The organism is Metabacillus sp. 84, from assembly GCF_050107715.1.
Taxonomy (GTDB): Bacteria; Bacillota; Bacilli; order Bacillales; family Bacillaceae; genus Metabacillus_B.
This window is the reverse complement of record NZ_JBNILN010000007.1, coordinates 57,672-143,854: the sequence shown is the minus strand read 5'-3', so window position 1 is coordinate 143,854 and position 86,183 is coordinate 57,672. Positions and strand designations below refer to the sequence as shown.

Here is an 86,183-nt window from a genome sequence, read left to right as displayed (position 1 = left end):
CAACCAGCCTAAGATGCTATATGCACTGTCTTAGGAGGGGCAATGAGATGCCCCTGTCTTGAAGGCTGTTCAAAACAGAAATGGACTGCGAACGTTTAGTCATTCAAGAATCCCACCCGTCACACCGAAAGGTGTAGGGCTTGCGGCTTTAGCCGTGGGAGTCTCAAGAGGAAGCACCTATTTATCAGGTGCATGACGGAGGCAAACTAGTCGTTGCCCACGCAGGAATTAAGGAAAAAGACATCGGACGCTATACAAAGCGGATTAAAGAATTTGTTCTGTACGGGGATGTGACCGGAAGAATCCTGGAAAACGGCCTCTCAGAACGGGGAGACTGGGCCCTCAATTATATTGGAGACCCTTGGATTGTTTATGGGCATACACCAGTCAGACAGCCGAGAGTGCTGAATAGGACGATCAATATTGATACCGGTGCAGTCTTTGGGGGAAGCTTAACCGCTATCCGCTATCCGGAAATGGATACGATCTCTGTATCATCCTCCCTCCCCTTTGACGAATCACGGTTTCGGGGGGACTGATAAGTACTGGGGCGGATCCGTTTAGCTTGTTTTTGAACCGGTAATGGGAGAAGTGGTGTGCTTTCCAACTGAACTGGACCGCTTTCCGGGGGAATGAGGCTCTTTCTCGTCCGAACAAAATTAGTCACCTCTTGGTTTAGCTGCAATACTATCAATTCCCCTTGTAAATAAAGAGGGGTTGAAGTAGACTTTTCTAGATGCATCCAGTATAAGGAAGGGGAATTGCAATGACAGAGAAATTTGGTTCGCAGGCTTATGACGAAGAAATGTTTTTCAGCCAGTTCATGAGAAGAAGATACCGAACAGATAGTCCGAATATAAGCATTGAAACCCCCGCTATACTGGATTTAATTGGAAGACCCACAGGAAAATCGGTGCTTGATATTGGCTGCGGTGATGCGTCAATTGGCTTTCACCTGCTCGGTCAAGGATGCCTTTCCTATCTTGGAATTGAGGGTTCACAAAATATGTTTGATGAAGCCATCCGCGTATTAGAAGGCAGCAAGGGGAAAATAGAGCTTTGCTCTATGGAAGAGTACGCGTATCCTCCAGAAGCGTTTGATCTGGTGATCTCTCAGCTTGTGGTTCATTATTCAAGTGACGTTGATGCATTATTCTCTTCGATTTTTAAGACATTAAAACCAGGAGGCAGGTTCGTGTTCAGCCTTCAGCATCCACTGCTTACTTCATCATTTAAAAGCACTTTAGAAGGTAAAAAGCGGAATGACTGGATTGTAGATGATTATTTTCATAGCGGCAGACGGGTTGAAAATTGGATGGGGCAGAAGGTTGTCAAGTATCACCGGACGACCGGGGAATATTTTGCCGCTCTTTCTAATGCCGGGTTTAAGATTAATCACCTGATGGAACCTGAGCCAGACCCTGCTTATTTTTCCAATCAGGAGGAATATCTGCGCAGAATGAGAATCCCGCTCTTTCTGGCTTTTTCCTGTACTAAATAGCTTTTTACGAATCCTGCTAAAACTCCCGCAAAAAGCCCCGTCACCATGTGCCGGGGCTTCTATTCTAAAGAATCCGTTTCTTCCCAAAACTTCCTCATGTCTTCGGGGAGGGCCGTTTCAAATCTCATTTTCTGTTTGGAAAAAGGATGAAGGAAGGTGAGAACTGAGCTATTCAATGCCTGTCTTCCCATAAGGGCTCCACTTCCTCCATACAGTGTATCCCCTGCCAGCGGGTGGCCGATGCTGCTCATGTGTATGCGGATCTGATGGGTTCTGCCTGTCTCGAGCTTTATTTCCACCAGACTGTACTCTTTTTTGCCTTCCAAAACTTTGTAATGGGTGACCGCACGCTGTCCGTCTTCCCTGACTTCCCTTTCAATGATGCTATCCCGCTTTCTGCCGATGGGTACGTCGATCATTCCTGCTTCCTGCTTTAATGTTCCGTGAACGATTGCTGTATAAGTTCGCTGAATGCCCGCCTGCTTTTGCAAAACAGAAAAAAGAGAATGACTGAACCGGTGCTTAGCGGCGAGCATCAGGCCTGACGTATCCTTATCCAGCCGGTTTACGATGTGAATGGTGGAAGAGAGCCCCTGTTTTTGAAGGTGATGAAGCAGCCCATTCGCAAGCGTTCCATCCGGATATAAACGGGACGGAATCGTGGCCATGCCGGCAGGTTTAGCTAGTACGATGCAATGCTCGTCCTCGTGAACAATGTCCAGCGGAATCTTCTGAGGCACTAATCCTTCACTCGGTTTTTCTTCCGGAAAAAGGACCAATACCCGGTCACCATCTGAAAGCTTCCGTCTGACCGTTTCCTTTTCCCCATTCACAAGCAGGTTTCCGCCGCTGAATTTAATATCGGTGATCGCCCTTTTTGTAAGCTGCTTCGTTTTTAAAAACTCTCTTAGAATCATTCCGCTGTCTTCTTTTGAAACCTTCCATTCAAGCTTAAACTGTTTACTGCCCAATAAAAGAATCCTTTACGCGCTTCCAGAAAGGAAAAGGACGGAAGCGGGCAAACCTGACATTCTCTTTAGCTACACGGCATTGAATGGACTTCACATCTTTATGAAGCAGCGTAAGGTGATCAATTGTAATTTGAAAATCCACATCATTAACGGGCTTCAGCATACACGTATGATGATCCGGAAGAATGAGCGGGGAGCCGACCGTACGGAAAACGCGGTTATTGATTGAGGCCATTTCGGCAATCTGAATGGCCCGGATGGATGGATGCAGGATGGCTCCCCCCAACGCCTTATTGTAGGCTGTGCTGCCGGAAGGAGTGGAAATGCAAAGGCCGTCTCCCCTGAACGTTTCAAACTTTTGTCCTTTTATCTCGACATCCATCACCAGGGAATTTTCAATCGCTTTTACTGTACATTCGTTTAAAGCCAGATAGCGCGCTTCCTTTCCACCATCATTGTGGCGGATGATCACTTCAAGTATCGGGTATTCTACAATCTGATGAGGGGTTTTTGCAATCGCAATGACGAGCTTTTCAATTTCATCCGGCACCCAGTCTGCATAGAAGCCAAGGTGGCCGGTATGTACTCCTATGAAGGCGGTTTTATCAAGACGGCTCCGATATCGGTGGAACGCATAAAGAAGGGTGCCGTCGCCGCCGACGGAAATGACAATATCAGGGCGGTCTTCATCGTATTCAAGATCAAAATCGCTCAAGTAAGTCCTCATTTTCTGCATCAGCGTGTTGGATTTGTTATCGCCTTTGGACGTAATCGCAAATCTCATGTTCCAGGCCCCTTTTCTTTTCATATCGTATGGCTTCTACTCGGTATCTCTCGCTTCCGTTTTTCTTAAAAATACTGCATGGGCCTCCTGGATTTCTCCCTTAATAAGAGACATTTCTTCATCAAGCCGGTATGCCGCCTCAGCAGCTCGCTGAAGGCGGGTTTGAATGGCCTCCGGAAAATTCCCTTTATACTTATAGTTAAGTGAATGCTCGACCGTTGCCCAGAAATTCATAGCGAGCGTCCGAATCTGAATTTCCACGAGGATGACCTTTTCTCCGTATATTGTTTGAACAGGATACCGGGCTACAACATGATAGGAACGGTATCCGCTTTCCTTCTTGTGTGAAATGTAGTCTCTTTCTTCTACTATCTCGATATCCTTACGTTTTCTGAGCATATCCACTACAACCCGGATATCATCGGTAAACTGGCACATCATTCTTAAACCGGCTATATCCTGCATATCACTATGCAGCTTATTCACTGCAATATTTTTACGTTTCGCTTTATCCAGGATGCTTGCAATCGGCTTTACTCTTCCGGTTACAAACTCAATCGGCGAGTGTGAGCTTTCAAGCTCATACTCGGATCTTGATCCCTTCAGCTTAATCTTTAATTCATCCACTGCCTGCTGATACGGAGCTAAAAAAAGCTCCCATTCTCTCTCTTCCATCTCCATCGCCCCCAGAATGAAATGTATGGACCTTACGCTAATGAAGCGAACACTTCAGAAACTTTCCCTTCCATTTCATCCCCATAGTTGGCATTTCCTGCTATATTCTGAACAAGCTCACGAAGTTCATTAAAGAATTCCTCAAGTTCGAGCTCATGCTGATTAATGCTTGCCCAAACAGATAAATCACCGGCTCTCGCTTTTTCAATCTCTGCCCAGCAGCCGGCCGGAATGCTGAAGTATGTAAACTGTTCAGCGTCTTCCAATATGTATATAAAAGCGAGATGGTCAGAATCCGCCAGAATTTGTCCTTTTGCTTTAAGTGCTGAAGCATCTCCATCATAAGAGCTTCCTTTAAGGACTAATTTACCGCTTTCAAATCCAGATTCGATCACTTCAATTCGTTTGTTCATTTCCTAAACTCCTTCCAATGCAAACCTGCACATCCATTTTACCATACTGTCCCCTTTCTAATAAAATGGAAGGTCCTTTTCATATCTCTCAATTATTCTTTTTCTCCGTTGCTCTCATGAAAAGAAAGAGAGATAATAGAACCATCAACCTTTTATGGAGGATTCACCATGTCACAGCATATTGAAATCGAGTTTAAGAACATGTTAACAGAAGAAGAATTCGCACGGCTCATTCAGGCATTTGAATTTGACGAGGCTGATTTTAAAGAACAAACCAACCATTATTTTGATACGGAGAACTTCCAGATAAAAGAAAGGCAAGCGGCCTTAAGAACCCGTTTTAAAGCTGGACAGTGGGTGTTTACACTTAAAGAGCCGGCTGAAACAGGTCTTCTTGAAACCGAGCAGGTTTTAACAGAAGAAGAAGCGGAACGATTGATGGAAGAGCACCAAATTCCAGACGGGCCTGTTAAAGAACAGCTTGCACTATTGGAAATTGAAGAAAAGTCGATCCGTTATTTCGGTTCTTTGACAACGTGGCGGGCTGAAAAAAAAGAAAAGGAAGGCTTAATTGTTCTTGATCAGAGCCGATACTTATCAATAGAAGACTTTGAGCTGGAATTTGAAGCAGAGGAAGCGACAGCAGGAGAACTATATTTTAGCCGGCTTCTTGAAATGTATCAAATCCCTGTCCGGGAAACGAAAAACAAAGTCCGCCGTTTCTATGAGCGGAAGTATTCCGTTTAAAAACTGGCGTTCAACAGGATCACAGCACTGCTGACCAGCTTCCCATATAAAGCTCAAAAATAAAGGAGACCATAGCATATGGATATAAGACAGTTTCAGAACATGATGGAACTACAAAACCTCCGCGCCCCGGGATACCAGCCTGGAATAAGAGAACAAAGCCAATCTGCCAGCACGATGTTCAGCAGTCTGATGGATACGATGCTCCGTTATTATACAGGGGGACCCGAAGAACCCTCTGTATCCATCAGAGAGCAGCAGGCAAGTCTTTACCAGCCGGCAAGCGTGGTGCATCCGATTTCTTTGAATGAAGTAAAAGCATCCTCCATAAAGCAGCCTGCTGGTCCTGCTTCAATTGAAGCCATTATAGCCAATGCTGCGGAAACGTATGGAGTAGATCCTAAACTGATCCGCTCGGTCATTCAGCAGGAATCCAACTTTAATCCTCAGGCCAGAAGCGGGGCCGGCGCCATGGGTCTGATGCAGCTGATGCCGGCAACAGCGAGAGGGCTTGGCGTAGAAAATGCTTTTGATCCCAGAGAAAATATCATGGGCGGTACAAAGTATTTAAAACAAATGCTGAACAAATACAGCGGTGATGTGAAATTGGCTCTAGCAGCCTATAATGCAGGGCCGGGAAACGTTGATAAATATGGAGGAATTCCTCCTTTTTCAGAAACGCGAAATTATGTAGCAAAAATTTCAGCTTCCTATTTTGCATAAGCCAATCAGTCCTTTACGGGCTGATTTTTTTGTGCAAAAAAGAACTTTCAGTTAACCCTCAATGCGATTTGTTTGAGATATGCCGTCCTCATTGTTAAAATAAGCTTATTACATTAGCCAAATGGTTCTAAAAAGCATTGGTGTATAGCCATTTAAGGCTATTAGCACATACTAATCTTACTCAATATAAGAGAATTTAACATAAAGGAGTTATCAACATGGCAGATTCTTTTGCAACTCCGTATGAAGCGATTGGAAAAGAGCTTCTTTCTCAGCTTGTTGATGCTTTTTATTCCAATGTAGAAAAACATCCCTTGCTGTCTCCAATTTTCCCTGATGAATTAACCGAGACAGCGAGAAAGCAAAAGCAGTTTATGACCCAGTATCTGGGCGGGCCGCCCCTCTATACAGAGGAGCATGGCCACCCGATGCTGAGGGCCCGTCACCTTCCTTTCCCTATTACGGAAGACCGGGCAGAAGCCTGGCTCGAATGCATGGACAAAGCAATGGATGAAGTTGGTTTAGATGGAGACATACGCACTTTCTTTTTCGAGCGGCTTACATTAACTGCACATCATATGGTAAATACTTCTGGTAGTGCTCTTGATAAGAAAGGAGAATGGGATTAATGCCTTCTGGCGAAAAAAGAAATATCGGGCATTTTTTCTCTCATTGCCACGGCAATGCAAAAAAACCGCTTGAAATTTATTTGTTCGTAGACCCTCTTTGCCCCGAATGCTGGGCCCTTGAGCCTGTTATAAAAAAACTGCTAATGAGATACGGACGCTTTTTCACACTAAAGCATATCATCAGTGGAAACCTTGCAGCACTTCATGCAATGAAGAAAAAAAAGCCCGAGAACATGGCCGCTTCATGGGAAAAAACCGCGTCCAGAACCGGAATGTCCTGTGATGGATCGATCTGGTTTGAAAACCCGATTTCCTCCCCTTATGCACCGTCTGTAGCTATTAAAGCAGCCGAACTTCAGGGAAGGAAATCAGGGATCCGTTTCCTGCGTAAGCTTCAGGAAGTGCTGTTTACAGAGAAGCAGGATGTATCAGATGAAAAAGTGCTAATTGACATTGCCGGCATTACAGGATTGGATCAAGATGAATTTATTAAAGACCTTCATTCAGAAAGTGCTGTAAAAGCACTTCAGTGCGATATGAAAATTACAGCGGAGATGGAAGTCATTGAAATGCCGACGATTGCGTTCTTTAATGAACGGGTTGAAGATGAAGGCTTAAAAATCGCCGGGTATTACCCGTACGAAATGTACGAAGAGGTTCTTTTCGAGATGCTCGGCGAAGCGCCGCCACCATCTGAACCGCCGCCGCTGCCCGTTTTCTTGTCATATTTCCGTTTTGTCGCTTCAAAAGAAATTGCTCTTGCATATAATATGAGCATCGAGGAAACCGAGCGCGAAATGAAAAAATACCAGCTCGCTCAAAAAGTAGAGCGTGTGCCTGTAAAGCACGGAACCTTTTGGAGAGCATTAGACTAAGAAACCGCCACCCCATATTAAGGGCTGGCGGCTTTTTAGCTTGTTAAAAGCTATCTAGTAGGCTCACCTTTTAAGAAGGCCCTTTTATTTTGCCCGCTCTTTAACCAGTGCCTGATTCCCTTCCCTGCATATGGCTCATCTTTGTACCGGGGGATAACATGCATATGTGCATGCATAATATGCTGACCGGCCTCTGCTCCGCTGTTCCAGCCTACATTGTACCCATCAGGATGGTATTTTTCATCCAGCACTGCCTTAGCTTCCTTCAAAAGAGAAAATGCTGCTTCCCATTCTTCTGCTGTAAGATCAAACACTGTAGGCCGGTGACGGACAGGGACAATGACGCCTGAGCCGATTAATACATCCTGAGGAACTTGCAGGAACAGACACAATTCATTGCTTATTAGGACCTGCTGTTCTTGTGACAACCGGCAAAATGGACATTCGGATATACTGCCCGCCTCCTTAGTTAAGGATTTTTTATTTAGTGTACCACAACATTGTAACCGCTTTCTTTATTAATTAAATTAAAAAAGACCATGCCGGGATAAGCATGGTCTCTTTCTGTATGTCTTAACGACAACAAAGGGGATGGGAGAAATTTTTCACGGTCAAACAAAGGGGTAAATGTTTGTTATGTGATCAATTTCACACCCTGAGTATATCAGAATATGTCGAGTTTTGACAAGTGCTTAGTTCCAAATTCACAATTTTGTCACAAACATATTTCCCAGCACCCTTACATATAAAAAAGGACGGGGGTGATTTTAGTGAATCCTATCATGCTTTCAGGGCTGCTGCTTTTATTCGGAGGGGCATTCTTTCTTCACCTGCTCGGATTAATGAACCTTATTCCTGTGCTGGTCTCCTCCCTCATATTGTTTGGCAGCATAGCTGCCGGAATTTATGTTCTTACCCGAAAAAAAACATTCAAAGGATATTAGCTTTAGAAAAATAAAGCGGGCAGCCTCCATTTTCAAGCTGCCTTATCCAATTGCTGTCTTATCTGGATAAGAGCCCTGTTGAAGGTTCTGTTGATTTGGAGCGGAAGGCATGGGACTCTGAGCTAAGAGGAGCGGGAAAAGTATGACCTCGCAGGCGCAAAGCAGCGGGGATGCAATCAACAGCCCAATGCAGCAGGGCCTAAAAAAGATGAGACTGGCACCTGATGGGCCAGTCTCTTTTAATTATTCGTTCATCAGTTTTTCCAGTTCATTCAGTTTCTCTTCAAATACTTTGCATGCTTCTTCTACAGGCCGGGAGGATGTCATATCGACTCCTGCTTTTTTCAGTACTTCAATCGGATAATCCGAGCTGCCGGCACTTAAAAATTCAATATAGCGTTTAACAGCAGGCTCCCCTTCCTCAAGGATCTGCCTGCTGAGAGCAGCTGCTGCACTGAAGCCGGTCGCATACTGATAAACATAGTAATTGTAATAGAAATGGGGAATGCGTGCCCACTCAAGTCCGATTTCTTCATCGACATGAATGTTTTCTCCAAAATACTTTTTATTTAATTCGTAATACATTTTCGTCAGCAGTTCAGGAGTTAAAGGCTCCCCTTCCTGAGAGCGTTTGTGAATGCTGTGCTCAAACTCTGCAAACATCGTTTGTCTGAAAACGGTGCCCCGGAAGCCTTCAAGGTAATTATTCAAAAGATACATCCGCTTTTTCTTATCGTCAATGGTGTTCAGCAAATAATCATTCAAAAGCGCTTCATTCGTTGTCGATGCTACTTCAGCTACAAAGATTGAATAGTCACCATACTGATAAGGCTGATTTTTCCTCGTATAATAGCTGTGGACAGAGTGGCCGAATTCATGAGCCAGCGTGAACAGATTGTTCACATTATCCTGCCAGTTCATCAATATATAAGGGTTGGTTCCATACGTGCCTGAGGAATAGGCTCCGCTTCGCTTTCCTTTATTTTCGTGTACATCCACCCATCGGTTTTCAAAGCCTTCTTTTAAAACGCTGAGATAGTCCTCTCCAAGAGGCGCCAGACCTTTAAGGATGTAGTCCTTTGCTTCACTGTAGGAAACGTCCATTTTTGTGTTTTGAACAAGCGGAGTGTAAAGGTCATACATGTGTACCTCATCAAGGTTTAAAGCCTTTTTGCGGAGTTCTGCGTAACGCTGCAGCAAATGGAGGTTCTTTTCAACGGTAGACACGAGATTATCGTACACTTCCTCCGGGATGTTGTTCCCGCTTAATGCTGCCTGCCTTGCGGATTCATATTTTCTTGCCGACGCGTAAAAGTTATCTTTTTTAATAGCTCCGGAAAGCGTACTCGCAAGCGTATTTTTAAATTTACCGTACGTGTCGTAAACCGCTTTGAAGGCATCATGGCGCACTCTTCGGTCTTCACTTTCCATAAAAGTGATAAAGCGGCCGTGTGTCACTTCGACCTCTTCCCCATTCTCATTTTTAATGGACGGGAACTCCATATCAGCGTTGTTCAGCTTTCCAAAGATATCACTGGACGCACGCAGCGCTTCAGAAGCCTGGGCAAGGAGTGCCTCTTGCTCCGCAGAAAGGACATGCGGACGTTCACGGTTGATTTCCTCGAGTGCATGCTTATAAAGCTTTAATTCATCGTTTTCATCAACATATTTTTTTAATGTTTCCTCATCCATTGCAAGAATTTCAGGCACCATGTAAGAAGAAATACTGCCAGCCTCCGTATACAGGGTTGCTGCACGGTCATTAAGGGCCTGATAATGGGAATTTCCCGTGTCCTGGTCATATCTCATATGTGCGTATGTATATAGCCTGCCAAGACGCTCTGTTACAGAATCCTGAAAGGAAAGGCCTTCGAATAAAGATTGTGCGGAATCTCCAAGCTTTCCTTTATAATCTTCCATTTTAGGGATCAATTTCTTTAATTCCGCAAACTCTTTTTCCCATTCTTCATCTGCTGCAAAGATATCTTCCAGTCTCCACGTATCCTCAGCCGCAATCTCACTTCTAAGAGGCAGTTTTTTAACTGTTTGCTGTTCGGACATGTTTTATCCCCCTTTTTAATAAGGCTTTGAGAGCCTTTCATTCATCTTGTCTAAATTCTCATATGAAGTCAATTAATATGCCGCCGCTTGTCTATAGGTTATGCCGGCAGCCAGAAATTAGCCTGAAAAACTCAGTATCAGAATCCAAAATCCTTTCAATCCGGTCAGTCCATATGACGGGTGCTATCCGATACCTCTTTTCATTCTCCATAAACACTAAAAATCCTGCTTTAAGCAGCCAGGATCCAAGGTCTTCCACCACATCCTGATTTGAAGGGTTTGCAAACGAAAGCTGCCGCCTGACAGCAATTCCATCCCTCTCTAACTGGAACAGGTATTCCGCTGCATCCTGTACGGTAAATGAAATGCATTCTTCTGCCCATAATAAAAGGCTTGTTTTCCATAGATAGGGCTCTGTTTCAAAGCAATAATCAAAACAAGATGGAATAAAAACAATCGAAGGGAGAAGTGCGAGGGGGACCCGTTTTTTTACATAAAGCATTTGTTGGAAGGCCGTCATTTCCTTTGGGGGCAAACGTTTTCTGAAGCGGTTCAATCTGCTCTTAAGCCAACGGTCTGGCAGAATTTCATCAGGAGGATTTTGAAGAATGTGCTTTAGAGAATCACCCTGTCTAAAGGACACAGCATGAGCAAAGAAAATCTGTCCTGAAAATGGATACAGGTGATTTAGGCGTAGAAGCTGTTTATTTTCCGGGCAATAATACAGGAGGTAAGGGGTGAAAGAACGTGGAAAATGTCTGGCGAAGAGCCAGGAGAATGAGGGGATCCGGTATTCTGAAGGGCCAAGCCGCTTAAGATGATTGGAGCCAAGGATCCAGATGGACTGTATGTTCAGCTTTTCATACCCGCGGATTCTGCTCGCCACATGCTCTCGCGGAATCACAGAACATTGATATTCAATGGCATATCTTTTGCCGTTCATGGTGAAGAGCAAATCCGGCCTTTGGCGGATTTCTGGAAGAAACGGCTCCAGCTGAACCTCCCCTTCTTTTTCCAGCCATTGATATAAATCCTCTTTTCCAGCCAAATGCCTTTCGGTTTCCGGCTCTGAATAACTCTCACATGCTGTCTTTTTCCGGTGGGCAAAATGGTACCTTTTAATTTTTCCAAGCTTAAGCTCCATCTGCTGTTTGCATGCCGGACAGTAAAAAGAATGGGTCGACCGCAGCCGATCCAGTTCTTCAAACGTGTAGGTCTTTCTGATTAATGAAAAAATCTTCGTATTCATTAAAGCGGTCAGCAATATAATTCCTCCTCGCAATCGTTCAGCCCCTACTCATTCTTCAGAGAAGGGCCCGATTCCTTTCCAAATTGCAAGGTTGTGTTTTGCTGTCCAAAAAGTGAATTTTTCAGCTGGAGACTGGCGTTTCCTGTGTTCCTCTGATGATCAGTAATTTCGTTTTAAAGGGTTCTCCATATAGATTGGGGTTGCCTACGCTGATTGAACGGATCAACAAAGAAAACCCCCTAGTTTTGCCGGGGGTTTTTCCATTTTTATAAACTCTCAGCAGGACTTTTTATACAGCCGCTTTGATCCTGTTATTAAAGGTCTTAAGAGGAGTTTATTCAAAGACAAAAGGGCTTGACTCTAATTCAGAGCATCGGTGAAAGCAGCCTGGCAAACGATTCAAAAACTCTCTGGAAAAAACTGCGCTTTATAAAATCTTCCATTTCAAGTCTTTTGGATTCTTTTAAATCCTTTTCGTATTCTTCCACGAGGGTGACTGTGCTGTCCGTTCTGTACAGGAATGCATTGACCTCGAAATTCAGATGAAAGCTCCGCATATCCATATTCGCTGTTCCAATGGATGCAAGCTCATAGTCCACAATTACGATTTTGCTGTGCATAAAGCCTTTTTCGTATTCGTAAATTTCCGCTCCTGCTTCCATCAGTTCAGCAAAATAGGATCTTGAAGCGTAAAACACAAGTTTTTTATCCGGCCTTTTTGGTACGAGCAGTTTTACGTCTACTCCGCTTAGAGCAGCGACCTTCAGCGCGGACAATATGTCTTCATCGGGAATAAAATACGGGGATGCAATCCATATGGAATCCTTAGCGGATACAAGCATCGAAAAAAACAGGCTTTTAATGTTTTCCCACTTATTATCAGGGCCCCCGGCAATCATCTGCACACCGCCGTTGCCCAGAGGATACTCGTCTGGATCGGCCTGAAGATACGTTTCTGTATCCAGTTCTTTACCCGTCATGTAATACCAATCCTGCAGGAAGATCATATGGAGTGTCCGTACTTCTTCCCCTATAACCATAAGATGGGTATCCCGCCAAAAACCATAAAAATCCACTTTTCCTAAATATTCATCTCCAACGTTAAGTCCGCCCATAAATCCAATTTTTCCATCAATAATCACAATTTTCCGGTGATTGCGGAAATTGATTTTGTTGCTTAGGAATGGAAGACGGACTGGAAGAAAAGGCACCATTTCAATGCCGGCTCTGTGCATTTTGCTTATGTAGGCCTTCGAAAGCTTCCAGCTCCCAACTGCATCGTAAAGGAATCGGACCTCAACGCCCTCTTTGGCTTTTTCTATAAGCGCTTCCTGCAGCTGGATTCCAATTTCATCATGGCGGACGATATAATACTCCAAATGGATGTAGGTTTCCGCTTTTTTGATTTCCTCCAGTACGGCTGGAAACTTCTGATCTCCATTCGTTAAGATTTTAGTCTGAGAGGCAAAGGAAACAGGGCTGTGGCTAAGGTTATGCGCAAGCTTAAACATAAGCTTCTGGTGGTCGCCCATTTGTTCTGCTTTCTCATGATAATTTTGATGTTCTCCTTCAATTTGCAGATAAACCTGCTGGTCAATTAACCCTTTCTTCTCAAAAAGCCTTCTTTTTCTCACATTCCGTCCGAAAAGCATATAAAATAAGAACCCGACAATCGGAAATGCGCCGAGAACAATGAGCCATGTTAATGTCTGATTCGGCTTCCTGTTTTCCATAAAGATAACGAATCCGATGAAGACAATGGACAGGGTAAAAATAATGCTCAATGAACCCAGAATCCAGTCGCCCCAATAGTTTTTTGTTAATAAAATAACTCCGGTAATAAATACAGCAAAGATAATGACCTGTATAAAATTTTTCATCTTTTCACCTGACTTTTCTGCAGCATATACTATAGTACGAATTACATTCCCCAAAAGATTCAATGATAACCAAAGAGAAGGGCGATTGATTTTTTCAGAGCCCTTATACGTGCAAAAAAAAGAACCGATTCCTTATGAAATCGGCTCAGGAAATTAAGCGAAATGTTTGCGGAGGGTATGAAGGGCATGCTCTCCCATAACTTTCTTTCCATATTCCTCAAGTCTGTGCACCGTGACTTTGGATTGGCTGCCATATTCTGCAATAATGCTCAGGAGATTATCCATTTCTTCTTCAGCCTGCTCATCTGTAAACTCTGTATACAAGAAGTAGTGTGAATTCAATGCATAAAGACTGTTTGTAAACCCTGAAAGGCCCGTTTTCGCTAAAGAAATCAAGTCTTCAAAATCATTAAAATGAATCACATATTCAAGCTGCGGCGGCTGATCTTCCTGTTCCGCAGTGGATTTGGAGAAATGATCATCCATTAAACTGTCGATGTTCTCATCAACAGGGATCTCATGATATTTATCATCGCTTATCGGCAGTTCGAGCTTCTGTCCATCTTTCGACATCTGTGCTCTCGTAACTACAACTTCCAGACCTTTGTCCATTGCCTGAACCTGAATCCACAGCGGCCCTTCCATCATAAAGTCTTCCTCTTCATGTACTTCGTCCATCATTTCCCAGAACAATTCTTCGCTGCGTTCACGGTTGTACCAGATTTCATCCCGGTCAAAACCGCGTTCTTCTATATCGCCATAGGAAATGTAAAATTTCACAGTGTGCTCATTAATGCGTTCAATTTCCATGGATTACACTTCCCTTCTATTTTTGATGTTGAAGGGACAACTAAACCCCCGATAGTTGCACTTTCCTACACTTTACCCCAAAGCTGTATTATTTAACCGCCTTAATGCTTACCACAATCTTCTCATGCCAGTCAACCCGCCATGAGAATCTTGTACTCCTATTTTATGATAAATCGGCTGTAAATGAAATAAAAAAACACTGAAATGGATGAAAACAGTTATTAACCCACGAGAAGGCATAAAGCGGAGGGGAATTCATATATTTGGTACAAGCACAAGCCTATTTAGTGAAGCAAACGGGGGTATTGGATGGAGCAGGAGTTTCTCATATCGTTATTCATGATTATTGGCATTGATCTGATTCTAGGCGGGGATAATGCCATCGTAATAGCCATGGCAAGCAGAAATTTACCCGAGAAACAAAGACAAAAAGCCATTATTATCGGAACCTTCTTAGCCATAGCCCTGCGCACCGCACTAACGACTGTCGCAGTTTACCTGCTTACCATTCCTTACCTTCAGCTGGCGGGGGGAATTTTTCTGCTGTATATATCATTCGGGTTAATGTGCGGCGGAGATGAAGAAGAGGAACATGTAAAAAGCCATGGAAGCCTCTGGAAAGCGGTACGGACGATTGTAGCTGCTGATGTGCTGATGGGGCTCGATAACGTGATTGCCGTCGCCGGTGCAGCCAACGGACATACGATGCTTGTCGTAACAGGACTTTTCATATCCATTCCGGTTATTATATGGGGAAGCAAATTTGTCTTAAAGCTTATTGATCGGTTTCCTTATTTACTCTATGTTGGCGGCGGGATGCTTGCTTATACGGCCGGCAAAATGATTTCTCATGAAGACCAGCTTCAGTTCCTCGCAGACCGGCCGATGTTTCTTGAAGCGATTCCGTATTTTACGGTTCTCATCTTTGTTATAAGCGGTATTATAACGAAAAAGAAGAATTTAAACACTTAAAAAGCCTTCCGGTCCGGAAGGCTTCTGGTTTATTCATTTACTAAGCGCTGTGCTTCACGCAGCTGGTACGTACGGACTTTTCTAGGCAAAAAGCGGCGGATTTCATCTTCATTGTATCCCACCTGAAGACGTTTTTCATCAATCATGATCGGCCTTCTCAGAAGACCCGGATAATCCTGGATAAGCTGATATAGATCCTGCAGAGGCATGCTCTCAAGGTTTACGTTTAATTTTTGGAATATTTTAGACCTGGTGGAAATAATCTCATCCGTTCCGTCCTCTGTCATCCTCAAAATTTCTTTAATTTCATTGATGGACATGGTGTCGGATAAAATATTTCTTTCAGTATAAGGAATTTCATGTTCTTCGAGCCACGCCTTTGCTTTTCTACATGAAGTACAGCTTGGTGATGTATACAATGTTACCATTTAATTTCACTCCTCTGTACATAGTTTAAAATAAAATTACTTTAAACAAGTAATATCTATTGCTCATTATACTATAAAAAAGTAAGTTAGTGAATATCTTTTCAGCAAAACTTTGACAACTTCGTTACAATTCCTACTCAATCAACTTATCCATTGTTAAAAATGAAAATGGAAATATTCAAACAGGATATCTGAAAGAAATTTCAAAGAAGCACTGCCCAGCGTGTCATTTAAACACACATTCTCATTTAGCTCTCTTCATCGAAAATATCATTGAGCTCGTCATCGCTTCTGATTTTGAGCACATCTGTTACATCTTCATAAGAACGGCCGTACCATTCCTTATCCTTATACGTATGAATCTGTTTGTAGGTTTCCTTCATTGCGGAAAAAATTTCTGATTCAGGCCTGTCGTTAGGAGACCAGTATAGGATCTCCATGTGGTTCACTTCATTAGTGGCAAGAGACTTTCTTGCATATCCGATAGAGCTTGCGTGATGAAACCCTTCCCTTTGATAAAACTTCAGCCGCTTTGCCGTATCAAGATCTGTTTCATCAACAGGCTCAACCTCCAAGATGATTGGCTTGTTCTTTTCTTTCATTCTGGAAATCAGTTTGTGGCCCAAACCTTCTCCACGGGCGTCCTTGGAGACATATATGTAATCGATAAACAGGAAATCCTCCAGCTCTGCGAACATCAAAACATGCTTTGGACCTTCATCCTTATAGTAAATATCTCCCTTTTCTTTCAAAAGGGCCTCTATATGCTCACGTGACTTCATCTCTTCAATTGGAAAGTACTGACTCAGTTTCTCATACCAGTTCATTCATTCTCTCCTAATTTGTAGTTGTATAGATAATTTACCCATTTGCCTCATGCATAAACATAAAAATGTACACTTCACATAATTAACTGAAAATTCCATTATAATAACGTATAATGATTTTAAGGAGCTGACGAATATGCTTGCCTACTTTACTGACTTTGCTTTGTTCTCATTATTTGTTATTGGATTAACGGCAACGATGGGAGTTATCGCCAACGGGATTGGATCAGGGTTATTTGGCGGGAAAGAGAGAGCCAAGTATTATCAGCAATCATTGAATACACAAAAAGGATGGAATCGGGTAAAGAGGAAATAACCGCAGGCTGAGCGTGCAGCCTGCGGTCTTTTTCTTTTATTTTTCCAGGGGAGTGTAATCCACCCCTTTAGTATAGCGGCTGCCGGCATTCCATAACAGAAACTCATTAATTCCTTCTTCATTCAGCGCTTTGATCTGCGCCTCCACTTCCGATTTTCCATATTTAATATAATTTCCCGATCCTAGATAGGATGCAGTGAAATCCTGGAGCCATGGCCGCGAAATTGGAGGAGTTTTTAATTCAGCCAATTTTTTGTTTTCCACCTTTGTATATTCTTTAACAAGCTTGTAGGGCTCTGTATCGGGCTTTTCAATCCCAAAGTAAGGTCCCCAGTGGCTCGGGTAGATCATGGAAGAGATCACGTCCACATTTTCTGATATTTTGCTGAAATTCTGGCCGATTCCGGGAGCTTCAGGAATGGTAGCAGAATAGCCGAATATATCCACTGATACTTTCACGCCATATGGCTTTAATTCCTTGCGGGCATATTCTACAAAGTCCGTCACAGCCTGAACCCGTTTTTGAGTATTATCACGGCTGTCTTTCTGATAATCTCCTTCGCTGTAAGTCAGCCTTTTATCTTTCGTTTCAAACCCCTCAGGAAAACGGACATAATCAAACTGGATTTCTTTAAAACCCATTTTAGCAGCTTCCTTTGCCGCCTCTACGTTGTATTCCCACACCTCTTTGACAAACGGATTGACGAATTTGTCACCGCCGCCGTTTTCCCAAACTTCTCCGTTCTCCTTGTAGGACCATTCCGGTTTTTGTTCTGCCAGAACCGAATCTTTGAAAACCACGACCCGGGCGATGGGATAAATCTTATGTTCCTCAAGCTTTTTCATCATTTCTTTTGGTTCTTTTATGTAGGACTGGCTGACGTCATAAAATGAAGATTCTTTATCAGGCTTAAAGGTCAAATTGCCATGATCATCTTTTACATCAATCACCATACTGTTTAATTCTGTATCGTCCATCATTTTCAGCAGAGAATCCATCTTTTCTCCTCCGGCAGAGGATCCGGTCACATAGATTCCTCTAACGGCATCAGGGTATTCGAAGCTGTACCCTGAGTCATACTCGAACCTGGGCATATGCTGAGGGAGTTTTTTTTCAGGGATTGCGATTTCACTCATGGCCAGCGGCTTGCTTTCCGCTGCTGCAGCAGATAAGGCAGGTCCTGCAATGGCCACCGCACATCCCGCTGCGGCAACTTTTAACATTACTTTTTTAATCAATCCGGTTCCTCCTTTTTTTTATCTCTTTCTTTAAGTATAGGGAAGTTCTTGATAGGTTGATAGTGGATACCCTGTTTATAATGACAAAATGAGACATTTGACGCAGTCCTCAGGTAATCCATTGCCCACTTTATTCCACAATGCTTCATCTGGTACATAAACCAAAAAACGCGCCAGGCTGTACCGGCGCATTTTCTAATTCTATTATACTGTAGCAGAATACTGTTTTTGGTATTGATCGAATTCTTCTTTGGAACACATAACAAAATGTCCAGGTGTCACTTCTCGGAATTCCATCTCTTCGCCAGGCTGGCTCTTATGCTTAGAAGGATCATATGTCTTTCTGACGCGGGTGCGCTCATAATCCGGATCCGGCAGCGGGATGGCGGAAAGCAATGATTTCGTGTACGGATGAATAGGATTTCTGTACAGCTCCTCAGCCGTAGCCAGTTCAACCAGTTTTCCGAAGTACATTACCCCAATTCGGTCGCTGATGTATTTAACCATGGATAAATCATGCGCGATGAATAAATACGTCAGCCCCTTATCCTTTTGGAGCTGCTTCATTAAATTCACAACCTGGGCCTGAATGGAAACATCCAAAGCAGAAATCGGCTCATCAGCGATGATAAAGTCAGGCTCTACAGCCAAAGCACGTGCAATTCCGATACGCTGGCGCTGACCTCCGCTGAATTCATGAGGATAGCGGTTGGCGTGCTCACGGTTCAATCCGACTGTTTCCAGCAGCTCATAAACGCGCTCCAGCCTCTCCTTCTTCGTTTTCGCCAACCCATGAATATCAATTCCTTCGGCAATAACGTCTACTACTTTCATTTTGCCATTAAGGGAAGCGGAAGGATCCTGAAAAATCATTTGCATTTTACGGTTAAGCTGCTTTAGTTCTTTTTTGGATTTTTTCCCGTGAACGTTCTCGCCATTGAAAATAACGTCGCCGTCTGTCGCATCATAAAGCCGGATAATCGTTCTGCCCGTCGTAGACTTTCCGCAGCCGGATTCACCAACAAGTCCAAGAGTTTCCCCTTTAAATATCTCAAAGGATAAGTCATCTACAGCCTTTACCATGTTCGGCTTCCCTATGTTAAAGTACTGCTTCAGGTTTTTTACTTCAAGTAATTTTTCAGCCACTTATTTCCCCTCCTTCGCTGCAGGGAACATTTTCATCCGTTTGCGGACAGCTTCAGGCGGCTCCACAGCTGGAGCGTCCGGGTGCAGAAGCCATGTTGCTGCATAATGAGTGTTGGACACTTTAAAAAACGGAGGCTCCTTCTCCATATCAATCTGCATCGCATATTCGCTCCGCAATGCAAAGGCATCACCCGCAGGAGGATTGAGCAGATTTGGAGGAGTTCCCGGTATTGAATAAAGTTCTTCTTCTGTTGCGTCGAGACTTGGCATAGAGCTCAAAAGGCCCCATGTGTACGGATGCTTCGGATTGTAAAAGATCTCGTCTACCGTTCCGATTTCCACTATTTTTCCGCCGTACATAACCGCTACACGATCAGCTACGTTTGCAACGACTCCCAAATCATGGGTTATAAAAATGATCGATGTGTCAATTTTTTTCTGTAAATCCTTCATCAATTCAAGAATTTGCGCCTGAATGGTTACATCAAGAGCTGTTGTCGGTTCATCCGCAATCAACACCTTCGGATTGCAGGCAAGCGAAATAGCAATCACGACACGCTGCCTCATCCCGCCGGAAAATTGATGAGGGTATTGCTCAAAACGGGCTTCCGCATTCGGAATCCCAACAAGGCGCAGTAAATCAATCGCTTGTTTCTTCGCTGTTGCTTTGCTGGCTTTTTGATGTTTAATAATCGGTTCCATTATCTGACGTCCGATTTTCATTGTCGGATTCAGGGAAGTCATCGGATCCTGGAAAATCATTGAAATGTCTTTACCGCGAATCTTCTGCATTTCTTTCTCGCTGACTTTAGTCAAATCCTTGCCATTAAATAAAATTTGACCTTCTTTGTATTCAGAGTTGCTTTCCGGCAGAAGCCTCATGATACTTTTTGTTGTAACGGATTTTCCAGAGCCCGATTCACCAACAATCGCAAGCGTCTCTCCTTTAAACAAGTCAAAGGATACACCGCGGATCGCTTTTACTTCTCCTCCAAATGTATGAAAAGATATATTTAAATCCTTAACTTCCAACATTTTTTCCATGTTTTCCACCTGCCTCTACTAATCGCGCATTTTCGGATCCAGCGCATCGCGCAGACCGTCTGCCAGCATATTAAAGCTAACCATAATAATACTCATAATGACTGCAGGGTATATCAACAGATGCGGGTGCAGCCTCATCGTTCTATAACCATCATCAATCAAGGTTCCAAGAGATGCCAGTGGATCCTTCAGCCCGAGCCCGATGAAGCTTAAGAAAGCCTCGAAGAAGATGGCACTTGGTATAGTAAACATTGTGTTAATGATAATTACTCCTACAAGATTTGGCAGCAAATGTTTAATCATAATCCGGAGGTTTGAAGAACCGAGAGTCCTGGATGCAAGCACAAATTCCTGGTTCTTGTATTTAATGACTTGAGCACGCACGACCCTTGCCATAGTCGTCCATCCTGTAATCGTTAACGCGATTGTAATGGATAAGATACCTGGTTTTAAAACAATGATCATTAAGATTACGATAACCAGGTTTGGTATACCTACAAGAATTTCAATAATCCGTTGCATGAAGGAATCTAGACGTCCTCCGAAGTACCCGGAGATTACACCATATGCAACACCAATTACCATATCAATGGCTGCTGCTAAGAAAGCGATATAAAGCGAAACCTGAGTCCCTTTCCAAATACGGGTGAATTGATCCCGTCCGAGAGCGTCTGTTCCAAACCAGTAATATTCATCTACTTTCTTCAGTTCATATGCGTTGTATTCTGTACCATTTTTTCTTTCTGCCATACCGTCAAAAGGGAGCCAGCCAATATTTTCCAAACCCTGAATCCGTGGCGGTAAATTGTTATGTGAGACCGTTTGCGTATCGAAATCCTTCCCGCTGACGAAAGGTCCTAAAAATGCCATCATGATAAGCAATGCCAGAGCGATCAAACTTAAAATAGCTGCTTTGTTTTTCCGAACCCTCAGCCAGGAATCCTGCCAAAAGCTCAGACTTGGTTTATTAATGACCTCTGCTTCACGAGAATCAACCTGTACTGGCTGAAACGATTTCTGATCAAACTCTTCTTTAGGCTGTGCCATTATTTCTTCCCTCCTGCTACCCTGATCCGTGGATCAATGACTCCATATAAAATATCCACAACAAGTATGATGAGGATAAACAGAGCTGCAAACAAAATAGTCGTCCCCATGATAACCGGATAGTCATTAACATTAATCGATGTAACGAACTGTTCACCAATTCCTGGCACAGCAAAAATTTTCTCTACTACTAGAGATCCGGTCATCAAACTGATTGCCAATGGCCCAAGCACAGTTACAACCGGGATGAGGGCATTTCTCATTGCATGTTTAAACGCAACCTCCCAGTAGTTAGACCCCTTTGCTTTTGCCAACGTTATATAATCCGAGTTTAATACATCAATCATTTCTGTTCTCATAAATCTGGCTGCAATGGATAGCGGAAAAATGGATAGGGCAATTGTCGGCAAAATACTGTACTCCGGTCCATTCCAGAAAGCAACTGGAAGCCAACCTAATTTTACGGCGATAAAATATTGGAGCAGTGCCGCAAATACGAAGGATGGTACAGATTTACCCAGGACAGCAATCAGAGTAGAGCCGTAGTCCATCCATGTATTTTGTCTCAGTGCGGAAATTATCCCAAGAAATATCCCAAGGAAACCGCCTAACAGCATTGCCTGAAACCCAATTGTTGCAGATGGTCCTATCCGATCGGAGATTAATGCAGTTACTGGAGTATTATCAAAAGTGAAGGAAGTACCAAGGTCTCCTTTTGCAACACTCACCATATATTTTGTGTACTGAACAGGCAGAGGTTCATTTAACCCATACTGCTCCTTTAACATCTCGAGCTGATCAGGTGACAGTTTGTTCGCATTTGTAAACGGAGTACCCGGTATAATTTTCATGAGGAAAAACGTAACCGAAGTAATAATAAACAGTGTAATCAGCATAAATAAAATACGCTGTGCAATATATTTAACCATGCTCGCACCTCCTGGAAACACTAAGATACCGCCGAATTATTCATTATTCGACAAAATAAATGGAGAGAAAAGGGAGTATAGGATTTAGCGTATACTCCCTTTTCTCTTTTTTTCTTTTAACCTGTCAAACTTCTATTATTCTGTAACTTTAATCCACTTGTAAGAATATTCTGGTCCATTTAAGTGATAGACAAAGCCATCAACTTTAGGAGCAACCAGTACGTTAGCTGCACGCTGGTAAACCGGGGCAAGACCAGCATCGTCCATCAGGACTTTTTCAGCTGCTTGAAGAGCTTCAAAACGCTTGCCTGGCTCTGCAGCCAGTTCGCCTGTTGCTTGTTTCAGAAGTTTATCATACTCAGGGTTAGAGTATGCCATTCTGTTGGATCCGCCGTCTGTGATCCATAGGTCAGAGAACGAAATCGCATCTGCGTAATCAGGACCCCATCCAGCAAATTGAATGTCATATTCCATTTTCGTATCAAGATCAAGACGTACGGAGAATGGAACACTCTTAAGGTTGATTTTCAAACCTGGAAGGTTTTTCTCAAGCTGATTTTTCATATAAGCATCTGTTTTCTTAGCAGAGTCTGTGTCTCCGCCGATATAATCAAGTGTAACTTCTTTTTTGCCGATTTCTTTCAAGCCTTGTTCCCAAGCCTTTTGAGCTTCTTCAAGGTTGTATGTCAGCATGTCTCCATTTGCCTCACGGAAATCCTCACCCGTATCAGGATGTTTAACAAATTCTTTTGGTACAGCATAATTTGCCGGTACAGATCCGTTGTTCAGGATGCTTGCAGCGAGGTCTTCTTTGTTGAAGCCTTGTGCAATTGCTTTTCGGATGTTCACGTTTGCCAAAGCTTCGTCTTTTTGGTTCAGCTTCAACCAGAAAATTGTCGGCTCAAGCCATTTAACCAGGTTTTCGTCGCCTTCATATTGAGGTACAACGTCAGAAGACAGCTTTCCAGTGACATCTGCTTCACCGCTGTCGAAAAGATTTGCTGCTGTGGCGGAATCCTTAACAACGTTGAAGTTGATCTTTGTCAATGTTACGTTATCTTTATCCCAATAGTTGTCATTCTTTTCCATAGTCCATTTTTCTTTCGTATTACCGCCCCAGTCAGACATTACGAAAGGTCCGTTAAATACGAGGTTATCAGCATTCATACCGTACTCTTTCCCTTTTTCAGTAACAAATTTCTCGTTTTGAGGGTAGAACGTAGCAAATGCCATTAGGGATTTGAAGAATGCGATTGGTTTAACAAGTGTGATTTCAAGAGTGGTATCATCAATAGCTTTAATTCCAAGTTCTTCCGGCTTCATTTCGCCTGCTGCGATTTCAGCGGCATTTTTAATTTTTCCAGACATCATATAAGGACCGTAAGGAGATTTTGTTTCAGGGTTAATAGCACGCTGCCAAGCGAATACAAAGTCGCTTGCTTTAATCTGATCACCGTTCGACCATTTAGCATTTTCATTCAGCTTAACCGTAGCGACTGTATCGTCCTCGTTCCATTCAGGATCGCCTTTTGCCACTCCGTCAACAGTCTGCTGATCTTTATCCGTGCGGTAAAGACCTTCGCCTACGTTGTTAAGCATAGACAAGCTGATTGTATCCTCTGCAAGTGCACTGTCTAATGAAGGAATAGCAGAAGTCTCAAGAACTGTGATTTCCTGTGGTACGTCAGCTGCGGGTTTTTCTGTATTTTCCCCTTCGCTGCCGCCGCCTGAAGGTTTAGCTGAGTTTCCTCCTCCGCCATAGCATGCAGATAAGAATAGGCTTAGTACCAGAGTAAGTACTAAAAGTAGTGAAAATTTAGTCTTTTTCACAAAGTTGACCTCCCTTTTATTTTCTGAGAATTCTTACAAGGACTATTATACAAGTTTTTGAATATTTGTACATGTGTTTTTTTTAAAAAGTTTACAATATTGAAATAAAATTAAGAATTCCAGCCTAGTTTAGTAGTTAGTAAGCCCTAAAAACCCTTTATTTATATTGGCTTTTTACACAATCCCTGCCTACTCGCTGCTGCTTTAAAGTAAAGTTGTAAAATTACCGTAAACTTCTGTATTATGTTGTAATGTATAATAGAAATTGGGTATAATTGTAGGAATATATTCCTTGATGCTATTTTTGTTCAATAATGATTTTAGATAAAAATATTATGGCGATACTAGTATTATGAATAGTGCAAAGAGAGGGATTGCAAATGAAAATCGGTTTTATTTTATTTGTTGGCGGCCTTGCTGCCTCATTGATCATCTCCATCTTACTGTATGGCTCTGTGACACTGCTCTCCCTGATTAATCTTTTGTTCCTCATTGGCGGAGCATTCTTATTCACCGCATTGTTTATCATGGTGGCCCAGGGCGGATTTTTTGATGGAATTACCTACAGCTTCAGAAGAACATTTCAATCCGGAGGCAGAGATTTAAGCAGAGAAGAAGCAGATGAAATGAGGCCGTTCTCTGAGCTGCTCTCCTTGCCTTTTATTCCGATTATGCTGGCAGGCGCTTCTTTAACAGGTGTTATGCTCGTTTGTCTGGGGTTTTTTTACGCTTAGCTTGCACGAAAAGCAATTCTTTTTTATAATATGAAACAGTTAAATGCATCGGCTGAGAGAGAGAGAAGTAGGCGAATCCTTCATTTTCAGAGAGTCTGTGGTTGCTGGAAACAGACAATGAACTTCGCTGAATGGACTTTTGAGCCGCATTCCGAACAGCAATCAGTAGGCAATGCCGTATTCCTGCGTTAAAGGATGCTAAGAGGCTTTTCTAATTTGGAGAGCAATCAGGGTGGTACCACGGTCTATTCGTCCCTTTTCAGGGATGAATGGGCCTTTTTTTATTACGTATTAAGAGGAGTGGTTTCTATTGAAAACAATTTTTTCCGGAATTCAGCCGAGCGGAGCTGTCACAATCGGCAACTACATTGGTGCCATGAAGCAGTTTATCGAGCTTCAAAATGATTACAACAGCTATTTCTGCATCGTCGATCAGCATGCTATAACCGTGCATCAGGATAAAGCCAAGCTTCGGGAGAGCACTCGCAGTCTCGCTGCTTTGTATGTCGCCATAGGGCTTGACCCTGAAAAAGCTACTCTGTTTATTCAGTCAGAAGTACCTGCACACGCTCAGGCGGGATGGATGCTTCAATGCGTCGCGTACATCGGCGAGCTCGAGCGCATGACGCAATTTAAAGATAAATCGTCAGGCAAGGAAGCCGTTGCTGCCGGTTTATTAACCTATCCGCCTCTTATGGCAGCGGACATTCTCCTTTATGGAACAGATCTTGTTCCTGTTGGCGAAGATCAAAAGCAGCACATTGAATTGACCCGGGATTTAGCAGAGCGCTTTAACCGCAAGTACAACGACATTTTCACTATTCCAGAAGTGCGCATACCAAAAGTCGGAGCCCGCATCATGTCCCTGGCTGAACCAGCCAGAAAAATGAGCAAGTCCGATCCGAACACTAAATCCTTTATTACTCTGCTCGATGAGCCGAAGCAAATTGAGAAAAAAATCAAAAGCGCAGTCACCGATTCTGAAGGGATTGTGAAATATGATAAAGAAAATAAACCGGGTGTTTCCAATCTCCTTTCCATTTATTCCATCTTTACAGGAATGAGTACAGAAGAACTTGAAGCAAAATATGAAGGCAAAGGATACGGAGATTTCAAGGGAGACCTTGCCCAAGTCGTCGTTAATGAAATCGTTCCAATTCAAAAGCGGTATTATGAATTAATGGAAACGGACGAATTGGACCGGATTCTCGATGATGGAGCAGAACGCGCAAACCGTGCAGCAAATAAAATGCTGAAAAAAATGGAAAATGCGATGGGATTAGGAAGGAAACGGAAATAACCCTCCCTTTCTCTCAGAAAAAAAGAGGCTGGGACAAAAGGTTCCCGGTTAATCAAAAAAACCGAACTATTATTTGAAACTCTGATATAGAGCTTCGTAATCGTTCGGTTTTATTCGTTTTCATGTTTTTTTAAAGGCTTTGTTCATGTATGATGTTGATTTATTACCACCTGTTGTTTGGAGTGGAAGGCATGAGACTCCTGCGGGAATAGCGGGAAAGGTGAGACCCCGCAGGCGCAAAGCGGCGGAGAAGGCTTACCGCCCGCCCCTGGATAAGCGAATGCATGCTAACTGCAATCTACAGCCGAGTTTAACAGAGCGCTTTAATGACTATATTTTTAGATATGTCCCAGCCTCTTTTCTTTATTTACTATTTTCAGCTTTCCATTCTGACTCTAGATGCGAATCTTTTGATGACTCGCTCATTCTCCAATACGTAATGAAGCTGACCGCAATACAAGCAGCTACATATACGTAGAAAAGCCACTCCACTCCCATACTTTTCATCCAAAGGGCTATAAATTCAGCTGTCCCCCCAAAGACGGCTACTGTAACAGCATATGGAAACCCTACGCCGAGAGCCCTGATTTGGGTCGGGAAAAGCTCTGCTTTCACAATGGCATTTATAGAAGTATACCCCGTTACAATAATCAGTCCGGCCATCATAAGCAAAAACGCACCGACTGGACTGGATGTCTGCTCAAGAAGCAGGAACAGCGGAACGGTAAGCAATGTTCCAAGAATTCCAAAGCCCATCAGTAAAGGTCTTCTGCCAATTCGGTCTGAAAGTCCCCCGGCAAGCGGCTGAAGGACAATAAAGATCAATAACGCCAAGAAGTTAATCCAGCTGACCGTCTCTTTAGGAATTCCTGACGTGTTGATCATAAACTTTTGCAGGTAAGTGGTATATGTATAAAACGCGACTGTTCCCCCAAGGGTTAATCCCACAACCGTAAGAACTGCCCTTGGATGCTTTAAGAGAGCTTTCAGTGTACCGGCATTCGACTTTTTTTTCTTTCCCATCTTTTCAAATTGCTCCGACTCATCCATGGTCCGCCGCAGCCACAAAACTGCCAGTGCCCCCATTGCCCCAATGACAAACGGAATTCTCCACCCCCAGGAGCTCATATCTGCTTCACTGAGCAATTGCTGAAGAATAATCTGAACTCCAAGAGCTGTAAGCTGGCCGGCAACAAGTGTAACATACTGAAAACTCGAGTAAAATCCGCGTCGGCCCGTGCTTGCCATTTCTGATAAGTAAGTTGCGGATGTCCCATACTCTCCACCCAGCGAAAGGCCTTGAAGGAGTCTGGCCAGCACAAGAATAATCGGAGCCATAACACCGATTGAACTGTAGCCCGGCGTACATGCGATAATGAGAGAGCCTGCAGCCATAACCGTAATGGACAAAGTTAAGGCTGCTCTCCTGCCATGCCTGTCCGCATACCTCCCCAATAATAAACTTCCGATCGGTCTCATCAAAAATCCAACAGCAAATATGGCAGCCGTGTTGAGCAGCTGGCTGGTCGGATCACCCTGCGGGAAAAATTCAGCCGAAAAATAAACGGCGAAGGCTGAATAGACGTACCAGTCGTACCACTCAATCAGATTCCCCACTGATCCTTTAAAAATATTCCCCGTGATGCGCTTTGTACTGGCATGATTACCTGAAACAGACATAATGAAGAATCCCCCTTGCTGCGTTAACGATTTAAAGGATGTTAGCGCTTCACCTGGTAGTATAACGCACTTTTTCCATGATTTGTATAGGGATATTGGGATAGAAAAACCCTTCATTCTACTCCTGCTAAAGGAGTAAGATAAAGGGCTTGTCCGCTTTCTTTAGTTTACTTTTGATTCGTGCTCCGTTTCCCATAGCTTCTCAAAAAAAGGCTGTCCTTTAACAAGGTTCTCACAAAGAGCTTTATGTCTGGCCGACCAGCCGTTCATGGTTTCTGAACAGAGCTTTTCAAAGACATCATGGAAGGCAAGGTGTTTGATTTGCTCGTACTCGCGGGGATTCCATTCAGTATACCAATATTTTATTTCAGCTGTGTTCTGAGTAGTTTGCAGCTGATCCATCGCCATAAAAAGCAGCTGCTTCAGCTGGCGTTCTTTTCTTGTCAGTCCTCTCATGTGATCAGGCCCCAGCGATAGAATGTGAAATTCTTTTTCCTCCCCATGCAGCGGACCGTGGAAAGGATAATCACCCGGTTCCACATCCTTCACCATTTCATAAACCAACTGTTCCTGGCGGGGGATTAATCGGCTTTTTCGGACAGGGATGCTGTAGCCGATCGTATCCACAGCAATGATCCCCTGTCCATCCGTTACGACGAAGCAGTAATCCAGTTGAATTCGTTCATGATTTTTCCGGATGTAGGCTTTTTGATGAATGTCTTTCAGGAGGCTTTGCGGAATTTCGGAAAGATCATTTTCTATATAGCGGAACAGCAGCTGATTCACCTTTATCAGAGGCACCTGATCGAGCAGTTCAACGCTATCATCCTTTCGCCATTCGTGAAAATGGCACACGTTATATCCATTTTCTTCTCCCTCAAACCAATTGACCCAAACATCATGAAGAAACAACATGTTTTACCCCTCACCTTCAAATTCTGTTTGTCAATCAGTATAGGCAGGACAACCTGAAAATATTCCAATATCTTCAGATTATGGACGCATTTTCTATTCTATTTTCAAGTCTTGGATGATCCTTTCGGCAGGCACTGTAAAAAGGGCATGTGTATCAGTTCCATTTTTATCCATATATTTCTTTACTGCAAAATAGCCTGCAGTGTACCCTAGCATTTTAGGATACATTCCTAATCCATACATCAGTTTATCGAACTGCCGGTCCTCCTGTTTTACTTTCTTGTTCGGCAGAATATGCTTCTTCCAAAACTGTTTTAGCTGCGTCTCCGCATACAGCCTGGTCCATCCTGCCGCTTGATCCTCTCCCAGGATTTCACGCACCGCATTCTCTGCCAACCCTTCCATAATCACAACATCTGTCAGCGTATAATCCTTTTCTCTTTTTGGATTTTTTTCAAGCCGGCAAATATGATGATACTCATGGATCAGTAATGCCTTTATCGCCGTTTTCGGAACGTCCGGGGAAAGAAAAAGAAAAAGCTTATCAAAAAATGCGAGACCTGATTTTCCTCCATATTCACGCTGAATCTTGGCATTTGATAAATCTCCCGGGAGCAGGAATACTGGCACATTAGGTCCCTCCCATTTTTTGCGCAAGTCTTCCACCTCTCTTTTCACATACGCCCACATTTTTTCTTCTTTTAATGCCTGAACGGTTTTTTTTGCAGATTCCGGATTTTTGTATAGCCCAAAAGTAAGCAAATATTGAATAAGCGTCTTTTCACTTCGGTCAGGAAAGTAGGGTTTTAGCTTTTTCCCCAGTTCATTCAAAGGAACCGCTTCCTCAAACCATTGATCTGTCCGGATCACACCCATTGCCATCACCTCTTAGTTAAGGTATGTATGAACAGATGAAAACGGGAGGCATCACAGGAGAATTTTAATGGGGTGGAAAGGCTATAGTAATCTTGCGGCTGGAATCGCTGCATGAATCGGGTGTTCTGTCTGCGGCGGAGAAAGGTGGGCGGCAGGCTGCGCTAGCGCTTTAGTGCTGGAAAGGGGTGAGGGTCAGAGACATGACTCCTTCAGCCCTTAAGCAACATGGAATGGCGGAAAAGGTGCCGGAGCTTTAGTGCGGCAGCGAAAGCGGGGCCAGGCACGGGGCCAGTCCCCACTTGCTTCACCGCAGGCGGGGTCAGAGACCTATGTTCCTGAAGCCTTGAACAGCAAGGAATTGGAGAGATCGTGCCAGAGCTTTATCGCTTTACCAGAGTGAGGGTCAGGCACCTCCCAGCCCACTAAATAAAACCGCCGATTCAAAAGAATCGGCGGTTATGGTTATTGATATTTCTTAAAAAGCAGGGTCGCGTTATGTCCTCCGAAGCCCAGTGAGTTGCTTAAAACAACGTTGACTTCTTTCTTGCGCGCTTCGTTCGGAACATAGTCCAAATCACATTCCGGGTCCGGATTGTCCAGATTAATGGTAGGAGGAATGATTCCTTCCTTAATCGCAAGCACGGAGAATATGGCTTCGATTCCGCCAGCAGCTCCGAGCAAGTGTCCCGTCATGGACTTTGTTGAACTGATGGCCAGTTTTTGCGCATGATCGCCGAAAACTTCCTTAATGGCGAGCGTTTCGAATTTATCGTTGTATTGTGTGCTTGTGCCATGCGCATTGATATAGTCGACATCTTCCGGCTTGAGGCTTGCGGTTTCAATCGCCTGTTTCATCGCTCGTACGCCGCCTTCCCCGCCTGGAGCAGGTGCTGTAATATGGTAGGCATCGCCTGTTGCCCCATAGCCTACGACTTCCGCGTATATATTTGCTCCTCGGGCCAGAGCGTGTTCAAGCTCTTCCAGAACAAGAATACCAGCACCTTCACCCATTACGAATCCATCACGGTCCGCATCAAATGGACGGCTTGCTTTGGCTGGATCGGGATTGGTTGACAGAGCTTTACTTGAGCTGAATCCTGCAAAAGCCATCTGGGAAAGCGGAGCTTCTGCTCCTCCTGAAATCATAACATCCGCATCACCGCGTTCAATGACCCGGTAGGCGTCCCCAATGGAGTTTGTTCCTGTAGCACATGCTGTAACCGTACAGGCATTAAATCCTTTTGCTCCAAGTGCAATGGAAACCTGTCCAGCTGCCATATCTGGAATCATCATCGGAACAAAAAACGGGCTTACGCGCTTTGGCCCTTTTTCCATAAGGATCCGATGCTGCGTTTCGAATGTTTCCATGCCCCCGATTCCGGAGCCAACCCATACCCCGACACGCGGTGCGTTCTCGTCTGTAATTTCAAGCTTTGCATCTTCAACTGCCATAAAGGAAGCCGCTACTGCATATTGAGTAAACCGGTCCATTTTCCGCGCTTCTTTTTTATCCATATACTGCTCAGGATCAAAATCCGTAATTTCCCCGGCAACTTTTGCAGGATAGTCATCCGGATTAACCCGGGTGAGCGGCTTAATTCCTGATATTCCTTTTATTGCATTGGCCCAGGAAGTTTCTGCATCCAAACCTAAAGGACTGACAGCTCCCAGTCCTGTAACCACGACTCTTTTCTTTTCCATCTCCAAGACACCTCATCTTTTTTGATTAGAATAGATTAACGAACTACCGTCCCCATCTCATGGCAATGGCGCCCCATGTCAGGCCTCCGCCAAATCCTACCATAACAAGCAGATCTCCGTCTTTTATTTTACCAGCTTCCAGCTCTTCTACAATGCTTAATGGAATAGAAGCAGCTGATGTATTTCCAAACTTGTTGACCGTTTTAGACATTTTTTCAGGAGGCAGATCCAGCCGCTCCCTCGCCGCCTCCATAATGCGGATGTTCGCCTGGTGCGGGACAAGAAAATCCACATCATCCTTGCCTAACCCTGCTTTTTCCAATACTTTCACGCTGGATTCACCCATTTGTCTGACCGCAAATTTAAATACTTCCCGTCCGTTCATGATGATAAATTCATCCTGATACAAATGCTTGGCACCGCTTCCGTCTGCACCAAGATCAAAGGAGAGAATTCCTTTTCCTTCTGATACAGGCCCTAAAACGGCAGCACCGGCGGCATCTCCAAAGAGGACGGCCGTGTTCCGGTCTTCCCAATCGGTAATTTTAGATAACTTTTCAACACCTACAACAAGTATATTTTTATAAACTCCGGTTTCAACAAACTGCTTACCTGTTACAAGGCCATACATGAATCCTGCACAGGCAGCACTGATATCCATCGCAGGAATTTGTCTTGCGCCGAGCCTCTCCTGAATGCGGCAGGCTACGGAAGGGAAAGGCCGGTCCGGAGTAACCGTAGCGACAAGAATCATATCCAGTTCCTGTGCTGAAATCCCTGCGTGCTCCAATGCTTTTTCTGCGGCCATAAACGCCATGTCAGATGTATCAATGTCATCGCTTGCTATGCGTCTTTCTTCAATTCCAGTACGGGTACGGATCCATTCGTCTGACGTATCCATCCGTTTCTCAAGATCATGATTAGTAATCACATTTTCAGGGATATACCGGCCAATTCCGATAATTCCAGCATTCATATGTGCAGCCCCTTTATTATTAGTTTTTTGCCTAACTGGACTCTTGTCCGCCGATTTGCGTTTTTTATGCAGGATCAGCATCTGCTCTGTGAGCTCAATCGGCCAATCTAATTTTTAACATCAAATATTATGACTTGGTCCTAATTTTAGCGTATCTTTCTTTTTTTTTCAATCATTCTGTTGCAATCGTCCATTCACATTTACCTTGTTTACATAGACTGGTATCATCAGAACCGGAAGTTCAGGCAGGTGAAAAAAATGGCTAATCCTCAAAAAAACAGGTTTGATCAGCTCATGTTCGGCGGCCGTCAGGACCAGGCAAAGCAAAAAGAAGATTCTCCGGAACAAATGACAGAAGCCAAGACGGAAGAAACGGACGCCGGCGATGCCGATTATATGACCATCATGATGCAGGTAAGTGATATTATGGGTTCACTAAAAGATATGAAGCCCATGCTTAAAAACCTTAGTCCGATGCTCGACTTAATCAAAAAGAAACTGAACGATTAATGCCCCTTGGCTAAGCGGGTGGGCGGAAGGCTGCATGAAAGGCATTTGCAGCGCGGAAAAAGGCTTGATCCTCTATGGAATCAAGCCTTTCCTTTATTCTGCTGAATCCTTCTTGCCCATTTCATAGGCTTCGGCCATTACTTTATTGAAAAGCCCAAGCAACGGCTGAACATGTTCCATTGACAGCTCAAGTCCAAGCCCATCCAGCTGCTGTTTAGCCTCTGGAAAATACTTCATTGCAATCTGCATGAATTCCATTTGTTTTGGGTGCTGTTCCATTGATCTGTCTCCTTCGGCTATAAAGATTCCCGCTTGTCCAGCGGATGCCCTATTACTATATGATGAAATCCTGAATCAGACAAGCGCTTTAGGAGCCGTACAAAAATGGGTAAAGCTCCATATGCGTTTGAAGCTGTTCAAGTCCTTTTTCGAGAGAAGTCTTCTGTGTGAGCGGGTACTGGTTATCTGCCCTTACTCCATTTCCCGGGAGATAATAGGATTGTCCCTTGGTCCCTTCCCCGAACGCTATATCGATAACCGCTGCTGCTGCATCCTCTATAAATAAACCCGGGTCATCGTGAAAAGGAGGAAACGTAAAATCAGATGCTGCCCAGCGATTCAGTTCTTCAGTGGCAGGCTGCCAAGGGCCGTAAAGCGAGCCAAGGTAGATCAGGGTTTCGTTTTCTCCAGCCGCTCTTTCCCCATTGGTTAAAATCATGCTGATTACATGCAAGGCTTCAACCTCAATAACTTTTTCCGGATGATTAAAGACAACCCCGCATTCCTTTAGATTGGGGTGGTCCTCCCTGCAAACCGGTGTAAAGAGAGCATTCCTTCCGATGGTAAGCCACTTTTCCTCCATCGTCCGTTTTTCATGCTTATTCCCTGGCTGATCAAAAACAGCTTTTACCGGGACCCCTCTTTCCACCAGCTTTCCGCATAATGCAAATCCAAGAAACGTCTGCGCTCCTAAAACAGCTGCCTGCTTCATGGTATTCCTCCTTGAGAAGTCATTATCTTACCTTATGCCTCAAGTGCCGGTTCGGTTAAAGGTTTTTCTGGTGCAAAGTAAAAAATTTGATGACAGATTGATGAATCCGGTACGGCTGTTCCCCAAGGTGCAGGATCAATTCAATCGGAGAGCCCTGCTGTTTGCGCAACTCTTCAAAAACCTTGCTATGCTTTTGATATGGAAATGGCGTACCGCTCATCCTGTCCCATATTTTCACAGGCACTCTGGATTCTGATGGATGCAAACTTCTTAAAGGAATCGATTCTAATTCTTTTTCTTCCACCTCATAGGCTGCTGCAATCTCCCTTGTAAGGCGTTTATAGAAAAGCTTATTGTTTTTTTCATCCCGGTAATAGCCTTGCAGGTCCAGGCAAGGGTTGAAAAGACCGATGGACCGGATCCGTTCGGGACATCTTTGCATCAGATCCATTGCTGCCAGAGCCCCGGTCCCCTCTGCCAGAATATGAACTTTATCATTTAAAATTTCTTTTTTCGGCAGCAGATGCAGCAATTTCTCTGCCAGGTTTCCCGCTTTAGGTGATCCCCAATGGCTGCCATGCAGATTAGATTGAATAATGGTAAAGCCGGCTTTTCTTAATGCGGCGAGCAGCTGTTTACGCCCAAGATGCTGCATCCAAAAGCTGGAATCGCTATCCACAAAATGATTTTTATCACCCAAAAGGAAGACGCCAAAACCATTAGGCTGGTATGGAGTATGAATGACTGTCCATTCCGATTCAAATTGAAAAAAGCGATCATAGATTTCCATGCTGCTCACCGCCTATCTGTTTTAGAATTGTGTCCGCAATATCTTATGAAATAAAAAAACAATTAGTATGGGAAGGAGCCTATTCTCTATTAAGGAAATTCGATGGGAAATCGACAAATCCTTGTCACAAATGTTTTCATCCGGTATCTTTATTGTATAAAATATGTGTGGTATGATAAATTGAGAATTGTGTGCAAATGGAGGGGAAAAATTTGCGTTTTTTTTGGACGTTTTTCTGGTCGTTCTTGCTCGTACATATGCTTACTTATGTAACGTCTTCCATGGTAGGAAGCGCTTACGACTTTATGACAGCTACCATTCTGTCTATAGGAGCAGCTATCTTAATTAACGCCATTGCTGCTTTTATTCCAGACGAGCCTGTCAGCAGCCATCATTAATGTAAAGAAAAGCGCCTTTCATTATTGAAGGAAGAGCTGCAGCATTTCAACACAAAAAAGACCTTCCTGCTGAAGGTCTTTTTTTGCTGAAGTTAAGCTTTCAATCTAAGCGGCAGCCTTCACCTGAGAGGTTCACGGCTTCCTTTTATACGTCCATTGGCGGTTATGGTTCGAAGTTTCAGGAAAGTGGCCGCCAGCCTTAAGCTTAATTTGCTTCGGATTCATAACATTATCTCCTGTTTCTCCAACCTCTACATAAACACCATTATTCGGCGCTTTCTGCCCTTCGCGAAATCGGTGCTGCTGACCCATGGAAAAACCCTCCTCGAAATGAAACGTCCATCAGACAGGTACTTCTCTCTGATGTCTGGTTGCTTAGTGAACAATTGGACTTCATCCCGGCCGATTTTCTGCGGCTTGCTTTTAAAGCGGGATAAAGGTTCATGTTTAGTATATCCGGTTTAGGCGAGAATCATTTTTAAAAGCGCTTTTTGGACATGCAGACGGTTTTCCGCCTGCTGAAAAACAGCCGAATTCGGTCCATCGATGACTGCAGCAGTCACCTCTTCCCCCCGGTGTGCGGGCAAGCAATGAAGGAAATGGGCATCCGGCTTCGCGTTCTTCATCAAAGCTTCATTCACCTGGAAACCTTCGAAGGCTTTTAGACGGTTCAACACTTCTTCCTCCTGCCCCATACTCGTCCAGACATCTGAATAAATGATATCTGCCTCGGCAGCAGCCTCCTCCGGAGAGTTTGTAAGAACAAGCTTGGCTCCAGAATGACGGGCTGTTTTCTGTGCATTTTTTATTATGGCCTCATCTGCACCATACCCCTCAGGTGAGGCCAGAGCAAAGTCCATTCCCATTTTGGCGCAGGCTATCATGAGGGAGTGTGCTACGTTGTTGCCATCTCCCATATATGCGGCTTTTTTTCCTTTAAATGTCCCTTTCAGCTCTTTAATTGTTAATAGATCCGCGAGCGCCTGGCACGGATGAAATTGGTCCGTTAAGCCGTTAATAACGGGTACGTTAGAATGGAAGGCCAGCTCTTCGGCTTTTTTATGTTCAAATGTGCGAATCAAGATGGCATCTGCATAGGCGGATAATACCTTTGCTGTATCCTCGATCGATTCCCCTCTCCCAAGCTGCAGATCGCGGCTGCTTAAAAATAAGGCGTGCCCCCCGAGCTGCAGCATCCCCGCCTCAAAGGACACCCGGGTTCTTGTAGAGGATTTTTCAAAAATCATGGCAAGCGTCTTTCCCGAAAGAGAGGTTTCAACCGGTGCTTTTTTCAAAGCTTCTGCTTCCTGAAGAAGATCGTGAATGACATCTCCATCCAGCTCCAGGAGTGACAGTAAACTGAGCCCTTTTATTGTGCGGCTGTTATTGGCTGTTACAGTGTGCATGTGCCCACGTCCTTTCCGCTAATAACGGGAACCGGCTCAGATGAAGCCGCCGATTGTCCTGTTAAAAAGGCCTTATACGTATCCTCATCCGTAATAACCTGCTGTCCATAGGCAATAGCTGTTTTTCGGATATGTTCCATTTTTGCGGGGCTGTATAAGATACAGGATGACAGCTGCCGGTCTTCAGGACTTTCAAAATCCAAGAGAAGCGGTTTGTCTTTTCCATCATCAAACACCTTTTTCAAAGCTTCCTCCAGATTTCCTCCTATACACATCCCTTCCCCAGTGGATTTCATTTCAGGTCCAAGATCAAGGCTTTGATCATGCAGAGCATGAACTGAAAAAACCGGGAACTTCACAGCAGTGAACGGGACAGTGCAATTTTGTTCTGCTATCGTTTCTCCAAGCAGCGCCTTCGTTGCCTCTTCAATAAGCGATGCTTGAACGACTTTGCTGACTGCAGGTACTGTCCTGCTTGCTCTGGGGTTTACTTCCAGGACATAAATCCTGTTTTCTTCAATGATAAATTGAATGTTCATGATTCCTTTATAGGAAAGATGCCGTGCGATCGCCGTTCCATAGTCACGTAATGCTGAAAGCTGAGTATTTGAAAAAGACTGCGCCGGGAGAATAGCCATACTGTCTCCTGAATGAACACCCGCCCGTTCAATATGTTCGATTATAAGCGGGATCCAAACGTTTTCTCCATCAGATACGAGATCAAGCTCCGCTTCTTTTCCTTGTACAAATTGATCAATAAGGATGGGGAAGGCTGCCTCGTCTGCCTTCTTAAGCAGCGCAGCCAGCTCTTTTTCATTTTCTGCCGCCGCCATCCCCTTGCCTCCAATTACATAGGAAGGCCTCAACAGCACAGGAAAGCCGATCGTCCCTGCTGCTGCTATCGCTTCTTCTGCAGTTTGCGCAGCCATCCCTTTTACCCTCGGAATGCCGCAGGAATCCAGCAGCCGGTAAAATGCCTCGCGATCCTCAAGCGTAAATAGCGTTTGGTGATCCGTGCCAAGCAGAGTTACCCCGGCTTCTTCCAGCTTTTGTGCAAGATTAATGGCCGTTTGCCCGCCAAATTGAACGATGACCGCATCTGCCTTCTCATGCTCTACGACATTCATCACATACTCAAAGGTTATGGGTTCGAAGTATAGACGGTCCGCGAGCTCATAGTCTGTACTGACCGTCTCGGGATTGCTGTTTATCATAATGGCTTCACACCCCGAGTTTTTCAAAGCTTTTATTCCATGTACAGCGCTGTAATCAAATTCGATGCCCTGGCCGATTCTGTTCGGACCAGAACCAATAATGACAATCCGTTTTTTCCCATTCTTCACAGGAACGTAATCCTGTTCTCCAAAATACACAGAATAAAAATAGTTCGTTCTTGCTTCAAATTCAGCTGCGCAAGTATCAACAATTTTGTATACCGCATGTATTCCCCATTGCATTCGCAGCTCTTTTATTTCGGTTTCATGCCGTCCTGATAAAAAGGCGATTGCGACATCAGAGAAGCCTTTTTCCTTCCAGGATGAAAGCTGTTTTTGATCCATATCAGGCGATAGCTTTATCTCCTGTTCAATCTTTAAGACCGACTGGATGACACCGAGAAAATAACGGTCAATTTTCGTTAGCTGATGAATAAATTCAATGCCCGCTCCTCTTCTCATTCTCTCCGCTGCTGCAAAGAAACGCCGGTCGTCTGCCTTGGCCATCAGGCTATCAAGTTTCTTATCCTCCAGCTTCATGATTTCAGGCATAAAAGCGCCCACCGTATCGAGTTCAAGAGAATCAAGTGCCTTTAAAAAACCTGCTTCCATATTCCTTGAAAGAGCCATCACTTCACCTGTCGCTTTCATTTTCGTTCCAAGCCTGCGGTCCAGATCTTTGAACTTATCAAAAGGCCATCTCGGGAACTTTACGGCGACATAATCAAGTGCCGGTTCGAAGCTTGCATAGGTTGTTTCAGTAAGCGGATTTTTTAATTCATCCAGCGTATAGCCGAGTGCGAGCTTTGCCGCGATCCTCGCGATGGGGTACCCGGTCGCTTTTGAGGCAAGGGCAGAGGATCGGCTGACACGCGGATTCACCTCAATGACAAAGTATTGCCTGCTGTTTGGATCCAGGGCAAATTGAATATTGCAGCCTCCAATGATTCCAAGTTCACCAATGATGCGCAGAGCTGAGGTCCGAAGCATTTGATGCTCCTTGTCGGTCAAAGTCTGGGATGGCGCGGCGACAATCGAGTCGCCAGTGTGAATGCCAACCGGATCGAAGTTTTCCATGCTGCAAATTGCAACCGACGTTCCGGCTGCATCACGCATCACCTCATATTCCACTTCCTTAAAGCCCGCGATACTTTTTTCAACTAAGCACTGCCGGATGGGGCTTGCTTCCAGGCCGTGACGAAGCATCTCCTTCAGCTCTTTTTCAGCAGAGGCAATGCCTCCCCCTTTTCCGCCTAGCGTATAAGCAGGCCGTATAATAATCGGATAACCGATCTCATCAGCAAAATCAAGGGCTTCTTCCGCATTACGGACAATCAGGCTTTCCGGAATTGGCTCCTTCATATCATGCATCAGTTTTCTGAAAAGGTCCCGGTCCTCTCCCTGTTTAATTGAAGCTGCAGGAGATCCGAGCAATTTTACACAGTGTGCTTCAAGGATTCCTTTTTCATCGAGTTCAAGAGCTAAATTCAGTCCTGTCTGTCCCCCAACCGAAGCAATCAGACCATCAGGCTTTTCTGTTTTAATGATTTTTTCAATTGAAGCAGCTGTCATAGGTTCAAAATAAACCGTATCTGCTACATCGGGGTCTGTCATAATCGTAGCGGGGTTATTATTAAGTAAAATGACTTCGCAGCCTTCTTCCTTTAATGCAAGGCATGCCTGGGTCCCAGAGTAATCAAATTCAGCGGCCTGGCCGATGATAATCGGTCCCGAACCGATTACCAGCACTTTTTTAATCTCAATATTCTTAGGCATAAATTGCAACGCTCCCCGTTTGGCTGATCATTGATGTGTATTCGTCAAATATCCATTCGCTCTCCTTTGGACCAGGATTGGCCTCAGGATGAAATTGGACAGTTAAAAGCTTATTATCCGGATGGAACAGCCCCTCAATGCTCCCGTCATTAATATTTTCAAAACGGACAGACAGCTCTTCACTGCCCGCTTTTCTTTTGACGACAAAACTGTGGTTCTGTGAGGTCATAAACACCTTTCCCTTCAGCCTGTCGACCACCGGATGATTAGCCCCCCTGTGCCCAAAGTCAAGCTTTTCGGTATCAAAACCATAGGCTAACGCAAGCAGCTGATGGCCAAGACATATGCCCATCACCGGAAATTCATCAGCGAGCTGTTTAATGAGCGGCAAATACCCAGCAAGCTGCTTCGGATCTCCGGGGCCATTTGAAAATACGATTCCACCTGGTTTGAGTTCACGAACCTTATCCAGCTTATGATAGGGTAAAACGGTAACCTGATGACCACGGTTAAGCAGAGCTATTAAAATGGATTTTTTCAGTCCAAAATCAACTAAAACGGTGTGAAGCTTTCCTTCTCCGTGGGTAACAGCTTCTCCCCCGTCATGGTCCGGCAGTTTTATTGGCGGAACGTTATCCACTGGATGGGCCGTAATTTTGGCGTTCATCGTACCTGAAGAACGGATCTCTTTTACAAGAAAACGGGTGTCCACATGATGGATAAAGGGGATGCCCCACTTTTTCAAATAAGCTTTAACACTGGATACCGCCTCATAATGGGAAAAATCCTCAGTGCACTCATAAAATACAGCCCCACTAATTTGAGGCTTTTTGCTCTCAAAGTCCTGCAGGTTGATTCCACAGTTCCCTATTAGGGGGTACGTAAATATGAGGATTTGATTCTGGTAGGAAGGATCGCTCAACACTTCCTGATAGCCCGTCATCCCTGTATAAAAAACAGCTTCTCCCTCTGCATCCAAATGCGTTCCGTCTTCAAGTTCCCCTTCCATCTGCAGACCGTTTTCAAGCTTGATATATCCCTTCATACGAATCACCTCCACTTTGTATATAAATTACTTATAATGTATGTTTATTCATAACTAGGTAAAAAAAATTTAAACCATGGTTTTAGAGCGAGTTCCCAGTACTTTTTTTATAATAGATGCAGCCTTCCTGCATTCTTCCTCCGTACAGTTGATTGGAGGAAGCAGCCGGATCACATGTTCACCTGCCGGCAGGACCAGCAAGCCATTGTCCCTCATTTCTTTAATCCGCTCGCCTGCCGGCTCTTTCCATACAATTCCAATCATCATTCCCCTTCCCCTGATCTCCTCAAGCATTGGATGCCCATCCAGCTCTTTTTCCAGAACACGTCTAAGGTATTCCCCCATATGGCGGACTTTTTCCAGAAAGCCATCACCTAATACCGTTTCCAGCACAGCTTTTACTGCGGCCATAGCAAGGTAATTCCCGCCGAATGTTGACCCGTGTGAGCCGGCCTGAAAACTGCTGATCAATTCTTTTGTACCTAGCATAGCCCCTACTGGAAAGCCGTTTCCAAGACCTTTCGCTGACGTGGCAATATCCGGTGATAACAGACCCTCATGAGCAAAAAGGGTACCGGTCCGGCCAATCCCAGTCTGAACTTCATCCACGATCAATAAGCAGCCCAATCTTTTACACGCTTCCCCGACTCTTTTTAAAAAAGCAGCCGTCCCCGGAATAACTCCCCCTTCCCCTTGAACGACTTCCAGCATAATTGCTGCATAATGATCTCCCTGTAATTCCATCAGAGCTTCTTCATCGTTATAAGGCAAATATTCAAAAGAAGGAAGCATCTCCCCAAAACCGCTCCTTACTTTCTCCTGCCCGGTCGCACCCATCGCTGCAAATGTGCGGCCATGAAAGGACTGCTTAAATGTAACGACCGTCCCTTTTCCCGTATGCTTTTTAGCAAGCTTGATCGCAGCTTCATTTGCTTCCGCGCCACTGTTGCAAAAAAAGACGGCATCCGCAAAGGAATTCTTCGTCAGCAGACTTGCAGCCTCTTCCTGGAGCTGGTTTCCGAAGAGATTCGATACATGCCAGACTTTTTCGAGCTGTTCAGATAAGGCTTTTTGAACAGGTCCAAATCGATGACCCAGGCTGCACACGGCAATCCCTGAAACAAAATCAAGGTACTCCTTGCCATTAGCATCTTTAACCCAGGCACCTTCAGCTTCTTCTATCGTGAGATCCCACCTTGCATATGTAGGGAATAAAGAGCTCATCCAGCAGCCGCCTCCTTTTTGTACTCTATTTTCGTTCCCTTGAATTGATTGTCCTCCAGAAATGCTTTTTTGCCGTTCACTATCATAACTTCTGTCAAATTTTCCGAAAGAGAACGGAGGCAGGCTTCCGCTTTAGGAATCATGCCGCCTGAAATAACCCCGTTATCAATTAAGGTATGGACCTGCTCAGCATCCATTTCCCTGATCAGCTTTCCCTCACGGAGAATGCCGTCCACATCCGTAACAAACAGCAATTTTTCCGCATTTAGCTGACGGGCTATGGACGCGGCGGCCGCATCAGCATTCACATTCAGCGGCTCAAAATCATCTGTGAAACCGAGGGGGGCAACAACTGGAAGGTAATCATTATTAAGAAGCAGTTCAACGAATTCTGTCTTCACCGCCGTGACTGTGCCCACCAGCCCCAGCTTTTCCTCATCCAGCAGCTCGGCGCAAAGAATTCCTGCATCCTGTCCCGAAAGACCAACCGCATTCAACCCCCTTTTTAAAAACTCTCCTGCCAGCTGCTTATTTAATTTCCCGGCAAGAATCATCTGAACAACGTCCATCACTTCCTTCGTGGTTTTTCGCTGGCCGTCAGTAAATTCCGTTTTTATATGCATCTGTTTCAATGCATTTGTAATATCAGGACCACCCCCATGAACAAGGACAACATTCCATCCGGCAGTTTTTAAATTCCGGATGGAGGAAAAAAAAGATTCAGACAGCTCGGAAATAATGCTTCCCCCGCATTTGATTACGATGGTTTGCTTCAACTCTATCCCTCCTTTACGTTCTGTAGCTCGCATTAATTCTGACGTAATCATACGTCAAATCGCAGCCCCAGGCGGTCGCTTCAGCATCGCCGGCAGCCAGGTTCACACGGATGACGATCGTTTGATTCTTCAAATAGCCAGCCGCCTCTTCTTCCTTGTAATGCTGGGGCTCTCCCTCACGGAAAAGACAATGCTCTCCCAGCCATACCTCCGTTTGCCCGGGATTCATTGCGGATCGGCTGTGTCCAAGTGCCCCAATAATGCGTCCCCAATTTGCATCCTCTCCGAAAACCGCTGTCTTCACAAGACTTGAACCAACGACTTTTTTAGCTGCCTCCCTTGCTTCCTGAACAGAAGCTCCTCCAGTGACTTGAACCTCAATCAGCTTCGTTGCGCCTTCCCCGTCCTTCGCAATTTGTTTAGCCAGCTCTTTGCAAACTTCCTTGAGCCCATCTTTAAAATGGTTCCACTCCTTGTGTTCCGGGGTAAGCGGAGCATTTCCTGCCAAACCATTTGCGAGAACCATGACCATATCATTGGTTGAGGTTTCCCCATCAACGGTAATCTGATTAAATGTAACATCCGTAACTTCACTCAAAGCCTCCTGAAGATGTTCCGCTTCAATAGCCGCATCCGTTGTGATAAACCCAAGCATTGTAGCCATATTTGGATGGATCATGCCGGACCCTTTAGCTGCCCCGCCGATCCAGACCTCTTTTCCATCAATGGAAAGCCTTGCCCCTGCATGCTTTACTCCCGTATCTGTCGTCAAAATAGAGCGTTCAAATGACTCACTGCCGTCCTCACAGCCGGAGGGATGCAGGAGAGTCATTCCACGAAGAACCTTCTCAATATCCAAACGCTCTCCAATAACCCCAGTTGAAGCAACAGCAGTCAGCTCCTCACGAATGCCGAATTGCTCAGCGCAGGCCCTCCGCATTTTATATGCATGCTCTATACCCTGATCCCCGGTACAGGCATTTGCATTCCCGCTATTCACAGCGATGGCCTGAATCTTCCGTCCTGCAGCCATGCTTTCCTGCGTAACCTTGAGGGGGGCTGCCTGAAAATGACTCTGCGTATAAACAGCCGCAGCACTTGCCGGGACCTCGCTCAAAATCACTCCCAAATCTTTTTTAGAGTACCTGAGGCCGCAGTGGACCCCATCGGCTTTAAACCCCTTAGGCGAAACGACTGTCCCATGTTTTTCGATTAGAACGGCCGCCTCCATTACATCTTCCACACTCAACACTCCCGCTGAATTTTTATGGATACATGGGCAAAAGCTTTAAACCGGTCTGCTCATCCCAGCCATTCATTATATTGAAATTCTGCACAGCCTGCCCCGCTGCACCCTTCATCAAATTATCGATAACAGATATAATGACCGCCCGCCCTGTCCGTTCATCAACTTTTACTCCTATGTCGCAAAAATTGGACCCAGCCACTTCCTTCGTCTGCGGATAGGTCCCCGGCCTCCGCACTCGAACAAAAGGAGCATCCTTATAGAAAGAATCATAGCTTTCGTACAATTCATCGGTCGTTATGGACTCTGTCATTTTTATATACATCGTTGCCATAATCCCTCTCGTCATCGGCACAAGATGCGGCGAAAAGCTGATAAGTGCCGGCTCATTCATCCACAGCCCAAGCTGCTGCTCAATCTCAGGGATGTGCTGATGCTCACCCGGCTTGTAAACTTTAAAATTCTCATTCAGCTCAGAATAATGCGTTCCAAGCCCCGCCTTTCTGCCGGCTCCCGAGACACCTGATTTAGCATCAATCACAATTGAACAAGGGTCAACTGCATGCTGCAGCACAAGCGGAGCCAAACCAAGAAGAGAGGCCGTCGGATAGCAGCCTGGATTAGAAAGAATCCTGCACGAAGAGATGCTCACCTTATTCAACTCGGATAAACCATACACAGCATCTTTTAGAAGGTCATCCGCTGCCGGTGGACGATGATACCACTCCTCATACTGTCTAGGATCCTTAAGCCTGAAATCCCCCGACAAATCCACAACCTTCATGCCTTTTTTCACAAGCTTCGGAGTTAATTCCGACGAAACACCAGGAGGCGCCGCTACAAACATGACATCGATTCCTTCCGCCTCCTCAACGTTAATCAAAGAGTCCTCCTGAATCCCGCTCAAATGAGGATAAACATCCGAATAAAGCTTCCCGCCTTGAGTCGATGTATATAGTATACATTTTTCTGTATAAGGATGATTCGCTAGCAATCTATAAAGCTCAACCCCCCCATAGCCAGTAGATCCTGTAATTCCTATATTCAAACTACCACCACCCTTATCCAAAATTAATTAGTTCCAATTATAAATACGCATATAAATAAAATCAACTGTATATTTATTATTTTTTTCGAGCTTTTTGACAGATTAGCTGCTAAACTCCTTTACAGCAGGGATGAGGCACTTTTTATTAAGTTGAGACAATTAGGATTTGGAGGGTGGGGTTATGGAGCGTTGTCTGACATTGGCGGGGAGAATGCGCGTTGTCTGACATTCTTGTCTGACATTGGACGGGGGGAATGCGCGTTGTCTGACATTCTTGTCTGACATTGGGCGGGGTTAAGCGTGTTGTCTGACATTCTTGTCTGACATTGGACGGGGGAATGCGTGTTGTCTGACATTCTTGTCTGACATTGGCGGAATGACCCGCGTTGTCTGACATTCTTGTCTGACATTGGACGGGGCAAGCGTGTTGTCTGACATTCTTGTCTGACATTGGCGGGGGAATGCGTGTTGTCTGACATTCTTGTCTGACATTGGGCGGGAGAATGCGCGTTGTCTGACATTCTTGTCTGACATCTACGGGATAATGCACGTTGTCTGACATTCTTGTCTGACACTGGCCGGGGAATGCGTGTTGTCTGACATTCTTGTCTGACATTGGACGGGATTAAGCGCGTTGTCTGACATTCTTGTCTGACATTGGACGGGGCAAGCGTGTTGTCTGACATTCTTGTCTGACATTGGCGGGGGAATGCGTGTTGTCTGACATTCTTGTCTGACATTGGGCGGGAGAATGCGCGTTGTCTGACATTGACGGGATAAAGCACGTTGTCTGACATTCTTGTCTGACACTGGCAGCTTGGGGAGCGTTGTCTGACATTCTTGTCTGACATTGGCGGAATGACCCGCGTTGTCTGACATTGGGCGGGGCAAGCGCGTTGTCTGACATTCTTGTCTGACATCTACGGGATAAAGCGCGTTGTCTGACATTCTTGTCTGACATCTACGGGATAAAGCACGTTGTCTGACATTCTTGTCTGACACTGGCCGGGGTTAAGCGTGTTGTCTGGCATTCTTGTCTGACATCTACGGGATAAAGCGCGTTGTCTGACATTCTTGTCTGACAAACTGCACGGTTAGGCGCATTATCTGCCATCAACATTCCGCCTTAAAGACCTCCACTCTTCTCGTAAGGCATTCACGGTTTCCCTGACATCCTCCTTCTCCCACATACATTTCTTCTCCTGTGAATCAAAAAAACCACCCCCTGCCAGCAGGCAAGAGGTGGTAGGTATCATGTAATTCCAAGTGCGATTTTAGCGTAACGGGACATGCGGTCTTTGGACCATGGCGGATTCCATACGATGTTGACTTCCGTATCTTTCACCTCTGGAATGTCAGCCAATGCAATTTTCACCTGATCGACGATTGTTCCGGCGAGGGGGCATCCCATAGAGGTGAGGGTCATTGTAACCTCTGTATTGCCTTCTTCATCCATATCCACGTCATAAACGAGGCCCAGGTTAACGATGTCGACGCCAAGTTCAGGATCGACAACTTGCTCGAGTGCGCCCATTAGATTTTCTTTTAGTGCTTCTTCCATTTTGCTTCACTCCTTCAAAGTGCTTATTTATGAATTATAACGGACTTTAAGCTGTTTTTAAACTTGACTGCTCAAATCCAGGTGCTGATTAAACCAATTTACGAGACCGAGGAGGCCTTCTCTGGATACTTTATGGTCGGCATTTGGGTCCCGGATAAATTTAATTTTTTCGGGTTCAGCTTCGTATGCAGTTTTCAGTTCTTCGTAGAATGCCCAGGTCGGTTTAAAAGGAACGACTTGATCTTTTTCTCCGTGCCAGAAGAGAAGGGGACGGCCATGAAGGGCTTCTTTATGTAAACTCAGATCATATTGTTCAAGCGATTGCATTTTCGTTTCAAGGTCTTCATCAGAGATGGGGAGGACTTTGCCCGCTTCCCGCAAGTATTCCACTTGCTTTCTCAGAAAATGAACGTAATAAGGGCTTCCCATCAGACTGACGCCGGCAGAGATCCAGTCGTATTGAGTGAGTGCGCCTAGGGTTACAATCCCGCCCATGGACGTGCCTGCAAGTCCAATCCGGTTTTCGTCGACCAGGCCCTGCTGGACAAAATCTTCTTTTATGGGCTTCAGTTCGTGAATGGTATTCATTACGATGTCCCAAAAACGAACGTTCAATTCCATCGGTTCAAGGGGCTCTGCCCGCTCCCCGTGGTAGAGTGCTTCAGGCAGAACAACTCTTGCTCCCTTCTCTGCAAGAAGGTAGGCGTAATGCAAATTGTGTTCTTTCGCACTTGTGAATCCATGTACGAAAATAACGAATGGGGTTGGTTCATGCTTTAATTCATCTTTTACTACGTGCAGGACGGGTATTCCTCCTGCGGTCGTTTTCTCTACTAAGATCACGCAGCTTCCTCCTTGTTATGCAAACACTTTATCCAGCTATAGTGTACCATGCTTTTAAATGGTTTGAAAAAATGGGGCAGCTAAATCGATTGGCTGCTGATCCGTTACAATCGGCATATTTTTGATATAATAAATATAGGATTGAGAAAATGATGACTAAGGGAGACTTTATGGAAAATAAACCTTATTTGATTGCATTGGACTTAGATGGAACCTTGCTGAGAGATGATAAGACCATTTCCGGCTACTCGAAGGAAATCATTGGAAAAGCGAGAGCGGCTGGACATATTGTTTGCATTGCAACCGGCCGACCATACCGGTCCAGCTCACTGTATTACAGGGAACTCGGACTGGATACGCCGATTGTGAATTTTAACGGTGCGTTTGTCCATCACCCGAAGGATGATGGATGGGGAATGTTCCACACTACGCTTGAACTGGATGTCGTGCAGGAGATCATTCAGACGGCCGACCAACATGGTGTACATAATATGCTGGCAGAAGTGAAGGACCGCGTGTATTTTCATAAGCATGATGAGCGTCTGCTGGACGTATTCAGCATGGGTGATCCGGAGATGACGATTGGCGATTTGAATGAAACATTGGGAGAGGACGTCACAAGCATTTTGATCCATGCTGAGGAAGGCAATGTTGATCGAATCCGTTCGTACCTGTCCGATGTGCATGCTGAAGTCGTTGAGCACCGCAGATGGGCTGCTCCGTGGCATGTTATTGAGATTATCAAGGCAGGGATTAATAAAGCTGTCGGGTTAAAAAAATTAACGGATTATTACGGAATACCCGCTGAGCGCGTCATTGCGTTCGGGGATGAGGATAATGATCTGGAAATGCTTGAATTTGCCGGACATGGAGTTGCCATGGGAAATGCGATTGATGCCCTTAAAGAAACGGCTAATAAAGAAACGGTCTCGAATATGGAAGATGGAATTGCCGTTTACCTAAAAAAAGAATTGGATTTATAAGTGCATTTTCCCATCTATAAAAAATGCGCCGCAGGCCATTATAAAAGGGATTCCCTTCTTTTTAGGGAGTCCCTTTTTCACTCTAACTTGAGGAGCTGGTAATGATGGGCAGCGGAAAATCAAAGCGTTTTATTCATCAGGGAAAAAATGCGGTTGCTCAGCATGACGAACGCATTCCTTATCATTTAACGATGGCCGAGGCCGAGGAACAAGTTTCGCGCAAGCAGGAAAAAGCGGACGGCGCCTCACTCGGAGGATTTTAAGATGGGGAATAAACTTTTTCAAAAAGCGCGTGAGAACGTATCTGAAGCTTCTCCTCACGATCAGGACTCGATGGAGCGGGCAAAAAACGCTTTGTCCTCCGCTTACGCAAATTCGACGGATGCTGAGAAACAGCAGCTTCGTGATCTTCAGCAAAAGCTTGATAGCCGTTAAAAAAAGAAACCGCCTGAAATATGGCGGTTCCTTTTTACAAATGGATGGCGGCTTCTCTATTCCCATGGATTTTCTCTTCATCCATACTCTGCCCAAGAAATACTGTTTTGACTGTAAATGTTCCGCGAAAAGCGTCGCTATATTCCCATGTCTCCTGATATTCTTTTGCTTGTCCGGGTTCAATTGTAAGCTCTTGGATCACTTGGGTGAACATTTTTCCTTTAGAGGAGCTGTATACGGTTTTCCCTTCGCTGTCTGAAACAGTAAAATCATATTTCCTGCCTGTGGAAAAAGTGAACGTTTTGCTTTGATCCGATGGATTCTCAAGGATTAGTTTAAGGATGGCATGATCCGTCTTGCACTCAGCTTTTGTATGCAGAACAATTTGACCTTTTCTCATCTGCCCTCTCTCCTCCTGTTCAATCTTTCCTAAACGATCCTACGATGCCGCTGGTTTCCACAATGTTTGTAAAGGCGGTTGGATCTACTTCCTGAATCGTTTTCTCCAGGTCATAAAGCTCATAGCGGGTAATGACCATCATGAGCATTTCTTTTGATTCATTGGTAAAACCGCCCTTTGCCGGGACGGCTGTAATTCCCCGCACAAGCTTCCCGTGAATGGCTTTTTTCAATTCTTCAGCTCTTTTCGTTACAATCATAGCCGTCAGCTTTTCATACCTCGTATGAATGGCGTCAATGACACGGGTGGATGCATAAAGCGCCACCAGCGTATAGAGCGCTTTCTCCCAGCCAAAAAGAATGCCTGCTGAAAAAATGATGACAGCGTTGAGCATAAAAAAGTATGTTCCGACCGGTTTGTCTTTTTTTCTGGAAAGGATCATCGCTACAATATCAAGTCCTCCGGTAGAGGCACCGTACTTCAGCGTCAAACCTACCCCGACCGCGGCAATAACTCCTCCAAATACAGCGTTAAGCAGGATATCTCCAGAAATCTGCACCAATGGGATAAATCCCAGAAATACAGTAGTTGCTGCAACACTGATGATGCTGTAAATGGTAAAAGACCTTCCAACCTGCCTCCATCCCATAACAAAAACAGGTATGTTCAGCAAAAGCAGCAGGACACCCGTTGAGATGCTAAACGGAGTGTAGCGGGTCAAGACATTGGAAATCAGCTGCGCGACCCCTGTAAATCCGCTTGCATATACTTTTGCGGGTATCAAAAAAAGGTTTAGCGCGATGGCATTAAGGAGTGCCCCGAAAACGACGACGATGATTTTCATAGATTCTTCTCTAACCAATATTGGATCCCTCCCGAGACGTTGTTCATAGTGATGGTTTACCCCAAATCACTGCATTCAAATACAATGTTTGTTATTGTTTCCCCTTTCGGATAAAATGTGATATGAATTCATTCTGTTTATCGTTTCTTTTTGACCCTTTAGCGGCAGACCTTCGTATATGGAAGATCCCCCAATTTCATGATCCTGCTAAAAAAGCTTTAATACGGGATAAAAGTGAAGTAAAATAGTAAATAATTGAAAAAAACCGAGGTGTACATAATGAATGTTCAAATAATAGCGGACAGCGCAAGCGATCTGCCATTGGACTTTTTCGAAGATAAAAGCGTCGTTTTGCTTCCGCTGGGAGTACACTTGGACGGCGAAGATTATGAGGATTTGCTGACCATTCGTTCCAAAGACGTATTCGATGCAATGAAAGACGGCAAAATGGCGAAGACCTCTCAATGCAACCCGTTAACCATTAAAGAGGTTTTCACCGGTCTGGCCCAAAAAGGCGAAACCGCTTTTTATCCTGCTTTTTCGTCCGAGCTTTCCGGGACCTACCAGACAGCTGTTATGGTGGCCAATGAAGTGAAGGAAGAGTATCCGGATTTTACTCTCTCGATCCTTGATACAAAGTGCGCTTCACTTGGATACGGGCTTGCGGTCAGACGCGCTGTCGAGCTTTCTGAAAAAGGATTAGGGCTGGAAGAAATCGAATCCTCCATCACAGACTTCGCTTCGCATATCGAGCATCTATTCACAGTCGACAACCTTGAATACCTTGCAAGAGGGGGACGGGTCAGTAAAGCGTCAGCCTTTGTCGGGGGCCTTTTGAACATTAAACCCCTTCTGCATGTTGAGGGTGGAAAATTGATTCCTCTGGAAAAGATCAGAGGCAGAAAGAAGGTTTTCCGCCGCATGATCGAACTGATGAAAGAACGCGGACAGGGACTGGAGAATCAGGTGATGGCCATCAGTCATGGAGATGACCTCGAAACCGCTCAGGAACTGAAAGACATGATCATGGAGGAATTTTCTCCAAAAGAAGTGATGATCAGTATGATTGGTTCTGCCGTTGGTTCACATTCAGGTCCCGGAACCATTGCTCTGTTTTTCCTGAATAAAGACTTGTGACATATTCTTAATGCACGGCGGTTATCCTAACATCATCTCCACCTGAAAGGAGCGGAAAAAGGGTGCCGCATACAAGCGATAACGACAAGAAAGCTAAAGATAACAATGCCCGCCATCATGAGAAAAATATGATGGCCGATAAAAACCGCAAGGCCGGAAAAAAACAATTCTCGAAAAAAACAGATCACCTGTAAAAAGACAGCGGACGACAATCCGCTGTCTTTTTGCATTATTCTCTGGAAGCCATTAAATAATCAGGAGGAACAGATTGATTTCCATTACTTGTCTGACGGTCATAATAAACCATTTGCAGCTTGTATATTTGTCTTCGTATAGAGTTCCACTCTTCCTGCGAAAGCCCGGTTTCCTTGATTTTTTCGGCTAAGCTTTCAATTTCATCTTTGCTGACCCTTTGATTGGTTAACAAATCATTTTTGTATTCAAGAATTTGATCCTCCACTTCATGGGAAGGGTCATCCCACGAAAAATACAAGTACTCCTCGTTTAATTCTTCAGCAAGGATGGACCGGATTTTTGCGGCTGTTTTTCTTTTTGAAGTAATGGCGATATCCGTTGCGTGAAGGATAATTTGAAAAGAGTCTCCCTCATTCTCGCCTTTCAGCACTCTCATATCCTTCGACATATGCACGTGAAATATTTTACTCTGAACCCATGTGAGGAAGTTAAACTGATATTGCATGATTTTCGGCGGATCCTCCTCCCGCAGCGAGCATTCAGGCAAAATGTCTTTTATTTGCTCATACACATGGTCAAACTGTCCCTTTTTTATCATGATTTTGATTGTATCAAGGTGATATAAATAGAAAAAATAAGGAGCTTTTACAATCGGAATGGTGATGACGAGAGAAACAACGAGCATTCCCATCATTCCTGTAATCGGATATCCCATAATAATTTGTTTCGCAAACGGACGTTTTTCCGGAGAGTAGTTTTCCACCCTGGTAGTCATCCATCCGTTAATTAAAGGAATAGCAATTAATAAGATGACAGCCAGCAGCCGGACGATATTCTCGTCATCCGGAGCAAAGGGAATGAGGCTATGGGCTGCTTTTGGAAAAATAAACGTAATTAAAACGAGCAGCCAATAAAAGGATAATACTCCAATCAGGCTGATTTTTGAATCATCTTTTGACGGAACCCGTCCCAGAAAGGAAGCAGTAGCAAAGCTGAATAGCTTGCTCAATAGTTTTGATGATGCCCCCAGGATAAACTGAATCAGCATGGACAAGTCCACTCCTAACATGTTATATACGAATACCTATTCCCTAACTGTATGAAGCATAAGCTGGAAAATAGTTCAAAATGCAAATAACCCGGGACGGTCAACCGTCCCGGGGAAATAGACTATTTAATCTTGAATTGGGCAAGAGTTAGATTTAAATCATCTGTGAGGACCCTTAGTTCTGTTACCTTCGCCGTCATTTTCTCAAAGGCTGTGAGCTGTTCTGTAGTGGAAGCAGATATTTCCTCACTGCCTGCGGCCGTTTGTTCAACCACAGCGCTGATGCTCTCTACATTATGAAGGACTTTGCCCCCGAGATCTTTAGAGTGGTTCAGTCCAGAGCTTAGCGAATCCAGTTCATCAGCAATTTTAGCCATTGCTTTTTCAATATCCATAAAGGTCTGGCTCGTTTCTCCCATCGATTTCTCCTGCCGGAAGGCAAGGTTCATCCCATTGTCCACCGCTTCTGAAACCTCACCAATTCCTTTTTTAATCATTTTGGCCATATCAAAAATGTGATGGGTTGAGGCCGCCGATTGCTCAGCAAGCTTTCTCACTTCCTCTGCTACGACCGCAAAGCCCTTCCCGGCTTCACCTGCCCGGGCCGCTTCAATTGCTGCGTTTAGTGCGAGAAGGTTTGTCTGGTCAGCTATTCCAGAAACAACTTTTGCCATGTCTTCAATTTTAGCCGTATACCCGGCAAAATCCTTTGTGGCCTGCTGGATCTTGCTGCTTGCATCAAGATTGCTTTTGATTAACAATTTCTGACTCTGGATGGCCTCTTTTCCGCCATGAACCGCTTCCTGAGCAAGCTCCCCATGGACAAGCACCTGTTTGCTTCTTTCCACATTTTTCTGGAAGCTTCGATCCATATCGTCAATTAAGTTGACTGCATCCTGCAAATCCCCTGAAATCGATTGGGAGCCGGCGGAAAGTTCATCCGTGGAAACGGCTACCTGGTTGCTGATTTCGGTTAAGGAGCGGGTTTCCGATTCCAGCTGCCTCGCAAATCCCTCCACATCTTTGCTTACACTGTCGATTGAAAACAAGAGCGCTTTTAACTGGTTGGTCATTTGGCCGAACGCCTCGTTGAGCACCCCGATCTCATCTTTGCCTTTATAAGAAACGGCTTCTACCAAGAGATTTCCTTCAGTGATTTGCTTTGCATTCTCAGAAAGCTTTTTCAGCGGCTTGGTGATGCGGGATGTTATCCGTATTGCCATAACGGCTGAGACAGCTAACAGCAGAATGCTCCCCACTGCAGCCGACAGGATTACGAACGCAATCTGGCTTTTCAATTCTTCCTGGAGCCGGTCATAATATGCCATGGATTCTTCATTCAGCATGTATACGTCGTTTTGAATTCCTTCTATACGGATGGATTGCCGCTTTGCCTCTGCCGGGTTTCTTGATTCCAGGGCGGCTGCAGCTTCCGGCTTCCAAATCTCATATTTCTGTTTTACTTTCAAAAATAGAGGAGCTTCCCGAACCTCGCCCATCCTTTTTTCGATGCTTGCTATGCGTTCTTCTGCATTTTTCATTCCCTGCAGCGATTCGTCCCGCTGCGCATCTGTTAAAGAAAATGAGAAGTTGCTGATGCTTTGCTTCAACGTGTTCATGTCTGCATCAAGCTGCTGGACGTCCATCATAATCGGCACATAGTCCTGATTGGAGGACTGGATGGACAGCATGCTGACAATAATAAAGAGGATCAGGGCAGCGGCTAATGCCATCATCCCGAGTATATTGATGAGGAGGCGCTTTCTGATCGTCATTTTGCCGCACCTCCAAATTCTGCCTTCATGCTATCAAGCTTGCTCCGTTCCTCTTCTGACAGCTCTAAAATCCTCACCGGAGAAAGATCAACACCCTTTTCTGCGATTCCAAATTCGATATGCCCCTCCGGGAGCTTGCCTGACTTTTTGTAATCCTTCACCATTTCATATATGGCTACATCTATATTTTTCATCATGGAAGTAATGACCGCTTTTTCAGCATAGAAATATTGATCGCTATCGACCCCGATGCCGTAAACTCCCTGCTTTTGAGCTTCCTTCAGGACACCTACTCCCGTAAAACCTGCTGCTGCGTATAAGATATCAGCATCCTCTTCTATTAAATCAGAGGCCAGCTCCCCGCCGAGCTTGTCGTCACCAAAGTTCTCTGCAAAAACGGATTTAAGCTGGACGTCAGGGTTAACCGCTAATGCTCCCTTTTGGAAGCCATCCAAAAATTTGCGGATCAGCGGAACATCCGCTCCGCCAATAAATCCAAGCACCTCTGTTTCGGTTTTCATCGCTGCCAGTGCTCCCGCCAGATAACTGCCCTCCTCTTCTTTAAACGTAAGAGAAGTAATGTTCTTCAGTTCTGATACAGCATCAATCAAAATAAATCGCTGCTCAGGATATTTTTTGGCCGTTTTTTCAAGATCCTCCTGAATCATAAATCCAAGTCCAACGACTACATCATTTCCAGACTTCACTAAATCTTCCAAGCCCTTTTCATAGGTCTTAGAGTCTTTTAGCTCCCTGTAATCAAACTGGATGCCTAGTTCATCCCTTGATTTTTGAAGTCCTCTGAATGCTGAATCACTGAAAGATTGATCCCCAAGACCGACATCTGAGAGCATAATCCCTATCTTTATCTTTTTCTCGGCCTTGCTCTGAACAGTTTGCTGCATGCACCCGGCTAAAAGCATGAGGCATAAGCCCGCTGCAGCAGCAGCTATGTATTTTCTCAAAGTTGTTACTCCCCTTTTATCTATTTATGATTACACTTTTCTATCGTCATTTTTACGGGGAAATAAAGCGGACATAGTTTAAAATCACAAAAAAATCTTTCAGCCGGCAGCCGCTCGCTTCTTCAGTTGCGGGCAATGAGAACCACCCATAAAAAAAAGCAAAAGCCATATTGGCTTATTGCTCTTTTACAAAGTACGTCCAGCCATTCTCCTGGTAGACTCTATTTTCTCTCATTAAATGTCCGATGGCTCTTTTAAAGGCGGCTTTGCTCATTCCAAACCGTTCTTTTATGTCTTCCGGGTCAGACTTATCCCAATATGGCATAGCACCATTTCTCAATCCCATGTAGTCCAGGATCTTCTCTGCATCAGGACTGATCGCTTCCTGTTTTCTGGGCAAAAGGGATACGTTGACAGAGCCATCTTCTTTAACGTCGATTACTCTTCCCTCTATCAGCTCACCAAGTCGCGGTTCTCTCGTCATTTGGCTGGAGTGAATAAATCCTTTGTACCCCTCAACAGAAATAAAGAAGCACCCGGCAGCAATATGCCTGTAAACGTGACCGGAAATGCTCTTATTAAATGCTTCACGGCTTGCTGTCACGAACTTTTCAGCAAAAATCTCCTCCGTCGCATATTTAGCGAAAAACCGGCCATTCTCTGTCACTCTCATCGTACAGTATAATTTGTCTCCCTTTTCAGGCCAAATGGGTCTGAATTCAGGCAGAATATCATTTGCTATGAGCGCATCTTTTGATAAGCCGATATTGACGAATACCCCCATATGATCCACCGCGTCTACCGCTTCCACCCAGTCGTATTCGCCTTCTTTAAGAATAGGCTTTTTCATCGTTGCAGCAAGCCGGTCTTCAAAATCCAGGAAAAGAAACACATCTATGTACTCTTTATCTTCAATTGGCTCCGTAATCTCGCTGTCGTGCAGGAGAACCCTCGTTTCTCCATCTGTCAGGAAATAGCCAAAATCCAGACGTTCGTCAATCTCTAAACGTTCATATGTGCCTGCTCTCACAAGTCACCTGTCCTTTCCGTACCTTGTACATGTTGTATGGCATGTCTAATTCTACTATAATCAATTCATAAAGTGAAACTTCCATCAGCGGAGATTTTCTCCCCGAATGGGAAACGCTCCCCCTCTTCCAAGCTTTTGGCCGGGTTCATCCTTCTTGCCTGAATCAGCAGGCTGGCGCAGGACAGGTTCTACCCTCCCAAAAAAGATTCATGCTGAAGAGGGATTCAGCTTGACAGAGCCTGTTATAAAGGCAGATGGCCTTTTAGATGGGATTAAGAAAACATGGGAGGAATCGGCATGTCAAAGGAAAATTCATTCGATATTGTATCCAAAGTCGAAATGCCTGAGGTTCAAAATGCTATAGCGGTTGCACTTAAAGAAATTCAAAACCGCTACGATTTTAAAGGAAGCAAAAGTGACATCAAGCTTGAAAAAGAAGATCTTGTCCTGATTTCAGATGATGACTACAAACTGGAACAGCTTAAGGACGTCCTCATCAGCAAATTAATCCGCCGTGAGGTTCCTGTAAAAAATATTCAGTACGGCAAAGTCGAGGGAGCATCCGGGGGTACTGTGCGCCAGCGCGGCAAGCTGGTTCAGGGAATCGATAAAGACAACGCTAAACGCATCAATAACATCATCAAAAATTCCGGATTAAAAGTAAAATCCCAGGTGCAGGATGACCAGGTCCGTGTCACAGGAAAGAACCGCGATGACCTCCAGCAAGTGATTGCTGCCATCCGGCAAGCGGAGCTCCCAATTGATGTACAGTTTATTAATTACAGATAATCAAAGGACGGGACCGCTGTAACGCGGTCTTTTTGTTATCCAAATGCAGCACAGATTAGAAGAAGCAGACAAGACATCCCCCGCAATGAACCATTCTTTTATTTTTCGAGTGCCTAAAGGGGGCTGACGGAGTCTGTCTCATCCGTTTTCTCCTTTCACTTCTTTTTGCAGGAAAAATGTTAGGCTAACCCCTTGAATGTTTTCGAAAAATTAGGTAAATTGGGAGTAATCGATTTTTAAATGAATATCGTTCTTATCAAGAGAAGCCGAGGGACTGGCCCGATGACGCTTCAGCAACCGGTCATGCAAGATTGCGTGCCAAGGTGCTAAATCCAGCTGAGCTGCCTGCTTGGAAGATAAGAAGAAGTCCGAATGTCAAAGCCTTCTTCTGCAGAAGGCTTTTTATTTTTCATTCTGCTGGATTCAAATGGTTATTTCCGCTAAAGACAGCTAACGCAACTTATTTTTCAAGAGGAGGGGGATTCCCGCATGGGATTTCTAGATGATTTGCAAAATCAGATTTTAGTAGCAGATGGTGCGATGGGAACCCTTTTGTACTCCCATGGGATCGACCGGTGCTTTGAAGAACTGAATAGATCAAGTCCCGATCAGATCCGGGGAATCCATGAAGCCTATATAAAAGCCGGGGCACGCGTCATCCAGACGAACACATACGGAGGAAATCATATCAAGCTATCCCGATATGGTCTGGAGGATGATATCCGGAAAATCAATTCACAGGCGGTCAAACTGGCGAGACAGGCTGCCGGCAGTCAGGCTTATGTGCTCGCAACGATGGGCGGGGTCCGCGCCTTCAAGAAAAGCTCACACACTCTGGAGGAGCTGAAGCGCAGCTTCCGCGAGCAGCTTTACGTTCTCCTGAATGAAGACATAGACGGGCTTTTGCTTGAGACGTTTTATGATTTGGAGGAGCTGAAGGCGGTTCTTGAGATTGCAAGAAAAGAAACCAATAAACCGGTTACCGCGAATGTTTCACTTCATGAAACGGGAGTTCTGCAGGATGGAACTTCGCTTGCAGACGGCTTAAAGCAGCTTGAAGAGCTTGGTGCGGATGTGGTCGGACTTAATTGCCGGCTCGGCCCTTACCATATGCTTGAATCTCTTGAGGAGGTTCCCCTTCCAAAGCATGCGTTTCTTTCGGTATATCCGAACGGCAGTCTTCCTTCTGTAGAGGAAGGACGCCTTATTTATGAATCGGACGAAAACTATTTTGGTGACAGTGCCCTTGCGTTCCGAAGCCAGGGTGCCCGCCTGATCGGCGGCTGCTGCGGGACAACGCCCAAGCATGTGAAAGCCATGGCGGATGCCTTGAGAGGTCTCGATCCGATCAGCGAAAAATCAGTGAAGGCCCGGAAAACAATCATCGTGCAGGAGAGTCCAGAGCCGGAATACCCTCCGCTCCACAAAATCGTGCAGGAGCGCCGGTCCGTCATTGTTGAGCTCGACCCTCCGAAAACACTTGGACTTGAGAAATTTTTTACCGGGGCTGAACAACTGAAGAAATCTGGAATAGACAGCATCACCCTGGCGGACAATTCCCTTGCTTCTCCGAGAATAAGCAACACAGCTGTCGGCACCCAGCTGAAGGAAAAGCACCATATGCGCCCTCTTATTCACATAACCTGCCGGGACCGGAATTTAATCGGACTGCAATCCCATTTGATGGGCCTGCACACTCTCGGACTTACAGATGTTCTTGCGATTACCGGAGACCCATCTAAGATCGGAGATTTTCCCGGAGCAACCTCCGTTTACGATCTGTCATCCTTTGACTTGATTTCACTGATTAAACAATTTAATGAAGGATTATCTTACTCCGGAAAGCCTTTAGGAGGAAAAACGAATTTTACTGTGGCTGGCGCGTTTAATCCCAATGTCCGCCATTTGAACAAGGCAGCTGAACGGCTTGAGAAAAAAATAGCGTGCGGGGCCGACTATTTCATATCCCAGCCAATCTATTCGGTCAAACAGATGGAGGAAGTTCATGACGCCGTAAGGCATCTTTCCGCACCGCTGTATATCGGCATAATGCCGCTGACGAGCAGCAGAAATGCGGAATTTATTCATCATGAAATACCCGGCATCAAGCTTTCAGACTCCATCCGTGAAAAAATGGCCGCTGCTGGAAACGATGCGGTCCAGGCTAAAAAGGAAGGCATTGCGATTGCAAAGGAATTGATCGACGCCGCCTTTGATCTTTTTAACGGCATCTACTTGATTACACCGTTTTTAAAGTTTGAATATTCGGCAGAGCTCGCCGAATACATTCATGAAAAAGAGAAGCTGCGTTCAGAAAGGGAGTTTTCAAATGTCCAGCATACGTGAACAAATCACTAAAAGAATCCTTGTATTAGACGGAGCCATGGGGACGATGATTCAGAACGCAAACCTGACAGCCGATGATTTCGGAGGCGAGGCCCTTGAAGGCTGCAATGAATATTTGTCCCTGACAAAACCTGACCTTATCTCCCACATCCACGAAGCCTATCTAGAGGCCGGAGCCGATATCATTGAAACGAATACATTCGGCGCCACCAGTCTCGTGCTTGATGAGTATGAGCTCGGCCACCTTGCTTATGAAATCAATTTCAAAGGAGCTTTGCTTGCCAAAAAAGCCGCCGATAAATTTACTGCTGAAGACCACCCGCGTTATGTTGCCGGTTCAATGGGGCCGACGACAAAAACGCTATCCGTTACAGGCGGAACGACCTTTCAGCACTTGGTTTCCACCTATGAAGAACAGGCCCGTGGATTGATTGAAGGCGGATCCGATCTTCTTTTACTGGAGACGAGCCAGGATATGCTGAATGTCAAAGCAGGCTTTCTAGGCATAAAAGAGGCCTTCGCAAAAACCGGAAAGGAACTTCCATTAATGGTCTCCGGGACGATTGAGCCGATGGGTACGACTCTTGCAGGGCAGACCATTGATTCGTTTTATATATCACTGGAGCATATGAACCCCCTTTCAGTCGGATTGAATTGTGCTACAGGCCCTGAATTTATGACCGACCATATCCGGACGCTTTCAGAAATGGCGGGAACGGCCGTGAGCTGCTATCCGAATGCAGGACTGCCGGATGAAGAAGGAAATTACCATGAATCTCCGTCCACACTGGCAGCAAAAATCAGAGGGTTTGCAGAAAAAGGCTGGCTCAACATTGTCGGGGGCTGCTGCGGCACGACCCCCGCTCACATCAAAGCCCTTGCTGAAGCTATGCAGGATTTGTCTCCAAGAAAAATCAGCACCCCTCTTAGCCAGCATGCCGTTTCCGGAATTGAGCCACTCGTATACGATGATTCCATGCGGCCCCTTTTTGTCGGAGAGAGAACAAATGTAATTGGCTCACGAAAATTCAAACGGCTTATTGCTGAACAAAAATTTGAAGAAGCCGCCGAAATCGCCAGACTTCAAGTGAAAAACGGAGCCCACGTTATTGACATTTGCCTCGCTGATCCTGACCGGGAAGAAAACGAAGACATGGAGCAGTTTATTCAGGAAGTGTCCAAGAAGATCAAGGTTCCGCTCGTCATTGACTCGACGGACCATCTCGTGATTGAAACAGCATTGAAATATTCACAGGGAAAAGCCATTATTAATTCCATCAACTTAGAGGATGGCGAAGAGCGCTTTGAAGCGGTCCTGCCGCTCGTCAAAAAATACGGAGCCGCCCTGGTTGTCGGGACGATAGACGAAACAGGAATGGCTGTAACCGCGGAGCGTAAACTTGAAATCGCCAAGCGCTCCTGCGATCTTCTTGTAAACAAGCATGGACTGAAACCCTCTGATATTATTTTCGATCCGCTTGTCTTTCCTGTCGGCACGGGAGATGAGCAATATATAGGATCTGCAGCGGAAACCGTTAAAGGATTGGAGCTTATCAAAAAAGAATTGCCGGAATGCCTGACCATTCTTGGAGTCAGCAATGTATCTTTCGGGCTGCCGCCGGTCGGAAGAGAAATATTAAACGCTGTCTATTTATACCACTGTACAAAGGCAGGTTTGGATTACGCGATCGTCAATACAGAAAAACTTGAACGATTTGCGAGCATCCCGGCAGAAGAGGTCAAAATGGCGGAAGAACTGCTCTTCCACACGACCGATCAAAACCTTGCCGCATTCACCAATTTTTACAGAGAGAAGAAAAAAACCGTTAAAAAACCTGCTGAAACGCTGTCACTTGAAGAGCGTCTTGCCTCATACGTGGTGGAAGGGACAAAGGAAGGCCTCCTTCCTGATCTGGAAAAGGCTCTCGCCCAATACCCGGACCCCCTTGAAATTATTAACGGACCGCTTATGGAAGGGATGGCAGAGGTAGGCGTTCTGTTCAATGCCAATCAGCTGATTGTTGCGGAGGTTCTGCAAAGCGCAGAGGTCATGAAAACGGCCGTTTCGTTTCTCGAACCGCACATGGAAATAAAGGATGACAGCGGAAAAGGCAAAATCCTGCTGGCAACTGTAAAAGGGGATGTCCATGATATCGGAAAAAACCTCGTAGAAATCATTCTAAGCAACAATGGTTTCCGAGTCGTGGATCTCGGCATTAAAGTCACTCCCCAGGAAATTATCGAAGCAGTCCGTAAAGAAAAACCCGATGTCATCGGACTTTCCGGGCTCCTTGTTAAATCCGCCCAGCAAATGGTGCTTACCGCACAGGATTTGAAGCAGGCTGAAATCGAAACCCCAATCATGGTTGGAGGGGCTGCCCTGTCCCGTAAATTTACAGATTACAAAATCTCACCGGAATATATGGGAACCGTCCTTTACGCAAAGGATGCCATGGACGGACTGTCACTTGCCAACAGGCTTAGACAGGACCCAAGTCAGTTTGTCAAAAAAGCGATTCCGGAAGTCGTTCCAGCTGTAAAAGAGCCCTCCTCTGCAGTCATAACGCTTCTTGAAAAACGCAAGACGATCCGTGCTGCACCTCTGTTTAAACCGGCAGACTGTGACCGCCATGTCGTAAAGTCCATCAGCCTTGAGCACATCCTTCCTTACATCAATATGCAAATGCTTCTCGGGCACCATCTGGGAGTAAAGGGAAAGATCAAGGAACTGTATGCGAAGAAAGATGAAAAAACGCTCGCTTTAAAACAGCTGATTGAAGAGCTTTTAGTGCAGGGCAAGGAAGAGAACTGGTTTGAGCCGGCCTTTGTTTATCAATTTTTCCGGGCGCAAAGCGAAGGCAATAAGCTGCATATTTTCGATCAGGATCAGAACAACCCGATTGAAACGTTTGATTTCCCCCGGCAGGTGAAGCTTCCGAACCGATGCATTTCGGATTATGTACGGGAAGAAAGCGAAGGCGAAGATTATGTCTCTTTCTTCGCCGTTACGGCGGGACGGAATGTAAGGGAAGCAGCGAAGCAGTTTAAGGAACAGGGAGACTATTTAAAAAGTCATGCTGTGCAAGCATTGGCTCTGGAAATGGCGGAAGGGCTCGCAGAACGGACCCACCAGCTGATCCGCGACCGCTGGGGATTTCCTGATTCGCCTGATTTCACGATGGATCAGCGTTTTTCGGCCAAATATCAGGGTCAGCGATTCTCCTTTGGCTATCCAGCCTGCCCCGACCTCGATGATCAGGCGAAGCTGTTCAGACTAATCCGTCCTGAAACGATTGGAATCGAGCTAACAGACGGGTTCATGATGGAGCCTGAAGCATCTGTCTCAGCCATCGTCGTCTCCCACCCTGAAGCAAGATATTTTAATGTCATGTAAGAGGAACCGGCTCTATGCCGGTTCTTTCTTATGTTTTATTTTCCAATCTTGGGGAATCATCAAGTATGTGTAAATACTGAAATAGGTCAGGAGTGGAAAAAATGAGCGGACAAAACGAACAAAAACAAACGATGCCGGCTCAGGAACAACATGTACAGCCGGGACAGGAAACCCAAATGCATCCACAGCCAAAATTTGCGGGAGAATTTTATAAAGGAAGCGGCAAACTGGATGGCAAAACCGCTATCATCACAGGCGGGGACAGCGGGATTGGACGTGCAGTAGCTGTATTCTTTGCCAGGGAAGGCGCTGACGTTACCGTTGCCTATCTGAACGAGCACAATGATGCACAGGAGACAAAGAGGCTGGTAGAGCACGAAGGCCGCAGCTGTCTTCTAATCGATGGAGACATTGGGGATGAAGGATTCTGCAAACAAGTCATCCGTGAAACCATCGTTAAATTCGGAAAACTGGACATCCTTGTCAACAATGCTGCCGAACAGCATCCGCAGGAAAATTTCGAAGATATCACAGCGGAGCAGCTTGAAAAGACCTTCAGAACCAATATCTTTTCAATGTTTCACCTGACAAAAGCCGCCCTTCCTCATCTAAAAGAAGGCAGCTCCATTATTAATACGACATCCATCACTGCTTATGCAGGAAGCCCGGGTCTGATCGATTATTCGGCTACAAAAGGAGCCATCACCTCCTTCACCCGTTCTCTTTCAGGATCCCTTGTCAAAAAAGGAATCCGCGTGAATGGAGTAGCACCCGGACCAATCTGGACCCCGCTGATCCCATCTACCTTCCCGGAAGAGAAAGTAGCTGAATTCGGAGCCGATACTCCAATGGGCCGGCCGGGGCAGCCGGAAGAACTTGCTGCAAGCTATGTCTATCTTGCAAGCCAGGATTCCAGCTATGTAACCGGACAGGTTCTGCATGTAAATGGCGGACGCGTAGTTAACGGATAAATAGAATGAATTGGAGCCTTCTGCTTTTACCAGCAGAAGGCTTTTTTTATGTAATGTTGACCAGGCACCGCAGAGTGCCTGACCCTCACTCTGATAAAGCACTAAAGCTCCGGCACCCTTTCTCCTAATCCTTGTGCCGCAACGGTTTGAGAGAGCATGCCTCTGACCCGCTCTGCGTTAAAGCAGCACGGGACTGGCACCGTGCCTGTCCCCACTTTCGCTAACAGGCTAAAGCTCAGGCACCTTCTCACCCAAGCCTTGGTGTACAAGGCTTGAAGATGTCAAGTCTCTGTCCCCCGTTCCTTTACAGCAGAAAAGCTCCGGCACCGGCGCCATATACCGGCTTGACCTGGCCGACACGTAAGTTTTACCGGGCAATTGCTCTTTGGAAGCAGTGCCTCCGACCCTCACTCTGCTAAAGCGCTAAACCTCTGTCCCCATTTCATTGGAGCCTTGCCGCAAGAGGGAAAATACGGTCTCTGCTCCGTCCCCCATTTTGCAGAAAAAAGGGGACGGAGGCAGCCTCCGTCCCCCATTATGTCTACTGATTTTGCTCCGTCCCCCACCCTTCCAACCCATTGGGGGAGTAAGGAGCACAGCAATCTGCCTCCTCCCCCTGTCGCTTTACCGTGACGGGGGCCGGAGGAACTGGCGATGCACCGTTTCAAAAATAGGCATACACCTCTGGTGGACCGGAGGAACTGCTTCGAAAACCGGTTCAAATGAAGTTCCTATTTTACTGATAACCCTGTTTATTTCCACATAATAAGTTTCCGATCATATGGGATCTCATTTAGACTTTTGCATTGGTTTCAGCTCTATCGCTTAAGTTTCCATCCAAGATTTTTCCTTTTTCTAGTTGACCTCAGTGTGCATAGTGTATATATTATATATATACACTTGTGAAGGAGTTTTCCATGAAAGTACTGATCTCAAACAATTCCAAAACTCCAATTTACCAGCAGGTAATCGACCAGATGAAGCAGCTCATTTTGAGAGGCGAAATGAAGGAAGGAACCGCACTTCCTTCCATCAGACTGCTCGCGAAGGATCTGCAAATCAGCGTGATTACTTCAAAGCGTGCCTACGAGGAACTCGAGAAAGAAGGATTGATTTATTCCGTCGTTGGAAAGGGGTCTTTTGTGGCGGCTCAGACGGACACTTCTTTAAGGGAAAAAAGAATTAAAGCGATTGAAGAAAAGATGCGTGAAGTTGTGAAGGACGGGATGAACGAAAATTTGTCGGCAGACGACATGCAAGAGATGCTGCTGACTGTATACAGGGGGATGAAATAATGGAAAATGCAGTAGAATTCAGCCATGTATCAAAAGCATTTAAAGGATTTGCATTGAAGGATTTAAACTTCACAATTAAAAAAGGATATGTGACCGGCTTTATCGGGGCTAACGGTGCTGGAAAAAGCTCAACCATTAAGCTGATGATGAACCTCCTGCAAAAAGATTCCGGAGAAATTACTATGTTCGGGATGGAGCATGAAAAGAATGAGACGGCTATCAAAGAACGAATTGGCTTCGTTTATGATGACAATGTGTTTCATGAAGAATTGACGATTCAAGAGCTGAAAAAATTTATTGCACCCGCATATGGAAAGTGGGATGAAGAATCTTTTGTTAAATACGCAGATTTGTTTGAGCTACCCCAGAGAAAGAGGATTGGAAGGATGTCCAAGGGGATGAAGATGAAAACGTCTCTTATGTTTGCGTTATCCCATCATGCGGAGCTGATCATCATGGATGAACCGACATCGGGATTAGATCCTGTATTCCGAAGAGAGCTGCTTGATATTTTGTATGACATTATGGTGGATCAGGAGAGGACTATATTCTTCTCTACTCATATTACGACGGATCTTGACCGGATTGCAGATTTCCTCACCTTCATTCATAACGGCGAGATTGTTTTTAATGAAGAAATTCATTCCATTCTCTCAACCTATGGGGTTGTGAAAGGAGACCCGGATTCTCTCACTGAGGAAGTGAAAAGGGAACTTACCGGGTTAAAACGGACTAACTTTGGGTTTGAAGCATTGACGAAAAGCTCAGCGAAGGTGGCGGATCTGCTTGGCAAAGACGTCTTGATTGAAAAGCCAAGTCTTGAGGATATTATGTATTATACGAAAAGAGGCGAAGCACATGTATAACCTGATTTTAAAGGATGTCAAACTGCAAAAATGGCTGCATTTGTTTTACATAGCGATTGCCGTTTTCTATCTTTTAATGGAGAGCAGTCTTGCCGTTGTGATTGGAATAATTGGGATAAACTATGCGATCAACTGTCATTGGGGCGATCATAAAAAGAATGGGAACATGTTCTTGTTGAGCCTTCCTTATTCCAGAACCCAAATTATTCTATCTAAGTTTACAGGGACATTTTTGTTTACACTGATTACAGCTTTCGCCGCTGCAGGATTTCAAAGCATCTATTCATGGATAATGTCAGGAAATTTATATTTTGCTTCACCGGCAGAGATTCTAACAGGGATTCTGCTGGTCATGATCGGGGCTTCCTTTTATTTTCCGTTTTTTTATAAATTCGATAATAAATATTTGCTAGCAGCCTTCAGTTTTATTCTGGTTTTACTGATTTTCACAGGCTATAAGCTTATGGATTATGCAGGTGAGCAGGTGAGGGAGTTCTTTCAAACCATTGTAAAACTCTCTCAAACAGAGCAATTGCTGTATCTAGGGATCGCTGCAATTGGAATAACGGTACTTTCGTTTTTGCTCACTGTGCAAATTTATAAAAAGAGAGATTTTTAACAAAAAAATCCCGCTTTCTGCAGCGGGATTTTGTCTATTACGCTTCTTTGTATGTTATTTCTTCCTTAGCTCTGCAGGACTGGCGTTTGATAACTTTATGGGGAATGATGACTCGTTTTGCCGGTTCCATTGGGTATTCAATCATCTGAATAATGCTTCTTGCGGATTCGCATCCGAGCTGGAAGATATTAATGTCCACGGTCGTTAGAGGCGGCTGAGCAAGCTCCGCCATCATGATGTTGTTAAATGATACGACGGAAACATCCTCTGGTACCCGAATTCCCATTTTGAACAGCATTTTCAGAACACCGACCGCCATCAGATCATCCGCAACGACTAAAGCAGTTGGCGGTTCCTTTAAACCGAACAATTCGATTACCGCCTCTTGCCCGCCTTCTTTAAGGAATTCTTCATGGACAATGTATTCGTCTTGGTACGGCAACCCTGCATTTCGAACTGCTTTTTCGTATCCCAGCAGACGGTCGATGGTGACAACTAAATTCAAATCGCCGCCGACAAAAGCAATTTGCTTATGGCCAAGTTCAATTAAATGCTCGGTTACTTCTTTTGAAGCCCGGTAATTATCGTTATCTACATGAGTAATTTCATTGATGTTTTTGAATGGTTTCCCTACAATTACGAATGGAAACTGTTTTTTGCGAAGGAAGTGTGTCAATTTGTCATCAACACTTGAATAGAGCAGGACGACTCCATCTACCCGCTTGCCTTCCACCATGTGAACAACACCTTCATAAATTTCTTCATCGGTTTCCCCTGTAGACATATACAGTGCGTATTGTTTTTGATGGGCCGCTTTACTGATCCCCCGGATAACTTCCGGAAAAAAAGGGTTCTGAAACGCTTTATCCGCTGAGCTCGGCAGCACAATTCCAATAGCTTCTGTCGATTGATTTGCCAGACTTCTCGCAATGAAATTCGGATGATACCCTAAATTCTTCATGGCCTCCCGAACCCGTTCCTTCGTACGGTCACTAATGCGGGGGTTATTTGCGATGACCCTCGACACCGTAGAAGGTGCCACATTAGCCAATTTAGCCACGTCTTTAATTGTCGTCATACTCCCACTTCCTCTCCCACCACAATCCAATGTCTGTTAAAGTAACTGCTTACATTTTTCTGTTCCGGTCTATTGTTTATTTCCTTTTATATCATATTCGATCGTTATTAACAAAATCGTTATCAAATCCGCTTCCTTCTTTTTCCTGCAGAAAACAAAAAGCCTAAAAACAGGGCCGGTACGGATACGGTGGCTCCTATCAGCCCCCAATGAGGACCTGAAACCTCTTCCAGCTTATAGATTTCTGCCGTCTCACGATCCAGAACCAGCTCATATGAGTTGTTTTCTTCTTTTACCAGTCCGCCATTCAAGTACCCCCGTAATTCTCTTCCCGTTTGAAGATCGCCCGATGGAATCGTAGCCCCTGCCGTTTGATCCGTATTGTTAATGGCAACGACTACGGTTTCATCCTTATAGGTTCTTTTAAAAACCGTCATCCCGTTTTGATCGTACAGCTTCTCCATCTTTCCTTTTACCAGTGCTGTCTCATGGTCTCTTATGCGATTCAGCTTTGTTACGTAAGTGATTAGTTCTTTATCCGCCCGAAACTCCATCATTCTCCTGTTATCTGGATCTTCTGCTCCGTCAAGGGCAATTTCACTGCCATAATAAACAATAGGGATGCCCGGTGCAGTGAGCAGATAGGTGAGGCCGAGCTTCCACCTGATCCCAGGCGCCTCCTGATTCAGAAGGGCTTTTCTTGTAAACCGGATATTGTCATGATTATCTAAAAACGTCCCGAGCAAATAGGGCGACTCATAATAATGCTCGTTGCGATTCCAAACATCCATAAGCGGTCCGGCTGATTTCCCTGACTTGGAAAAGATTTCGGAGGCTTCTTCATAAAAAGGATAATCGACAAATGAGTCAATTCCCGTACTCTCATATTCTGCCAGGTATGCCGGGTCTTCTGACCAGACTTCCCCAATCAGGAAAAAATCCTTTTTCACTGATTTTACTTCTTTAGCGAACTCAGACCAGAAATCCTTTGGGACGTGCCGGACCGTATCCAGACGGTACCCGTCGATATCGGTCTCATTAATCCACCACTTTGCCGTATCGAGAAGGTATTTCCTCGCTTCGGGATGGTCCTGGTTTAGATCAGGCAGACCATAAAGCCAATTGTTTTCTAATTCATCCTGGTTCTCCCAATTGGTGATGTCTTTCTTTTCATGAAACCAGTCTTTTTTTTCAGGATCATTCAGCCACTCGTGCTGATATCCTGTATGATTGACAACAAAATCAAGGAGGACCTTGATATCCCGTTTGTGTGCTTCTTTAACGAGGTTTTTGAATTCCTCCAGCGTTCCGAAATGCTCTTCTGTTTTCCGGAAGTCAGAAATCCAATAGCCGTGGTAGCCCTGTCCCTCGTTTGCAAAGACAGGTGTCAGCCAAATAGCTGTGAACCCCATGTCCTTAATGTAATCGAGCTTTTTCGTTATTCCCTTAAAATCTCCTCCGTGATAAGCAGAGGGATTTGCCCGGTCTGCATCCAGATCATTTTTCGGATCTCCATTTGCAAACCGGTCCACCATCAAAAAATAAATCCGCTCATCCTGCCAGCCCGAACTTTCCTCTTCTGCTGCAGCTGCCGGAATGTACGGAACGAACAGAAACAGCAGGATGCTTAATAGTAAACCGTGATTTTTCATACGATCTGCTTTCCCCTTTGTTTTTTCTCAACGTCTTTCAGCAGGAGCCCGGCCATTTGCCTCCTCTTCCTCAAAAAAAGGCCCGGGAAAACAATGGGCAATGTGCACCCTTTTCTCCGGACCCTTTCTCGGTGTTTATCCTTTTGTTCCTCCAGCTGTCAGTCCGGATACGAAATATTTTTGCAGCGACAGGAAGAGAATGGCGATAGGGACTGCGATTAGCACTGATCCTGCAGCAAATTTTGTGAACTCCGCTCCAAACTGCTTCGCAACCATATCATAAAGTCCAACAGCAAGTGTGAAGTTTTTTTCGGAACGTAGAAGGACACTTGCGATAATAAAGTCTGTCAGCGGTGCAATGAAGGAGAATAGTCCGACAACCGCAATAATCGGCTTTGCAAGCGGCATAACAATTTGGAAGAAAATTCTCAGATGCCCTGCCCCGTCCATTCTGGCTGATTCGTCGAGTTCTTTCGGTATGGTGTCCAGATACCCTTTCATCAAGTACGTATTCATCGGGATCTGCCCTCCTACGTAAACAAGAATCAAGCCTAGGTGCGAATCAAGAAGTCCTGTTACAAGAGCCAGGACATAAATCGCGCTTAATGCTGCAAAGTTTGGAATCATTTGAAGCACAAGGAACGTCATTAGTCCGTTTTTCCGGCCGATAAACCTGTAGCGGGAAAACGAATAGGCTGTCAGGGAAACCATAATCAAAGTTAAAAGCATGGTAAGAACACTAATTTTCAAAGAATTCCAATACCAGTATAAGTATGTGCTCTGTGTCATATCAAACAAAAACTGATAATGCTTCAATGAAGGCTCCTTCGGAATAATGGTCGATCCGGATAAACTGTTTCCAGGGTTGAAGGATGAACCGACTACCCACGCAACAGGATACAGGATAACTGCGAACATAAACAAGATCACGAGGTAGGATAGCGTTAGTCTCACTATTTTCTGTTTTTTTGTGCTCATTACATCATATCCTCCTCTTGGAATGATTTTGTTCTTCTAAATTGCCAGATCGCCACGATAATAACGATTGTGGACAGCATCAGCGTGATGGCTGCCGCTTTCGAATACTGTGCAGAGGTCATCGTAAGCCTGTAAATCCAGGAAATCAAGATATCTGTGGACCCTGCATTCTGATCCGCTACTGCAGGACCTCCGCCGTTGAACAGGTAAATGACGTTAAAATTATTAAAGTTAAACGTGTATTGTGTAATGATAATTGGCGCTGTTGAGAACAGAACAAGCGGAAGCGTAATGCCTTTGAACTTCTGCCACGTGTTTGCCCCGTCTACAGTAGCCGCTTCATAAAGCTCTTCAGGAATAGACTGCAGAACACCTGTCGTCATTGCGAAAATGAACGGGAATCCCAGCCAGCATTGAATAAAAATCAGGGCGAGCCGCGCGTACATCGGCTCTGTCATCCAAGGAATGGGATCGATTCCAAACAATGCTAGGATGTCAATGTTGATTGCACCAAAGGACTCGTTGAACAGTCCGGCAAAAATCAGAATGGAGACAAAAGATGGAACCGCCCAAGGCAGAATTAAGACTGTCCGGATGATGGCTTTTCCTTTCAGATCCTTCTGGTTAACTAGAATGGCCAGGAAAATTCCGAGCGCTACCTGCAAGGTCGTAGCACCAAATGTCCAGACAATGGTCCAGGCAAATACTGAAAAGAATGTCTGGCGCCAAATATCAATCTTAAATATGTCGACAAAGTTCTGGAACCCTACCCAATCTACTAATTTAGCAGGAGGAGAGTGATACAGATCATAATTTGTAAAGGAAAGAAGGACGATAAAGATAATCGGCAAAATAACGACGAATGCAAGCAGCATGAATCCGGGAGTCATAATCAGGTATGGGAAACCGTTATCTACAAGATTTCTGTATTGTTCTTTTAAACTGCTGAGAGGGATATTAAGATCTCTTTTTTCCCCATTTTTGTATGCATCGCGGATATTGATAATATAAAACCCTATTAAAAAGATTAAGATAAACAAAGAAATAATTCCGTAAACCATTAAGAAGAGAGAATGATCCCGGGGAGTTTCCGTTCCGAGTGTCATTAGTCCCCATAACCCTATATCAAGCATATCCCAAGTTACAAACAGGAAGGAGGCTGCAATGATAAAGAATACAGCGGCTTTCAAATATTGTTTGTTGTAAGCTTGACCTAATCCTGGAATGATGGAAAGGGCTGCGGCCTTTTTCCTGTGGCTGGACTGATGAACGAGCTCAGGCTGTTCTTTGTTTGGTTTGTAAGCTAAATCTGCCATGTCGGTATTCCCCTTTCTTTCTAAGCAGAACACAGATGTCTGCATATGGAGGTCATTGAGCATTATGTGGAAGAGCCAGGCTCTTAGGAAACAGTAAGCACTAACCTGATTACTGCTTCTTAAAAGCCTGTTCCTCGGTTTTTTAGAAGGGAAGCAGTACCCCTGTTCAAGAGGTACTACTCCCTAATTTCTGTTTATTTAGAGTGGTTCGCTTCAATATTTTGCTGAATTGCTTTTGTTGCTGCATCAAGGGAAGCTTTTGGTTCAGTTTTGCCGGTTACGAGTGTTTGAAGATTGTCGGCCATTGGCTTCCAAACTTCAGCCATTTCCGGGATGTTCGGCATTGGAATACCAACTGCAGATTGGTCTGCTACTGCTTTTGCTTCCGGATTGTCTGCAATGATTGGATCTTCAGCAAGAGCTTTTACTGGAGGAATTTCAAACGTTTGCTCATAGCGCGCTTTTGCCACTTCTTCACTTGTTACATACTCAACAAATTTCGCAGCCCACTCCTGGTTTTTAGAGTAAGCACTTACATGCCATCCTTTTACTCCTACAAATGTCTTCATCGGCTCGCCGTTTGCGAACTTAGGAAGCGGAGCTACACCGATGTCAATACCTGCATCTTTGTAGGATTGGAATGCCCAAGGTCCGTTCATAACGTATGCTGCTTTGCCTTCATTGAATAGTCCGTCAAGAGCTGATCCGCCGTTCTCACCGATGATTCCTTTAGGGAATAAACCGTCTTTGTAGAACGTTTGAATGAATTCAGCACCTTTTACAGCGCCTTCTGTGTTTAAACCGATATCCTGAGGGTTTGGCTTGCCGCCTTCATCTCCGAATACATATCCGCCCATACCGCCGATAACAGCGTTTGCAAAATAGTAGTTATCGAATAGAGCAAGGAACCCATACTTTCCGTCAGCAGTCAATTCTTTTGCTTTTGCCTGAAGGTCTTCCATTGTTGCAGGAACTTCAGTTGCAAGCGCTTTATTATAAATAAGAACCGGCGTTTCAGTAGACTTTGGAAGTCCATAAAGCTTGCCGTCATATGTTTGCGATTCAATAGAAGATTCAGTGAATGTGTCTGTTACTGCACTGTCAACCTTAAGCTCAGCAATCAAGCCTTCAATTGCTACCTGGCCGATTTGATCATGAGGAAGTGTTACGACGTCAGGACCTGTGCCTGCTGGTCCGTCAAGACGAAGCTGATCACGCATTTTTGTTGCCATTTCAACTTCTTTAAATTCGATTTTGATACCGTTTTCTTTTTCAAAGTCAGCTGCTGCTTTTTCAAGCCATTTGGATTTATCTTTATCTTCCCAAACAACCAATTTTTCCGGCTTTGCTGCTTCTCCGGACCCCTCTTTGCTACCTTCTCCTGATGATCCTTGTTTCGCGTCTGGTCCGCAAGCTGCCAATACGCCGACAAGAAGTATTACCATCATGATTAAAGACATGACTTTCTTCATTCTGACCCCTCCTATTATAGTAAGCTAGTAAAAAAGTAATGGCAGTATGTACAAGCGTTTGCACGGTCTGTTCGATATATAGCGCTTACACTTAAGCGCTTGCATTTTGTGAAAACGATTGCACAACCTAAATCTTATTATAGCGCCTATTTCAGTTTTGACAAGCGTTTTTTTTAAATTTTTTCACATTTCACAAAAGGTCCAACATTGACATTAATAGCGCTTTCACATACTCTTTAATTATCTTAAAAATAAGCGCAAGCGTTTGCGTTCTATGAAATAAGGAGTGAGTCTTTTATGCTAAAAGAAGCCATCTACCACAGACCCAAAAATGAGTTTGCCTATATTTATGATGAGAAAACGATACATATCCGCATCCGCACAAAAAAAGAAGATGCAAAAAAAGTCCTGCTTATTCACGGAGATCCTTATGACTGGGAAGACGGAAAATGGATGGCCGCTGAGAGCGCCATGGAGCACTCAGGAACCGATGCTCTTTATGACTATTGGTTTATTGCAATTCAGCCTCCCTTCCGCCGGCTCCGGTACGGCTTTAAGCTCGTTTCAGGAGAGGAAGTTCTGGTCTATACAGAAAAAGGATTCTACAAGGAAGTTCCGCTTGATGATATAGCGAATTTCTACTGCTTTCCTTATCTTCATTCAGAAGATGCTTTCCGGGCACCAGAATGGGTGAAGGATACGGTCTGGTATCAGATCTTTCCTGAAAGATTTGGAAACGGAAACCCAAGCCTTGACCCAGAGGGCGCTCTGCCCTGGGGAAGTGCAGAGCCTACACCGTCCAACTTTTTCGGGGGAGACTTTGAAGGAGTCATGGAACACCTTGATTACTTGAAGGACCTTGGAATTACCGGCGTATATTTCACTCCTATCTTTAAAGCGTACTCCAACCATAAATACGATACGATTGATTACATGGAAATCGACCCTCAGTTCGGTGATAAAGAAACGTTCCGCCGCCTTGTGAAAGAGGCACATGCAAAGGGCATCCGTGTTATGCTTGACGCCGTCTTCAACCACAGCGGTTACTTTTTCGAGCCTTTTCAGGATGTTCTGGCAAAAGGAGAAGCTTCTGAATACAAAGACTGGTTCCATATGTATGAGTTTCCGGTTGATGCGAAAACTCCCGGCTATGATGCATTCGCCTATGAGCCGAGTATGCCTAAGCTAAATACGAAGCATCCTGAGGTAAAACAGTACCTGCTTGAGGTCGGCCAATACTGGATCAGGGAATTTGATATTGATGGATGGCGGCTCGATGTGGCGAATGAGGTAGACCATGCATTTTGGAGAGATTTCCGGAAAGCCGTCAAGGACGTAAAAGAGGACGTTTATATTCTGGGTGAAATCTGGCATGACAGCATGCCGTGGCTGCTGGGAGACCAATTTGACGCGGTAATGAACTACCCGTTTACGAACGGCGCGCTGAACTTTTTTGCAAAAGGGAAAATCCGGGCACAGGAGTTTGCAGATGTAATTGTAAACGGCCTCCATGCTTACCCGAAAAATATTAACGAAGTGGCCTTCAACCTGCTTGGAAGCCATGATACAGACAGAATCCTGACGTTAGCCGGAGAAAATAAAGACCGGGTGAAGCAGCTGTTCGCTTTTCAGCTGAGCTTCGGCGGCTCACCATGTATCTACTACGGAGACGAAATCGGCATGACCGGTGACAACGACCCGGGATGCAGGGCCTGCATGATCTGGGATGAAAGAGACCAGGATCGTGAGCTTCACGCATTCGTGAAAAAACTGCTTGGGCTTCGCAAAGAATACCCGCTTCTTGCAAACGAAGGGGAATTTAAAATCCTTCAGGCAAACAATGATAATAATACGCTAATTTATGCTAAAGAAAATGAACAGCAGGTGCTGGCAGCTGTAGTCAATCAATCCAATGAAACACTTGAAATCCATTTTCCTCGGGAATTAGCAGGCAGAAAAGCCTCTGATCTCCTTGCAGGAAGAGAAATAGTGGCCTCAGCTGTCAAAACTGGACCGATGAGCACCCAATTTTACTTATTCAATAAGGAGAATTAGGAAATGCTCGAAACTTTCGAAATTTCCATTACCCCTTTTGATCGTAAAAGAAAGGTTCGCATGTATTTGCCGGATGACTACAAAACGTCCGGCAAACGGTATCCGGTTCTCTACATGCATGACGGTCAAAACCTGTTCAAGGATGAGGATGCCGGATATGGCGTATCCTGGAGAGCCGGTGATGTTCTCGAGGAGATGGGGCTTGAAATCATTCTGGCCGGGATTGACTGCAATGAAGAGCGCTTTGGACGCTTTGATGAATACGGTCCATGGCCAAGCCCCGGGCTTGGTCAAAAGCTTTTTCAGATTCAAGAGGAATTGGGCGGTGAAGGCAAGGAGTACATCCGCTTTCTTGCTGAGGAATGTAAGCCGATGATTGACGCAAGCTATCCAACCATTCCAGAGAAGACAGCCATCATGGGAAGCTCAATGGGGGGATTGATCTCGACCTATGCTGTCTGTGAATACCCGAAAGTTTTCAAAAAAGGCGCATCCCTCTCCTCCGCCTACTGGTTTACCCAGTCTGAAATTGAAAAGAAAATTGAGCAAAGCGATCTTCGTTCAATCGAAGCCTTTTATATGGATATCGGAACGGCGGAAGAAACAGCCATTATAAACAGCCAGCAATACATAGACGCAAGTCTGCCAGTTTATGAGCTGCTGAAGAAAAAAGTGGACAATCTGAAGTTTGAGATCATTGAGGGCGGGATTCACCATGAATCCGCCTGGCGTGAGAGGCTCCCTGAGGTACTGCGGTTTTTGTTTGAATAGGGTGAGAAAAGGACCGGTTTTATAGGTCCTTTTTTAATTTACTGAACTAACTAAGGTAGTGTTTATCAGCAACGGGTTTCGGAAGTTGCTTAATCGCTTTATTCCCTGTTTCATCTTCGGTCTCGGTCTCATAGTTGCCGGCTGCATTATATTTGCTTTTGGTAATGACGCTTCCTTTAATTAAACGGATGGCATTAAACCGAGTGGCGATTTCCTATAAATCTCTGCCTCTAAAAAAGAAGCTCCGCTGAAATTTCTCTCCACGGAACCTCTCGATACCCTTTTGGCGGTGACACCACCAAATCTAAATGAGCTAAATCTCTTTTCCCGCTCGGTAATCGTTATTCTTTCACTCTAACCCCAGTCAATACATTATTGCATTTATATGCTTTATGCATTTTTTGACCTAATCTAAGATTTGATTTGGTGTAAATTGATGCAACACTTCTAGGTGTCGGAACATAAAAACCCCCACCTCCTCCACTGCCCGTAACTTACTTGGCTTGTCGCCCATCTGAATCAAAATACTTTATCGGGTTGTTGTGGGCGTAGTTGTAGCCATTTTGAGAAAGGAGATCATCTTCCATTCCGGATTCTGGGTCAAGTGATAAAAAGACACCATGTGTCGGTTCATAGTACCTGGCAATCAGATAATACATCCCTGTTTCTATATCATACTGATACCCTGCGTACCTGTAAGGGTTGTCCTTTACCGAATCTTGCTCTACTTCTTTCAGTACTTTTCCCCATGCATCATACTCGTACGAAGCCACGACATTGCTTTGAGCGTCTGTTAAGGCAATGACGTCCCCGCGTGCATTGTAGTGATAGAAGTATTGGCTTGACCCTTTTTTCATCGAAAGCAGCTGGCCGCCTTCTGAATACGTGTAGGAACGGACGACCTGGTTGCTGCCGTTTGTCTCGTACAGGACGTTTAAGCTGTCCCCATCGTAGAAATAGTTCGTGACGGTTCCGTTCACGGTTTTCTGGATGCGTTTGCCGTCTTCGTTGTATTGATAGGTGGCGAACGGCTGGGATTCGCCTTTCTTCGTAACGGCGGTCAGCTGATCGCGGCTGTTCCAGGTGTACTGGTATCGGCCATCCTCTGTCCGGTTTCCGTTGAGGTCATAGCTGAGCGCTTCAGAGCCGGAACGGGTCAGCTGATTGGCCAGGTTGTACTGGGCATCGACGGTTGTGGTTTGTCCGCCGTTTGTTTCTTTGGCTGAAATTCGGTTCCCGAATCCGTCATAGCTGTACTCTTTGACCGTTCCATTGGAGTAGGTTTCCTTGGTCAGCTGATCGAGTTCATCATATTGATAGTTTACGTTGGACCCGTTTCCGGATTCAATTTTCGTCCGGTTTCCATTAGCGTCATAGGTATAGCTTTCGCTTAAGATCGACGTTCCGTCCTGCAGACCGACGTGGACCTGTTGTACCAGGCCTGTCGAGTCGTATTGGAAAGAAGCCCCGGCTCCGTTTCCTGTAATAAAGGTCCCAACGTTTCCTTGCTCGTCATAGCCGAAACGGTAGGTGCTGGTTGAAGCCATCTAACACTGGATAAAATTTAAGTTGAGAAAACTCTAATGGTGATCTGGCTTTAGAACGAGGTCCCTGTCCTTTTCCCCAAAAGCTGATGCGTTATTGATATACAAAAAGAAAAGCCCCTCAGAGACTGCCTCTCTAAAGAGCTTTCCGACGGTGGGACAAGGAACCTGCACCCTTGTCCCATTGGTCTCATCCTCTGTTTTTTAGGACAGCAAGGTTTATATATATTTCCTAATTATCTTGTAATTAAATAATTCACCTTGAAAAACAGGAAAAATATAAATACAAGATGTTTGTTTTAATCCTTTTCAATTTTCCATACTAGATTCTCTGGGTTATCCTTTTCAAGAAAAGTTAAACGATATACCTGTTTATAGTCTTTATCCGCATACACTACTTTATGGTTGAGTTTCCATTCAAGACTACCATAATCACTAAATAGATCTTGTTCGTCCGTATTTTCAACTTTGAAGATTAACTCTTTCTTAATGTTTTCCCCATTTTTTTTCTTAATCTGCATGTGCACGTCAATGCTGCTTACTTCATGATGGCATAAGATGTTACAAACGTATTTCTTATTTGGACTGCTCTTTTTGAGGAGCAAATATAGATTCTCATAGTCAGATTGTTTTATAGTATGGTAGATTTCCTCTAAAGCAGATAAATCCCAACTAAATTCTTCAGCAGCTTTTTTCATGCCTTCATGAACAATCTCAAGGGTTTGCTTCTTTTTCTCTTTATCTGAATATAAAGCTAAGATCGCTTCGACATCTGTTTCTACGAAGATCGGAAAATAATCTAAGATAATATGGGTAAACGTGTCAATTTCTGCTGCTTTTTCTAGGTGGTCCACACAAAAAATCTGTATTCCCTTATCTTTTTTTGCCTTTAATTTAGGTAAAAGACGGCTATATAAAAACGTTATACATCTTGTCTCGTGAAAGAAGGACCAGTTCAAATTCTTATTCTTTGGAACGTAAAGTTGAATATCTTTAATTATAGGCATACCTCAAACTCCTTAAGGCCTCTTATGGAAACTCCGATCCAATTTCTTTCCTTGCTTCATCTGAATATATTTTACATGTCGGTTTTCCCATCTTTCGGCATTATATCGACCTCTTAAATTGACCCTTACAATTCTTGATTGATAGCGATTACCGTATCTTTTGTTAAACTTTCTAACTTGTTTTTCTGCTCGTGATGATTTACCATCACGACGGACCCTTCCTCCGCTAATACCTGCTTTCTTAACTTCACCTGTGTACTTATCGTATATTTCATAACCATGATGATTTTGTGGGTTTCGTTTGCTGTTTGAATGGCGTTTACTCTTTTTGTTTGCCTTACTCATCATTTTGTTATATTTATTAATTTTTTTATAAGTTTTATAAACCTTATAAACTCGGTAGCCCCCGATAAACACGGGAATAAACCAAGCTAGGCGCCCATCCGGATCTACCAACATGACCGGATTATTATTGCCATAAGTATATCCATTTTGCGTAAGAATGTCGTCCTCATCACCGGAATCTGGATCCAAGGCTAAAAAGACACCATGTTTCGGTTCATAGTACCGGGCAATCAGATCATACATTCCTGTTTCTTTATCATACTGGTACCCTGCGTACCGGTAAGGATTGTCCTTTACCGAATCCTGCTCCACTTCTTTCAGTACTTTTCCCCATGCATCGTACTCGTAGGATGCCACAATATTACTCTGGGCGTCTGTTAACTCAATGACGTCCCCGCGTGCATTGTAGTGATAGAAGTATTGGCTTGCCCCTTTCTTCATTGAAAGTAGCTGGCCGCCTTCTGAATACGTGTAGGAGCGGATGACTTGGTTGCTGCCGTTGGTTTCGTACAGGACGTTCAGGCTGTCCCCATCGTAGAAATAGTTGGTGACGGTTCCGTTCACCGTTTTCTGGATGCGTTTGCCGTCCTCGTTATATTTGTACGTGGCAAACGGTTGGGATTCGCCTTTTTTCGTGACGGCGGTCAGCTGGTCGCGGCTGTTCCAGGTGTACTGGTATCGGCCATCCTGGGTACGGTTTCCGTTGAGGTCATAGCTGTACTCTTTGACCGTTCCATTCGAGTAGGTTTCTTTCGTTAGCTGATCAAGTGCATCATATTGATAGTTTTCGCTGGACCCGTTGCCGGATTAAATTTTCGGCCGGTTTCCATTGGCGTCATAGGCATAGGTTTCGCTCAAGACGGCCGTGCCGTCTTGCAGACCGACGCTGATTTGTTCTACCAGGCCTGTCGAGTCTTATTTGAAGGAAGCCCCGGCTCCGTTTCCGGACAAAAGGTGGACACATTTCCTTGCTCATCATAGTCGAAGCGGGGGATGCTTGTTCCGTCCTTGACGGCCGTATTCTAATCCTATTGATTGTACTCAAAGGGTGGTCGTCTGGGTAAATTCGCCATGAGAAGTTTTATTTACTTTCTCATTTTTGTGATCCCTTGTTTCACTGCATTAAGTTTTCGAAAGATGAAATTATTCTAAAAAAAGACCTCGTAGAGATTTCTCAAAACGAAGTCTTTTTCACAAAAAAACCATTTGTTGGATTATTCAACCTCAAGAAGAAAATCTTTTTGTTGATCAATGAGAAAGTGTCTTTGTCCTTATTCAATATGAATTGTGATCATTTTCAGTCCATCTATGATAAAGTTACATTCCTCTGTTGTATCGGAAGCAATTAGCTCAGTTAGAGGATCTCCTATTTCTATCCACTTGTCTGCAATGCTATTCAATATTCCTCTAAATTCTTTGTCTGAATTATGCTTTAAAACCGAAATAGTTATTTCTACAACATATACATTTTCTATCTTCCAATAAGGTTCTATTCTATGGAACTCTATGTTTTCTAATATAGGTTTAAATTTAAACAGAACTCTTTGTAGCACAGATTGAGCTTCAAGTTTACTTTTAGCATTAAGATACAAGCGTATAAACATGAATCTTTCACCTCACCTATGCGTTATTTTTCCGTCTAAGGAAACATTTAAATGTTTTCCATCTCTACTTAAATGTCCAAGGCTTTTTTTTCCCGTTTTAGAGAATTGCACATCCCATTCAAAGGATTGCCCTTTAGTTCTAGACGGCCCTTTAACCCAAATATTCCCGAATTTATCTTTGTAGCCACCTTTAATTTTAGGTAAAGGTTGAGACGGGGACCAATTACTGGGCGGAACATATCTTATTTTACCTTTGGTCGGCAAGAAAACCTTATTTAAAATCGATTTTTTACTAGGTATACTATTTTTAATCCCTGAATTCTTATTTGAGGGAACACTTCTAGGTGTTCAAACTGGAAAAGCTCTTCCGCCGGCACTGCCCGTAACACGCTTAGCTTGTAACCCATCTGGATCAAAATACTTTATCGGGTTGTTATGGGCGTAGTTGTAGCCATTTTGAGAAAGGAGATCATCATCCATTCCGGATTCAGGGTCAATTGATAAAAAGACACCATGCTTCGGCTCATAATACCGGGCCATCAGATAATACATTACTGTTTCTTTATCATATTGATACCCTGCATACCGATAAGGATTGTCCTTTACCGAATCCTGCTCGACTTCTTTCAGTACTTTTCCCCATGCATCATACTCATAGGAAGCCATGACATTGCTTTGGGCGTCCGTTAACGCAACGACGTCTCCGCGGGCATTGTAGTGATAGAAGTATTGGGTTGAGCCCTTCTTCATTGAAAGCAGCTGGCCGCCTTCTGAATAGGTGTAGGAGCGGACGACTTGGTTGCTGCCGTTGGTTTGGTAGAGGACGTTTAAACTGTCCCCTTCGTAGAAATAGTTGGTGACAGTTCCGTTCACCGTTTTCGTTGTATTGATAGGTCGCAAACGGCTGGGATTCCCATTTTTTATACTGATTTTCAAGAGAAAGCTCCGCAGAGAGTTTCTCTGTTCAGAGCTTTCCTAAAGTTTGACATGGAACCTAGTCAGGCCAGGTCTGTCCCGTCCCTTCGTTTAAAATGTCTAAATATCCTCTTCCCACACTTTAAATAAATTGTACAGGCTTTTATTTTCACTTCCCTCTTCTATAGCTTCAAGTGATAGGTTATGAATTAAATTTGATGGATTCATTTCTTGTTTTCCTGCACTAAATCCTAAAATAACTGGCCGGTTCACATGAGCATAAGATTTAGGCTTAAACTTAACTCCCCAGTTTAAATGATTAAAATTCTTAACAAAAACTTCCCCAAAGTAAATTCCTATATCCATTGCTACACACAGTGTGGCTGTACTTAGCTTTTTTTCGCCCACTTCTTTATGCAACCATTCCGGCAGTTTCCGATGCTTATCAGCTATTTCGTCAGCTGTATAAAATTCGATTTCGATTTTAGACAGGAACCACGTCCAAAGGTTCACTAATGAATGTGGAGATAAATCCAAATCTTCTAATTTTCCTTCACTAGTTTCTGTATAAGCCTGCTTAAGTAACCTGAGTCTCGCTGGAATTTCACCTGTATACCAATCAAAATGATTCTGTGCTTCCTTTTTAGTCATTTCATCAAAATCCTTTAAATTAAACGGGGGATCCATAAGCGGGTAATTCAACATCTCCACTCCCTTTAGTATATCTCGTATTTTATACCATGTTTCTTCAAGAAATCCTTTAACTGTTTTGAGGCTCCAACCCTACCTGTCTTTCCACTTCTAAAGAAATGCCATTTAGCTCCTTTAATTTCTTTCTTCTTAATTAACTCTGCATCTTTTAATATTTGAATTTTGACCCTGCTCGTTAATGTGGTATAACCTACCTTAGACTCGTGAGCAATTTTATTAGCATACTGATCAATAAACCTTTTCCCTCTACTAGTTGAAAAGTATTTTTGTGGAGTACCTCCTACCAACTTGGCCAGGTACTTTTCTCCAGCAGCACCACTACTAAACCCAATTGGTGCCCTACCCCAACTTATAGCTCCTCCCCCGCCTAAGGGGCCCCCGTCTTGGTGTTTAGCCATCCAGCCATCAGGGTCTATCATTATCACAGGGCTGTTATTGGCATAGTTATACCCATTTTGTGTAACTAAATTACTTTTATCACCAGGATCTGGATCCAAGGCTAAAAAGACACCATGCTTCGGTTCATAATACCGGGCAATCAGATAATACATGCCTGTTTCTTTATCATACTGATACCCTGCATACCGGTAAGGATTGTCCTTTACCGAATCCTGTTCTGCTTCTTTCAGGATATTTCCCCATGCATCGTACTCGTACGAAGCCACAACATTGCTTTGAGCGTCTGTTAACCCAATGACATCCCCGCGTGCATTGTAGTGATAGAAATATTGGCTTGAGCCCTTCTTCATTGTAAGCAGCTGGCCGCCTTCTGAATACGTGTAGGAGCGGATGACTTGGTTGCTGCTATTTGTTTCGTACAGGACGTTCAGGCTGTCCCCGTCGTAGAAATAGTTCGTGACGGTTCCGTTCACGGTTTTTTGGATTCGTTTGCCGTCTTCGTTGTATTTGTACGTGGCAAACGGCTGGGATTCGCCTTTTTTTGTGACGGCGATCAGCTGATCGCGGCTGTCCCAGGTGTACTCGTATCGGCCATCCTCTGTCCGGTTTCCGTTGAGGTCATAGCTGAGCGCTTCTGAGCCGAAACGGGTCAGCTGATTGGCAAGGTTGTACTGGGCATCGACGGTGGCGGTTTGTCCGCCGCTTGTTTCTTTGGTCGAGATGCGGTTCCCGAATCCGTCGTAGCTGTACTCTTTGACCGTTCCATTCGAGTAGGTTTCCTTCGTCAGCTGATCGAGTTCATCATATTGATAGTTTACATTGGACCCGTTGCCGGATTCAATTTTCGTCCGGTTTCCATTGGCGTCATAGGAATAGGTTTCGTTCAAGACCGATGTTCCGTCCTGCAGACCGACGTGGATTTGCTCAACTAGCCCTGTCGAATCGTATTGGAAGGAAGATCCTGATCCGTTTCCGGAAATATAAGTGGACACATTTCCTTGCTCGTCATAGTCGAAACGGTAGGTGCTGGTTCCGTCCTTAACTTCGGTATTCTGATCTTTTTGATTGTACTCAAAGGTGTTCGTCTGGGTAAACCCGCCATGGGTGAACTGGAACGACTTCAGTTTATCGGTTTCGGTCGGATAGGTCCAGGTTTGGCTGCTGCCCCGGTCGGTTAGGGCCGTTACCCGGTTCGCTTTGTCAAAGGTTCGGGTTTTCGTTCCTCCTGATGCCAGATCTTTTACGGACAGTTCGTTTCCGTTCCGGTCATAGCTGTATTCATATAGAGGGGTGCCGTTATAGCCGATAGATTTGACTCGGTTCGTCCCGTCGTACGTCCAGTTGACCATGGTTCCATTCGGAAGCGTCGTTTTGATTTTGTTTCCATTTGGATCATATTCATTTCGCGTCACATCTTGTAAAGGACCCTTGGTTTCAACCAGCTGCCCCAATTCATCATATTGATAGCTAAAGGTCTCCTTGACCCCTGCAGAAGAGGTGATGGCCTTGGAAAGCATGTTTCCATTCGCATCATACTCATAGCTGACATCGGTGCCGTTTTGGAGCTGCAATTTCTTCAGCTGGTCCGACAGGTCGTACGTGAAGGATTTGCTGTAGCCTTTCGGATTGGTCTCTTTTACGGCATTCCCGAATGTATCGTATTGCTTGGTTTTCTTATTCCCTGTTTCATCTTCTGTCTCGGTCTCATAGTTACCGACTGCATCATACTTGCTTTTGGTAATGACGCTTCCTTTGATTAAGCGGATGGCATCAAACCATGCGGTTCCGGTGGTGTTTCCGCCAAAGGAGGAAAGGACCTCTACGCGATCGACCTTGATCAGATGAAATATTCATCTCGAATAATAAGGCTCCGTAGAGATTATTCTCTTCGGAGCCTTATTGATAGTTACAACTCATTTTTAAAATTAGATAAGCTATAAATTAATTAATATAGTTGTTTTTTTGTAGTATAGAAATTAATTTTCTATTATTATGATCTATAACGTTTTTCTCTGCTCCAAAACTAAGGAGTATTTCTACGATAGTACTATTCTTCCTTTCCGCTGCAGCGTATAACGCTGTTTTCCCTTCACTGTCCTTAGCTTCAATATCAGCATTGTTATCGAGTAAAATTTTTACTGTTTCGGGATGATTGTATGCACTTGCTGTAAATAAAGGTGTGGAATGTAGATCTCCTTCACATACAATATTAACGTTTGCGTTATTTCTTAGTAGAAAACTAATTATTTCACTATATCCTTCACTTGAGGCTATATACAGTGGCGAAAAACCTTCTTCACTTTTCACATTTATGCTTGCGCCACTTTGTACTAGCAATTTAACACATTCCATATGCCCTTCTTGACATGCCCAATGTAACGGAGTGTAGCCTTTACCGCACTCATCTACGATATTAACTAAAGCTCCTTTTTCTATTAATAGCTTTGCTATATCAGTCCATCCATGAGCAACTGATGAATGTAAAGGAGTATAACCATTTCTACTGTTATTTATGTTTGCTCCATTAGAAACTAAAAATTTAACAATGTTTAGATGTCCTTTAGTACATGCTATTTCGATGGGGGTAAAATTTAAAGAATCTTCAACATTTACATTTGCGCCGTTTTGCACCAAATACTTTATTACTTCCTCTTGGCCTTCCTGCACTGCCCAGTGTAGTAAAGTATAACCATCAATATCTCCTTTGTTTATATCATCATGACTATCAAGCAATTTTTTGAGAATTATTAAATTTCCATTCGCACTTGCTTGAAAGATATTATCTTTCTCCAATTTTTAATCCCCTACCCCTAAATTTAGTAGACTTTCATTTTAAGCTGCAAAGGTTATAGAGTTGCTGATTTAATTTAATAGTAATAGTGATCATGTGATTTCGGGCTGTTTTTAGGAACATTTGGGTGATAATGTGGGCCGTGTTTACCCTTAGGGTGATGTATCGGCGTTTTGTTCTTACCAGCTTTTTTTGCTGCTTCCTTTGCTGCTTTTCTAGATCTAAATTTGAATCTTTTACCTATTGGTTCAGTGCTTCTTACTTTACTATTATAATACTGAGAGGCTTTTTTTCCAATCCATGTTCCAGCACCATATGCAACTCCACCCAATAGTACTACTCCAGTCGTAGCAATAGCAACTTGGCCAAGGCCTGGAACAAAAAATACTGCAGCGTAAGCAAAGTTTCCATCCGGATCTACCAACATAACCGGATTATTATTGCCATAAGTATATCCATTTTGCGTAAGAATGTCGTCGTCATCACCCGGGTCTGGATCCAAGCCTAAAAAGACACCATGCTTCGGCTCATAATACCGGGCAATCAGATAATACATCCCTGTTTCTATATCATACTGATACCCTGCGTACCTGTAAGGGTTGTCCTTTACCGAATCTTGCTCTACTTCTTTCAGTACTTTTCCCCATGCATCATACTCGTACGAAGCCACGACATTGCTTTGAGCGTCTGTTAAGGCAATGACGTCCCCGCGTGCATTGTAGTGATAGAAGTATTGGCTTGACCCTTTTTTCATCGAAAGCAGCTGGCCGCCTTCTGAATACGTGTAGGAACGGACGACCTGGTTGCTGCCGTTTGTCTCGTACAGGACGTTTAAGCTGTCCCCATCGTAGAAATAGTTCGTGACGGTTCCGTTCACGGTTTTCTGGATGCGTTTGCCGTCTTCGTTGTATTGATAGGTGGCGAACGGCTGGGATTCGCCTTTCTTCGTAACGGCGGTCAGCTGATCGCGGCTGTTCCAGGTGTACTGGTATCGGCCATCCTCTGTCCGGTTTCCGTTGAGGTCATAGCTGAGCGCTTCAGAGCCGGAACGGGTCAGCTGATTGGCCAGGTTGTACTGGGCATCGACGGTTGTGGTTTGTCCGCCGTTTGTTTCTTTGGCTGAAATTCGGTTCCCGAATCCGTCATAGCTGTACTCTTTGACCGTTCCATTGGAGTAGGTTTCCTTGGTCAGCTGATCGAGTTCATCATATTGATAGTTTACGTTGGACCCGTTTCCGGATTCAATTTTCGTCCGGTTTCCATTAGCGTCATAGGTATAGCTTTCGCTTAAGATCGACGTTCCGTCCTGCAGACCGACGTGGACCTGTTGTACCAGGCCTGTCGAGTCGTATTGGAAAGAAGCCCCGGCTCCGTTTCCTGTAATAAAGGTCCCAACGTTTCCT

At 44.6% G+C, this 86,183-nt stretch carries 80 protein-coding genes, 5 pseudogenes, 1 riboswitch and 1 other annotated feature (1 of these 87 only partly in view); of the genes and pseudogenes, 27 read left to right on the top strand and 58 right to left on the bottom strand.

What is annotated here, in order from left to right; genetic code table 11:
- Window positions 1-167 precede the first annotated feature (167 nt).
- A pseudogene (locus tag ACQCV8_RS13925) lies at window positions 168-539 on the top strand (hypothetical protein); the annotation flags it as partial.
- A 221-nt stretch (window positions 540-760) separates the two neighbouring features.
- The gene (locus ACQCV8_RS13920) at window positions 761-1,501 is read left to right on the top strand and encodes a class I SAM-dependent methyltransferase (RefSeq protein WP_426845332.1); all 741 of its coding nucleotides are present in this window, start codon (window positions 761-763) and stop codon (window positions 1,499-1,501) included.
- Between the two features lie 59 nt (window positions 1,502-1,560).
- Here ACQCV8_RS13920 and ACQCV8_RS13915 read toward each other — a convergent pair whose 3' ends face one another.
- From ACQCV8_RS13915 to ACQCV8_RS13900, 4 genes are read right to left on the bottom strand one after another with little or no spacing between them, the layout of a single operon-like run.
- Entirely contained in the window at window positions 1,561-2,418 is an 858-nt protein-coding gene (locus tag ACQCV8_RS13915; RefSeq protein WP_426845330.1) for an RluA family pseudouridine synthase, read from the bottom strand.
- A 43-nt stretch (window positions 2,419-2,461) separates the two neighbouring features.
- Entirely contained in the window at window positions 2,462-3,256 is a 795-nt protein-coding gene (locus ACQCV8_RS13910) for an NAD kinase (protein ID WP_426845314.1), read from the bottom strand.
- Between the two features lie 36 nt (window positions 3,257-3,292).
- On the bottom strand, window positions 3,293-3,931 hold the full coding sequence (locus ACQCV8_RS13905) for a GTP pyrophosphokinase (protein WP_426845312.1): 639 nt from the start codon (window positions 3,929-3,931) through the stop codon (window positions 3,293-3,295).
- Window positions 3,932-3,963: 32 nt separating this feature from the next.
- Complete coding sequence (locus ACQCV8_RS13900) at window positions 3,964-4,344, bottom strand: hypothetical protein (RefSeq protein WP_426845310.1); 381 nt, start codon at window positions 4,342-4,344, stop codon at window positions 3,964-3,966.
- A gap of 168 nt (window positions 4,345-4,512) precedes the next feature.
- On the opposite strand from ACQCV8_RS13900, the gene ACQCV8_RS13895 reads away from it, so the two are divergent.
- The 4 genes from ACQCV8_RS13895 (at window position 4,513) to ACQCV8_RS13880 (ending at window position 7,318) form a co-directional block, all read left to right on the top strand.
- Window positions 4,513-5,091: a CYTH domain-containing protein gene (locus tag ACQCV8_RS13895; RefSeq protein ID WP_426845308.1), complete on the top strand. Its 579-nt coding sequence runs from the start codon at window positions 4,513-4,515 to the stop codon at window positions 5,089-5,091.
- Between the two features lie 78 nt (window positions 5,092-5,169).
- Window positions 5,170-5,814 carry a lytic transglycosylase domain-containing protein gene (locus ACQCV8_RS13890; RefSeq protein ID WP_426845306.1) on the top strand — a complete coding sequence of 215 codons (645 nt, stop codon included), beginning with the start codon at window positions 5,170-5,172 and terminating at the stop codon, window positions 5,812-5,814.
- A 218-nt stretch (window positions 5,815-6,032) separates the two neighbouring features.
- Window positions 6,033-6,443 (top strand): thiol management oxidoreductase, encoded by a 411-nt coding sequence (locus tag ACQCV8_RS13885; RefSeq protein ID WP_426845304.1) that lies wholly within the window; start codon window positions 6,033-6,035, stop codon window positions 6,441-6,443.
- Window positions 6,443-7,318: a ClpXP adapter SpxH family protein gene (locus tag ACQCV8_RS13880; protein ID WP_426845302.1), complete on the top strand. Its 876-nt coding sequence runs from the start codon at window positions 6,443-6,445 to the stop codon at window positions 7,316-7,318. The genes ACQCV8_RS13885 and ACQCV8_RS13880 overlap by 1 nt, the downstream gene beginning before the upstream one ends.
- 50 nt (window positions 7,319-7,368) lie before the next feature.
- On the opposite strand, the gene ACQCV8_RS13875 is transcribed toward ACQCV8_RS13880, so the two are convergent.
- The gene (locus tag ACQCV8_RS13875) at window positions 7,369-7,746 is read right to left on the bottom strand and encodes an HIT family protein (protein WP_426845300.1); all 378 of its coding nucleotides are present in this window, start codon (window positions 7,744-7,746) and stop codon (window positions 7,369-7,371) included.
- 342 nt (window positions 7,747-8,088) lie between these two features.
- Here ACQCV8_RS13875 and ACQCV8_RS13870 point away from each other — a divergent pair, with 342 nt between their 5' ends.
- Entirely contained in the window at window positions 8,089-8,262 is a 174-nt protein-coding gene (locus ACQCV8_RS13870) for a hypothetical protein (protein WP_426845298.1), read from the top strand.
- A gap of 243 nt (window positions 8,263-8,505) precedes the next feature.
- Here the strand turns inward: ACQCV8_RS13870 and pepF are convergent, their stop codons facing one another.
- From pepF to mecA, 4 genes are all read right to left on the bottom strand, one after another.
- Window positions 8,506-10,323 (bottom strand): oligoendopeptidase F, encoded by a 1,818-nt coding sequence (pepF, locus tag ACQCV8_RS13865; protein ID WP_426845296.1) that lies wholly within the window; start codon window positions 10,321-10,323, stop codon window positions 8,506-8,508.
- A gap of 91 nt (window positions 10,324-10,414) precedes the next feature.
- Window positions 10,415-11,587, bottom strand: a complete 1,173-nt coding sequence (locus ACQCV8_RS13860; RefSeq protein WP_426845294.1) for a competence protein CoiA — start codon at window positions 11,585-11,587, stop codon at window positions 10,415-10,417.
- Between the two features lie 350 nt (window positions 11,588-11,937).
- Window positions 11,938-13,452 carry a cardiolipin synthase gene (cls, locus tag ACQCV8_RS13855; RefSeq protein ID WP_426845292.1) on the bottom strand — a complete coding sequence of 505 codons (1,515 nt, stop codon included), beginning with the start codon at window positions 13,450-13,452 and terminating at the stop codon, window positions 11,938-11,940.
- A gap of 153 nt (window positions 13,453-13,605) precedes the next feature.
- Window positions 13,606-14,262, bottom strand: coding sequence for an adaptor protein MecA (gene mecA / locus ACQCV8_RS13850; protein WP_426845290.1), 657 nt, complete (start codon window positions 14,260-14,262; stop codon window positions 13,606-13,608).
- 309 nt (window positions 14,263-14,571) lie between these two features.
- Between mecA and ACQCV8_RS13845 the strand changes: the two genes are divergently transcribed.
- A complete protein-coding gene (locus ACQCV8_RS13845) occupies window positions 14,572-15,234 on the top strand; it encodes a TerC family protein (RefSeq protein ID WP_426845288.1) in 663 nt (220 codons plus the stop codon).
- Between the two features lie 29 nt (window positions 15,235-15,263).
- Here the strand turns inward: ACQCV8_RS13845 and spxA are convergent, their stop codons facing one another.
- Window positions 15,264-15,662, bottom strand: coding sequence for a transcriptional regulator SpxA (spxA, locus tag ACQCV8_RS13840; RefSeq protein ID WP_426845286.1), 399 nt, complete (start codon window positions 15,660-15,662; stop codon window positions 15,264-15,266).
- 248 nt (window positions 15,663-15,910) lie between these two features.
- Entirely contained in the window at window positions 15,911-16,489 is a 579-nt protein-coding gene (locus tag ACQCV8_RS13835) for a GNAT family N-acetyltransferase (RefSeq protein WP_426845284.1), read from the bottom strand.
- Window positions 16,490-16,625: 136 nt separating this feature from the next.
- Between ACQCV8_RS13835 and ACQCV8_RS13830 the strand changes: the two genes are divergently transcribed.
- Entirely contained in the window at window positions 16,626-16,805 is a 180-nt protein-coding gene (locus tag ACQCV8_RS13830) for a hypothetical protein (RefSeq protein ID WP_426845282.1), read from the top strand.
- Between the two features lie 36 nt (window positions 16,806-16,841).
- On the opposite strand, the gene ACQCV8_RS13825 is transcribed toward ACQCV8_RS13830, so the two are convergent.
- The 6 genes from ACQCV8_RS13825 to ACQCV8_RS13800 all read right to left on the bottom strand — a co-directional run bounded on the left by ACQCV8_RS13825 (window position 16,842) and on the right by ACQCV8_RS13800 (window position 24,040).
- Complete coding sequence (locus ACQCV8_RS13825) at window positions 16,842-18,029, bottom strand: putative glycoside hydrolase (protein WP_426845328.1); 1,188 nt, start codon at window positions 18,027-18,029, stop codon at window positions 16,842-16,844.
- 219 nt (window positions 18,030-18,248) lie between these two features.
- Window positions 18,249-19,190, bottom strand: coding sequence for an ABC transporter ATP-binding protein (locus ACQCV8_RS13820; RefSeq protein ID WP_426845280.1), 942 nt, complete (start codon window positions 19,188-19,190; stop codon window positions 18,249-18,251).
- Window positions 19,191-20,234: an ABC transporter ATP-binding protein gene (locus ACQCV8_RS13815; protein WP_426845278.1), complete on the bottom strand. Its 1,044-nt coding sequence runs from the start codon at window positions 20,232-20,234 to the stop codon at window positions 19,191-19,193.
- An 18-nt stretch (window positions 20,235-20,252) separates the two neighbouring features.
- Complete coding sequence (gene opp3C / locus ACQCV8_RS13810; RefSeq protein WP_426845276.1) at window positions 20,253-21,281, bottom strand: oligopeptide ABC transporter permease; 1,029 nt, start codon at window positions 21,279-21,281, stop codon at window positions 20,253-20,255.
- Complete coding sequence (gene opp3b, locus ACQCV8_RS13805) at window positions 21,281-22,210, bottom strand: oligopeptide ABC transporter permease (protein WP_426845274.1); 930 nt, start codon at window positions 22,208-22,210, stop codon at window positions 21,281-21,283. The genes opp3C and opp3b overlap by 1 nt, the downstream gene beginning before the upstream one ends.
- A gap of 135 nt (window positions 22,211-22,345) precedes the next feature.
- Window positions 22,346-24,040, bottom strand: coding sequence for a peptide ABC transporter substrate-binding protein (locus ACQCV8_RS13800; protein WP_426845272.1), 1,695 nt, complete (start codon window positions 24,038-24,040; stop codon window positions 22,346-22,348).
- 380 nt (window positions 24,041-24,420) lie between these two features.
- On the opposite strand from ACQCV8_RS13800, the gene ACQCV8_RS13795 reads away from it, so the two are divergent.
- Together ACQCV8_RS13795 and trpS are read left to right on the top strand one after the other, a co-directional pair.
- Window positions 24,421-24,774 carry a DUF3899 domain-containing protein gene (locus tag ACQCV8_RS13795; RefSeq protein ID WP_426845270.1) on the top strand — a complete coding sequence of 118 codons (354 nt, stop codon included), beginning with the start codon at window positions 24,421-24,423 and terminating at the stop codon, window positions 24,772-24,774.
- Between the two features lie 45 nt (window positions 24,775-24,819).
- Window positions 24,820-25,034 (top strand) — a binding site (T-box leader).
- Between the two features lie 50 nt (window positions 25,035-25,084).
- On the top strand, window positions 25,085-26,074 hold the full coding sequence (gene trpS, locus ACQCV8_RS13790) for a tryptophan--tRNA ligase (RefSeq protein ID WP_426845268.1): 990 nt from the start codon (window positions 25,085-25,087) through the stop codon (window positions 26,072-26,074).
- Between the two features lie 363 nt (window positions 26,075-26,437).
- Here trpS and ACQCV8_RS13785 read toward each other — a convergent pair whose 3' ends face one another.
- The 5 genes from ACQCV8_RS13785 to ACQCV8_RS13765 form a co-directional block, all read right to left on the bottom strand.
- On the bottom strand, window positions 26,438-27,754 hold the full coding sequence (locus tag ACQCV8_RS13785) for an MFS transporter (protein WP_426845266.1): 1,317 nt from the start codon (window positions 27,752-27,754) through the stop codon (window positions 26,438-26,440).
- A gap of 162 nt (window positions 27,755-27,916) precedes the next feature.
- Entirely contained in the window at window positions 27,917-28,669 is a 753-nt protein-coding gene (locus ACQCV8_RS13780; RefSeq protein ID WP_426845264.1) for a YjbA family protein, read from the bottom strand.
- A 93-nt stretch (window positions 28,670-28,762) separates the two neighbouring features.
- Window positions 28,763-29,545 (bottom strand): DUF2268 domain-containing protein, encoded by a 783-nt coding sequence (locus ACQCV8_RS13775; RefSeq protein ID WP_426845262.1) that lies wholly within the window; start codon window positions 29,543-29,545, stop codon window positions 28,763-28,765.
- A gap of 462 nt (window positions 29,546-30,007) precedes the next feature.
- A complete protein-coding gene (gene fabF, locus ACQCV8_RS13770; protein ID WP_426845260.1) occupies window positions 30,008-31,246 on the bottom strand; it encodes a beta-ketoacyl-ACP synthase II in 1,239 nt (412 codons plus the stop codon).
- A 43-nt stretch (window positions 31,247-31,289) separates the two neighbouring features.
- Entirely contained in the window at window positions 31,290-32,222 is a 933-nt protein-coding gene (locus tag ACQCV8_RS13765; protein WP_426845258.1) for a beta-ketoacyl-ACP synthase III, read from the bottom strand.
- 258 nt (window positions 32,223-32,480) lie between these two features.
- On the opposite strand from ACQCV8_RS13765, the gene ACQCV8_RS13760 reads away from it, so the two are divergent.
- Entirely contained in the window at window positions 32,481-32,732 is a 252-nt protein-coding gene (locus tag ACQCV8_RS13760) for a hypothetical protein (RefSeq protein WP_426845256.1), read from the top strand.
- Window positions 32,733-32,825: 93 nt separating this feature from the next.
- On the opposite strand, the gene ACQCV8_RS13755 is transcribed toward ACQCV8_RS13760, so the two are convergent.
- The 3 genes from ACQCV8_RS13755 to ACQCV8_RS13745 form a co-directional block, all read right to left on the bottom strand.
- Window positions 32,826-33,011: a ComZ family protein gene (locus ACQCV8_RS13755; protein WP_426845255.1), complete on the bottom strand. Its 186-nt coding sequence runs from the start codon at window positions 33,009-33,011 to the stop codon at window positions 32,826-32,828.
- A gap of 88 nt (window positions 33,012-33,099) precedes the next feature.
- Window positions 33,100-33,723 carry a hypothetical protein gene (locus ACQCV8_RS13750; RefSeq protein WP_426845253.1) on the bottom strand — a complete coding sequence of 208 codons (624 nt, stop codon included), beginning with the start codon at window positions 33,721-33,723 and terminating at the stop codon, window positions 33,100-33,102.
- 55 nt (window positions 33,724-33,778) lie between these two features.
- Complete coding sequence (locus ACQCV8_RS13745) at window positions 33,779-34,513, bottom strand: hypothetical protein (protein ID WP_426845251.1); 735 nt, start codon at window positions 34,511-34,513, stop codon at window positions 33,779-33,781.
- Window positions 34,514-34,725: 212 nt separating this feature from the next.
- Between ACQCV8_RS13745 and ACQCV8_RS13740 the strand changes: the two genes are divergently transcribed.
- Window positions 34,726-34,911 carry a YjzD family protein gene (locus ACQCV8_RS13740; RefSeq protein WP_426845249.1) on the top strand — a complete coding sequence of 62 codons (186 nt, stop codon included), beginning with the start codon at window positions 34,726-34,728 and terminating at the stop codon, window positions 34,909-34,911.
- Window positions 34,912-35,043: 132 nt separating this feature from the next.
- Here the strand turns inward: ACQCV8_RS13740 and ACQCV8_RS13735 are convergent, their stop codons facing one another.
- The 10 genes from ACQCV8_RS13735 to ACQCV8_RS13690 all read right to left on the bottom strand — a co-directional run bounded on the left by ACQCV8_RS13735 (window position 35,044) and on the right by ACQCV8_RS13690 (window position 47,050).
- Window positions 35,044-35,223 (bottom strand): YjzC family protein, encoded by a 180-nt coding sequence (locus ACQCV8_RS13735; RefSeq protein WP_426845247.1) that lies wholly within the window; start codon window positions 35,221-35,223, stop codon window positions 35,044-35,046.
- A 149-nt stretch (window positions 35,224-35,372) separates the two neighbouring features.
- Entirely contained in the window at window positions 35,373-36,317 is a 945-nt protein-coding gene (argF, locus tag ACQCV8_RS13730) for an ornithine carbamoyltransferase (protein ID WP_426845245.1), read from the bottom strand.
- Window positions 36,305-39,307, bottom strand: a complete 3,003-nt coding sequence (locus ACQCV8_RS13725) for a carbamoyl phosphate synthase large subunit (RefSeq protein WP_426845243.1) — start codon at window positions 39,305-39,307, stop codon at window positions 36,305-36,307. Before ACQCV8_RS13725 ends, argF begins: the two co-directional genes overlap by 13 nt.
- Entirely contained in the window at window positions 39,300-40,352 is a 1,053-nt protein-coding gene (locus tag ACQCV8_RS13720) for a carbamoyl phosphate synthase small subunit (RefSeq protein WP_426845241.1), read from the bottom strand. Before ACQCV8_RS13720 ends, ACQCV8_RS13725 begins: the two co-directional genes overlap by 8 nt.
- Window positions 40,353-40,421: 69 nt before the next feature.
- Window positions 40,422-41,576 carry an acetylornithine transaminase gene (locus ACQCV8_RS13715; RefSeq protein ID WP_426845239.1) on the bottom strand — a complete coding sequence of 385 codons (1,155 nt, stop codon included), beginning with the start codon at window positions 41,574-41,576 and terminating at the stop codon, window positions 40,422-40,424.
- Window positions 41,573-42,352 carry an acetylglutamate kinase gene (gene argB / locus ACQCV8_RS13710; RefSeq protein WP_426845237.1) on the bottom strand — a complete coding sequence of 260 codons (780 nt, stop codon included), beginning with the start codon at window positions 42,350-42,352 and terminating at the stop codon, window positions 41,573-41,575. The genes ACQCV8_RS13715 and argB overlap by 4 nt, the downstream gene beginning before the upstream one ends.
- A 13-nt stretch (window positions 42,353-42,365) precedes the next feature.
- Entirely contained in the window at window positions 42,366-43,583 is a 1,218-nt protein-coding gene (gene argJ / locus ACQCV8_RS13705; protein WP_426845326.1) for a bifunctional ornithine acetyltransferase/N-acetylglutamate synthase, read from the bottom strand.
- Between the two features lie 34 nt (window positions 43,584-43,617).
- Window positions 43,618-44,646: an N-acetyl-gamma-glutamyl-phosphate reductase gene (gene argC, locus ACQCV8_RS13700; RefSeq protein WP_426845235.1), complete on the bottom strand. Its 1,029-nt coding sequence runs from the start codon at window positions 44,644-44,646 to the stop codon at window positions 43,618-43,620.
- Window positions 44,647-45,898: 1,252 nt separating this feature from the next.
- Window positions 45,899-46,207: a metal-sulfur cluster assembly factor gene (locus ACQCV8_RS13695; protein ID WP_426845233.1), complete on the bottom strand. Its 309-nt coding sequence runs from the start codon at window positions 46,205-46,207 to the stop codon at window positions 45,899-45,901.
- Between the two features lie 57 nt (window positions 46,208-46,264).
- Window positions 46,265-47,050 carry a prolyl oligopeptidase family serine peptidase gene (locus tag ACQCV8_RS13690; protein WP_426845231.1) on the bottom strand — a complete coding sequence of 262 codons (786 nt, stop codon included), beginning with the start codon at window positions 47,048-47,050 and terminating at the stop codon, window positions 46,265-46,267.
- 170 nt (window positions 47,051-47,220) lie between these two features.
- On the opposite strand from ACQCV8_RS13690, the gene ACQCV8_RS13685 reads away from it, so the two are divergent.
- The 3 genes from ACQCV8_RS13685 to ACQCV8_RS13675 all read left to right on the top strand — a co-directional run bounded on the left by ACQCV8_RS13685 (window position 47,221) and on the right by ACQCV8_RS13675 (window position 48,468).
- Window positions 47,221-48,033 carry a Cof-type HAD-IIB family hydrolase gene (locus ACQCV8_RS13685; RefSeq protein ID WP_426845324.1) on the top strand — a complete coding sequence of 271 codons (813 nt, stop codon included), beginning with the start codon at window positions 47,221-47,223 and terminating at the stop codon, window positions 48,031-48,033.
- A gap of 101 nt (window positions 48,034-48,134) precedes the next feature.
- A complete protein-coding gene (locus tag ACQCV8_RS13680; protein ID WP_426845229.1) occupies window positions 48,135-48,296 on the top strand; it encodes a hypothetical protein in 162 nt (53 codons plus the stop codon).
- 1 nt (window position 48,297) lies between these two features.
- Window positions 48,298-48,468 (top strand): DUF3813 domain-containing protein, encoded by a 171-nt coding sequence (locus ACQCV8_RS13675; RefSeq protein WP_426845227.1) that lies wholly within the window; start codon window positions 48,298-48,300, stop codon window positions 48,466-48,468.
- 34 nt (window positions 48,469-48,502) lie between these two features.
- Here ACQCV8_RS13675 and ACQCV8_RS13670 read toward each other — a convergent pair whose 3' ends face one another.
- Window positions 48,503-48,868, bottom strand: a complete 366-nt coding sequence (locus ACQCV8_RS13670) for a BsuPI-related putative proteinase inhibitor (protein ID WP_426845225.1) — start codon at window positions 48,866-48,868, stop codon at window positions 48,503-48,505.
- Between the two features lie 19 nt (window positions 48,869-48,887).
- Window positions 48,888-49,712, bottom strand: a complete 825-nt coding sequence (locus ACQCV8_RS13665) for a YitT family protein (RefSeq protein WP_426845322.1) — start codon at window positions 49,710-49,712, stop codon at window positions 48,888-48,890.
- Window positions 49,713-49,991: 279 nt separating this feature from the next.
- On the opposite strand from ACQCV8_RS13665, the gene ACQCV8_RS13660 reads away from it, so the two are divergent.
- Entirely contained in the window at window positions 49,992-50,849 is an 858-nt protein-coding gene (locus ACQCV8_RS13660; protein WP_426845223.1) for a DegV family protein, read from the top strand.
- Window positions 50,850-50,911: 62 nt separating this feature from the next.
- Window positions 50,912-51,043, top strand: a complete 132-nt coding sequence (locus ACQCV8_RS13655; protein WP_426845221.1) for a DUF3941 domain-containing protein — start codon at window positions 50,912-50,914, stop codon at window positions 51,041-51,043.
- A gap of 35 nt (window positions 51,044-51,078) precedes the next feature.
- Here the strand turns inward: ACQCV8_RS13655 and ACQCV8_RS13650 are convergent, their stop codons facing one another.
- The 4 genes from ACQCV8_RS13650 to ACQCV8_RS13635 form a co-directional block, all read right to left on the bottom strand.
- Window positions 51,079-52,092 carry a hypothetical protein gene (locus ACQCV8_RS13650; protein WP_426845219.1) on the bottom strand — a complete coding sequence of 338 codons (1,014 nt, stop codon included), beginning with the start codon at window positions 52,090-52,092 and terminating at the stop codon, window positions 51,079-51,081.
- Window positions 52,093-52,214: 122 nt separating this feature from the next.
- Window positions 52,215-53,867 carry a methyl-accepting chemotaxis protein gene (locus ACQCV8_RS13645; protein ID WP_426845217.1) on the bottom strand — a complete coding sequence of 551 codons (1,653 nt, stop codon included), beginning with the start codon at window positions 53,865-53,867 and terminating at the stop codon, window positions 52,215-52,217.
- The gene (locus ACQCV8_RS13640) at window positions 53,864-54,832 is read right to left on the bottom strand and encodes a BMP family lipoprotein (RefSeq protein ID WP_426845215.1); all 969 of its coding nucleotides are present in this window, start codon (window positions 54,830-54,832) and stop codon (window positions 53,864-53,866) included. Before ACQCV8_RS13640 ends, ACQCV8_RS13645 begins: the two co-directional genes overlap by 4 nt.
- A gap of 175 nt (window positions 54,833-55,007) precedes the next feature.
- On the bottom strand, window positions 55,008-55,862 hold the full coding sequence (locus tag ACQCV8_RS13635) for a CvfB family protein (RefSeq protein ID WP_426845213.1): 855 nt from the start codon (window positions 55,860-55,862) through the stop codon (window positions 55,008-55,010).
- A gap of 297 nt (window positions 55,863-56,159) precedes the next feature.
- On the opposite strand from ACQCV8_RS13635, the gene ACQCV8_RS13630 reads away from it, so the two are divergent.
- The 7 genes from ACQCV8_RS13630 (at window position 56,160) to ACQCV8_RS13600 (ending at window position 66,142) form a co-directional block, all read left to right on the top strand.
- The gene (locus ACQCV8_RS13630; RefSeq protein WP_426845211.1) at window positions 56,160-56,651 is read left to right on the top strand and encodes a YajQ family cyclic di-GMP-binding protein; all 492 of its coding nucleotides are present in this window, start codon (window positions 56,160-56,162) and stop codon (window positions 56,649-56,651) included.
- A 250-nt stretch (window positions 56,652-56,901) separates the two neighbouring features.
- Window positions 56,902-57,014, top strand: a riboswitch (SAM riboswitch).
- A 126-nt stretch (window positions 57,015-57,140) separates the two neighbouring features.
- Window positions 57,141-58,997: a bifunctional homocysteine S-methyltransferase/methylenetetrahydrofolate reductase gene (locus ACQCV8_RS13625; protein WP_426845209.1), complete on the top strand. Its 1,857-nt coding sequence runs from the start codon at window positions 57,141-57,143 to the stop codon at window positions 58,995-58,997.
- Window positions 58,981-62,391 (top strand): methionine synthase, encoded by a 3,411-nt coding sequence (gene metH / locus ACQCV8_RS13620; protein ID WP_426845207.1) that lies wholly within the window; start codon window positions 58,981-58,983, stop codon window positions 62,389-62,391. Before ACQCV8_RS13625 ends, metH begins: the two co-directional genes overlap by 17 nt.
- Window positions 62,392-62,492: 101 nt before the next feature.
- Window positions 62,493-63,362: an SDR family oxidoreductase gene (locus ACQCV8_RS13615; protein ID WP_426845205.1), complete on the top strand. Its 870-nt coding sequence runs from the start codon at window positions 62,493-62,495 to the stop codon at window positions 63,360-63,362.
- 917 nt (window positions 63,363-64,279) lie between these two features.
- Complete coding sequence (locus ACQCV8_RS13610; protein WP_426845203.1) at window positions 64,280-64,657, top strand: GntR family transcriptional regulator; 378 nt, start codon at window positions 64,280-64,282, stop codon at window positions 64,655-64,657.
- A complete protein-coding gene (locus ACQCV8_RS13605) occupies window positions 64,657-65,523 on the top strand; it encodes an ABC transporter ATP-binding protein (protein ID WP_426845201.1) in 867 nt (288 codons plus the stop codon). Before ACQCV8_RS13610 ends, ACQCV8_RS13605 begins: the two co-directional genes overlap by 1 nt.
- Window positions 65,516-66,142: an ABC-2 transporter permease gene (locus ACQCV8_RS13600; RefSeq protein ID WP_426845199.1), complete on the top strand. Its 627-nt coding sequence runs from the start codon at window positions 65,516-65,518 to the stop codon at window positions 66,140-66,142. Before ACQCV8_RS13605 ends, ACQCV8_RS13600 begins: the two co-directional genes overlap by 8 nt.
- 37 nt (window positions 66,143-66,179) lie before the next feature.
- Here the strand turns inward: ACQCV8_RS13600 and ACQCV8_RS13595 are convergent, their stop codons facing one another.
- The 5 genes from ACQCV8_RS13595 to ACQCV8_RS13575 form a co-directional block, all read right to left on the bottom strand.
- Window positions 66,180-67,220: a LacI family DNA-binding transcriptional regulator gene (locus ACQCV8_RS13595; RefSeq protein WP_426845197.1), complete on the bottom strand. Its 1,041-nt coding sequence runs from the start codon at window positions 67,218-67,220 to the stop codon at window positions 66,180-66,182.
- A 122-nt stretch (window positions 67,221-67,342) separates the two neighbouring features.
- Window positions 67,343-68,872, bottom strand: coding sequence for an alpha-amylase family glycosyl hydrolase (locus ACQCV8_RS13590; protein ID WP_426845195.1), 1,530 nt, complete (start codon window positions 68,870-68,872; stop codon window positions 67,343-67,345).
- Window positions 68,873-69,007: 135 nt separating this feature from the next.
- Window positions 69,008-69,850 carry a sugar ABC transporter permease gene (locus ACQCV8_RS13585; protein ID WP_426845193.1) on the bottom strand — a complete coding sequence of 281 codons (843 nt, stop codon included), beginning with the start codon at window positions 69,848-69,850 and terminating at the stop codon, window positions 69,008-69,010.
- A complete protein-coding gene (locus ACQCV8_RS13580) occupies window positions 69,850-71,166 on the bottom strand; it encodes an ABC transporter permease subunit (protein ID WP_426845191.1) in 1,317 nt (438 codons plus the stop codon). Before ACQCV8_RS13580 ends, ACQCV8_RS13585 begins: the two co-directional genes overlap by 1 nt.
- Before the next feature lie 194 nt (window positions 71,167-71,360).
- Window positions 71,361-72,638, bottom strand: coding sequence for a sugar ABC transporter substrate-binding protein (locus ACQCV8_RS13575; protein WP_426845189.1), 1,278 nt, complete (start codon window positions 72,636-72,638; stop codon window positions 71,361-71,363).
- 297 nt (window positions 72,639-72,935) lie between these two features.
- On the opposite strand from ACQCV8_RS13575, the gene ACQCV8_RS13570 reads away from it, so the two are divergent.
- Both ACQCV8_RS13570 and ACQCV8_RS13565 read left to right on the top strand, forming a co-directional pair.
- Entirely contained in the window at window positions 72,936-74,693 is a 1,758-nt protein-coding gene (locus ACQCV8_RS13570; RefSeq protein WP_426845187.1) for a glycoside hydrolase family 13 protein, read from the top strand.
- 3 nt (window positions 74,694-74,696) lie between these two features.
- Entirely contained in the window at window positions 74,697-75,464 is a 768-nt protein-coding gene (locus ACQCV8_RS13565) for an alpha/beta hydrolase (protein ID WP_426845185.1), read from the top strand.
- A gap of 341 nt (window positions 75,465-75,805) precedes the next feature.
- Here ACQCV8_RS13565 and ACQCV8_RS13560 read toward each other — a convergent pair whose 3' ends face one another.
- The 12 genes and pseudogenes from ACQCV8_RS13560 to ACQCV8_RS13505 form a co-directional block, all read right to left on the bottom strand.
- A complete protein-coding gene (locus ACQCV8_RS13560; protein ID WP_426845320.1) occupies window positions 75,806-75,898 on the bottom strand; it encodes a hypothetical protein in 93 nt (30 codons plus the stop codon).
- A 60-nt stretch (window positions 75,899-75,958) separates the two neighbouring features.
- On the bottom strand, window positions 75,959-77,011 hold the full coding sequence (locus ACQCV8_RS13555) for an RHS repeat domain-containing protein (protein ID WP_426845183.1): 1,053 nt from the start codon (window positions 77,009-77,011) through the stop codon (window positions 75,959-75,961).
- A gap of 296 nt (window positions 77,012-77,307) precedes the next feature.
- Window positions 77,308-78,015, bottom strand: a complete 708-nt coding sequence (locus ACQCV8_RS13550; RefSeq protein WP_426845181.1) for a hypothetical protein — start codon at window positions 78,013-78,015, stop codon at window positions 77,308-77,310.
- A gap of 12 nt (window positions 78,016-78,027) precedes the next feature.
- Window positions 78,028-78,309, bottom strand: a pseudogene (locus ACQCV8_RS13545) (RHS repeat-associated core domain-containing protein); the annotation flags it as partial.
- A gap of 75 nt (window positions 78,310-78,384) precedes the next feature.
- Window positions 78,385-79,373, bottom strand: a pseudogene (locus ACQCV8_RS13540) (RHS repeat domain-containing protein); the annotation flags it as partial.
- Between the two features lie 258 nt (window positions 79,374-79,631).
- Window positions 79,632-79,964 (bottom strand): hypothetical protein, encoded by a 333-nt coding sequence (locus tag ACQCV8_RS13535; protein ID WP_426845179.1) that lies wholly within the window; start codon window positions 79,962-79,964, stop codon window positions 79,632-79,634.
- Window positions 79,965-79,976: 12 nt separating this feature from the next.
- Window positions 79,977-80,246 carry a polymorphic toxin type 17 domain-containing protein gene (locus ACQCV8_RS13530; RefSeq protein ID WP_426845318.1) on the bottom strand — a complete coding sequence of 90 codons (270 nt, stop codon included), beginning with the start codon at window positions 80,244-80,246 and terminating at the stop codon, window positions 79,977-79,979.
- 120 nt (window positions 80,247-80,366) lie between these two features.
- Window positions 80,367-80,913, bottom strand: a pseudogene (locus tag ACQCV8_RS13525) (RHS repeat-associated core domain-containing protein); the annotation flags it as partial.
- Window positions 80,914-80,999: 86 nt separating this feature from the next.
- Window positions 81,000-81,530 carry a hypothetical protein gene (locus tag ACQCV8_RS13520; RefSeq protein WP_426845177.1) on the bottom strand — a complete coding sequence of 177 codons (531 nt, stop codon included), beginning with the start codon at window positions 81,528-81,530 and terminating at the stop codon, window positions 81,000-81,002.
- Between the two features lie 65 nt (window positions 81,531-81,595).
- The gene (locus ACQCV8_RS13515) at window positions 81,596-83,560 is read right to left on the bottom strand and encodes an RHS repeat domain-containing protein (RefSeq protein WP_426845176.1); all 1,965 of its coding nucleotides are present in this window, start codon (window positions 83,558-83,560) and stop codon (window positions 81,596-81,598) included.
- Between the two features lie 370 nt (window positions 83,561-83,930).
- Complete coding sequence (locus tag ACQCV8_RS13510; protein ID WP_426845174.1) at window positions 83,931-84,782, bottom strand: ankyrin repeat domain-containing protein; 852 nt, start codon at window positions 84,780-84,782, stop codon at window positions 83,931-83,933.
- A 383-nt stretch (window positions 84,783-85,165) separates the two neighbouring features.
- Window positions 85,166-86,183: pseudogene (locus ACQCV8_RS13505) on the bottom strand (RHS repeat domain-containing protein); its annotated part runs 29 nt beyond the window's last position; the annotation flags it as partial.

Excerpts from the sequence above, each read along its gene's own strand:
- ACQCV8_RS13745 (WP_426845251.1), bottom strand. The coding sequence starts at position 34,513 with ATGGAAATCTATGATCGCTTTTTTCAATTTGAATCGGAATGGACAGTC.
- spxA (WP_426845286.1), bottom strand. The coding sequence starts at position 15,662 with ATGGTAACATTGTATACATCACCAAGCTGTACTTCATGTAGAAAAGCA.
- ACQCV8_RS13685 (WP_426845324.1), top strand. The coding sequence starts at position 47,221 with ATGGAAAATAAACCTTATTTGATTGCATTGGACTTAGATGGAACCTTG.
- ACQCV8_RS13610 (WP_426845203.1), top strand. The coding sequence starts at position 64,280 with ATGAAAGTACTGATCTCAAACAATTCCAAAACTCCAATTTACCAGCAG.
- fabF (WP_426845260.1), bottom strand. The coding sequence starts at position 31,246 with ATGGAAAAGAAAAGAGTCGTGGTTACAGGACTGGGAGCTGTCAGTCCT.
- ACQCV8_RS13750 (WP_426845253.1), bottom strand. The coding sequence starts at position 33,723 with ATGAAGCAGGCAGCTGTTTTAGGAGCGCAGACGTTTCTTGGATTTGCA.
- ACQCV8_RS13915 (WP_426845330.1), bottom strand. The coding sequence starts at position 2,418 with ATGATTCTAAGAGAGTTTTTAAAAACGAAGCAGCTTACAAAAAGGGCG.
- ACQCV8_RS13580 (WP_426845191.1), bottom strand. The coding sequence starts at position 71,166 with ATGGCAGATTTAGCTTACAAACCAAACAAAGAACAGCCTGAGCTCGTT.
- ACQCV8_RS13845 (WP_426845288.1), top strand. The coding sequence starts at position 14,572 with ATGGAGCAGGAGTTTCTCATATCGTTATTCATGATTATTGGCATTGAT.
- ACQCV8_RS13725 (WP_426845243.1), bottom strand. The coding sequence starts at position 39,307 with ATGCCTAAGAATATTGAGATTAAAAAAGTGCTGGTAATCGGTTCGGGA.
- ACQCV8_RS13520 (WP_426845177.1), bottom strand. The coding sequence starts at position 81,530 with ATGACTAAAAAGGAAGCACAGAATCATTTTGATTGGTATACAGGTGAA.
- ACQCV8_RS13715 (WP_426845239.1), bottom strand. The coding sequence starts at position 41,576 with ATGAGCTCTTTATTCCCTACATATGCAAGGTGGGATCTCACGATAGAA.
- ACQCV8_RS13775 (WP_426845262.1), bottom strand. The coding sequence starts at position 29,545 with ATGGGTGTGATCCGGACAGATCAATGGTTTGAGGAAGCGGTTCCTTTG.
- ACQCV8_RS13650 (WP_426845219.1), bottom strand. The coding sequence starts at position 52,092 with ATGCTGATTCAGTTTATCCTGGGGGCATCATCAAAACTATTGAGCAAG.
- ACQCV8_RS13675 (WP_426845227.1), top strand. The coding sequence starts at position 48,298 with ATGGGGAATAAACTTTTTCAAAAAGCGCGTGAGAACGTATCTGAAGCT.
- ACQCV8_RS13880 (WP_426845302.1), top strand. The coding sequence starts at position 6,443 with ATGCCTTCTGGCGAAAAAAGAAATATCGGGCATTTTTTCTCTCATTGC.
- ACQCV8_RS13595 (WP_426845197.1), bottom strand. The coding sequence starts at position 67,220 with ATGACGACAATTAAAGACGTGGCTAAATTGGCTAATGTGGCACCTTCT.
- mecA (WP_426845290.1), bottom strand. The coding sequence starts at position 14,262 with ATGGAAATTGAACGCATTAATGAGCACACTGTGAAATTTTACATTTCC.
- pepF (WP_426845296.1), bottom strand. The coding sequence starts at position 10,323 with ATGTCCGAACAGCAAACAGTTAAAAAACTGCCTCTTAGAAGTGAGATT.
- ACQCV8_RS13600 (WP_426845199.1), top strand. The coding sequence starts at position 65,516 with ATGTATAACCTGATTTTAAAGGATGTCAAACTGCAAAAATGGCTGCAT.
- ACQCV8_RS13760 (WP_426845256.1), top strand. The coding sequence starts at position 32,481 with ATGGCTAATCCTCAAAAAAACAGGTTTGATCAGCTCATGTTCGGCGGC.
- ACQCV8_RS13795 (WP_426845270.1), top strand. The coding sequence starts at position 24,421 with ATGAAAATCGGTTTTATTTTATTTGTTGGCGGCCTTGCTGCCTCATTG.
- ACQCV8_RS13785 (WP_426845266.1), bottom strand. The coding sequence starts at position 27,754 with ATGTCTGTTTCAGGTAATCATGCCAGTACAAAGCGCATCACGGGGAAT.
- ACQCV8_RS13905 (WP_426845312.1), bottom strand. The coding sequence starts at position 3,931 with ATGGAAGAGAGAGAATGGGAGCTTTTTTTAGCTCCGTATCAGCAGGCA.
- ACQCV8_RS13615 (WP_426845205.1), top strand. The coding sequence starts at position 62,493 with ATGAGCGGACAAAACGAACAAAAACAAACGATGCCGGCTCAGGAACAA.
- ACQCV8_RS13550 (WP_426845181.1), bottom strand. The coding sequence starts at position 78,015 with ATGCCTATAATTAAAGATATTCAACTTTACGTTCCAAAGAATAAGAAT.
- ACQCV8_RS13695 (WP_426845233.1), bottom strand. The coding sequence starts at position 46,207 with ATGGAAGAAGCACTAAAAGAAAATCTAATGGGCGCACTCGAGCAAGTT.
- ACQCV8_RS13765 (WP_426845258.1), bottom strand. The coding sequence starts at position 32,222 with ATGAATGCTGGAATTATCGGAATTGGCCGGTATATCCCTGAAAATGTG.
- ACQCV8_RS13780 (WP_426845264.1), bottom strand. The coding sequence starts at position 28,669 with ATGTTGTTTCTTCATGATGTTTGGGTCAATTGGTTTGAGGGAGAAGAA.
- ACQCV8_RS13895 (WP_426845308.1), top strand. The coding sequence starts at position 4,513 with ATGTCACAGCATATTGAAATCGAGTTTAAGAACATGTTAACAGAAGAA.
- ACQCV8_RS13900 (WP_426845310.1), bottom strand. The coding sequence starts at position 4,344 with ATGAACAAACGAATTGAAGTGATCGAATCTGGATTTGAAAGCGGTAAA.
- ACQCV8_RS13735 (WP_426845247.1), bottom strand. The coding sequence starts at position 35,223 with ATGGGTCAGCAGCACCGATTTCGCGAAGGGCAGAAAGCGCCGAATAAT.
- ACQCV8_RS13570 (WP_426845187.1), top strand. The coding sequence starts at position 72,936 with ATGCTAAAAGAAGCCATCTACCACAGACCCAAAAATGAGTTTGCCTAT.
- ACQCV8_RS13630 (WP_426845211.1), top strand. The coding sequence starts at position 56,160 with ATGTCAAAGGAAAATTCATTCGATATTGTATCCAAAGTCGAAATGCCT.
- ACQCV8_RS13825 (WP_426845328.1), bottom strand. The coding sequence starts at position 18,029 with ATGTTAAAAGTTGCCGCAGCGGGATGTGCGGTGGCCATTGCAGGACCT.
- ACQCV8_RS13670 (WP_426845225.1), bottom strand. The coding sequence starts at position 48,868 with ATGAGAAAAGGTCAAATTGTTCTGCATACAAAAGCTGAGTGCAAGACG.
- ACQCV8_RS13910 (WP_426845314.1), bottom strand. The coding sequence starts at position 3,256 with ATGAGATTTGCGATTACGTCCAAAGGCGATAACAAATCCAACACGCTG.
- metH (WP_426845207.1), top strand. The coding sequence starts at position 58,981 with ATGTCCAGCATACGTGAACAAATCACTAAAAGAATCCTTGTATTAGAC.
- ACQCV8_RS13535 (WP_426845179.1), bottom strand. The coding sequence starts at position 79,964 with ATGTTTATACGCTTGTATCTTAATGCTAAAAGTAAACTTGAAGCTCAA.
- ACQCV8_RS13565 (WP_426845185.1), top strand. The coding sequence starts at position 74,697 with ATGCTCGAAACTTTCGAAATTTCCATTACCCCTTTTGATCGTAAAAGA.
- ACQCV8_RS13720 (WP_426845241.1), bottom strand. The coding sequence starts at position 40,352 with ATGAAGGGATATATCAAGCTTGAAAACGGTCTGCAGATGGAAGGGGAA.
- ACQCV8_RS13590 (WP_426845195.1), bottom strand. The coding sequence starts at position 68,872 with ATGAAAAATCACGGTTTACTATTAAGCATCCTGCTGTTTCTGTTCGTT.
- ACQCV8_RS13830 (WP_426845282.1), top strand. The coding sequence starts at position 16,626 with ATGCTTGCCTACTTTACTGACTTTGCTTTGTTCTCATTATTTGTTATT.
- ACQCV8_RS13890 (WP_426845306.1), top strand. The coding sequence starts at position 5,170 with ATGGATATAAGACAGTTTCAGAACATGATGGAACTACAAAACCTCCGC.
- ACQCV8_RS13665 (WP_426845322.1), bottom strand. The coding sequence starts at position 49,712 with ATGAAAATCATCGTCGTCGTTTTCGGGGCACTCCTTAATGCCATCGCG.
- ACQCV8_RS13755 (WP_426845255.1), bottom strand. The coding sequence starts at position 33,011 with ATGGAACAGCACCCAAAACAAATGGAATTCATGCAGATTGCAATGAAG.
- ACQCV8_RS13555 (WP_426845183.1), bottom strand. The coding sequence starts at position 77,011 with ATGGCTTCAACCAGCACCTACCGTTTCGGCTATGACGAGCAAGGAAAC.
- opp3b (WP_426845274.1), bottom strand. The coding sequence starts at position 22,210 with ATGGTTAAATATATTGCACAGCGTATTTTATTTATGCTGATTACACTG.
- ACQCV8_RS13625 (WP_426845209.1), top strand. The coding sequence starts at position 57,141 with ATGGGATTTCTAGATGATTTGCAAAATCAGATTTTAGTAGCAGATGGT.
- argJ (WP_426845326.1), bottom strand. The coding sequence starts at position 43,583 with ATGGAGGCGGCCGTTCTAATCGAAAAACATGGGACAGTCGTTTCGCCT.
- ACQCV8_RS13680 (WP_426845229.1), top strand. The coding sequence starts at position 48,135 with ATGATGGGCAGCGGAAAATCAAAGCGTTTTATTCATCAGGGAAAAAAT.
- ACQCV8_RS13660 (WP_426845223.1), top strand. The coding sequence starts at position 49,992 with ATGAATGTTCAAATAATAGCGGACAGCGCAAGCGATCTGCCATTGGAC.
- ACQCV8_RS13835 (WP_426845284.1), bottom strand. The coding sequence starts at position 16,489 with ATGAACTGGTATGAGAAACTGAGTCAGTACTTTCCAATTGAAGAGATG.
- cls (WP_426845292.1), bottom strand. The coding sequence starts at position 13,452 with ATGAAAAATTTTATACAGGTCATTATCTTTGCTGTATTTATTACCGGA.
- ACQCV8_RS13585 (WP_426845193.1), bottom strand. The coding sequence starts at position 69,850 with ATGAGCACAAAAAAACAGAAAATAGTGAGACTAACGCTATCCTACCTC.
- opp3C (WP_426845276.1), bottom strand. The coding sequence starts at position 21,281 with ATGGCACAGCCTAAAGAAGAGTTTGATCAGAAATCGTTTCAGCCAGTA.
- ACQCV8_RS13575 (WP_426845189.1), bottom strand. The coding sequence starts at position 72,638 with ATGAAGAAAGTCATGTCTTTAATCATGATGGTAATACTTCTTGTCGGC.
- ACQCV8_RS13815 (WP_426845278.1), bottom strand. The coding sequence starts at position 20,234 with ATGGAAAAAATGTTGGAAGTTAAGGATTTAAATATATCTTTTCATACA.
- ACQCV8_RS13605 (WP_426845201.1), top strand. The coding sequence starts at position 64,657 with ATGGAAAATGCAGTAGAATTCAGCCATGTATCAAAAGCATTTAAAGGA.
- ACQCV8_RS13885 (WP_426845304.1), top strand. The coding sequence starts at position 6,033 with ATGGCAGATTCTTTTGCAACTCCGTATGAAGCGATTGGAAAAGAGCTT.
- ACQCV8_RS13645 (WP_426845217.1), bottom strand. The coding sequence starts at position 53,867 with ATGACGATCAGAAAGCGCCTCCTCATCAATATACTCGGGATGATGGCA.
- argF (WP_426845245.1), bottom strand. The coding sequence starts at position 36,317 with ATGCACACTGTAACAGCCAATAACAGCCGCACAATAAAAGGGCTCAGT.